At 32.5% G+C, this 113,087-nt stretch carries 108 protein-coding genes, 1 other RNA gene, 2 pseudogenes and 1 riboswitch; of the genes and pseudogenes, 100 read left to right on the forward strand and 11 right to left on the reverse strand.

Annotated features, from left to right (window positions below; genetic code table 11):
* The 32 genes from FYJ33_RS06565 to FYJ33_RS06720 all read left to right on the forward strand — a co-directional run.
* On the forward strand, positions 1 to 293 hold a 293-nt coding region (locus FYJ33_RS06565; protein WP_268891449.1), incomplete at its 5' end, for a flagellin.
* Between the two features lie 222 nt (positions 294 to 515).
* Positions 516 to 1,757, forward strand: coding sequence for a flagellin lysine-N-methylase (fliB, locus tag FYJ33_RS06570; protein WP_154530951.1), 1,242 nt, complete (start codon positions 516 to 518; stop codon positions 1,755 to 1,757).
* 174 nt (positions 1,758 to 1,931) lie between these two features.
* A complete protein-coding gene (locus FYJ33_RS06575) occupies positions 1,932 to 2,795 on the forward strand; it encodes a flagellin (RefSeq protein ID WP_206046631.1) in 864 nt (287 codons plus the stop codon).
* 42 nt (positions 2,796 to 2,837) lie between these two features.
* Positions 2,838 to 2,921: riboswitch (cyclic di-GMP riboswitch) on the forward strand.
* Positions 2,922 to 3,395: 474 nt separating this feature from the next.
* Complete coding sequence (gene flgB / locus FYJ33_RS06580) at positions 3,396 to 3,794, forward strand: flagellar basal body rod protein FlgB (protein WP_154530953.1); 399 nt, start codon at positions 3,396 to 3,398, stop codon at positions 3,792 to 3,794.
* A 23-nt stretch (positions 3,795 to 3,817) separates the two neighbouring features.
* Positions 3,818 to 4,186 carry a flagellar basal body rod protein FlgC gene (gene flgC, locus FYJ33_RS06585; RefSeq protein WP_154531049.1) on the forward strand — a complete coding sequence of 123 codons (369 nt, stop codon included), beginning with the start codon at positions 3,818 to 3,820 and terminating at the stop codon, positions 4,184 to 4,186.
* A gap of 13 nt (positions 4,187 to 4,199) precedes the next feature.
* Complete coding sequence (gene fliE, locus FYJ33_RS06590) at positions 4,200 to 4,505, forward strand: flagellar hook-basal body complex protein FliE (RefSeq protein ID WP_154530954.1); 306 nt, start codon at positions 4,200 to 4,202, stop codon at positions 4,503 to 4,505.
* Between the two features lie 16 nt (positions 4,506 to 4,521).
* Positions 4,522 to 6,117, forward strand: a complete 1,596-nt coding sequence (gene fliF / locus FYJ33_RS06595; RefSeq protein WP_154530955.1) for a flagellar basal-body MS-ring/collar protein FliF — start codon at positions 4,522 to 4,524, stop codon at positions 6,115 to 6,117.
* Positions 6,118 to 6,126: 9 nt separating this feature from the next.
* Entirely contained in the window at positions 6,127 to 7,143 is a 1,017-nt protein-coding gene (gene fliG / locus FYJ33_RS06600) for a flagellar motor switch protein FliG (RefSeq protein WP_154530956.1), read from the forward strand.
* Positions 7,127 to 7,885: a FliH/SctL family protein gene (locus tag FYJ33_RS06605; protein ID WP_154530957.1), complete on the forward strand. Its 759-nt coding sequence runs from the start codon at positions 7,127 to 7,129 to the stop codon at positions 7,883 to 7,885. Before fliG ends, FYJ33_RS06605 begins: the two co-directional genes overlap by 17 nt.
* 10 nt (positions 7,886 to 7,895) lie before the next feature.
* A complete protein-coding gene (gene fliI, locus FYJ33_RS06610; RefSeq protein ID WP_154530958.1) occupies positions 7,896 to 9,203 on the forward strand; it encodes a flagellar protein export ATPase FliI in 1,308 nt (435 codons plus the stop codon).
* Positions 9,204 to 9,209: 6 nt separating this feature from the next.
* Positions 9,210 to 9,641 carry a flagellar export protein FliJ gene (gene fliJ / locus FYJ33_RS06615; protein ID WP_154530959.1) on the forward strand — a complete coding sequence of 144 codons (432 nt, stop codon included), beginning with the start codon at positions 9,210 to 9,212 and terminating at the stop codon, positions 9,639 to 9,641.
* A gap of 28 nt (positions 9,642 to 9,669) precedes the next feature.
* Positions 9,670 to 11,277, forward strand: a complete 1,608-nt coding sequence (locus tag FYJ33_RS06620) for a flagellar hook-length control protein FliK (RefSeq protein ID WP_154530960.1) — start codon at positions 9,670 to 9,672, stop codon at positions 11,275 to 11,277.
* Positions 11,278 to 11,292: 15 nt separating this feature from the next.
* Positions 11,293 to 12,015, forward strand: coding sequence for a flagellar hook assembly protein FlgD (locus FYJ33_RS06625; protein ID WP_154530961.1), 723 nt, complete (start codon positions 11,293 to 11,295; stop codon positions 12,013 to 12,015).
* Between the two features lie 8 nt (positions 12,016 to 12,023).
* Positions 12,024 to 12,413: a TIGR02530 family flagellar biosynthesis protein gene (locus tag FYJ33_RS06630; protein ID WP_154530962.1), complete on the forward strand. Its 390-nt coding sequence runs from the start codon at positions 12,024 to 12,026 to the stop codon at positions 12,411 to 12,413.
* Positions 12,414 to 12,504: 91 nt separating this feature from the next.
* Entirely contained in the window at positions 12,505 to 15,231 is a 2,727-nt protein-coding gene (locus FYJ33_RS06635; protein WP_154530963.1) for a flagellar hook-basal body complex protein, read from the forward strand.
* Positions 15,232 to 15,433: 202 nt separating this feature from the next.
* Positions 15,434 to 15,625: a flagellar FlbD family protein gene (locus tag FYJ33_RS06640; protein ID WP_154530964.1), complete on the forward strand. Its 192-nt coding sequence runs from the start codon at positions 15,434 to 15,436 to the stop codon at positions 15,623 to 15,625.
* A 12-nt stretch (positions 15,626 to 15,637) separates the two neighbouring features.
* Positions 15,638 to 16,450: a motility protein A gene (locus FYJ33_RS06645; RefSeq protein WP_154530965.1), complete on the forward strand. Its 813-nt coding sequence runs from the start codon at positions 15,638 to 15,640 to the stop codon at positions 16,448 to 16,450.
* Entirely contained in the window at positions 16,443 to 17,174 is a 732-nt protein-coding gene (locus FYJ33_RS06650; RefSeq protein ID WP_154530966.1) for an OmpA family protein, read from the forward strand. The genes FYJ33_RS06645 and FYJ33_RS06650 overlap by 8 nt, the downstream gene beginning before the upstream one ends.
* 4 nt (positions 17,175 to 17,178) lie before the next feature.
* Entirely contained in the window at positions 17,179 to 17,673 is a 495-nt protein-coding gene (locus tag FYJ33_RS06655; RefSeq protein ID WP_206046632.1) for a flagellar basal body-associated FliL family protein, read from the forward strand.
* A gap of 10 nt (positions 17,674 to 17,683) precedes the next feature.
* Positions 17,684 to 18,034, forward strand: a complete 351-nt coding sequence (locus tag FYJ33_RS06660; protein ID WP_154530968.1) for a flagellar biosynthetic protein FliO — start codon at positions 17,684 to 17,686, stop codon at positions 18,032 to 18,034.
* 13 nt (positions 18,035 to 18,047) lie between these two features.
* Positions 18,048 to 18,851, forward strand: coding sequence for a flagellar type III secretion system pore protein FliP (fliP, locus tag FYJ33_RS06665; RefSeq protein ID WP_154530969.1), 804 nt, complete (start codon positions 18,048 to 18,050; stop codon positions 18,849 to 18,851).
* A 10-nt stretch (positions 18,852 to 18,861) separates the two neighbouring features.
* On the forward strand, positions 18,862 to 19,131 hold the full coding sequence (gene fliQ / locus FYJ33_RS06670; RefSeq protein ID WP_154530970.1) for a flagellar biosynthesis protein FliQ: 270 nt from the start codon (positions 18,862 to 18,864) through the stop codon (positions 19,129 to 19,131).
* Between the two features lie 11 nt (positions 19,132 to 19,142).
* Positions 19,143 to 20,987, forward strand: a complete 1,845-nt coding sequence (locus FYJ33_RS06675; protein ID WP_154530971.1) for a fused FliR family export protein/FlhB family type III secretion system protein — start codon at positions 19,143 to 19,145, stop codon at positions 20,985 to 20,987.
* 15 nt (positions 20,988 to 21,002) lie between these two features.
* Positions 21,003 to 23,066 carry a flagellar biosynthesis protein FlhA gene (flhA, locus tag FYJ33_RS06680; protein ID WP_328598661.1) on the forward strand — a complete coding sequence of 688 codons (2,064 nt, stop codon included), beginning with the start codon at positions 21,003 to 21,005 and terminating at the stop codon, positions 23,064 to 23,066.
* Positions 23,066 to 24,265: a flagellar biosynthesis protein FlhF gene (gene flhF, locus FYJ33_RS06685; protein WP_154530972.1), complete on the forward strand. Its 1,200-nt coding sequence runs from the start codon at positions 23,066 to 23,068 to the stop codon at positions 24,263 to 24,265. Before flhA ends, flhF begins: the two co-directional genes overlap by 1 nt.
* Complete coding sequence (locus FYJ33_RS06690; protein ID WP_154530973.1) at positions 24,259 to 25,116, forward strand: MinD/ParA family protein; 858 nt, start codon at positions 24,259 to 24,261, stop codon at positions 25,114 to 25,116. The genes flhF and FYJ33_RS06690 overlap by 7 nt, the downstream gene beginning before the upstream one ends.
* Before the next feature lie 14 nt (positions 25,117 to 25,130).
* Entirely contained in the window at positions 25,131 to 25,757 is a 627-nt protein-coding gene (locus FYJ33_RS06695; protein WP_154530974.1) for a flagellar brake protein, read from the forward strand.
* Positions 25,758 to 25,770: 13 nt separating this feature from the next.
* Positions 25,771 to 26,487 (forward strand): FliA/WhiG family RNA polymerase sigma factor, encoded by a 717-nt coding sequence (locus FYJ33_RS06700; protein WP_154530975.1) that lies wholly within the window; start codon positions 25,771 to 25,773, stop codon positions 26,485 to 26,487.
* A gap of 17 nt (positions 26,488 to 26,504) precedes the next feature.
* Positions 26,505 to 26,927, forward strand: coding sequence for a hypothetical protein (locus tag FYJ33_RS06705; protein ID WP_154530976.1), 423 nt, complete (start codon positions 26,505 to 26,507; stop codon positions 26,925 to 26,927).
* Between the two features lie 32 nt (positions 26,928 to 26,959).
* The gene (locus FYJ33_RS06710; RefSeq protein WP_154530977.1) at positions 26,960 to 27,127 is read left to right on the forward strand and encodes a hypothetical protein; all 168 of its coding nucleotides are present in this window, start codon (positions 26,960 to 26,962) and stop codon (positions 27,125 to 27,127) included.
* A complete protein-coding gene (locus tag FYJ33_RS06715) occupies positions 27,128 to 27,898 on the forward strand; it encodes a flagellar hook-basal body complex protein (RefSeq protein WP_154530978.1) in 771 nt (256 codons plus the stop codon).
* A gap of 198 nt (positions 27,899 to 28,096) precedes the next feature.
* A complete protein-coding gene (locus tag FYJ33_RS06720; RefSeq protein WP_154530979.1) occupies positions 28,097 to 28,867 on the forward strand; it encodes a flagellar hook-basal body complex protein in 771 nt (256 codons plus the stop codon).
* A 374-nt stretch (positions 28,868 to 29,241) separates the two neighbouring features.
* Here the strand turns inward: FYJ33_RS06720 and FYJ33_RS06725 are convergent, their stop codons facing one another.
* Positions 29,242 to 30,882, reverse strand: a complete 1,641-nt coding sequence (locus FYJ33_RS06725) for a putative manganese-dependent inorganic diphosphatase (protein ID WP_328598662.1) — start codon at positions 30,880 to 30,882, stop codon at positions 29,242 to 29,244.
* Positions 30,883 to 31,365: 483 nt separating this feature from the next.
* Here FYJ33_RS06725 and FYJ33_RS06730 point away from each other — a divergent pair, with 483 nt between their 5' ends.
* Positions 31,366 to 33,918: a calcium-translocating P-type ATPase, PMCA-type gene (locus FYJ33_RS06730; protein WP_154530981.1), complete on the forward strand. Its 2,553-nt coding sequence runs from the start codon at positions 31,366 to 31,368 to the stop codon at positions 33,916 to 33,918.
* Positions 33,919 to 34,209: 291 nt separating this feature from the next.
* Positions 34,210 to 34,497: a DUF503 domain-containing protein gene (locus FYJ33_RS06735; RefSeq protein WP_154530982.1), complete on the forward strand. Its 288-nt coding sequence runs from the start codon at positions 34,210 to 34,212 to the stop codon at positions 34,495 to 34,497.
* Positions 34,498 to 34,735: 238 nt separating this feature from the next.
* Here FYJ33_RS06735 and FYJ33_RS06740 read toward each other — a convergent pair whose 3' ends face one another.
* Positions 34,736 to 35,146, reverse strand: a complete 411-nt coding sequence (locus FYJ33_RS06740; protein WP_154530983.1) for a hypothetical protein — start codon at positions 35,144 to 35,146, stop codon at positions 34,736 to 34,738.
* Positions 35,147 to 35,471: 325 nt separating this feature from the next.
* Here FYJ33_RS06740 and FYJ33_RS06745 point away from each other — a divergent pair, with 325 nt between their 5' ends.
* The 7 genes from FYJ33_RS06745 (at position 35,472) to sigF (ending at position 42,377) form a co-directional block, all read left to right on the forward strand.
* Entirely contained in the window at positions 35,472 to 36,422 is a 951-nt protein-coding gene (locus FYJ33_RS06745) for a DUF4003 family protein (RefSeq protein ID WP_154530984.1), read from the forward strand.
* Between the two features lie 21 nt (positions 36,423 to 36,443).
* Positions 36,444 to 36,836, forward strand: a complete 393-nt coding sequence (locus FYJ33_RS06750) for a hypothetical protein (protein WP_154530985.1) — start codon at positions 36,444 to 36,446, stop codon at positions 36,834 to 36,836.
* A 20-nt stretch (positions 36,837 to 36,856) separates the two neighbouring features.
* On the forward strand, positions 36,857 to 37,516 hold the full coding sequence (gene deoC, locus FYJ33_RS06755; protein WP_154530986.1) for a deoxyribose-phosphate aldolase: 660 nt from the start codon (positions 36,857 to 36,859) through the stop codon (positions 37,514 to 37,516).
* A 661-nt stretch (positions 37,517 to 38,177) separates the two neighbouring features.
* Entirely contained in the window at positions 38,178 to 40,490 is a 2,313-nt protein-coding gene (locus FYJ33_RS06760; protein ID WP_154530987.1) for an AAA family ATPase, read from the forward strand.
* A gap of 339 nt (positions 40,491 to 40,829) precedes the next feature.
* The gene (gene spoIIAA, locus FYJ33_RS06765) at positions 40,830 to 41,165 is read left to right on the forward strand and encodes an anti-sigma F factor antagonist (RefSeq protein ID WP_154530988.1); all 336 of its coding nucleotides are present in this window, start codon (positions 40,830 to 40,832) and stop codon (positions 41,163 to 41,165) included.
* Positions 41,166 to 41,178: 13 nt separating this feature from the next.
* Positions 41,179 to 41,610, forward strand: a complete 432-nt coding sequence (spoIIAB, locus tag FYJ33_RS06770) for an anti-sigma F factor (protein WP_154530989.1) — start codon at positions 41,179 to 41,181, stop codon at positions 41,608 to 41,610.
* Between the two features lie 8 nt (positions 41,611 to 41,618).
* On the forward strand, positions 41,619 to 42,377 hold the full coding sequence (gene sigF / locus FYJ33_RS06775) for an RNA polymerase sporulation sigma factor SigF (protein ID WP_154530990.1): 759 nt from the start codon (positions 41,619 to 41,621) through the stop codon (positions 42,375 to 42,377).
* Between the two features lie 354 nt (positions 42,378 to 42,731).
* On the opposite strand, the gene FYJ33_RS06780 is transcribed toward sigF, so the two are convergent.
* Together FYJ33_RS06780 and FYJ33_RS06785 are read right to left on the reverse strand one after the other, a co-directional pair.
* On the reverse strand, positions 42,732 to 43,706 hold the full coding sequence (locus tag FYJ33_RS06780; protein WP_154530991.1) for a phage lytic cycle repressor MrpR family protein: 975 nt from the start codon (positions 43,704 to 43,706) through the stop codon (positions 42,732 to 42,734).
* Between the two features lie 79 nt (positions 43,707 to 43,785).
* Positions 43,786 to 44,136: a hypothetical protein gene (locus FYJ33_RS06785; RefSeq protein ID WP_154530992.1), complete on the reverse strand. Its 351-nt coding sequence runs from the start codon at positions 44,134 to 44,136 to the stop codon at positions 43,786 to 43,788.
* A 169-nt stretch (positions 44,137 to 44,305) separates the two neighbouring features.
* Between FYJ33_RS06785 and spoVAC the strand changes: the two genes are divergently transcribed.
* From spoVAC to holA, 6 genes are all read left to right on the forward strand, one after another.
* Positions 44,306 to 44,761 carry a stage V sporulation protein AC gene (spoVAC, locus tag FYJ33_RS06790; RefSeq protein ID WP_154530993.1) on the forward strand — a complete coding sequence of 152 codons (456 nt, stop codon included), beginning with the start codon at positions 44,306 to 44,308 and terminating at the stop codon, positions 44,759 to 44,761.
* Between the two features lie 12 nt (positions 44,762 to 44,773).
* Positions 44,774 to 45,787 carry a stage V sporulation protein AD gene (gene spoVAD, locus FYJ33_RS06795; RefSeq protein WP_154530994.1) on the forward strand — a complete coding sequence of 338 codons (1,014 nt, stop codon included), beginning with the start codon at positions 44,774 to 44,776 and terminating at the stop codon, positions 45,785 to 45,787.
* Between the two features lie 70 nt (positions 45,788 to 45,857).
* Complete coding sequence (gene spoVAE / locus FYJ33_RS06800) at positions 45,858 to 46,217, forward strand: stage V sporulation protein AE (RefSeq protein WP_154530995.1); 360 nt, start codon at positions 45,858 to 45,860, stop codon at positions 46,215 to 46,217.
* Between the two features lie 149 nt (positions 46,218 to 46,366).
* Positions 46,367 to 48,874: a P-type ATPase gene (locus tag FYJ33_RS06805; protein WP_154530996.1), complete on the forward strand. Its 2,508-nt coding sequence runs from the start codon at positions 46,367 to 46,369 to the stop codon at positions 48,872 to 48,874.
* Positions 48,875 to 48,896: 22 nt separating this feature from the next.
* A complete protein-coding gene (locus tag FYJ33_RS06810) occupies positions 48,897 to 50,576 on the forward strand; it encodes a ComEC/Rec2 family competence protein (RefSeq protein ID WP_154530997.1) in 1,680 nt (559 codons plus the stop codon).
* Between the two features lie 260 nt (positions 50,577 to 50,836).
* Complete coding sequence (gene holA, locus FYJ33_RS06815; protein ID WP_154530998.1) at positions 50,837 to 51,865, forward strand: DNA polymerase III subunit delta; 1,029 nt, start codon at positions 50,837 to 50,839, stop codon at positions 51,863 to 51,865.
* 354 nt (positions 51,866 to 52,219) lie between these two features.
* On the opposite strand, the gene rpsT is transcribed toward holA, so the two are convergent.
* A complete protein-coding gene (rpsT, locus tag FYJ33_RS06820; RefSeq protein ID WP_154530999.1) occupies positions 52,220 to 52,483 on the reverse strand; it encodes a 30S ribosomal protein S20 in 264 nt (87 codons plus the stop codon).
* A 209-nt stretch (positions 52,484 to 52,692) separates the two neighbouring features.
* Between rpsT and gpr the strand changes: the two genes are divergently transcribed.
* From gpr to ppdK, 26 genes are all read left to right on the forward strand, one after another.
* Entirely contained in the window at positions 52,693 to 53,667 is a 975-nt protein-coding gene (gene gpr, locus FYJ33_RS06825; RefSeq protein WP_154531000.1) for a GPR endopeptidase, read from the forward strand.
* Between the two features lie 434 nt (positions 53,668 to 54,101).
* Positions 54,102 to 55,166, forward strand: a complete 1,065-nt coding sequence (locus tag FYJ33_RS06830) for a stage II sporulation protein P (RefSeq protein WP_154531001.1) — start codon at positions 54,102 to 54,104, stop codon at positions 55,164 to 55,166.
* A 373-nt stretch (positions 55,167 to 55,539) separates the two neighbouring features.
* Positions 55,540 to 55,833, forward strand: coding sequence for a hypothetical protein (locus FYJ33_RS06835; protein WP_154531002.1), 294 nt, complete (start codon positions 55,540 to 55,542; stop codon positions 55,831 to 55,833).
* A gap of 86 nt (positions 55,834 to 55,919) precedes the next feature.
* Positions 55,920 to 57,728 (forward strand): translation elongation factor 4, encoded by a 1,809-nt coding sequence (lepA, locus tag FYJ33_RS06840; RefSeq protein WP_154531003.1) that lies wholly within the window; start codon positions 55,920 to 55,922, stop codon positions 57,726 to 57,728.
* A 344-nt stretch (positions 57,729 to 58,072) separates the two neighbouring features.
* Positions 58,073 to 59,200, forward strand: coding sequence for a radical SAM family heme chaperone HemW (hemW, locus tag FYJ33_RS06845; protein WP_154531004.1), 1,128 nt, complete (start codon positions 58,073 to 58,075; stop codon positions 59,198 to 59,200).
* Positions 59,201 to 59,709: 509 nt separating this feature from the next.
* Complete coding sequence (gene hrcA / locus FYJ33_RS06850; RefSeq protein WP_407717515.1) at positions 59,710 to 60,735, forward strand: heat-inducible transcriptional repressor HrcA; 1,026 nt, start codon at positions 59,710 to 59,712, stop codon at positions 60,733 to 60,735.
* A 36-nt stretch (positions 60,736 to 60,771) separates the two neighbouring features.
* Entirely contained in the window at positions 60,772 to 61,401 is a 630-nt protein-coding gene (gene grpE / locus FYJ33_RS06855; RefSeq protein WP_154531005.1) for a nucleotide exchange factor GrpE, read from the forward strand.
* A 58-nt stretch (positions 61,402 to 61,459) separates the two neighbouring features.
* The gene (gene dnaK / locus FYJ33_RS06860) at positions 61,460 to 63,310 is read left to right on the forward strand and encodes a molecular chaperone DnaK (RefSeq protein WP_154531006.1); all 1,851 of its coding nucleotides are present in this window, start codon (positions 61,460 to 61,462) and stop codon (positions 63,308 to 63,310) included.
* Positions 63,311 to 63,756: 446 nt separating this feature from the next.
* Complete coding sequence (gene dnaJ / locus FYJ33_RS06865) at positions 63,757 to 64,893, forward strand: molecular chaperone DnaJ (RefSeq protein WP_154531007.1); 1,137 nt, start codon at positions 63,757 to 63,759, stop codon at positions 64,891 to 64,893.
* A gap of 326 nt (positions 64,894 to 65,219) precedes the next feature.
* Positions 65,220 to 66,161, forward strand: a complete 942-nt coding sequence (gene prmA / locus FYJ33_RS06870; protein ID WP_154531008.1) for a 50S ribosomal protein L11 methyltransferase — start codon at positions 65,220 to 65,222, stop codon at positions 66,159 to 66,161.
* A 285-nt stretch (positions 66,162 to 66,446) separates the two neighbouring features.
* The gene (locus tag FYJ33_RS06875) at positions 66,447 to 67,190 is read left to right on the forward strand and encodes a 16S rRNA (uracil(1498)-N(3))-methyltransferase (protein ID WP_154531009.1); all 744 of its coding nucleotides are present in this window, start codon (positions 66,447 to 66,449) and stop codon (positions 67,188 to 67,190) included.
* Positions 67,191 to 68,495, forward strand: a complete 1,305-nt coding sequence (gene mtaB, locus FYJ33_RS06880) for a tRNA (N(6)-L-threonylcarbamoyladenosine(37)-C(2))-methylthiotransferase MtaB (RefSeq protein WP_154531010.1) — start codon at positions 67,191 to 67,193, stop codon at positions 68,493 to 68,495.
* 57 nt (positions 68,496 to 68,552) lie between these two features.
* Entirely contained in the window at positions 68,553 to 68,897 is a 345-nt protein-coding gene (locus FYJ33_RS06885) for a histidine triad nucleotide-binding protein (protein WP_154531011.1), read from the forward strand.
* Between the two features lie 195 nt (positions 68,898 to 69,092).
* Positions 69,093 to 69,269: a 30S ribosomal protein S21 gene (rpsU, locus tag FYJ33_RS06890; RefSeq protein WP_027637964.1), complete on the forward strand. Its 177-nt coding sequence runs from the start codon at positions 69,093 to 69,095 to the stop codon at positions 69,267 to 69,269.
* A gap of 27 nt (positions 69,270 to 69,296) precedes the next feature.
* Positions 69,297 to 69,746, forward strand: a complete 450-nt coding sequence (locus tag FYJ33_RS06895; RefSeq protein ID WP_154531051.1) for a GatB/YqeY domain-containing protein — start codon at positions 69,297 to 69,299, stop codon at positions 69,744 to 69,746.
* Positions 69,747 to 70,041: 295 nt separating this feature from the next.
* A complete protein-coding gene (gene yqfC / locus FYJ33_RS06900) occupies positions 70,042 to 70,341 on the forward strand; it encodes a sporulation protein YqfC (protein WP_154531012.1) in 300 nt (99 codons plus the stop codon).
* A complete protein-coding gene (gene yqfD, locus FYJ33_RS06905) occupies positions 70,331 to 71,473 on the forward strand; it encodes a sporulation protein YqfD (protein ID WP_206046633.1) in 1,143 nt (380 codons plus the stop codon). Before yqfC ends, yqfD begins: the two co-directional genes overlap by 11 nt.
* A gap of 25 nt (positions 71,474 to 71,498) precedes the next feature.
* On the forward strand, positions 71,499 to 73,574 hold the full coding sequence (locus FYJ33_RS06910) for an HD family phosphohydrolase (protein ID WP_154531014.1): 2,076 nt from the start codon (positions 71,499 to 71,501) through the stop codon (positions 73,572 to 73,574).
* Positions 73,555 to 74,061, forward strand: a complete 507-nt coding sequence (gene ybeY, locus FYJ33_RS06915) for an rRNA maturation RNase YbeY (RefSeq protein WP_154531015.1) — start codon at positions 73,555 to 73,557, stop codon at positions 74,059 to 74,061. Before FYJ33_RS06910 ends, ybeY begins: the two co-directional genes overlap by 20 nt.
* Before the next feature lie 179 nt (positions 74,062 to 74,240).
* Positions 74,241 to 74,942, forward strand: coding sequence for a diacylglycerol kinase (locus FYJ33_RS06920; RefSeq protein WP_154531016.1), 702 nt, complete (start codon positions 74,241 to 74,243; stop codon positions 74,940 to 74,942).
* Between the two features lie 69 nt (positions 74,943 to 75,011).
* The gene (locus FYJ33_RS06925) at positions 75,012 to 75,425 is read left to right on the forward strand and encodes a cytidine deaminase (RefSeq protein WP_154531017.1); all 414 of its coding nucleotides are present in this window, start codon (positions 75,012 to 75,014) and stop codon (positions 75,423 to 75,425) included.
* Positions 75,425 to 76,315 carry a GTPase Era gene (gene era / locus FYJ33_RS06930; protein WP_154531018.1) on the forward strand — a complete coding sequence of 297 codons (891 nt, stop codon included), beginning with the start codon at positions 75,425 to 75,427 and terminating at the stop codon, positions 76,313 to 76,315. Before FYJ33_RS06925 ends, era begins: the two co-directional genes overlap by 1 nt.
* A gap of 14 nt (positions 76,316 to 76,329) precedes the next feature.
* Positions 76,330 to 77,070, forward strand: coding sequence for a DNA repair protein RecO (gene recO, locus FYJ33_RS06935; protein ID WP_154531019.1), 741 nt, complete (start codon positions 76,330 to 76,332; stop codon positions 77,068 to 77,070).
* Positions 77,071 to 77,075: 5 nt separating this feature from the next.
* Entirely contained in the window at positions 77,076 to 77,681 is a 606-nt protein-coding gene (locus FYJ33_RS06940; RefSeq protein ID WP_154531020.1) for a DUF4342 domain-containing protein, read from the forward strand.
* Positions 77,682 to 77,860: 179 nt separating this feature from the next.
* The gene (locus FYJ33_RS06945) at positions 77,861 to 78,508 is read left to right on the forward strand and encodes a helix-turn-helix transcriptional regulator (RefSeq protein ID WP_154531021.1); all 648 of its coding nucleotides are present in this window, start codon (positions 77,861 to 77,863) and stop codon (positions 78,506 to 78,508) included.
* 266 nt (positions 78,509 to 78,774) lie between these two features.
* The gene (gene ppdK / locus FYJ33_RS06950) at positions 78,775 to 81,408 is read left to right on the forward strand and encodes a pyruvate, phosphate dikinase (protein WP_154531022.1); all 2,634 of its coding nucleotides are present in this window, start codon (positions 78,775 to 78,777) and stop codon (positions 81,406 to 81,408) included.
* Positions 81,409 to 81,658: 250 nt separating this feature from the next.
* On the opposite strand, the gene FYJ33_RS06955 is transcribed toward ppdK, so the two are convergent.
* A complete protein-coding gene (locus FYJ33_RS06955) occupies positions 81,659 to 82,702 on the reverse strand; it encodes a CotS family spore coat protein (RefSeq protein WP_154531023.1) in 1,044 nt (347 codons plus the stop codon).
* 155 nt (positions 82,703 to 82,857) lie between these two features.
* Between FYJ33_RS06955 and FYJ33_RS06960 the strand changes: the two genes are divergently transcribed.
* The 12 genes from FYJ33_RS06960 to rnpB all read left to right on the forward strand — a co-directional run bounded on the left by FYJ33_RS06960 (position 82,858) and on the right by rnpB (position 94,058).
* A complete protein-coding gene (locus FYJ33_RS06960; RefSeq protein ID WP_154531024.1) occupies positions 82,858 to 83,886 on the forward strand; it encodes a deoxyguanosinetriphosphate triphosphohydrolase in 1,029 nt (342 codons plus the stop codon).
* Between the two features lie 207 nt (positions 83,887 to 84,093).
* Entirely contained in the window at positions 84,094 to 85,875 is a 1,782-nt protein-coding gene (gene dnaG, locus FYJ33_RS06965; protein ID WP_154531025.1) for a DNA primase, read from the forward strand.
* A 26-nt stretch (positions 85,876 to 85,901) separates the two neighbouring features.
* Complete coding sequence (gene rpoD / locus FYJ33_RS06970) at positions 85,902 to 87,017, forward strand: RNA polymerase sigma factor RpoD (RefSeq protein ID WP_154531026.1); 1,116 nt, start codon at positions 85,902 to 85,904, stop codon at positions 87,015 to 87,017.
* 298 nt (positions 87,018 to 87,315) lie between these two features.
* Positions 87,316 to 88,023, forward strand: a complete 708-nt coding sequence (locus FYJ33_RS06975) for a tRNA (adenine(22)-N(1))-methyltransferase (protein ID WP_154531027.1) — start codon at positions 87,316 to 87,318, stop codon at positions 88,021 to 88,023.
* Positions 88,013 to 88,807: a Nif3-like dinuclear metal center hexameric protein gene (locus FYJ33_RS06980; protein ID WP_154531028.1), complete on the forward strand. Its 795-nt coding sequence runs from the start codon at positions 88,013 to 88,015 to the stop codon at positions 88,805 to 88,807. The genes FYJ33_RS06975 and FYJ33_RS06980 overlap by 11 nt, the downstream gene beginning before the upstream one ends.
* Positions 88,808 to 89,166: 359 nt before the next feature.
* Positions 89,167 to 90,144, forward strand: a complete 978-nt coding sequence (locus tag FYJ33_RS06985) for a nucleoside hydrolase (protein WP_277643927.1) — start codon at positions 89,167 to 89,169, stop codon at positions 90,142 to 90,144.
* Between the two features lie 11 nt (positions 90,145 to 90,155).
* Complete coding sequence (locus tag FYJ33_RS06990; RefSeq protein ID WP_154531029.1) at positions 90,156 to 90,731, forward strand: ECF transporter S component; 576 nt, start codon at positions 90,156 to 90,158, stop codon at positions 90,729 to 90,731.
* Positions 90,732 to 90,742: 11 nt separating this feature from the next.
* Complete coding sequence (locus FYJ33_RS06995; RefSeq protein WP_277643926.1) at positions 90,743 to 91,432, forward strand: radical SAM protein; 690 nt, start codon at positions 90,743 to 90,745, stop codon at positions 91,430 to 91,432.
* A gap of 122 nt (positions 91,433 to 91,554) precedes the next feature.
* Positions 91,555 to 91,899, forward strand: coding sequence for a hypothetical protein (locus tag FYJ33_RS07000; RefSeq protein WP_154531030.1), 345 nt, complete (start codon positions 91,555 to 91,557; stop codon positions 91,897 to 91,899).
* Between the two features lie 148 nt (positions 91,900 to 92,047).
* On the forward strand, positions 92,048 to 93,382 hold the full coding sequence (locus tag FYJ33_RS07005; RefSeq protein WP_206046634.1) for an MATE family efflux transporter: 1,335 nt from the start codon (positions 92,048 to 92,050) through the stop codon (positions 93,380 to 93,382).
* Between the two features lie 81 nt (positions 93,383 to 93,463).
* A complete protein-coding gene (locus FYJ33_RS07010; RefSeq protein WP_154531032.1) occupies positions 93,464 to 93,628 on the forward strand; it encodes a hypothetical protein in 165 nt (54 codons plus the stop codon).
* Between the two features lie 75 nt (positions 93,629 to 93,703).
* An RNA gene (gene rnpB, locus FYJ33_RS07015) (RNase P RNA component class A) lies at positions 93,704 to 94,058 on the forward strand.
* 236 nt (positions 94,059 to 94,294) lie between these two features.
* On the opposite strand, the gene FYJ33_RS07020 is transcribed toward rnpB, so the two are convergent.
* A complete protein-coding gene (locus FYJ33_RS07020) occupies positions 94,295 to 95,368 on the reverse strand; it encodes a pyridoxal phosphate-dependent aminotransferase (RefSeq protein ID WP_154531033.1) in 1,074 nt (357 codons plus the stop codon).
* A gap of 187 nt (positions 95,369 to 95,555) precedes the next feature.
* On the opposite strand from FYJ33_RS07020, the gene FYJ33_RS07025 reads away from it, so the two are divergent.
* A complete protein-coding gene (locus tag FYJ33_RS07025; protein WP_154531034.1) occupies positions 95,556 to 95,768 on the forward strand; it encodes a hypothetical protein in 213 nt (70 codons plus the stop codon).
* A 101-nt stretch (positions 95,769 to 95,869) separates the two neighbouring features.
* Here the strand turns inward: FYJ33_RS07025 and FYJ33_RS07030 are convergent, their stop codons facing one another.
* On the reverse strand, positions 95,870 to 96,364 hold the full coding sequence (locus FYJ33_RS07030) for a CarD family transcriptional regulator (protein WP_154531035.1): 495 nt from the start codon (positions 96,362 to 96,364) through the stop codon (positions 95,870 to 95,872).
* A 263-nt stretch (positions 96,365 to 96,627) separates the two neighbouring features.
* Between FYJ33_RS07030 and FYJ33_RS07035 the strand changes: the two genes are divergently transcribed.
* From FYJ33_RS07035 to FYJ33_RS07050, 4 genes are all read left to right on the forward strand, one after another.
* On the forward strand, positions 96,628 to 97,545 hold the full coding sequence (locus FYJ33_RS07035; protein WP_154531036.1) for a M15 family metallopeptidase: 918 nt from the start codon (positions 96,628 to 96,630) through the stop codon (positions 97,543 to 97,545).
* Positions 97,546 to 97,558: 13 nt separating this feature from the next.
* Entirely contained in the window at positions 97,559 to 98,803 is a 1,245-nt protein-coding gene (locus FYJ33_RS07040; RefSeq protein ID WP_235900794.1) for an amidase domain-containing protein, read from the forward strand.
* Positions 98,804 to 98,822: 19 nt separating this feature from the next.
* Positions 98,823 to 99,287, forward strand: a complete 465-nt coding sequence (locus FYJ33_RS07045; protein ID WP_154531037.1) for a hypothetical protein — start codon at positions 98,823 to 98,825, stop codon at positions 99,285 to 99,287.
* A 133-nt stretch (positions 99,288 to 99,420) separates the two neighbouring features.
* Positions 99,421 to 99,858 carry an ACT domain-containing protein gene (locus FYJ33_RS07050; RefSeq protein ID WP_154531038.1) on the forward strand — a complete coding sequence of 146 codons (438 nt, stop codon included), beginning with the start codon at positions 99,421 to 99,423 and terminating at the stop codon, positions 99,856 to 99,858.
* Positions 99,859 to 100,108: 250 nt separating this feature from the next.
* Here the strand turns inward: FYJ33_RS07050 and FYJ33_RS07055 are convergent, their stop codons facing one another.
* The gene (locus tag FYJ33_RS07055) at positions 100,109 to 100,942 is read right to left on the reverse strand and encodes a CvfB family protein (RefSeq protein ID WP_154531039.1); all 834 of its coding nucleotides are present in this window, start codon (positions 100,940 to 100,942) and stop codon (positions 100,109 to 100,111) included.
* A 343-nt stretch (positions 100,943 to 101,285) separates the two neighbouring features.
* Here FYJ33_RS07055 and FYJ33_RS07060 point away from each other — a divergent pair, with 343 nt between their 5' ends.
* The 10 genes from FYJ33_RS07060 to FYJ33_RS07105 all read left to right on the forward strand — a co-directional run bounded on the left by FYJ33_RS07060 (position 101,286) and on the right by FYJ33_RS07105 (position 112,130).
* Positions 101,286 to 102,197, forward strand: a complete 912-nt coding sequence (locus FYJ33_RS07060; RefSeq protein ID WP_154531040.1) for an IS1/IS1595 family N-terminal zinc-binding domain-containing protein — start codon at positions 101,286 to 101,288, stop codon at positions 102,195 to 102,197.
* A 183-nt stretch (positions 102,198 to 102,380) separates the two neighbouring features.
* A complete protein-coding gene (glpK, locus tag FYJ33_RS07065) occupies positions 102,381 to 103,874 on the forward strand; it encodes a glycerol kinase GlpK (RefSeq protein ID WP_154531041.1) in 1,494 nt (497 codons plus the stop codon).
* A gap of 56 nt (positions 103,875 to 103,930) precedes the next feature.
* Complete coding sequence (locus FYJ33_RS07070; RefSeq protein WP_154531042.1) at positions 103,931 to 105,361, forward strand: NAD(P)/FAD-dependent oxidoreductase; 1,431 nt, start codon at positions 103,931 to 103,933, stop codon at positions 105,359 to 105,361.
* 48 nt (positions 105,362 to 105,409) lie between these two features.
* Positions 105,410 to 106,672, forward strand: a complete 1,263-nt coding sequence (locus FYJ33_RS07075; protein ID WP_154531043.1) for an NAD(P)/FAD-dependent oxidoreductase — start codon at positions 105,410 to 105,412, stop codon at positions 106,670 to 106,672.
* A complete protein-coding gene (locus FYJ33_RS07080) occupies positions 106,672 to 107,049 on the forward strand; it encodes a DUF1667 domain-containing protein (protein WP_235900795.1) in 378 nt (125 codons plus the stop codon). The genes FYJ33_RS07075 and FYJ33_RS07080 overlap by 1 nt, the downstream gene beginning before the upstream one ends.
* A 343-nt stretch (positions 107,050 to 107,392) precedes the next feature.
* Complete coding sequence (locus FYJ33_RS07085; protein ID WP_154531044.1) at positions 107,393 to 108,244, forward strand: DegV family protein; 852 nt, start codon at positions 107,393 to 107,395, stop codon at positions 108,242 to 108,244.
* Between the two features lie 28 nt (positions 108,245 to 108,272).
* Positions 108,273 to 109,706, forward strand: a complete 1,434-nt coding sequence (locus FYJ33_RS07090; RefSeq protein WP_154531045.1) for a DEAD/DEAH box helicase — start codon at positions 108,273 to 108,275, stop codon at positions 109,704 to 109,706.
* Between the two features lie 388 nt (positions 109,707 to 110,094).
* Positions 110,095 to 110,340, forward strand: a complete 246-nt coding sequence (locus FYJ33_RS07095) for a hypothetical protein (protein ID WP_154531046.1) — start codon at positions 110,095 to 110,097, stop codon at positions 110,338 to 110,340.
* A 2-nt stretch (positions 110,341 to 110,342) separates the two neighbouring features.
* Positions 110,343 to 110,915 (forward strand): SGNH/GDSL hydrolase family protein, encoded by a 573-nt coding sequence (locus FYJ33_RS07100; RefSeq protein ID WP_328598663.1) that lies wholly within the window; start codon positions 110,343 to 110,345, stop codon positions 110,913 to 110,915.
* Between the two features lie 573 nt (positions 110,916 to 111,488).
* Complete coding sequence (locus FYJ33_RS07105) at positions 111,489 to 112,130, forward strand: sugar transferase (protein WP_154531054.1); 642 nt, start codon at positions 111,489 to 111,491, stop codon at positions 112,128 to 112,130.
* Positions 112,131 to 112,472: 342 nt separating this feature from the next.
* Here the strand turns inward: FYJ33_RS07105 and FYJ33_RS16295 are convergent.
* A pseudogene (locus FYJ33_RS16295) lies at positions 112,473 to 112,841 on the reverse strand (IS30 family transposase); the annotation flags it as partial.
* Positions 112,842 to 112,904: 63 nt separating this feature from the next.
* Positions 112,905 to 113,057, reverse strand: a pseudogene (locus tag FYJ33_RS16830) (helix-turn-helix domain-containing protein); the annotation flags it as partial.
* Positions 113,058 to 113,087 lie beyond the last annotated feature (30 nt).

The raw sequence follows: 113,087 nt of genomic DNA on the forward strand, positions 1-113,087 counted from the left end.
TTTCAACTAGAAAGGCTGCAGAAGGTACAATAACAACTGTTAATAATGCAATTGAAAAAGTATCTACTGAAAGAGCTAAGCTAGGAGCTGTTCAGAACAGATTAGAACATACAATCAACAACTTAAATACTTCATCTGAAAACTTAACTTCAGCTGAATCAAGAGTTAGAGATGTTGATATGGCTAAGGAAATGATGAACTTCTCTAAGAACAACATCCTTAACCAGGCTGCTCAGGCAATGCTTTCTCAAGCTAACCAACAGCCACAAAACGTTCTTCAATTATTAAGATAATTTTAGAATTAAATAAGTTTTTAAAGAACTGCCTGCTTATATGGCAGTTCTTTTTTGTGTGCTGCCAACAAAATTAAATCATATTCAAAAAATACTGGTAAATATAAAGAATGCATAAAAAATATCGAAAAGTATAAAGAATGCATAAAAAATATCGAAAAGTATGTTAGATATAAATGTAATAGATTAATGTATAAATAAAATTAAATGATGTGAGGTTTTATGAGTAATAATAAATTGCAAAAGAAGATTTTGGTTCCTCAATATGTTAGAAAGTTTCAATGTATAGCGGAAAGGTGTGAAGATAGCTGTTGCAAGGGGTGGCGTATTGAGATTGACCGCGCTACATATAAAAAATATAAGAATTTAAAAAGAGGTGAATTGTCTCTAAAAATTGATAAGTATGTTACAAGAAATAGAAATATGCGTACGAGTAACGATAGGTTTGCTAAAATTAAAATGATTAATGGAAAATGCCCTTTTCAAGATGAAAGTAAATTGTGTATGATCCAAAGTGGATTGGGGATAGATGGGTTATCGGTGGTGTGCAAAGTGTACCCAAGAATTATTAATCTGGTTGATGGGTGTTTTGAAAAGTCGTTAACAATGTCTTGCCCTGAAGCTGCTAAATTAGCGCTTCTTAATAAAGAAAAAATGCAATTTGATCAGTATACTGAGGAAATAGATATTGAGTATAATAATAAAAACATAAATACAAGAGAAGTAACTGGGAATGTGCTGGTGAAGTATATGTGGGATTTGAGAATCTTTGCAATATCTGTTTTACAGAATAGAGAATATTCAATTGAGCACAGGCTGATAATTTTGGGGTTATTGTGTGATAAGATTCAGAAAATGACTGATTGCGATAAAAATACGGATGTATTAAAAGTCATTGATCAATATGAAGGATACATAAAAAGTGGTATTTTGGTGGAGCTTATTGATGATATGCCTGTCAATTATACGGTTCAATTTAGATTTCTTAAAGAAATGGTAGATAAAAAACTCCTTATGGGAGTAAGCAGTGAAGAATATATGCAATATTTTGAGGAATTTTTGAGGGGTATTGGCTGCGTAGAAGGAGCAGAAGCTGAACTGGTAATTAATAATTATAAAAAGGCAATTGAAGAACAATATAAACCTTTTATGAAAATGAATTCTCATATATTAGAGAATTATTTGGTGAATTATGTATTTGCAATGGTGTTTCCGTACAGTTCTACTAGAAATCTATTTGATTCATACATGATGATAGTAATAAACTATAGTATGATTAAGATGCTGTTAGCTGGTGTGGCTTTATATAATGATGGTATTACTCCTCAAATAGCTACTGACATTATTCAAAAATTTTCCAAAGTAGTAGAGCATAGTAAAGAGTATCAATATACTATAGAAAGAAATATGTTAGAACATAAATACAATACTATGCCATATATGAGCGTTTTGTTAAAAAATTAAATAGCACAAGTATAAATGATTATTAAATAAATGGATTCGAATTGTTTGAATCCATTTATTTGTGGCAGAAAAATTGAAATTGCATAAATAAATTGATTAAGATATTGTTAAAGTATATAGAATTTATACCGATAAAATATACATGAGCGAATGTTGAATTTTGGGAGTGATAAAATGAGATTAAGTCATAACTTGGCATCTTTAAGTTTATATAGAAAATATAGCAAGGATTTAAAAGATGGATCAGTTGCTTTGGGTAGAATTACTTCGGGACAGAAGATAAATTCTTCAAAGGAAGGTGCTACTAAGATTGGTCAGAGTGAACTTTTAAGAGTTCAGATCAGAGGACTAGAAATGGCAAGAAGAAATACACAGGATGGAGCATCAATGATGCAGACTGTTGATGGGGCAATGGATTCTATTACAACTGCAATAAAGAGAATTAAAGAACTTTCAGTACAGGCGGCTAATGGTACAAATACTGATATAGATAAACAGTCAATACAGGAAGAAATAGATGCTATGAAGGCTCATATTAATACAACTGCCAAGAATACTGAATTTAATGGCGTAAAACTGCTTGATGATAAGTATTGTGATTCTATAGATAATCCATCTTATTATGATATGATGTCTGGAGCAAACGTTGGCGAAAATATCAAGATTCCAATGTATAAAGTTAATACTAGTACATTAACAGGAAAAGATGGCACACCTTTAGATAAAATAGATGTTATGGGGAGTCCTGAACAGTTACAGAAGAATCTAGACATAGCTGATGGAGCTCTCACTAAAGCGTTGCAGATTAGAAGTAAATATGGTGCGCTGCAACAGAGATTTGAAAGTGTTTCTGGGAATAATGAAGAATTTTCGGCAATATTACAAAATGCAGAAAGTTCTATAAGAGATGCTGATCTAGCTGAAGAAATGCTTAATTACTCTAAAAACGATATACTTATAAATGCTTCGATAGCAATGATGACACAGAGCAACAACTTACCGCAAGATGCACTAAAAATTTTAGAGAGAGTTAAATAAATATATACTTAAATTAAAAAACATGATATAATGTATTTATAAAAATCGAATAGGCAAAGTTAGAGAAATCTAATGGCGCAAAGCTATAGGGACTAAAGTGATAAACCATGTCAGCCAGTTACACAAATATGTTTTTTATAATGACATTATTTGATAATGTGGCTGCTCTGTATGAGCAGCTTTTTTACATTTATTTAATAAAACTTTAATAATTGAGAATATTCTAGCAAATTATGTGATAACTGTGGGAAAAACACATAATAATGTACTACTGTCGAAAAATGCGATATATTTAATACAAGAAATATGTTGGACAGTGTCGAAAATGTTTTTGGTTTTACTTTATTAATAAATGCATAATATTGACACATTATGGCATTAAGTGTAATGAGTTATTTTGGTTGTTTACTGTCTCGAAAAGAGGCAGTTTTTTTATTATATTATAGTTTTCGTTGCAGTTTTTGTAAAAACTTGCATGAAAAAAGTTCGAAAATATACAAAAAAGTTCCTAAATGTATTATAATAGAAATATGATTAAAATTTTATAATTATGCCTAAATCATTAAAGATATAGAAATTAAAGCTGTTACGGAGGTATATATGGGTATAGATAGAATCAATTCACAAGATTATACTTACAATTTGATAAAAAAAGGACTTAATGTAGCAAATTTAAGAGGACAAGTTATAGCTCATAACATGGCAAATATAAATACAAAAAACTTTAAAAGATCTAGTGTTTCTTTTGAAGATACATTAAAAGATGTAAGTAGCGAAATTGAGAATAAGGGTTATGTTGATGGTGCATCAAAGCTTGATTATGGACAAACTAAAGTGGTTCAAGATAATTCAACAAGCATGAGATCAGATGGAAACAATGTTGATCTTGAAGTTGAAAAAACAAATCAGGCAGCGAATACATTGATGTATAATGCGCTGATAACACAGGCTAATAATCAAATTAAAATGACACAGATGGTTATTAACGGAGGTAGATAGAAGTGAGTGGTTTATTTAGTGGAATGAGAATAAGTGCAAGTGGTCTTTCTGCTGAAAGACTTAGAATGGATACAATTACTTCAAACATAGCTAATGCAAGTACTAATGGATATGTTAGAAAAGTGGCTTCGTTTCAGCAGAATCTTACTGAGGCAGGAAAACTTAATGGAGTAAAGGCTGTTGCGATTAAAGAGGATAAAACTGATTTGAGAAAGCAATATGACCCTACTAACCCTGATGCAGATGAAGATGGTTATGTTACAGTGTCAAATGTGAATGTCCTTAATGAAATGGCAGATATGATTGCAGCTACAAGGTCATATGAGGCAAATGTAGATACATTAGATGCTCAGAAAAGCATGTTTAGTAAAACTTTAGAATTAGGAAAGTAGGAATGAATAAAAAATGATAGTTAATAGATTTGTACCAAGTTCTGAAATATTTAGTGCAATAAATACAAATAAGAATACAGAGCAAGTTGCTCAAAGCAATAGCTTTGGCCAGACATTAAAATCAAAACTTGATGATGTAAATGACAAAATAATTGATTCCAATACACTTACTAATAAGATGATATCTGGTGATGAAAATGTCAGCATAAATGATGTTATTCTTTCAACAGAAGAAGCTAAGATGTCTTTACAATTAGCTGTTCAGGTTAGAAACAAATTAGTTGAAGCCTACCAGGAAATATCTAAAATTCAGTTATAATTAAGGGGGCTTTTTAATGGACAAGCTTAAGGAAAAGATGAAAGCTATTTGGGATAAAGTAAAAGCGTTAAAAAAACCAGTGAAAATAGTTTTAATAGTAGCTATATCTGCTTTAATAATAGGAATAGTTTCACTTATTATCAGTAGCAGTAAGAATAAGTATAGTGTGTTATTTTCAAATCTTGAAGACAAAGATGCACAGACTGTAGTTTCAAAATTAAAGTCTGACAAGATAGATTATAAAGTTGAAGGAAATAAAATACTTGTTCCGACATCGTCTGTAAGCGAATTGAGACTTCAGTTGGCTCCTGAAATTACAGGTGGAAGCAGTGGATATGAGCTTATGGATTCACAAAGTTCATTTGGTATGACAGATGAAGAATTTAAAATTAAAAAGCAGAGAATGCTTGAAGGTGAACTTGAAAAGTCAATAAAGAGTTTTTCGGAAGTTGAAACAGCAAGAGTACATATTACAGAAGCTAATGATTCTGTCTTTGTTACAGATAAAACTCCTGGTAAAGCAGCAGTAACAATAAAACTTAAGGATGGTAAGGAACTTACTAAAAATCAAGTTAAGTCAATAATGTCTTTAGTGTCAGGGGCAACTAAGAATATTCCAAAATCTAATGTTGAAGTTGTTGATGATAAGATGAAGCTGTTATCACAAGGATTATATACTGAGAATAGCGATGGAACATCAACAGCAGAAGTAGCAGATTCTGAATCGGTTGATAAGCAGAGAGTGCTTGAAACAAACTACGAAAGTAAACTTGAAAAGAGCATTAATGAACTATTAGAACCTGTTTTAGGAAAAGATAAGATAAAAGCAAAAGTGAATGTTGATCTTGATTTCGATTCTACGCAGAAAACTGTAGTGACTCCTGATCCTAATAAAGTAATTAAGAGTCAGAAAACAATAAGAGATAAGAATAATGCTGGAACAACATCTACAACAGAAAGTCCAGTAGACAATAATATGAGCAATACTATTAATGATACGAATGCTAATAATGGAAATTCGCAAAGAGATGAACAGGATACGCAATATGAAGTAGGAAAGACAGAAATTAAGACAATAAGTGCACCAGGTGAAGTCAAGAGAGTGACAGCATCAGTAGTTGTTGATGGAACACTTGATCAGACAACAACACAGGCAATACAGGATTTAGTATCTTCTGCAATTGGATATAAGCAGGAAAGAGGAGATCAGATAAGCGTTGCTGGTATGGCATTTGATCAGTCTGCGAAGGAAGAACTTAAAAAGCAGGTTGAACAGATGAATGCAGACGAAGAGAAGGCTAAGAAGACTAGACTTTACACAATCCTTGGAATAGTAGGAGCGGTTTTATTAATCTTAATTATAGGAACAGTAATATTCCTTGTTAAGAAAAATAAAAACGAAGAAGATGAATACGAAGAGGAAATGGAAAGTACTATAGATACAGTAATAGGTGATGATTTGGAAAAGGAAAAAGCTAAGTTCAAATCAATTGATTTTGATAATGACACAGAAGAAAGTCATGTTGAAGAAGAAATTAAAAAGTATGCCAAAGAGAAACCAGATCAGGTTGTCGATGTAATTAAGTCTTGGTTAAATGAAAGTGAGAGGTGATAAATAACTATGCCTAAGGATAATAAAAAATTAACTGGAGTGCAGAAGGCAGCTTTATTATTTATTACTCTAGGGCCAGAAGCATCTGCTCCTATATTAAAGAAACTTCCTGAAAATGAAATACAGAAGATTACTTATGAAATAGCTAATATTTCATCAGTAAGTTCAGAAGAAAGAAAATCTATTCTTGATGAATTCCTTGTTATAAACCAGGCAAGGGATTACATCAAGGAAGGTGGACTTGATTATGCAAAGGTACTTTTAGGAAAAGCATTAGGCAAGCAGAAGGCTGATGAGATACTTGAAAAAGTAACAGAAGCTACTCAGCAGTATAGACCTTTTTCTATAGCAAGAAAGGCAGATGCGCATCAATTATTAAATGTAATATCTAATGAGCACCCTCAGACTATAGCACTTATATTATGCTATTTACAGCCAGATAAGGCTGCACAGGTAATAGCTGAATTTCCAGAAGACCTGCAAAGTGATGTGGCATATAGACTTGCAACAATGAGCAATACATCACCAATGGTAATTAAGGAAATAGAGAAAGTACTTGAAGAAAAACTTTCAAGCGTTGTCAGAACAGAAACTACTGAAATTGGGGGAGTTGAAACGCTTGTTGGAATACTCAACCAAGTTGATAGAACTACTGAAAAGAACATTACTGAAGGTCTTGAAAGAGAAGATGCTGAACTTGCAGATAAAGTTAAGAGTTCAATGTTCGTATTTGAAGATATCATTCTTCTTGATGATGTATCTATTCAGAGAATTCTTAGAGAAGTGGAAACTAAAGACTTATCACTTGCTCTTAAGGGATGTTCAGAAGAAGTTGCAAATTGCGTATTTAGAAATCAATCTAAGAGAGCTGCAGCTTCATTAAAAGAAGATATGGAATTCCTTGGACCAGTAAGAATGATGGATGTAGAAAAGGCTCAGCAGATGATTGTAGGTATAATCAGAAGATTAGACGATGCTGGTGAAATCATAATTTCAAGAGGTGGAGAAGATGCAATCATCGTATAGTGTTATAAAAAGTAACAGTGTTCTTCAAGGTGAAGAAAAAACCATTATGACACAATATAATAGAAAGATTGACTTTGAAGATGCAGATGAGGTATTACAACAGGATATGGAAAGTACTCCTGAAGTAATAGCTAGATATAGACAGATGGGTGAGGATATAGTCAATGATGCTAAAGTACAAAGAGACAGTATTATAAATGCAGCTAATATAAATGCAGTCCAGATAGAAAAAGATGCTTATGAAAAGGGCTATTCACAAGGTAAACAGAATGGCTATGAAGATGGATATAAAGAAGCATATGATAAGAATATTGAGGCGGCCAAAGCACAGGCAGCTGACATAGTCAGTCAAGCAATGAACATACTTAATAATGCTAATAATGATTATGAGGAATATTTAAAAGAAAAAACACAGGAAATAATTCATTTATCAATAAAAATAGCAGAAGCAGTGCTTAAAACTAAGCTTGAAGTTCCAGATGGAATTAGTGACATGGTAAGGAAGGCTATAGAAGGTGCAGAAAATACTAAAACATTTATTATCAGATGCAATGAAGTTCATGTTGATGAATTAAAAGCTAAAGTTGATAAGTGGAAAGTTATATATGCTATTGAAGGAAATATTTTTGTAATTGGTGATGAAACTATTTCTCCAGGCAATGCTGTAATCGAAAGAGATAACGGCAGAACAGAAGTTGGTATACAGACAGGATTAGACAAGATTAAAGAAGCAATATTGTAGTGGTGGTATTATGATAAATATTGATTATTCAAAATTGGAAAAGAAGATCAGTGAAACTAATACAGTTTTTACTGAAGGAAAAGTTACAAAAGTTATAGGGTTGACAATTGAAGCAGAAGGTATCAAATCTTTTGTAGGTGAATTGTGTACTATATATAATGAAATGAATAATTCAATAAAATGTGAGGTTGTAGGATTTAGAGATAACGCTGTACTTCTTATGCCACTTGGTGAACTTGTAGGTATATCTCCAGGATGCAGAGTTGTTCCTGAAAACAAGCCACTTAGCGTAAGATGCAGCGATGAACTTCTTGGTAAAATCATTGATGGTCTTGGCAATCCTCTAGATGGAAGTAAAATTCAGTTTGGCGAAGATTATAATCTTGACAATGATCCACCTGATCCTATGAAGAGAAAGAGAATTAAGGAAATCATGCCTACAGGCTTAAGAGCAATAGATGCATTCTTAACATGTGGTGAAGGGCAGAGACTTGGTATATTTGCTGGTAGTGGTGTTGGTAAGAGTACAACTTTAGGTATGATTGCCAGAGAAGCAAAAGCTGATGTTAATGTAATTTCGCTGATTGGAGAAAGAGGAAGAGAAGTACTTGACTTCATAGAAAAAGATCTTGGACCTGAAGGGATGAAAAGGTCAGTAGTTGTTTGCGCAACATCTGATAAGCCTGCACTTATTAGGCTCAAGGGAGCACTTACTGCAACTGCTATAGCAGAGTACTTCAGAGACCAGGGCAAGAAAGTAATTCTTATGATGGACTCAGTTACAAGATTTGCAATGGCTCAGAGAGAAATTGGACTTGCAATAGGAGAACCTCCTGCAACAAAGGGATACACTCCTTCAGTTTTTGCAAAGCTACCAAGACTTTTGGAGAGATCAGGAACATCTGAAAAAGGTTCTATAACAGCATTTTATACAGTACTTGTTGATGGTGATGATTTTAATGAACCAATTGCAGATGCGGTAAGAGGTATACTTGATGGACATATAGTCCTTTCAAGAGCGTTGGCTCATAAGAATCACTATCCTGCAATTGATGTTTTAAACTCAGTATCAAGACTTATGCCAAGCATAGCACCAGAGGAACATAAGAATGCAGCATCAGAAGCAAGAGATCTTTTAGCAACATATAAAGAGTCAGAAGATCTTATTAATATCGGTGCTTATGCAAAAGGAAGTAATAAGAAAATAGATAAAGCAATTAACTTCAATGATTCTCTTAATAACTTCTTAAAGCAGAAAATTGACGAAAAGGCACCATACGAAAAGACCATTGAAACTTTGACTAGCATGTTTAGGTGATAAATTATGGCTAATAGATTTAAATTTGATTTGCAGAAAGTCCTTGAAATAAGGGAAGATAAAGAAAAAGAAAGCGTAAGGCTTTTTAAAGACAGTCAGGAGGCTGTCATCAATGCAGAAAGTGAATTGAGAAATCTTAATGAAAAATATGATGAGTACAAGATTATAAGAAAAAATGAAAGTGCTGCTTTTCAGAAGATTAAAAGAAATTATATTAATTCATTAGCAGGAGTCATTAAACAGAAGGAAAAAGAACTTTTAGTTAAAAAAAATGACCTTGAAAGAAGAAGAAGAGATCTTCTTGAAAAACAGAAAGAAAAGAAGACAGTCGAAATTATCAAGAATAAAAGATATGATCAGTTTATTAAGGAAGAAAACAGAAAAGAGCAGGTAGTCCTAGATGAGCTTGCACTTTATTCATACTTTAAGAAAGAATAAAATGGATTATTGAAAGGAGGTGAATAATATGAACATGAACAGTATAAATACTTCAGATGTATCTATAAAAGATTCTTCAGTAAAATCATCTGTAAAGAACGATTCAAAATCAGATTCTTTATCAAAAAGCTTCAGCAACGTTTTACAAAATACTTCTATGCAGAATAACACAAAAGCTGCAAATACTAAAGATCTAAAAAGAGACAGCAAATCATATGTGAAAAATAATACTAAGACTGTTGATAAGGAAAGTACAGATGATGTAAAGAAGATGACTACAGATTCAAAGGGAAGTGTCTCTAAAGAAGATGGTAGTAAAAGCATGAAGATTGACAAAACTGCTGTTAAGAACGAAAAAATGTCTGATAAGGATAAAAAAGTAGTCGATGATGCAGTAAAAGAAATAATATCACTGCTTTCAAGTCTATTAAATACAAGCGATATCAAGCAGACTTTAAATATTGAAACTACTGATTCAGAAACAGATAATAATCAATTATTATGTTTGATTTCAGGAGAGCAGAAAAATTCTTTAAAGAACCTTATAATGAGTCTAATAAAGAATGGTTCTGATAGTAAGGAAAATCATGAATCGTTAAAGCTATTAATGGTAGATAATAAAGATATTGCAAGCCTTATACAGTCAAATGATAAAACTGGTATTATTGATATATTAATTAAGGCAGTATCTGAAAGTCTTAATAATACATTGTCTGATAACAACAGTAAGGCTGTTATAGATGAAAATATCTTAAATGATTTTAAGAATCTACTAAATGAAATTAAAGCTTCTTCACAAGCTGAAACAAAAGAAAAGATTGAACAGATTTTAAGTAGAATTGCAGATAAAGTTGGAATTCTCGAAGCTATTAAAGAAAAGCTATCTCAGAAGGCTGACAATCATTTAGAGATGTCTGCTCATCTTGATAAAGTAAAAGAAGCTGTAGTAGAATCTAGGCAGCTTGATAAAGTAAAAGAAGCTGTAGTAGAATCTAGGCAGCAAATTAGTGCAAAACATGAAGCTGCATCAGATAATAATTCATCAGCTGATTATCAGGATAATAGTAATGACAGCGAGATATTAAACAAGCTTTTAGATAATAAGACAGATGATAAGTTATCAGCAATTGCTAATAGAGTTACTGGAGATTTCAAACAGGTTTCACACTTAGTAAAAGTACAGGAAGCGCCATCAATAAATAGAGCAACAATTAACGAAGATATAATAAAGTCAGTTAAGTTTATGCAGAACAACAGCATCAAAGAATTAACTGTTAAAGTTAATCCAGGAACTTTAGGCGAAATAACAATAAGAATGGTTGCTGAAGGAGATACTCTAAAGGCAAATATTCATACTGCAAATAAAGAAACTTATAATCTGATTAATTCCCAGGAAATAAAAAATGTCTTAAATACTGAAAATATTAAGGTAACTGAAGTTAATATATCATTATATAACGAAGATACTACTTTCTTCAGGGAAAATGGTGATTTCAGTGGAGAGTTGTCAAAACAGAATAATAAGCATGGCAACAGAGAAAATGATAATTATAATAATGGAATGTATGCTTCAGATGATGATGAAACTCAGGAAGATGAAAAGCCAGGAATAGCAAGATTAAATATATTTGTTTAAAAGAAAGGAGATAATATGTCAACATTAGCAGAGATTTATAATAATCAAAAATCTAGCGATGTGTCTCGAACTGATAGAGGTACAAAGATAGTTAAAGCAGGATCAGATATGGATAAGAATGCTTTCTTAAAGATATTATCAGCACAGCTTTGTAATCAGGATCCAACTCAGAATGTAGACTCAACTCAGTATGTTACTCAGCTTGCACAGTTTACTACAATGGAACAACTTCACAATCTTAACTCAACAATGACAGATCAGGCACATTACTCATTAGTTGGTAAGGGATGTACAGTGAGGGCTACAGATTCAAATGGAATACCTTATACTGGAATCATTCAGTCAATAAGCAAATCAGGTACCACTACAAATATTCACATGATAGTAAATGAAAATAATGAAAATATAGAAAAGACATTTGATATCTCAGATATTATTTCTGTAGTAACAGTCCCAGACTACTCATTATCAGGAATAACAAGTATAAATGGAAATACTTCATTCTTACTTGGAACTTCATTTATCGGAAAGAATGTTGAACTTAGCGATAAAGATAGCAGCAATAACTATCTTACTGGAAATGTTTTAGGAGTAATCAAAGAAAATGGAGTAATAAAGGCTAGAGTTAAACTTGATTCAACTAAAGAGATAATATCAGTTACTATGGATAAGATAACTAAAGTTGGAGATTTTGATGGAAAAAATAGCAGTACTTCAGAAAGTAAAGAAGAAAGTTAGTAAGTACTATGAGTTACAGGATAATTAATGGACAAGTTTATGCTGTAAATAACTACGGAGTTACTACTACACAAAAAAAAATTCATCAAAATCAAAATGCAGGAAGTTCTTTCAGTGATGTATTAAACAAGAAAATTGGAAAACAGAATGCAGGTTATACTATATCAAATCATGCTGCACAAAGACTTAACGGAGTAGAGTTTACAAAGGAAGATTTTAATTCTATACAAAGTGGGTTGAATAAAGCAAGAATGAAGGGGTCAAAAAATACATTAATGCTTTATAAAGATATGGCAATTGTAGCCAGTGTAGAAAACAATACGATAATAACAGCTGTGGATAAAGACAGGGCAAAAGAAAATGTATTTACAAACATTGATAGTGTTGTAATACTGTAAAAACTAAAAGAGCCGGACCTAATTTTAGGAAGCTCTAGGTTCTGTGGAATGACAGAAACAGAACAATTTAAAAAATGGAGGTCAATATATTATGTTAAGATCAATGTATTCAGGTATTTCAGGAATGAAAGCCAATCAGACTAAACTAGATGTTATAGGTAATAATATTTCAAATGTTGGAACAACAGCATTTAAGGCTTCAACAGCTAAGTTTAAAGATATGTTATCTCAGAATATAAATGGTGCTACAGCACCAACATCATCACAAGGTGGTAGAAATGCTTCTCAGGTTGGACTTGGTGTTCAGCTTTCAAGTATAGATACTATAATGACACAGGGAAATCTTCAGACAACAAACAGATCACTTGATGTTGCTATTGATGATGGTTGTGGTAATCAGTTTCTTATGGTAAGCAAAGGACCAGAAATACATAAAGATACTACACTAGAAGTAAGTCATAAGGCTGGTTCTCATGGAATATCAGATCAGTCATTATCAAGCTCAGGTTCAGAAATTATGTACACTAGAGACGGTAGTTTTATATTAGATAGAGATGGAAATCTCCTTACATCAGATGGATACAGAGTGCTTGGATACTCATTAACTAATGATGATAATACACAGTTACCAACAGGATCATCTTCAGCAACTGTAAGTGCTGCTGGTATGGACTTCAGATTTGGACCAGGTTCTCAGCTTAATGGATACAAAGTGGTGCTTGGAAATATTGGTAAAGGTACTGCTACTGATGCAACAATAGATAAAGCAGAAAAGAAGATAATAATCCATGGAGATTTTTCTAGTGATTCATCATTAAAGCCTGAACAACTAACAGCTGCAATCAACAAACAACTATCTGCAGCAGGAATTTCTCAGAGAGTTGATGTTTCAGGAGACGTTCCAAGATATGAAGGACTTGCTACTGAAAGTATAAGTGGTGGATCAAATGCAACAGCACCTAATTCAATAAGTATAATGGGTGTACCATTTAAGTTCTCTGAAGGAAGTGAGCTTAATGATTATACAATTCAAATAGGAAAGATTAATGATAGCAGAACTACTGCTAAAGTTGATAAAAACGAAAAAACAATTACTATCAATGGTAACTTTGTTGAAGCAGGGGCTACTACTGCAGATAATTTACAAGATGCAGTAAATGCAGCATTAAGAAGTGAAGGTATAAAGCAGACTGTAAAATGTACTGGGATAGTATCTAAAATTTCTGGTCTATCAGCTACAGCTAATACTTCAGGAACAAATTATGCTGAACCAAAAGAGGCAACTGGAGCTAATGACTTTAAAGTAACATTTAGTAAAGTAGCTGGTGGAGAAAAGGGAGCTGTATTAAATGGATATTCAATATCATTTGCTGTAGATAGTACTGTAACAGATGCCGATAATTTCACAGTTTCTGTAAATAAGCAGTCTAAGACAATTCAGATAAAAGCTAAAGATGCTACTATAGATGAAGGAAAATTAGCTCAGGTAATCAATGATAAATTAGGAGAAGACATCACAAGTCATGTTAAGATAGATACTATTACTATTCCTAAGGATGGTTCTGTTACTCCTCCAAAGCTTACAAACAGTTCTGTGAAGGTAGCAGACGGAGTAAACTTATCAGCTCCTGATACAGTATCAGTTGGTGGAATTGGTTTATCATTCCCTAAGGGTACAATGTATAACGGTGTAGAAGTACAGATAGTAGATATTGACTCAAAGACAATAGACGCAGAAATAGTACCAACAGGTACAAAACCTAATGCAAAGGTAAGCAAGATAATGATCAAAGGAAACTTTAAGGATCAGGATGTTGATATTGATGTTCTTCAACAGAAAATTAATGATAGAATTAAGGAGAAAGCTAATGATTTAGATCTTCATCTTTTAAGCAATGGTGAATTAGCAGATGCTGATAAGATAAATTTATCAGGTTCTGCGAAACCAATATCAGGACTTTCTTCTTCAGCTATAATGGGGGGACAGGATAATGCAACTCCAGTGGCTGCAGGATCAGTTTTGGGTATGAGTTTTAAATTTTCAGAAGGTTCTGCTTTAAATGGCTATACTATTAAAGTAGGTAATATAAGTGCTGGAACTCAGACATCTGCAGATGTTGATACAACAGGTAAGACAATAACAATAAACGGAGATTTTGTTACAGCAGGAAGAGTTACACTTAATGGTGTTAAGAGTGCAATAAACCTTGCATTACAAAACAAAGGAATAGACCAGACAGTTAAGGAAGTAACAGGTAACATAACTCAGATGAATAACGTTGAAAGTATTTCAACTACTGGCGGTACTCCAATTCAAAGTATTAACGAAAATGGAACTATATCATTTGTTAATGGGGCACTTGATGTAAGAGCTTATGATGGAAACCTTAAGACATTAAAGATTCCAGATTCAGTAGTAGATCCTGCAACTGGTGAAACATTAAAAGTTCAGTCTTTTACAATAGAAAAATCAGGAGTTATCAAGTGTAAACTTGAAGGTGGTGCAACTGCAGCAGTTGGACAGATTGCTCTTGCAAGCTTTAAGAATGCAGAAGGTCTTACTAAAAATGGAAACAACTTATACAGTCAGTCAGCTAACTCAGGTGCAGCTATAATTAAAGCTGGTATAGGAACTGCTGGTGACGATAACTCTGGTGCTTTTGGTAACATTGAACAGAGTATGCTTGAAGTTTCAAATGTTGATCTTGCTGAACAGTTCACTGAAATGATTACGACAACAAGATCATTCCAGGCAAGTAGTAAGATGATTAATACAGGTGATGAAATCCTACAGGATATAATCAACCTTAAGAGATAATTAATTTAATATTAGGACCAATAATTGCAATGATCATTGAAATCTGATCATTGTACATGACGGTCCTATGTTATATAGAGCTATTCAACTCCATTATATGGTTGTGGTTGTATATAACATTAAGATATTAATAATAAATAATAACTGATGTTAGAACAAAAGAATTATGAAGATTTAATTGTACAGATATAGGAGGAGTAATATGATTGAGGTTACAGGGCTTGACAATAAAGAGTTTGTACTAAATGCTGAACATATTGAGAAGATAGAGGAGGTACCAGAAACCGTCATAACTCTGGTAAATAATAAAAAATATTTAGTGCTTGAAACAGCAGATGAAGTAGTTAGAAAAGTAATTCAATATAAAAATAAAATTTATACAATGAAGTTATAGGTGGTGGATACAATGAAAAAAACAGATTCGTTAACTTTTATAGGTATAGTAGTCGGTCTTGGGTTGATGGGGAATGCCATGATGGGAGGACAAGGCCTTAAGATCTTTTTTGATATTCCATCAATCTTTATTACAGTAGGTGGATCTTTTGCTGCTTTACTTATTACATATAGTATTGATGATATTAAAGTAATGGGAAAAGCATTATCAAAATCATTTAATTTATCTGCAGATTCAGGAAAAGATATAGTTTTAAAGTTTGGTGAAATATCTAAAAAAGCAAGAAGAGAGGGACTTTTATCATTGGAAGATGATATAAATCAAATAGATGATGCTTTTTTGAAAAAAGGACTTCAAATGGTTGTTGATGGTATAGAACCTGAAACAATACGAGAAATATTAGAACTTGAAATTGATGAAACTGAAGCACGTCATAGTGCTGCATCTAATATGTTTAAGACATGGGGCGCATATGCGCCTGGTTTTGGTATGATTGGTACACTTATAGGGCTTATACAGATGCTTTCAGCAGATATGTCTGATGCAGCAACAATAGCATCAGGTATGTCAAAAGCACTTATTACTACATTTTATGGATCACTTATGGCGAATTTCATGCTTAATCCTTTTGCACAGAACTTATCAATTAAGAGTGAGAAAGAGTCAAATATAAGACAAATGATGCTGGAAGGTATATTAGCTGTTCAATCAGGTGTAAATCCTAGAATAGTTGAAGAAAAACTTATGACTTATTTATCACCAAAAGAGAGATTAGAAATACAAAGTTCAAATGCTAGTGGTGAAGGAGTGAGTCAGAATGCCTAGGAGAAAGAAAAAAGATAGTGGCGATGAACTTCGTGGAGATGAGTGGCTAGGTACATATTCAGACTGTGTTACTTTATTATTAACATTCTTCATTCTTCTTTATACAACTGCCAGCACTGATACTTCAAAGTTAAAAGCTTTAAGTAGGGCGATGCAGAATGTATTTTCTGGTAATGACGCTAATTCTATATTAGAAGATAATCTTTATAGCGGCAAAGTGCCAATAGTTGGAGAAGATGGGGATTCAACTGAGGCTGAAACAGTAAATGCTAAAGATCAGATGTATGAAAAAGTAACTAAGTTTGTAAAGGAAAATTCATTAGCAAATGATGTTGATGTTAAGAAAGATGCAAGAGGAGTATCACTTCTATTAAAAGATACTATACTATTTGAATCAGGCAAAGCAGACCTTCTGCCAGACTCAATACCTATTTTGAACCAGATATCTTCCTTAATAAGCACTATGCCTAATAAAATCATTATAGAAGGGCATACAGATAATCTTCCAATTAATACTTATAAATTCGAAAATAACTGGTATCTTTCTTCATTTAGAGCGACTAATGTGCTTAGATATTTTGTGGAAACAAAGGGGCTTACTCCTAACAGATTCTCATCTGAGGGATGTGGAGAGTATAGGCCATTAGTACCTAATAATTCACCTGAAAACAGAGCTAAAAATAGAAGAGTAAATATTCTTATACTAACAAGTAATGAGGAGTGATAATATGGCAAAGAAAGAAAACAATGCAGAAAAATCTAGTGGTGGAAATAGTAAAAATCTTATAATTATTATCTTAGTTGTAATAATAGTTGCTTTAGGAGCAGGTGGTGGAGTATATATATTAACTCAGAAAAAGGCTCCAGCTACTGCTGTAGAAAAGGAAGTAAAAAATATTGCATATTTTGATTTAGGAGAATATTTATTAAATCTTAAAGGAGATACTAAAGTAAACAAGTATTTAAAGACTACAGTTAACATCAGTTATGATGGAGATAATAAAGATCTTGTAACAGAATTAGAAAGCCAGAAACCAGCAATAAGAGGGGTAGGGCTTGAATTCTTACAATCTAAATCTTCTGAGGATTTCATACCAGCGTCTAAGTCTAGTGGTGAACATAATATTGATGTTACTAAAAAGGCTCTTATAACTGAGTTAAATAAGAAAATAACTAAGGGTAGGATAATTGATGTATATTTCCAAGATTTAATTATTCAATAGAGGAAAGATAATGTTTTACTTAGTATTGAAATTTACGTTTTCGTTAATAGTAATCCTTCTGATGATTTATATTCTTGCTAAGCTTGCAAATAAACAAAAAGGTACTCTTGGAGCTGGTAAGCAGATAAAGGTGCTTGATAGAACTCAGATTTCAAAGGATAGTTATATTGTTATCGTAAAAATTAGAAATAAGGGATATGTGATTTCATATGCTGCTGGAAAGTCAGATATTATTGATGAGCTTTCTGAAGATGATATATGTGCAATAGAGCAGGATATTGAAAATGCAAGACAGGAAATGCTAAATAAATATAATGATGCAGCTAATCTAATAATGAAAAAGCTGCATCTAAAAAAATAAAGGAAAGATATTTATGAAGAAAAAATGGAGAGTGTTGATATTAACACTACTGATTGTTGTTTCGGCAGGAGTAGTTTTTACTGTAATGACCAAGACGGCAAGTGCAGCGCCAACAACAGGTAGCAGCTCAACGTCAGTGCTGCCCAATGTAAATATTTCAGTAGATGGTAAACAGGCCACAGCAAAAGATTATGTTTCAGATATAAAACTACTTATATTGATGACTATTCTTACTTTACTACCATCTTTTCTGATAATGATGACATCATTTACGAGAATAGTAGTAACGTTTTCGTTTTTGAAAAGTGCAATTGGTGCACAACAGGCTATACCAAATCAGATACTTATAGGTTTGGCGTTATTTTTAACAATATTCATAATGAAGCCTGTTTATACTGAAATTAATACTAATGCTTTTCAGCCTTATATGGAAAGCAAGATATCACAAGAAGAAGCTATAGAAAGAGGTAGCAAGCCATTAAGAACCTTTATGCTTAAGCAGACAAGGGAAAAAGATCTTAAGCTATTTCTTGAAGCAGGAAAGTATGACCAGAGCAAGTTAACAAAAGATAATATACCAATGAGTGTTGTTGTACCAGCTTTTGCGATAAGTGAATTGAAAACAGCATTTGAGATAGGTTTTTTGATTTACTTACCATTTCTTGTTATAGATATGGTTGTGGCGAGTGTACTTATGTCAATGGGGATGTTTATGTTACCTCCAGCAATGGTTTCATTACCATTTAAACTATTATTATTTGTAATGGTTGATGGATGGTATTTACTGGTAAAGACACTTGTTGCAAGTTTTATGTGAGGTGATAGTAATGTCAGAAAGTATGATAATAGGAATAATAAAAGATGCTATGATAGTAGCATTAAAGGTATCAGGTCCGTTTTTAATAGTTGGACTTCTTGTTGGACTAATAATAAGTATATTTCAGGCATCTACACAGATACAGGAGCAAACTTTAACATTTGTTCCAAAGCTAGTTGCAATTGCTGCTGTAGGTTTATTTTTAGGAAGTTTTATGCTTCATACTTTAATGGCTTTTACAGAAAGAATTTTCAACATAATAGCTAATCTTACTCATTAGGAGGAAAGAAGTTGGTAAATACATTATATTTCTTAGCAATATTTCTTGTATTTCTAAGGATGTCGACTTTTTTTATGGTAATACCATCATTCTTTGCAAAAGGAATACCTAATACATTTAAAATATTTTTTGTAATGATATTATCGTATATATTAATAAATACTGTAGACTATAATTCAGTAAGTTTAATAAATAATACATATATGCTTGTAATGTATTGCATAAATGAAGTTGTTACAGGACTTACTTTAGGATTTGTTACATCAATAATTTTTTATGTGATGAGTTTAGCAGGATCGTTAATGGATATACATATTGGACTTTCAATGTTGTCAATGTATGATCCGAATACACAAAGTACAAATACCTTGTTTGCAAAACTAATTAACTGGATTGCAATAATAATATTTTTTGTTACTGATGTACATCATGTTGTTATTGGTCAGCTTGTTCAAAGTTATTCTGTCGTAAAGATGGGCAAAAGCATAATTTATCAGGAGACAATAAGCGCAGTATTTAATGATTTTACTCAGTATTTTATTATTGGAATAAAGATAGCACTGCCAATTACTTTTATAATACTGATGACAGATGTGGTACTTGGTCTTATTTCAAGAACTGTTCCTCAGATACAGGTTATGATTTTAGGTATGCCGATAAAAATACTTGTAGGAGTTATAAGTGTAATAGTCGGACTTCCTGTAATAATTAATTTTATAGTTTCAGCATTTAATAATATTCCTGATGCATTTAAAGGAATATATAATGCGATGCCGATGGTTATGCCTCTGTTTTTTATATTTGCATCAGATGATAAGACAGAAGAGGCAACACCTAAAAAATTAAGCGATGCAAGAAAAAAAGGACAAGTAGCCAGAAGTAAAGACTTAGGACTTGCAATTACACTGGCTGCATGTACAGTTGTAATTCTTGTTTTAGGCGGCTCTATTGCAAAGGTATTAAGAGATACTCTTGTATATTATTTATCGAAGAATTTTAAGACAGATTTTAGTGAATTATTTATTTCACATGAAATTATGACTGCAATGCTCCAGATGGCAAAAGCATTTTTACCAATGGCACTGATAATCATGGTTTCAGGAATAATAGCCAGCATAATTCAGACAGGATTCATGTTTACGAAAGAAGGACTTAAACCTTCATTTTCAAAACTGAATCCCATAAACGGCTTAAAGAATATGTTCTCTATGAGAAGTCTAGTAGACCTTATTAAAAACCTTGCCGTAGTAAGTGTAGTCAGCTATGTAGGTTACTTATTCATTAAGGAAAACTATTATACAATTTTGCAGTTCGGTAATGTTTATATGCCTGATATAGGCAAGGAAATGCAGACTCTTGTTGTAGATATCTTCAAGCAGATAACGCTTGTCATAGTAGTAATAGCTATACTTGATTTTGTTTATCAGAAATTTAAGTACAAAAAAGATATGAAGATGACAAAAGAAGAAGTTAAAGAAGAGTACAAACAATCTGAAGGTGATCCTCAGATAAAATCTAAGATAAAGCAGAAGCAGAGGGAAATTGCATCAAGAAGAATGATGCAGGCTGTTCCAGATGCTACAGTAGTAATAACTAACCCAACTCATTACGCAGTAGCTCTTAAATACACTGAAGGACAGATGGAGTCACCAAAGGTTGTTGCCAAAGGTGCAGATTTTGTAGCACTTAAGATAAAGGAGAAAGCACAGGAAAGTGAAGTACCTATTATTGAAAATAAGCCTCTTGCAAGACTTATTTATGATAAGGTCGAAATAGATGAAGAAATTCCACAGGAAATGTATCAGGCAGTAGCAGAAGTGCTTGCTATTGTTTTTAAGATGCAGAATAAACATTAGAGAGGAGAAAAAAGAGTGTTTAATAAGAACAGATTGAATATAAAAGCAAATCAGGACATCATAATAGCAATTGGTATATTATTTATAGTATTAATGATGATTATTCCAATGCCTGCGCTTATGCTTGATATACTATTGGCTTTAAATTTAACTATGGCTGTTGTTATATTCTTGATGACAGTATTCACAACTAATGTATTACAGATGTCAGTATTTCCTACTCTATTGTTGATTACAACTTTATTTAGGCTGGCACTTAACGTATCGTCAACAAGACTGATACTTTTAAACGGAAGCGCTGGTCAGATAATACAGGCATTTGGTGACTTCGTTATTGGTGGTAATTACGTAGTCGGTATAATTATTTTCTTAATTCTTGTAATTGTTCAGCTTATAGTTGTTACAAACGGTTCAGGAAGAGTAGCAGAAGTATCAGCAAGATTTACACTGGATGCAATGCCAGGAAAGCAGATGAGTATAGATGCCGATCTTAACTCAGGACTTATAGATGAACCTACTGCTAAAAGAAAAAGAGCAGACCTTCAGCAGGAAGCAGATTTCTATGGAGCCATGGATGGTGCGTCTAAGTTCGTAAAAGGTGATGCGACAGTTGGTATTCTTATCACATTTGTAAACATAATAGGTGGTCTTATTATTGGAATGACGCAGCTTGGAATGACAGCTTCAGTTGCTGCGGCTACATATACAAAGCTTACAGTCGGTGATGGTCTTATGGGACAGATACCTTCATTATTAATCTCTACAGCATCAGGTATTCTAGTTACAAGAAATGGTGAAGGAGAAAACTTAGGAAGTACTCTTGCAAGACAGCTTACAGGATTCCCTAAGGTTTTAGGAATTGCTTCAGCAGCATTATTTTTCTTAGCAGTTATACCTGGTATGCCGAAGTTCCCATTCATTGCATGTGCTGTGGGGGCTGGCGGATTGTCTTATGTATTATATAAGACTGAACAGGAAAAGATTGAAATGGAACAGGTCCAGCATGAAGAAGCTGTCATTGAAAATGAAAGCAAGGAACCTGAAAATGTACTTAATCTTATATCAGTTGAAGCTATTGAAATCGAGATTGGATACGGTCTGATACCGCTGGCAGATGAATCAGCTGGTGGAGATTTACTGCAGAGAATTTCTTCGGTAAGAAGACAGTGTGCTATTGAAATGGGTATAGTTGTACAGCCTATAAGAATAAGAGATAACCTGCAGCTTAAGAATAATGAGTATGTAGTTAAGATAAGAGGTACTCAGATAGTATCATCTGAACTTATGCCTAATATGCTTTTATGTATGGATCCAAGTGGAGAAAATGCTGAAATATCAGGTATCAAGACAGTTGAACCTACATTTGGTTTAGCAGCAGTATGGATCAATAAGGACCAGAGAGAAGATGCTGAAATTAAGGGATTAACAGTAGTTGACCCAACAACAGTTATGGTAACTCACCTTACTGAAACAATAAAAGCTCATTCATATGAATTACTTGGCAGACAGGAAGTTAAGGATATTGTTGATAATACAAAGCAAAAATACAGTGCTGTTGTTGAAGAACTTATTCCTGATTTAATGTCTATAGGTGAAATACAAAAGGTATTACAGAATCTTTTAAGAGAAAAGGTTCCAATAAAAGATATCGTAACAATATTTGAATCATTAGCTGATAATTCAAGAAATACTAAGGATATTGAAGTGTTGACTGAATATGTAAGATATGCGCTTGCAAGAACGATATGCAATCAAATTATAAATGAAGATAGGGCAGTTACTGTAGTAACCCTTACAACAGACCTAGAAGAATTAATAGCTTCAAATCTTCAGAAGTCAGTACATGGATCATTCCCAGCAATAGATCCTGAAACTACAAGCAGGATATTTGAAAGTATTAAAGGTGTTACAGAGTCAGTTTTCTTCTATAATAATCAGCCAGTTATATTAGTATCACCAAATATAAGACCGGCATTTAGAAAATTGATAGAGATGGCATTCCCACATATTATGGTTGTTTCATTGAATGAAATACCTAATGATGTAGAAATTAGAAATGAGGGAGTTGTAGGTATATAATGTTGATCAAAAGGTATATTGTTAATAATATGAATGAAGCCATGGTAAGAATAAGATATGAGCTTGGCAGTAATGCTATAATAATCAGTCAGAGAAAAGTAAGAAAGCCTGGAATCAAGGGATTATTTGCTTCAAAGATGATTGAAGTAACAGCTGCAGTTGAAAATTCAGAAAAACCACAAAGCCTCAATGTTAATAAGAATAATGCACTTCAAAATAAAGTTCAGGAAATACTTAAGAATAAGCCTGTTCAGAGAAAGTCTGAAGTAAGCAATATTGAAGTGCCTAAACAGAGAACTGTAATTGAAGAAAAGAAAGAAGCTTCAGCATTTAAAAAAGACAATATAGAAACATCTGAACTTATAAAAGAAATGAAAGATATGAAAAACATTATCGAAAAGATGGCTCATAAAGAAGACATTATTGAAATATCAGAATCAGAAAAACAGATAACTAAAATTCTTGAAGACAATGATTATGATAATGATGTTATTCAGTGGATGGTAGCAGAATACAAGAATAAGTTTGATGATAATGATGAGAATTATATAGATAACTTAAAAAGTATAATTCGTGACAAGATAGATATAGAAAATGTTGAAATCAACGGCAAGATGATACTTGTTGGACCTACAGGTGTAGGAAAGACTACAACAATAGCCAAGCTTGCTGGAAAACTTGCACTTATTGATAAGAAGAAGGTAGGATTAATTACTATTGATACATATAGAATAGGTGCAGTTGAACAGTTGAAGACATATGCAGAGATAATGAATATTCCTTTTAAAGTAGTAATAACATTAAAAGATATGGATGAAGCTATGGAAGAGTTTAAAGACTGCGATGTTATTCTTATTGATACAACAGGGAGAAGCAGTAAGAATACAATGCAGATTTCTGAATTAAGAGCATTTGTTGATAAGGTGAAAACAGACAATATAAGTCTTGTAATAAGTTCTACAACAAAAAACAGAGATATAGAACCAATAATAAATGGTTTTAAATCTTTAAACTACAGAAATGTAATAATAACTAAGCTAGATGAAACTACAGTTTATGGTTCAATCATAAATATATTATTTAAATGCAATAAGCCAGTTAAATTCTTTACTATAGGACAGAATGTACCAGATGATATAAAATTACTTTCAAAAGAAAAGATTATAGATTTATCATTGGGAGAGGATAACATATGTTAGATCAAGCACAGAAATTAAGACAGTTAGCTGAAAATCAAGGAGAGTATAAAAAGAAGGCTAAGATAATAACAATAACGTCAGGCAAAGGCGGTGTGGGCAAGAGTAACATTGTTGTCAATATTGCCATACAGCTTAGAAAGATGGGTAAAAGTGTACTTGTCTTTGATGCAGATATCGGTATGGGCAATGATGATGTACTTATGGGTATATACCCTAAGTACAACATGTTCAGCGTAATTTCCAATGATATGGACATAATGGATGTTATCTGTGATGGACCTGAAGGAATAAAACTTCTTTCAGGAGGATCAGGACTTAATAAAATTGAAGACTTAAAAGAAGAAGAGCGAAAAGTATTTCTTGATAAACTTGAAAGCCTAGATGAATTTGATTATATCCTGATGGATACAGGAGCAGGGATTAATAGAAGTGTATTAGCATTTATTGCATGCTGTGATGAACTTATTTTAGTCACAACTCCAGAGCCTACTTCCCTTACAGATGGATACAGTCTACTAAAGGCTGTGGATCATTTTAATATTAAGAAAAATGCTAGTATTATTATTAACAAGACTTTAGAAAATGATGAAGGTATTGAGACGTTTTCAAAATTTAAGGGTGTGGTACAAAGATTCTTAAATTTAGAGATAAATTATTTAGGTCAGATTTTTGAGGATAAAAAACTTGTGCAGGCAGTAAGAAGCCAGGTCCCTTTCTCAATTAAGTATCCAAACTGCAGTGCGAGCAAGTGTATTATAGATATAGCCGATAATTTGGTAGGAATAAAAGGTGAAAATAATCACAGTGGAGCTACTGGTTTATTCAAAAAGATATTTAACATTTTTTCTTAAGGAGGAAAGTTAATATGGCTAATTTTGAAATAAAAATTAATGATAATATTGAAGTTCTCTATAATAAAGAAATTTATAAAAGTAAGATACAAGATGTCGAAGATGATAGTATATCAATATATCTTCCAGGTTCAGAGGGCAAATATCTTCCTTTAGAAATAGGTGAAGAAACTCATATAGTGTATTATGGAGAACGAGATAGAGTATATTCTTTTAAGTGCAAGGTCATAAAAAGAAGTGCAGATGGTGCAGTAAGACTACTTACTTTAGGAAAACCATATGATATAGAAAGAATACAAAGAAGAAATTTTGTCAGAGTAAGTTACTTGGAATCTGTACAGTATCGAATTAACGAAGATAGCAGTAGTATTACATTTAAAAATGCCACAATGATTGATTTAAGTGGTGGCGGATTAAAATTTAGAACAGCAGATAAAATAGAAAAAGAAGAACTTATAACATTAAGACTTAAATATCATGATAATGAAATATTCATAAAAAGCAAAGTTGTCAGAAGAAACACAAATGATAACGGAGATTATACTTATGGGGTAGAATTCATAGATATTAGTGAAATGGATAGAGAAAAGATAATTCAATTAGTTTTTCAGATAATGAGAAAACATAATGAGGTAATTTAAGGAGGAAAAGCTTATGTCTACTAAGTCATTACCTAAGGGAGAAGTAATAGAAAAATACATTCCATTAGTTAAATACATAGCATCACGTGTTATACTTGGTAAAAGTAAACATCTTGATTTTGAAGAACTTGTGTCATGTGGAATGGTTGGGTTAATGGATGCATTCAATAAATTTGATGAAGAAAAAGGAATGAAGTTTTCAACATATGCATCTATTCGTATAAGAGGTTCAATGATAGATGAAATAAGAAAAAATAGTCCTATTTCTAAAGGTGCAATGGATAAGTTAAATAAATATAATGCAGTAGTAGATGAACTTAAAAATACCTTGATGAGAGAACCAACTAAGGAAGAAATAGCTAAAGCTATGAACATGACATATAGTGAAATTGGAGAAATTGAGAATTACATAAATTACATATCAATAATGTCTCTAGAAAATACAATCTTTTCAGAAGATGAGGAAATTTCTTTTAAAGGAATGATTGAAGATAAGTTCAGTCCAAGCCCTGAAAAACTTCTTGAAGAAAAAGAAGAACTAACGCTACTTCAGAAAGCAGTATCAACGCTGAGTGAAAGAGATCAAACAGTACTTAGTCTTTACTATTATGAAGAATTCACACTAAAAGAAATAGGTAAAGTTCTTAATGTATCAGAATCAAGAGTATGTCAGCTTCATAGCAGAGCAATAGTAAATTTAAGAAATACTCTTAAAAAGATGCATTTCTAGATAAAGAGGTAAAAGAAATGGTTACATTTATTTTATTTTTAATAGCAATAATTCTTATTGTCTTTAATGTTAATGCAGTTAAAAAAGAAAATAGCGGCAGTTTTACAGCAGTTCTTAAGGAACGCCAGGATAATATTAATGAATATGATATAAAGCTTGGTGAGATTAGAAAAGAGTACGCTGAAAATATAACAGAAGTTCAAAAAGAAATTGAAGAATTAAAAAAACAAATATCAGAAATAACTAAAAAAAGTGAAGTAATGTACGATAAAATAGATAATGGGGTTGATGAACAAAAAAGTCCCCCAAAAACCGATGATAAAAAATCAGAAGAGATAAAAAAACTTCTTAAAGAAGGAAAATCTGATGATGAAATATGTGCTCTTACAGGACTAGGAAAGGGGGAAGTATTATTAATAAAAGGTATATTAAAATATTAAAGGATATTTTTAATTTTTTAAGCGATAGAAAAGTGCTTATAGGAATAGGTATTGGCATTATTATAGGTACTTCCGTAATGTTTATGTCTGATAGGCAGCATGCTTTATCTAAGGCTAAAGTAGAAGAAAAAGCAAGAGAATATGGAATGATATATCGTGATGAAGTTAAAGTTATTTTTGATAAGGATGTGAAAAAATAGATGATAAGAAGTCTTTATACAGCAGTTTCAGGAATGATAGCGCTTGAAGCAAAGCAGGATGTTATCACAAATAATATGGCAAATGCTAATACTACTGCATACAAAGCAGATGATTTAAAGACTAAGACTTTTAAGGAAGTCATGGTGCAGAATAGAGATAAAGTTGTTGGAGGAAAGAATGTTACAAATAAACTTGGAGAAATTACTTTAGGTACAAGAATTGACGAAACTTATACTAAGTTTACCCAGGGAATAACATCAAGTACCGACAGAGATACTGATTTTGCGATTGAAGGAAGAGGTTTCTTTACAGTACAGAGAGGTAATAACACATACTATACTAGAGATGGACACTTCAATATTAATAATGAAGGATATCTTGTTACAGACAATGGTGACTATGTAATGGGAAGGGATATTAATACTGGAGCTATTACTAGAATGAATTTTGGAAGTTCTAAAATTACTTTTGATACAAACAATAATATTGTATTAAATGGTATACCAAGATATCAGCTTGCAATTTCAGATTTTAATGATTATAATGCTAATCTTACAAAGATGGGCGATAATCTTTATAGAGGAAATAATGCGTTGGCAGTAAACAATGCTAATATCAAACATAAGTATCTTGAAAGATCTAATGTAAATCTAACTAATACAATGGTAGATTTAATGTCAACAATGAGAGCATTTGAAACTAATCAGAAAATGGTGCAGATGGTTGATGATACTTTAGGTAAGGCTGCAACACAAATCGGTAAGGTATAAGAATAATGTATAATTAAGGACTAAATCAGCAGGCTGATTTACAAAATCTAATGAAGTCTCTGTATTCAAACCTTTGAAATATATGATTAAAAGTGTTTTAAAGAGAGATTTTCTCTCTTTTTAGGACTCCCTCAGGGAAGTCCATCTATAATTATACATTCTACATTATTAACTATAAATTAAAATAGGAGAGTAAATATGTTTAGAGTATTATGGAATGGTAAGTCAGCAATGAATGCCAATCAGGAAAAATTAGATGCAATTTCAAATAACTTAGCGAACTCTGGAACTTCAGGATATAAGAAGGTAGATGTTCAGTTTAAGGATCTGCTTAGTGAAACACTTGAAAGACAGGGATACCCAACTAGTGATAAGAATGCTTATACTGGAACTGGTGTAAGGACTACTGGATGGGTACGTGATTATAAGCAGGGAACTCTTACTCAAACAGGAATAAGTACTGACTTTGCTATTGATGGGGAAGGATTCTTCAGAGTGAAAACAAGTGATGGACAAGATGCATATGTGAGAGCAGGAAATTTTGAGGTAGATGTGGATGGCAAACTTGTTGATTCATCAGGAAACAAGATACAGCTTAATTTTATGGAGGGATATAACGAAAATAATACAAAGTTTTATAAGAATACATTCACAGTAAATACAGATGGTGAAATATTTTTAAGCGAAAATGGAGGTATCAAAAAAGTAGCTGAACTTCCAGTATATAATGCAGTAGGAAGTACTGGCTTTATAGCAAAAGGAGACAATCTTTATGTACCTTCAGAAGGTGCTCAAGTTTACAGACAGACAGATGTTTCTGTAAGACAAGGATTTCTTGAAAATGCAAATATAGATATAGCACAGGAGTTTACAGATATGATAACTGCTCAGAGAGCATTTCAGTTAGGCAGCAAAGCAATAACAACTGCTGATGAAATGTGGGGCATGGTAAACCAGCTTAGAAGATAATAGAATTTTAAGATCTATTTCGAGCCCTCCGTCGGCACGCTCCAAGTTGGCTCTGCATAGATCTTAAAATTCTTGGAGTTGAAAGATGAAGATATTATTTAAATATACTTTTATACAAAAAACACGTTCTTTTATGGACGTTTTTTTTATATGCAATAAATAAAGAATTTTATATAACTTTAATTGAATTAATTATTTAGGAGGTTTGGAGGATTTGCCTCCATATAAGCTCAAATTAGCAAGCAATGCGAGCTAATTTATCCTAAACTATGCATTATGCGTTATGAATTATGAACTCTTTTCTAGAATTAAATTGATATGTATAAGTATGTTAAAGTTCAAAAAAAGAAGCCCATATGGGCTTCTTCTAAATATTACATATTTAATATAGCAGCAGTCATTGGTGGTACTACCTGTTTCTTTCTTGATAGAACACCTGGAAGGTAAGCTGTACTGTCTTCTAGAGTTACATTGAAAGTAAGTTCAGCTATTTCTGGTTTAGTACCAGCTACAAGTACCTGTGATCCTTCTTTGATTATATCTGTAAGAAGAAGCATGCATGCATCATATCCTTCAGAAGAACATTTGCTGTTCATATAGTTAAGCATTTCTTCTTTTAATGGCATGAAGCCTTCTATATCCATAGTATTAACCTGAGCAACTCCTACTTTTACATCACCGATGTTGAATGGCTTGAAGTCTGAGTTGAAGATTTCATCAACAGATTTTCCTTGTAAAGAAGTACCTGCTTTAAACATTTCCTGTGCAAATTTTTCTGCATCTATACCAGCTATTTCAGCCATCTTTAAGCATATAGCTTCATCAATTGGAGTACAAGTTGGTGACTTGAATAGTAATGTATCTGAAATTATAGCTCCACATAATAATCCAGCGATTTCTTTAGATGGAGTTATTCCATATTCGTTGTACATTTTTGCAACGATTGTTGATGTACTTCCGATTGGTTCACATCTGTAGAATATAGGGTTTGCTGTCTGAATATCAGCTACTCTATGGTGATCTACTATTTCAAGTATTTCTGCATCTTCAAGTCCGTTTACAGACTGAGATCTTTCGTTATGGTCCATCTGGATAACTTTTTTCTTCTTGTTAGAGATTAAGTGATATCTAGATATAGAACCTACAACTTTGCCTTCATTATCAAGTACAGCGTAGCTTCTGAATCTGCTTTCACTCATTGTTGCCTTAACATCTTCTACAAGATCATCAAGATTAAATGATACTAAGTTTTCAGTCTGCATAACATATTCAACTGGTACACTTTGTACAATTAATCTTGAAGTTGTAAAGCTGTCATGAGGAGTTGATATAACAGTTACGTTGTTCTTCTTAGCAAGTTCCATAAGGTTATCTGGAAGATAATGAGATCCTGTTAATATCATTAAAGAAACTTTTAAGTTTAAAAGTTTTTCCTGAGCATCAAGTCTATCACCAATTATAGCGATATCACCTTCAGCAATTCTGTTGTCCATACTTTCAGGAGTCATAGCTCCAACAACAATCTTTCCAGGGAATACAGTAACGTCTTTATTTTCATAAACTACTGTAGCAGAAAGTGCTGAAAGAATATTATCTAAAGAAGTATTGCTCTTTGCTAATATGCAGTTATCCCAGTTATCCATGTAGCTTGAAGTAAGGTTTGCACTTGATAGCATTCCAATAAGCTGTTGTTTTTTATCAGTAACAGGAATTGACTTTATCTGGTTTTTCTTTAAGATTTCCCAAGCTTGTCTTAATGACATATCTTTTGTAACCTGTTCGAAAGTATCTATTTCAAGGTCACTTACCTTAAGCTTTAAAGTTTCTAAAAATTCTGGTGCCTTTACTTTGAAATAATCTAGTATAAACTGAGTTTCACGGTTTACATTTCCAAGTCTTACTGGCATTGCAGGAATATTGCTAGTTTTATTTTTTAATTCTGCATATGCAATAGCAGAACATATTGAGTCTGAATCAGGATTCTTGTGTCCAGTAACATAAACTACATTTTTCACTATGTATTTCCTCCTTGTTATTACCTTTGTTATAGATCTTCGCATGAATATGTACTTTATAAACTATAATATAAACTTCTAAACAAATGAAGATATTAAGATGGCTTTGAGATAAGAGAGTAGAGATATGAGAACAGGATGGAATCAGTATAGCTACGCAACTGATTTCTAAATTTTAATGGAGGTTTCACCTCCAAGCCTCTTATTAAAAGAGATTTTAAGAGAAATTTGTCCTCTTATTTTGAAACTCCGTACGGAGTTTCATCCGATTCTCTTCTCTCTTAGTTCTTATCTCTAATCTAGTCTATAAATCCAATAGTATTAAAATAATTATATGTTTATAAAATATTAAACTCTGCGCTAGTTCCAACTTATATTTTATAAATTTAATGAAAAAAAGTAAAGCAAATTATAAAATTGTTCTAATCAATGTAAGCATCTCATATATTACAATAGCGATTAAGATGTGGGAGGGAACAAATTTTGATTCAGGAAGATGACACAATATATGGACTTACAGAAAAAGAAGCAAAAAGAAGAAACGATACTTTCGGTTATAATGAATTAGAGGAAAAGAAAAAAATATCAGCAATAGGATTGTTTTTTAGTCAATTTAACGATTTTATTACCTGGGTTCTTATTGCAGCAACAATAATTTCAGGTATTATGGGACAGAAAGCAGATGCAATAACAATACTTATTATAGTAATATTAAATGCAATCCTTGGATTTTTACAGGAATACAAAACAGAGAAATCACTGGAAGCATTAAAGAGTCTTTCAGCACCTACATGTAAGGTGATAAGGGAGGCGCGTGTAAAAGTAATTAATACTGTTTATGCTACTGTTGGTGATATTGTAATTCTTGAAGCAGGAGATAAAGTCCCTGCAGATGGTACTTTAATTAAGGGTAATGACATCATGGTAGATGAATCAATATTAACAGGAGAATCAGTAGGAGTTAATAAGGGTGTAAATCAAAAAGATAAAAAGATATTTATGGGTACAACTGTCTTAAAAGGTAAGGGGCTTATTAAAGTAGAGGAAATAGGTATGGATACCGAGATGGGCAAGATAGCAAATATGCTTCAGGAAATAGAGACTGAGAAGTCTCCATTAAAGCAGAAGCTTGAATCACTTGGAGAAATTCTTGTAATAATATGTTTGATAATATGTGCAGCTGTAACAATTCTAGGTATAATAAGAGGAAATAACATAGCTGAAATGTTTCTTTTAGGTGTTTCTCTGGCAGTTGCTGCTATACCAGAGGGACTTGCTGCAATTGTTACTGTAGCATTAGCTCTTGGTGTAAACAGAATGCTTAAAGAAAATGCACTAGTAAGAAAGCTACCTGCTGTGGAGACACTTGGATGTACTTCTGTAATATGCAGTGATAAAACTGGAACACTGACACAAAACAAGATGACAGTAAAAGAGATATATGTAAGAGGAAAAAATATTCGATTAAACAAAGGCGATCTATGCAATGATGAATTACTTAAAAAAATATTTATCTTATGCAATGATACAAATTATGATTTTAAGAGCGCTGATTTTACAAGGACATTAAATGGTGATCCTACAGAAACAGCTTTGATTGCTGCATTTTTTAATAGTACTCCAAAGCTTGAGGAATATGTGAAAAAGTATAAGAGGGTATATGAGATACCTTTTGATTCTACAAGAAAAATGATGAGTGTTATCGTCAAGGATGGCACTAAGGAAATATGTCTTGTAAAAGGTGCACCTGAGAGGCTTATTGATAAGTGCAGCTATATACTTGAAGGTAATGAAGTAAAGACATTTGAGCCATCTAAAAAGAAAAAGGTAATGAATAAGATAAATGAAATGTCTAATAAAGCATTAAGATGCATAGGTGCAGCGTATAAAGATACAAATTTAAATAAGAACAGTATGTTGGAGAGCAATTTGATTTTTGTTGGAGTAGCTGGAAGTATTGATCCTCCTAGACTTGAAGCAAAAGATTCTGTATTAAAGTGCAAGATGGCAGGTATTACACCAGTAATGATTACAGGAGATCATCAAAATACAGCATTTGCTATAGCAGAGGAGTTGTCAATATGTAATAACATAGGGCAGGTAATGACAGGATCTCAGATAGAAGCTATTTCAGATGACCAACTTGAAGAAAAAGTTAAAAATATCAGGGTATTTGCGAGGGTTAGTCCTAACCATAAACTAAGAATAGTAAGGGCATTTAAGAAGAACGGCAATATAGTTGCGATGACAGGAGACGGTGTAAATGATGCACCGGCAATTAAGGAAGCTGATATAGGAGTATCCATGGGTATATCAGGTACAGATGTTACAAAGGAAGCTTCTTCAATGATATTAATGGATGATAATTTTAAGACTATAGTTTCAGCTGTTGAGCAGGGAAGAGTAATTTATGATAATATAAGGAAGTTTATAAGATATCTTCTTTCATGTAATTTAGGAGAGGTTCTTACAATGTTCCTAGCATCTTTATTTTATCTGCCTAATCCACTTTTACCAATTCAGATTCTGCTTGTAAATTTGGCAACAGATGGACTTCCAGCCATAGCACTTGGTGTTGATCCGCCTGATCCAGATATAATGGATTTAAAGCCTAGGGACAAGAATGAGGGCATTTTTTCAAGAGGACTTGCTGAAAAGATATTGGTAAGAGGAGTTCTTATAGGTGTATGTACTTTATTTGCGTTTATTGCTGGTATTTATTTTGACTATGGTATGACAGTAGCAAGAACAATGACACTTGCAACATTAGTTTTATCACAGTTAATCCATGTTTTTGAATGCAGATCAGAGAGACATTCAATCTTTGAAATAAAGCTGTTTACAAATCCATATTTAGTTGGTGCAGTAACTATTTCTATAATAATGTTGATATCAGTAATATATATTCCATTCTTTGCAGGTGTTTTTCACACAGCAATGCTTAACCTTAACCAGTGGATTATAGTAATAATACTTTCAGGATTTATTGCATTAGTTAATAGCACTTATCTATATATAAAGACAAAAGTAAAATAATATAGACTAATATAATTTAGAATTTAGAATTCAGAATGTAGAATTGAGGATTGAACTCCCTTAATGGGAGTTCGTAAAAGGAGAACATTGATATCTTTAAATCTTCTGAATAAGTAATTCAGAGGTTTGAAGGTGAAACCTCCATTATAATATAAAAGTCAGGTTACTGATTTAATCCTTTAATTTTAAAATTTAAAATCTAAATTCTAAATTTTTGTATGTGTTTTTTCTTTCATATTTACTGGGTATACTATTACATAAGACAAATAAGTCAAGATGAAAGGTGATTTTATGGATATTTTAGTAATGAAGATAAGGTTGCGTGCAGTATGGGTTCATTCTTTAAAAGAGAAGAGGATGGTAGTAAAAAGCATTGTACATAAATTGCAGAACAAGTTTAATATTTCAGTAGCAGAAGTAGAAGATCAGGATATACATCAGAGTATAGTCATAGGAATATCAGCAGTATGTGGAAGTGCAGCACAGTGTGATTCAACAATGGAAAACATACTGTCTTTTGTTGAAGAGAATACCGATGCAGAAATGGTACATATTGAACATGAGATAATTAATATTTAATGCCAAATGCCAGATGCCAAGTGCCAAATGAAGGTTGGAACTCCTTAAGGGAGTTTCGAGCCAAGGCATAAGCAAACATATCAAATCAAAGATTTGGTATGTTTGCTTAAAAAAGAGGAGGTTCCTCCATTAAAAATAAAAAAGCCAGCTCCATAGGAGCATGGTTTTTTTTTACCTTCATTTGGCATTCTACACTTGGCATTATAATTGCAAATTGTAAAATGATAATTGTCAATTACTATCTCATTACCTGTTTCTGACGAACTTTTTTAAGTTGTGAATGGTCTACTGGTACAAGGTCTTTCTTAGTTGTCATATTTAATATGTTCATAACATCGATTATTTCAGCAGGATCTTTTTTACTTACCTGAGATTTTAAACCTTGAACTATTACAGTATGCCCTTGAGAAATTTTCATAAATTCTGGCTTCTTGAACCATTTGTTTTTTCTGTATCTGCATTTTATTATGCTTCTACTTCTTTCAGGCTTTATAATTAAAAAGGCTTGTATTTTATGGAATATCCATAGGATACATTTTTCCTCTACTTTAACTGAGATAACATTTCCTTGAAATTGAGTCATTCTGTCCCCATATTTTTGCATATATGAATCAGTATAGTACTTTGTTAATTTGTCTTTAAATCCCATTTTGTAAACTCCTTTATATTAAATATAATTTAGAAATATCTTAAATAATTATTATTAGCTTTTTAACTTATTTATTTTTATTTTATCATAAAAATAAATAAGTTAAAAGGTTAACATTAAGTAGATACCTTAAAAATATTATAACTTTATGTAAAATTTGTCGCAAATATTAATATATAATTAAATCTATATTAATAAAGTATAAAATAATAGTATGGCAGTTGCAATTAGTTAAAACATTTATTAAAATCATATTATAGAGTATAAAAAAACTTATACTCTAATCTAGTATCTCTAAGCTCTACAAGGGAGATGGCATTATAAAATGATAGAAAAGATTAAAAATAATTTAAATAAACTAGATAGATATTATAGAGAAGCTGAAGAAAAATTAAGATATGACGGAAATAAAATAAACAATTTTGCTTCAATAGTATACTGTAATGAAGATAGAGAATTGAATTATGATCTTATTAAAAGAATTAGGAAATATATTATCAAAGTTACGCCATGGTTTTCAAGCTTTCGAGGAGATTCTTTAAATATGCTTTCAATACTGCTTTCTACAGAAGATGAGTGGCAGCAGACTTTTGAAAAGATAAACGAATGGGAAGAAAGCTTAAGAAATGAAGGCCTTAAGGAGTCAGCATATCTTGCAATATCATCATGGGTGTTAGCAAAGTGCGCAGGAAACAGAAATAAAGATATAGTAATTAAAAGAATAGTAATGTTTTATTCGTTCATGCATAAAAATTATACCAATATTACATCAAGTGATGATTATCTTGTATGTATACTGCTTGCATTAACAGATATAAGTACAGAGGATTACAGGGTTATTCTTGACAGTGCGCTTAAGGATGTAAAAGAGAAAGAATATACAACTAATAATGGTGCACAGAGCCTTGTGAACGTACTAGCATTAGATGTGGACAGTTATGATGAAAACATGAATAAGACAGAACAAATACTTGTAAAATCAAAAGAAATTGGCTATGCATTACCTACGCACTATGTATCAATTGCTGCAGCAGCATCTATGTTTATAGAAGATGCAGATAAATTTGTTGAAGAGTCAAGAAAATCATCAGAATATCTAGAGCAGTTTGAAGAGTATACATTCTATATGGATAAGTCATTCAGATATGTTCTTTCCATGATCGTAGTTTTGGGAGAGTATAATGTAAATAAAATTATATTAAACGCAGTAATAGCTATGTGTATTTCATATGAATTAGACGGACAAGCCAAGTCTCTTTTAAGTTCAACAATTTAAAAATAATGAAGGTGTTATTTTATGACAAAATCAAAGAAAAAGAAGAGAAAATTAAAAAAGACAAGTAAACTAAAAATATGGAGTTTAATCTTTATGTATTTATTATCTCTTATGCTGGTTGTAGCATCTATATTAGATATTGCAGAAATTAATGTGCCATATTATAGTGATGCAACAGAAACGCAGAATATGATGGTATTGATTTTATCAGTAATACATTTGATTTTTATCATAATATCTAATGTTGGCGTAAAAACAGTAAATATCATAATGTTTATAAATTCAGTGTTTTTGGCTATTATAATAATAATATCGTTTAAATTTTTGCTGATAGGTTGTATAATTAGTGTTGTACTTGTAGTGCTAGATTTATTTTATTTATGCACTATTTATGAAAATAGTAAAAAATCATAATAGTTTATGGAGGAAGTCACATGAATAAACAACAATTAGCTGGAATGATTGATCATACTATATTAAAGGCGAATGCTTCAGAAGCAGAAGTTAGAAAGGTTTGTGAAGAAGCTTTAGAATATGGATTTGCATCTGTATGTATAAATCCTGCAAATATCTCATTAGCAAGTGAACTGCTTAAAGGAAGTAAAGTAAAAGTTTGTACAGTAATAGGTTTTCCTTTAGGTGCAAATACTTCTGCAGTCAAAGCATTTGAAACAGATGATGCTATTAAAAATGGTGCACAGGAAGTTGATATGGTAATAAATATTGGAAAACTAAAAGACAAGGATTATGAATATGTTAAAAATGATATTAAAGCTGTTGTTGATGCTGCAAAAGGCAGAGCGTTAAGCAAAGTAATTATAGAAACTTGTCTTCTTACTGATGAAGAAAAAGTAAAGGCATGTGAGCTTGCAAAAGAAGCTGGTGCAGATTATGTTAAGACATCAACAGGTTTTTCAACTGGAGGAGCGACTCCAGAAGATATTAAGCTTATGAGAGAAACAGTGGGACCAGAAATGGGAGTTAAAGCTTCAGGCGGAGTAAGAACTTACGAAGATGCAATGGCTGTTTTAGAAAACGGGGCAACAAGAATAGGAGCTTCAGCTTCAATAGCAATCGTAGAAAAAGCAGAATAATAAAAAGGCACCGAAAGGTGCTTTTTTAATTCATAATTCATAGTTAATAGTTCATCATTAAGGATTGAACTGCCAAGAGGCAGTTCTAAAAAGAGGATTGTCCTCTTTGAAACTCTGCTTAATGGTTTATTGTAAGAGGTTTGGAGGATTTGTCTCCATTTATTAAAATTCATAAACAGAGGGCATGAATTTTGTCCTTCATTATGCATTATGACTTATGAATTTATTATTAGATGGTCATGATTTTATATAAATTGAAATTAAAATTCTGCTTTTAGAATTAAATTTTTATACTTATCTATGTAAGGAAAACCTTGTGTTTTTGCACACTCAATAGCTTCCGCAGTATTGTATTCAAGTCTTTTATTAATAAATTTTACCTTTTCATTAGAAAATTAGCAGGCAAAGCAAAGCTAATTTTATCCGCAATTATACATTATACATTTTTAGATGCTTGTACTGAACTATATGAGATGCTCATTAGTGTACAACCATGTATTTATTATACATGATATCGTTGGGATTTCAAAAAAAACATTTATTTTGTAAAAATGATTATCTAAATATGGTATAGAAGAATATTAATATAATAAGATTATATAAAAAAGGGAGGGAGACTCTTAAGAAGAAAAGAAAACTTTTCTTGCTTGTGGGTGCAATTATGGTAAAAGAGTTAACTCCAGCTCAGGTTGTATTTAACTTTGAAAAGATAGATATAGCTAAAGGGCTTAAAGGAAATTCACAGGATTACATTCCCAACATGGACTCAATTTATGACAGTATAGATCAATCTCTCAGCATAAGACGTGAAGGATACAATCTATATATAATAGATAATTTCTCCAAAGAAAAACTGAATGAAATTATTAAGTGTGTGAGCAGAAAATTAACAGAAAAGAATAAACCGAAAGATATTTTATATGTAACTTATGAAGAGAAAAGAGAACCAAAAGCTATGTTCCTTTCTAATGGTATGGGGCAGAGGTTTAAGGAGTGCATTGATAAGCTCAAAAAAGAATATCAGGAAAAAATATTTGATTTTTATAATTCATCATTAAGCAGTGAGAAGGATAACATCATCGATGGATTAGCTCAAAAGAGAAATCAGTATATGGATGAACTAACAGAAATGGCAGAAAAGGCTGGTTTTAACTTGAAAACAACTATGAGTGGTTTTGCATTTATACCACTAAAGGAAAATGAAACAGCCATGACAGAAAAGGAATACGATGAACTGAAGAGTGAGAAGAAAGTGGATATTGCAGATAAAGCTGCAGAACTTAAGGCAGAGGCACAAAAAGTACTTGAAAAACTTAAGGAACTAGAGCTTGCTGCAAAATGCAAATTAAAAGAAATATTGAAGAAAACTCTTAGCGATGAGATGAAGGATATTAAAAACAGCATTAAAAATAAATTGGAAAATGAACAGCAGGCTGTTTTTTATATAGATAAATTGTGTGATTTCACAGAGAAGAGTTTAGTTGATAATTATTCCATAAGTTATGAATCAGATGTTGAAGAAATAGAGTATATATTATCTAAATATAATGTTAATCTTCTTGTTGATAATAGTAGTAATAAAAGTCCACTTGTAATATATGAGGAAAATCCCACAGTTCAGAATTTGATTGGAGATATAGAATATGAAACTGATAAGGGAGCATATATTACAGATATCAGCCTTATAAAAGCAGGAGATATTTTAAGGGCAAATGAAGGATGCCTTATATTAAATGCAAATTCTGTTGCTAATACAGCAGGTAGTTATCAGCAGCTTAGAAAGTTCCTGTTCAGTGGCAAAGTTAATTTTGATTATAATAAAAGCAATCTAGAACTTCTCACACTTAATACTATAAAACCTGAACCTATAAAAGCTGATGTTAAGGTTATATTGATTGGTGATTTTACTTTATACAATTTGTTTTATTCTTATGATGATGAATTTAAAAAAATATTTAAACTGACATCTGAGTACAATCCTATAGTATCTTTGAATTCAAGAGGAAATGATAATTCAGCATTGGTATCATATATTATGAAATTGATAACAGATAATAATCTACTACCTATTGAAGAAGAGGCACTTGTAGAGGTTGCAAGAATTCTTTCCAGAAAGGCAGAATGTAGGAATAAAATTATTCTTGATGAAATGGAAATAGATAAGATGTTATTTATTTCAAATGATAAGGCAGTAAAAGAGGGGCGTAAGTCTATATGCAGGAAAAATATTGTGGATATCTATAATAAAAAGAGCCTTCTTCAGCAGGAGATGCTTGACTATTATCTTGATAGAAAAATAAATATTGATGTAACTTCTAAGATTTCAGGTAGCATTAATGGTTTGTCAGTAATTGATACAGGCAGAGAAAGCTTTGGGAAGCCTATAAGGATAACATGTTTATGCAGCAAAGGTTCAGGTAAATTGCTAGATTTTCAGAAGGAAAATAATCTAAGCGGGCCAATTCATGAGAAATCAATTAGCATATTAAGTTCTTTATTTAATTCATTTATAGATCCTTATTCTAAATTACCAGTGGATTTTAATCTTAGTTTTGAACAGATTTATGGAAAACTGGAAGGCGATAGCGCATCAGTAGCGGAGATAGTATGTATGATATCTGCTTTAAGCAGAATAGGAGTAAGGCAGAACATTGCAGTTACTGGCTCTGTTAATCAGTTTGGAGATGTACAGCCTATAGGGGGCGTAAATGAGAAAATAGAGGGATTTTTTAATATATGCAATACTTTGGATACTATAGAAAATAAAGGAGTGCTTATTCCATCAGCCAATGTAGATGATGTGGTTCTTAATGAAGAGGTTGAAAATGCTATTAAACAGGGAAAATTTAAACTTTATTCAATGGATACAATTTATGATGCGATAGAAGTTTTAATGTGTGACAAGAAGACAAAAGTAGGCGATGTGTTAAAGAAAATCAAAATTGAATTAAAGCTCTACGAAAATAATAAATAGATAAGAAAGTAGAGAGATGAGAAGAGGAAGAAACTCCCCATTAAAGGGGAGTTTCAATATAACAGGACAAATTCAATTGAAAAACTATTTGAATTGAGAAGTTTGCAGGTGAAACCTCCATTATAATTTAGAAATCAGTTATGATGATTGCAACCTTTGATCTAATCTCTTATCCCATATCTCGAATTTTTAATGAAACTTAAAAATAAAACCTGCTTGAATAAATTGGATATATATGGTAAAATATTGAAAAAGAAGTTAGGCGGGAGGTGGACAGGAATATTTTAAATTGAGACTGTATTAATTGACTTTTAAATAATTTAAAAAAATTCCGGGCTTATGTATTTAAAATTTGATATGAAAAATGGAATCCTTATAGTGACACTTATAGGTGAGCTTGATCATCATAGTGCAGAAGAAGCAAGAATTAAGATAGATGACATGATAGATAGGGAGAAGATAAACAAAGTTATTTTAGATTTTTCTTCAGTAGGATTTATGGATAGTTCAGGTATAGGCATGGTACTGGGAAGATATAAAAAGCTTCTTGTAAAAAAAGGTGAACTTGCTGCTGTTAATTTAAACAGCAGTGTTAAGAGAGTATTTGAATTATCTGGAATGTTTAAAGTAATAAAAAATTATAAAGACTTGCAAGAAGCAGTTAGTTGCATGTAGCGGAGGGGTTTTGATGATAGATAATAAGATGAAAATAGAATTTATGAGCAGGTCAGAAAATGAATCATTTGCAAGAGTTGCAGTAGCTTCATTTGTTTTGCAGCTTGATCCAACAATGGATGAGATTTCCGATATAAAGACTGCAGTATCAGAAGCTGTGACTAATGCCATAATACATGGTTATGAAGGAGATACAAGTAAAACTGTAAAAATGGAATGCAGCATAGAAGGAAGAAACGTAACTGTCACAGTAGTTGATGAAGGAGTTGGAATAGAAAACATTGAAAGGGCACGCGAACCTCTTTATACATCAAGGCCAGATCTTGAAAGATCAGGAATGGGATTTACAATGATGGAAACTTTCATGGATAGTGTGGAGGTGTACAGCGAGAAAGGGCATGGTACTAAAATTGTAATGAAAAAAGCATTTAAGGCTATCAGTTAGGTGATGTTATGGGTGCAGAAAATTATAATAATAAAGAAGAACTGACCTATAAGGATAATGACAGGCTGTTATTAGATGCGAAAAATGGTGATAAAGATGCCATGGATAAACTTATAAAATTAAATCTGCCGCTTGTTTCATCAATAAGCAAGAAATTTATTAACAGGGGCTATGAATACGAAGATATTTATCAGATTGGATCTATAGGTCTTGTAAAAGCAATACAAAATTTTGATTCATCATTTAATGTTAAGTTTTCAACTTATGCTGTTCCAATGATTATGGGTGAAATTAAGAGATTTTTAAGGGATGATGGCATGATAAAAGTAAGCCGTGGTACTAAAAGTCTTGCAAAACAACTTCATTTTGAAAAAGAGGAACTGGCTAAAAAGTTAGATAGGGAGCCTACTATTGATGAACTAGCTGAGTACTCAGGGTATAATAAAGAAGAGATTTTATTTGCCTTAGAATCTACAGCAGGAATACAATATCTATATGATACAGTTCATCAGGATGATGGTGCACCCGTATTGCTTATAGACAAGATAAAGCAGAATGATGATGATAATACGGATCTTATAAACAGAATAGCGCTGAAAGAAGCACTAGCTAATCTTGAAGCAAAATCAAGACAGATAATTATGCTTAGATATTTTAAAGATAAGACACAGGTACAAGTGGCAAAGATGCTTGGCATAAGTCAGGTGCAGGTCTCTAGAATTGAAAAGAAGGTACTATTGGAGATTAGGAATAGCCTTAAGGAATAATATTGACCATTGATCAATGTTAGATTAAGGATGAAACTCCAAGGGAGTTTTAGAAAAGTGAATAGTGAACAGAGAATAACGAATAGTTAAGGAAAGAACTTCGCTAAAGCGCAGTTCAAAAATACAGGCGAAATTACGTTCTGTAATTTCGCAGGAGGTTTGGAGGGCCTGCCCTCCATTCTATTAAATTCATAAGCATGGCGCAATGAATTTTATCCATAACTATTCACTATTCACTGTTCGTTATTAGTTGTTCACTAAATAGTGCTGGTTGAAGTAATTATATAACAAAAATAAGGGCGCATCTGCTTTTGCAGATACGCCTTTGTTTCTCTGTAGGAGAAACATCCTTAACTATACATTATTATTGTCTTTGTTTTCTCTTTCAATTTTAGTTTTCAGCAGATTCATTATGCCTTTTATATCTGACGGGTTACTCCTGTAATCATTGAGATATAAATATTCCATAATGTTATTTAGAGTCATGTCTTTATGTGTTTTATTTTCAATATCTATTAAGCGCCATGCTATACCTGAAAGCCAGATTGATTTGTTTGATACATACTGTACACCTAATATTTTTTTAAACATCATCATCCTTCGCTTGATTGCATTTTCCTTTAATGGTGGATTGATTTCACCTGTATAATTATCATATTTTCTGCCTTTAATTATATATGGGCTGTCTTCATTTAATGTTTTGAAATCTTTACCATCCTTATAAGTAAGATACTTACATTCATTTATTGCATTAAATATTATTGTGCAAGACTTATCGTCAAGTCTTATACGCTGACCATTTTTTAACTTAATGCATCTGTTCTTATAATTAAACTGATTAATCTTAAGAGAAAGCATATCTTTATAACCTTCACCCATGATTCCGTTCCAGGCAAGAACAAGAATAACTTTATCTTGATAATTTTTAAGCTTATCTACGATTTTGAATAACTCGTTACAAGTTACGAATTTACCTTCGTATTTGGCTTTAAACAAGATTTCATCGAAATCACTGTTTTTAATTAGCTGTATGCCTGGAGAAGGAACTGTAATAAGGTTATTTTCTTTTGCGAAGTCTGTATAAGCACGAATTCTGCTTACGTTGCTTGAAATTACTGTTTTCTTGCTGCTTCTAAGGCTTGCAAGAAAAGTTTTTAGTTCAATTAGATTAAAATCATACAAGTCTTTGCAAAAAAGTTCTTCAAAGGGCCTTACTTTATGAAAAAGAGTCTGGATAGTTTTTAAACTGCCTTCTGAATAATTATTCTTAGCAGACTCTAAAAAATTATTTTTATTAGAAATTAAAGTTTCAGAATTAAAATTTTTCATAGTCCCCCCTAAAAAAGTGCTAAAACATATTTAAGAAAGTACATTAAGAGAATGACTTTCAACTTTTTTTATTATTGTATTAGTTATACGATATGAATAAATTTTTACTAGCTGCTATTTCTTTATCATCAAACCAAAGTTTTGGTTCACTAATCTTTACAAACTCTAAGAGAGATTTCTTATCTATACGATAATTTAAATCTGATAGAGAAAGGATATTTTTCCTTACTTCATTAGTTAAAAGACATAGTTCTGCATCTGATATATTAAAGCAATCTACAGTAGAAATATTAAAGATCGAATTAATCTTAGTAAATTCAATTCTGTTTAATAAATTGTTTATTACATGTGATGAGAACTCCTTATTATCATTTAACTTTTGAATAACAGCAGATAATTTTATTTCCAAATCTCTTCTGTTTTTGCGCATCAGTAAGCCTCCAAGATTTCTTCTTACAATATATTTATTAAATTCTATACGAAATAATTACTGTCATAGAGAAAATATGTGAGTGAATTTTTATAAAAAGTAATATTTAAGTGCTTTGTAGTAAAGAATAAAATACATAATACTAATATTTATAGGAAGGTGAATCTTTATGTCTGATAAAGAGAAAATTGTACAAAGAAAATTTCATGCACTTTCTGTTTCAGATACTCCAAAGCCAAATCTTTTGAAACACTGCATATATGCATTTATAGTAGGTGGGCTTATCTGCGATGTGGGGCAGTTTTTCACAAACCTTTTTACGAACTTTGGATATACAAAGGAAGAAGTATCTAATATCGTGCCTGTAATTATGGTGTTCTTAGGCGCACTTCTTACAGGTCTTGATATTTATGACAAAATTGCTGAATATGGAGGGGCTGGTACAGTTGTTCCAATTACAGGATTTGCGAATGCTGTTGTATCACCAGCAATTGAATTTAAGAAAGAAGGATTCGTTTTTGGTGTTGCAGCAAAGATGTTCGTAATAGCAGGACCTGTGCTTGTATATGGAATAGGAAGCTCTGTAATTGCAGGGCTAATATATTGGATAATAACTTTATTTTAAGGAGATGATATTATGGCACTCAAAAGGGTTGGAAAACACACAGTTAAGTTTGAAAATCCCCCCAAGATAATTGGAACAGCAAGTATTGTAGGACCTAAGGAAGGCAAGGGACCTTTAAAAGATTATTTCGATATAATACTTGATGATGATACGCTTGGCAAAGACAGTTATGAAAAAGCTGAATGTACTATGATGTACACTGTGGTCAATGAGGTGATAAAAAAATCAGGACTTAAAAGTGACGATATAGATTACTTTTTAGCTGGAGATCTTCTTAATCAGACAATATCAGCAAATTATGCAGCGCGGGACCTTGAAATACCCTTCTTTGGGTTGTATGGAGCCTGTTCTACAATGACAGAATCATTGAGTCTTGGAGCTATGCTTATGGATGGAGGTTTCGCAGATCATGTAATAGCATCAACATCATCACATTTCAGTACAGCTGAAAGACAGTACAGATATCCGCTTGAATATGGATCACAGAGAGCAGAAAGTGCCCAGTGGACTGTAACTGGTTCAGGAGCAATGCTTCTTGGAAATGAAGGAGATTACCCTGAGGTAACTTATGTAACTACTGGTGTAGTTAAAGATTATGGAATACTTGATAGTGCAAATATGGGAGCAGCCATGGCACCAGCTGCAATTGATACTTTAAACACACATTTTAAAGATACAGGAAGAACACCCGACTATTATGATATTATATTGACTGGAGATCTTGGTAATGTAGGAAGAAAGTTAACTATAAACCTACTTAAAGAATATAATTATGATATATCAAAAGTCTACAATGATTGTGGAAGCCTTATTTTCTTTGATGATGAACAAAATACACAAAGTGGAGGAAGTGGATGTGGCTGTTCGGCAGTAGTTTATTGTGGGTATCTGTATAAAAAAATGATGATGAAGGAAATAAAGAGGGCTCTTATTATATCTACAGGAGCACTAATGAGTACAACATCTTCATTTCAGGGTGAATCAATACCAGGAATTGCACATGCTGTAGCTATCGAATTCGATTAGATGCAGGAAGAGTATTTATTTTGACAGTGTACTTAAATATACATATAATTAATGAAAGAGAGGAATACGGATGAAATCATATTTAATGGCTTTCGTTGTAGGAGGGATTATCTGTGTTATTGCACAGATTTTAATGGATAAAACAAAACTTACTCCTGCAAGAATTCTTGTTATGTTTGTAACTTTGGGAGTAATACTAGGGTCTTTTAATATATATGATAAAATCGTTGAGATAGGAGGGGCTGGAGCAACAGTTCCTCTTCCGAGTTTTGGCAATGGACTCGCTAAGGCTGTAAAAAAAGAGGTGGATTCAAATGGATTAATCGGAGCATTTACTGGAGGAATTAAAGGAGCAGCAGGAGGTATCACTGCTTCAATATTCTTTGGTTATTTAGCTGCACTGATTTTTAATCCTAAAACTAAAAATTAATCTTTATATAGTTTATAATGTATAATTTAATGTGAAGTTTAGCTGCATATATACGATAAGAAATATTGTGTTTATAATTGGTGAAAATTTCGGATTTGATTATACATTATAATTAATTAGCAAATTAAGAATAAGGAGCGGAAAATATTTTGAATTGGTATAGTCTTTCATGGAACAAGGTGGTAGAAATGCTGCTGAGTGATGTATATAAAGGAATAAAACCTGATGAAGTTGAGGAAAGAAGACAGCATTTCGGTAATAATAAATTAAATATTAATATAGAGCAGAAAATAAAAAGTGCCGTTAAATCAACAATGCAGCCATACTTATTTATATATCTTGCAGTAGTAATTGCACTGTATGTTAATAAAAATTATCTAATAGCTTCTATATCAGTAATTACTTTTATTGCAATGTTTTCAATGAAAGTGTATTTAGAAGTAAAGGATATTAAACAGTACAAGCCTTTTTTGAATCTTAATGATGATATTGTAACTGTTATAAGAGGACATAATACACTGAAAATAAAGGCTGAGGAACTTGTTGTCGGAGATATAGTTGAAATTAAGGCTAATACAGTTGTGCCAGCAGACATAAGAATAACTGAATGTGAAAATCTTAAAACATTTGAAAAGAATTTAACTGGTGAGAAATTTATAATTGAGAAATATGCTACTAAGGTAGAGGATAAAGTTACTTCTTTTACTGAAATGAGAAATATACTTTTTAAAGGTACTACTGTTGTAAGTGGGACAGGCTATGGAATAGTTGTTGGCACTGGTATAAACACAGAAATCGGCAAGATTATTAATTCCATGACAACAATGAAAGAAAAGAATAATGGATTTATGAATGGCTTATATCTTAAGCTAAATAAGTGTATAACTATAGGAACTGTAATTGTTATAGCAGCAGCTGTTATACAGAAGGTTGTATTTGATAATTTGAGTAGTGAAATGATTGGGTATTTTCTTACTGTACTGGCAACTATGTTTCCAATTATAAGTGTGTTTGTTAATGGAATAATGATTAAAAGAGTTCTTCTATCACATGGAATTGAGATTATAAGAATGGGTGCTATTGATAAGATATCTGAAACAAACATGATTTTTATACCAAAAGAAGGCGGAATATGTGAAAAAAGCCTTAAGGTCAAGCAAATATATGTAAACAATAAGCTTGAATATATACATAATATAAAGGATATTAATTCTACTTTTAAGAGACTTATCGAAATTTCAGTATTATGTAATAATGCTGTATATGATCCTGATACTGACAAGGGAAAAGGAGAATATCAGGATATGGCTCTTTTAAAAATGGCTTATAAGAGAGACATATTTCGTGGAAATCTCTTAAAAACACAAGATAGGATATTTGAAATACCATTTGATTCAGACAGAAGAATGATGACAACTGTAAACAGGTTTAAGAAGAAATATAGAGTGAATCTTAAGGGCGCAGTTGATGAGGTTATCGTAAAGTGTACTCATATTATGAAAGATGGAGTGGAAGTTGAGATAACAAGCGAAGATATAGATAATATAAAAGCTGCTGATTTTAAGATGTCAGACGAAGGATATACAACTATTGCAATAGCTTATAGAAACTTTGGCTATCAGCCTTCTGAAGATGAAAATATAGAGAGTAATCTTGTATTTGTTGGAATGGTTGGTTTTGAGTCAAAGATGATTGAAGATATAAAAGATAAGGTGACTGAACTTAGAGGATTAGGGGTAACGCCAATAGTGTTTACTGATGATAATAAGATTACATCTGCAAGCATGGGTAAATCAATCGGTATGGCTAGAAACGTCTTTAACATAATGTCGGGCGTAGAACTTGAAAATATGAAAAAGGATGAATTCGATAAAACGGTTTTAAGAACGAAAATATTTTCAAGGGTAAACAATAATCTTAAGAGCAGAATCCTTGATGTATTTATTAAAGATGAGAAAAAAGTTGCTATGCTTGGTGAGAACATAAATGATATAGTTATGCTTAAAGCATCACATCTTTCAGTTTCTAATGGAGCTAAGTGTCCATCTACAGTAAAAAAGTTATCAGACATTTATATGAAAAAAGATTATATAAGTGGATTTATAAGGCTTTTCAGATATGAAAAACTGTTTACTAGAAATCTAAACTTATTTATTCAGTTTATAATGTTTGTGCTTATAGCAGAGCTTGCTATGATTTTTACGCTTCATAATTTAGGATTCCTTGATTCAATAAATCTTTATGTTCTAGCAGTATTTAATATTATAGGCATGCCTCTTATCTTACAACCGGTTATAACTAATTCCGCTGACAAGGTAAATAGCATAAGGTTTTACAATTATTTGCCGGGAGCTTTGATAGAAGCTGTAGCAGTGATTATATGTCTTGATTTAAGAACTGACTTGAATTCTGGATTTATAATATTTATGAGCTTTATATCAGCTACTGTTATTACAACTGTTATTCAGAATAAAATCAATATATTTAAAGATAAACTAAACGTTATAATTTATTCAGTTATTGCAGCTGTTGTTTTAGGAATAATAGTATTTACATGGGTAAACTTCAGCTTAACTAAAAATGATTTATATACTATGGGTGGTTTGTGGATATTATTTATAGTAATTGAATTTTTATTGGAAAAGTGGCGACAATAAATTAATATTGAGGTGATTAGTAATGAGTGTTAAAAGACCTCTTGTTAATTTATGTGTAGCTGCATTTGCCGGTATATTATTTTATGATATATATGAATATTCTTCTTTGTGTGCAGTATTATTTGCTGCACTATTTTTTTTACTTGTTTTTATAATTAGCGGAAAGAAAATGATGTTTGTTTGCATGATAATGATGTCTGTAGCATTAGCTGATACGTATGTTTATTATAATTTTTATGAAGAAGGCAGAATGCTGAAAGTTTCAGTAACGGATGTTAGTAAAGATGATATCTATGGAGATCTGCAGGGTAGAAGGGTTCAAATTATTGGTGAAAAGCATAATCTCTATAAAGGAGATGATTATGTAGTAACAGGATTTTATAAGAACTCAAATAATATTGAAAAAGGGATATGCGGCATAGTCAATGTTGAAAAAGTAATAAGCAGAAAGCAGACTTTAAAGGGATGCATGGCGAGATTCAATGACAAAATCTATGAAAGATTAAAGGAAAGCATAGGCAAAAGAGATACATCTATAGTTATGAGCGCTGCTTTTGGTAATAAGGATTATATATCAGAAGATGATAAGGATACGCTTAATGAGTTTGGTGTATCACATATTATAAGTGTATCTGGATTTCATATTTCTCTTATTTATATGATATTGTTGAAGATTTCTGGATTTTATGTATCCACTATAGCTACATTCTTGTATGTCATTTTTACAGGTTCACCGCCATCTGCATTGAGGGCTTTTTTTATGATGAGTGTACTTATGCTGTCCAAAAAAGCCATGAAGAATTATGATGCAGTATCTTCATTATGTCTCTCAGCTCTTATACTTGTGCTTTATAAACCTTATAATTTATTTAGTATTGGATTTCTGCTTAGTTATGCAGCAGCACTTGGCATAATATTATTTCATAGGAAGATACGATATGCAATGTATAAGCTTCCTGAAAGGATTGGTGAGGCGGTAAGTATTTCATTAGCTGCTCAAGTGTTTGCTTTTCCGATTATAGCTTTATGCTTTAAAGATGTATCACTTAATTTTATATGGGGCAACCTTTTTCTTGTACCTTTTTTCAGTATAATGATAATACTAGGTGATTTCTCTATTGCTGCCTATTTTATAGAACCGGTTTTTAAGATATTATGCATTTTTATAAAAGTAAATATCACCGCCATTAGAGGATGTATTTTTCTGTTAGATAAGATTTCGCTGCCGATGCTCAGAGTAAATGTTAGTATAGTTTGTGTTTACTGTATCCTGCTTATCTGTGCCTATTTTTATCTTAATGGATTCAAAAAACTTAAATATGCACCAATTCCGCTATTGTTTTATATGCTCTTTTCAATGTATAATTTTAATCCTAAGATTACTTTTGTCAGACAAAAATATGATAAAGGTGTATATATAGAGAGTGGATTTTCCAAGATGATTATATTAAAGAAGTCACAGTACAATAATTTTAATTATCTTGATTATAATGAAAAGATTTATCTAGATAACGGAGGCTATATTAAAATAGGAAATAGCGTATTTTGTTATGATAAAACTCTTTCCAATATGTATATAAGGAACAAATCAGGGAAAGTGAATATAAAGTGGCTTGATAAAGATAAGAAGAGAAGCAGTGACTATGATATAATAGACATAGATGAAAATGGTGGAACAATTTATTTAAATAAAATTAACTAACTTAACACTATAATAAATTTATGCTTATAGATATTTATAATAAATGTAAAATTTAGAATGTAAAATGTATAATTTCGGATTGAACTCCCTTTTTGGAGTTCTAAAAAGAGGACGAATTCCTCTTTAAAACTCTTTGGAAAATACATATTTTAGAGGTTTGGAGGCTTGCCTCCATTTTAATAAAGAAATCAGTTCGCTGATTTCATGCTGAATTATGCATTATAAAGTATACATTTTAAATTATATGAAAGGTAGAACGTATGATTGATTTAGAAATTTTAGAGAACAATGTTAAGAAGAATGATATTAAAAATAAATATATATTTGTAGGGCTTGATGAACTGCTTATTAAAGAAGGGATAGATTCTATAATTAACAGTACTCTTGATGAAAACTTTAGGGAACTTAACCTTATTCGTATAGATGGTATGAATACAACATTCAAGTCAATTATGGATAACTGTGAAACACTTCCTTTTATGAGTAGTAAGAAAGTTGTTGTTGTATACAGAGCAGAATTTTTAAAGGATAAGACTGACAGTGCTTCTAAATCACTTTACACTGAGATGAGGGAGTATCTTAAGAATACTCCAGACCATTGCGTACTTATTATGTATTATCTTCTTAATGACAAAAGAGATAGGGCTGAGAAGAATCTTAAGTTTAAGACATTAGGAAAAACTTGCGAAATAGTTAAGGCCGATAAACTTAGAGGTGAGAAACTCCTTAAAAAGGTAAAGTCTATTTTTGATGAGAAGGGTAAAGACATAGGAAGAATTGAACTTAAGTATTTCTGTGATACAGTAGAAAACAATTTTAACGTAATTGAAAGAGAAGCTGAAAAACTTGTATGCTATGTCGGTGATAATAACATAACAAGAGATGATATAATTGCACTTACACCTAAGAAGGAAGACGAAGACGTTTTTGACCTTGTAGAGTTTTTAAGCATCAAAAGACCTGAAAAGGCTATTGATCTTATGAATGAACTTATAGCAAAAGGTGAGTCAGTTACTAAGATTCTTGCACTTGTTGAAAATCAGATGAATATGCTGTTTAAGATAAAATCAAAACTAGATGAGAAAAAGAGCAAGGATTTAATTGCAAGAGAAATAGGCAGACCTTTATTTGTTGCGGAAAAGCTTATAGGACAGAGTAGAAAATTTTCATATAAGTCACTTGAATTTGCCATGAAGGAATGTGTAAAAACAGACAGACTTTTAAAAAGCACAGGCGGAGATAAGAAGATGGAGATGGAACTACTATTTTTGAACATTTGCATAAAATAATTAAAAGTGAAGAGTAAAAATGAAACTAAGATAAACATGCTATATGAGAGAAAGCAATGTAATGCCAAATGCCAAGTGCCAAACGCCAAATGAAGGTTATAATTCATGGAGCTGCACCCATGAATTTAATATAATGGAGAGACACCCCTCCAAGCCACCTGCCGGATTACTGAACGTAATACGGCTTGTTTTTTACTCAGCGTGTAGTTATTAAATTAAGTAACTTCACCAATTTAGTTGATACTAGCTCTAATTTTTAATAAAAAGAGCTTTTAGATAGATTTGTCCTCTTAATTAAAAAGTGTTTTTGCGCAAAAAATAACCGGTCTATACTGACCGGTTTATTTATTACAATTAAGCCATTGCGTTTAACTTTGCAGCTAGTCTAGATTTCTTTCTAGCAGCCATGTTCTTGTGAACAACACCTTTAGTGCAAGCCATATCTAAAGCTTTAGCAGTTTTAGAGAAAGCAGCTGTAGCTTCTTCCTTATTTCCAGCAACTATTGATGCTTCAAAGTTCTTTATCTCTGTCTTAAGAGCTGACTTTATCATCTTATTTCTTAAAGTTTTGTTTGCAGTAACTTTAATTCTTTTTTTAGCTGATTTAATATTTGCCATTGGTATTCACCCCCTTCGTTATTTTAGGGTTCTCTGCAGTTTTTGGGGAAATCTGCGTCCGAGTTAATATTCAACAAGGGTTATTATAGCATTGATAAGGTGTTTGTTCAAGTTTTTTATTAAAATAAATAAAAATAAAGTGTGAGGAAATACTAAATTATAAGTTGAAAAACGTACTAAAAAGTATTTTAAGAAGGTGACATAAATAAATGATTAATGTAAGAACAGATTTAGCCGTAGAAGCAAGAGAAATTTATAAAAACATACATAAAAGAGAAGCAGATGGCGTTATATTTAAAGAAGATGAAAAAGATGATATAAAGATTACAACAGTTGAGGTAACTACACCCGAAGGTGCTGAGAAAATTGGTAAATCTATAGGGAAGTATATAACAGTTGATATACCAGAATATACACATTATGATGGCGAGCTTATGGACGATGTATCAAAGGTAGTTGCGGATTATCTTGCAGATCTTATTGAGGTAAAAGAGGATAAGACTGCGCTTGTAATCGGGCTTGGCAACAGGAATATTACGCCTGATGCACTTGGACCTAAGGTTGTGGAACAGATGATGATAACAAGACATCTTAAAAAGGTAATGCCTGATACTATTGATGATTCAGTAAGATCAGTATGTGCATTATCACCTGGTGTTTTGGGTATAACTGGTATAGAAACTGTTGAAATTGTTAAAGCAGTTGTTGATAAAATTAAGCCCTCACTTGTAATATGCATTGATGCTCTGGCTGCAAGAAATTTAGAAAGAATAAATAAAACAATTCAGATAGGAAGTACTGGAATATCACCTGGAGCAGGGGTTGGAAACAACAGGGAAGGAATAAACGAACAATCTCTGGGAGTGCCCGTAATAGCAATTGGAGTTCCTACAGTTGTTTATGCTTCAACTATAGTAAATGATTCTATAGATAATATAATTGATGGTCTTATGGAGCAGACAAAAAATAATAAGGCTTTTTTCTCAATGCTTAAGGATATAGATAAGAATGAAAAGAGTGCACTTATAAAATCAATGATCAGTGAAAAGGGCAAGGATATGATAGTAACGCCTAAAGAGATAGATGTAATAATAGAATCAGTATCAAAAATTATTTCAATGTCAATAAATAAAGCTCTTCAGCCAAATCTTGAAATGGAAGACATCAATAAATTTATGAATTAGATTAGAGAGCAGAACGAAGAGAGAAGAGAAAAGGAGGAAACTCATTTGGGGAATGCCAAATACCAAATGTCAAATGAAGGATGCCCCCCCCCAGCAGGATTTTCAAAATAAGAGGACTTGTTCCTCTTATAACTCTTTAAATTGGAAATTTGGAAAGTGTAAAAATTATGTTTTTTAAAAAGAGTATAGATTACCACTATCATAAAAGTAAACTACAGGTGAAATTGCGTTCAGCAACTTCATAGGAGGTTTGGAGGTGGAAAACTCTATTATTATTTAGAAATTTGTGAGTATAGCGAATAAGTTTCTACCTGTTCTCTCTCTGCTCTCATAGCTCTAATCTTTTCAGATAATTTAAAAATCATATTTGTAATGTTGATCTCATATATCTTAAATATAGGTTAAAGAATTTGTTTTGGTTTGTGAGGTGCATTATGAATAATCAAAAAAGTGGTGTTTTTCATTATATAACAGTTGTACTGCTCTACGCAGTGGTTATAATATTTGGGATTTTTATTTTTAAGGGATATGAAAGTATTGTTAGTAAGAATAATGATTCAGATAAAATAATAGTAAGAAGTGTAATTCCATATTTAAATAGCAGTAGTTTTGATAATGAGAATTCTAACAATATATATAGTAATGGAATTTTATCCTATCTAAATGATATGTTTTTTAATCCAGTTAATATTGTAAAGAATCAGATTCCGTTATTTAAGGAATACAATAATGTTAAGTATAATAATCATATTAATTTTGATGAAAATGGCAGAGAAATAACGAAGATTAATTCATACAATGTAGATTCAAATAGTATTATAAAATTGAATCCAGAAGAGAAAAAAGGAACTGAGGGGTTATCTGTTTCAAAGGCTTTTAATAAAGACCTTGTAAAACAGCTTAATGAAGGAAAGCCAGAAGTGCTTATTTATCACAGTCATACTATGGAAGCTTATGGCGCTGCCAGTGACAGCGCTGATACATCCCAAAGTGTTATAGGCGTAGGGGGGGTGCTTCAAGATGAGCTTAAGAAATATGGTATTGCTTCAATACATGATACTACAATAAGCAGGTCATATGATGAAAGTTACAATCGTTCAAGAAATACAGTAAGTGAGTATTTGAAAAAGTATGGTGACTTTAAGATTATTATTGATCTGCATAGAGATTCTGTTCCTAATAAGAGTGCTATAACAGCTACACTTAATGGAGAATCAATGGCTAAAATCATGTTTGTTACAGCTAATAATAATCCTCATGCCAAAGATAATCATGCTCTTATTGATGAAATGAATAATATGGCCAGAAAGCTGTTTCCAGGTCTTTCAAGAGGAATAACATGCTATAGAAATGGAAAGAACAAATCATTTAATCAAGATTTAAGTAAAAACGCTTTCCTTATAGAAGTGGGATCTCATGTAAATACTCCTAAAGAGGCGCAGACAACGGCTAAGTATATTGCAAGACTTATTGCTGAAAAGATAAATGGGAAAAAATAGTGCATAAAAAAACAAGAAATGAACATCCTTATATAATATGATAGTGAAATTTTATCTTGAATTTATAGAGAATATTTTTCCTTTATAGATTCTTAGATTTAGTGAATAGATAACAACGAATAGTGAATAGAAAAGGTTGAAATTCATATAGCTACGCTTAAGCAGGCATTCCAAATCTCTGATTTGGTATGTTCACTTAGGTCTTGACAATGAATTTATCATAATGGAGGATTCTTCTCCAAGCCTCCTATGCAATTACTGACGTAATTGCATCTGTTGTTCTTTTGTAATTAGAACTGAGCTTCAGCGAAGTTCTTACATCAACTGTTCGTTGTTCACTATTCGTTATTCACTGTATAAAGGAGGTCGTTTTTTGAAAAAGAAAATCTTAGCCATACCGATTATAATGATTCTTATAATGGTATTGTGTAGTTTTATAGTTATTAATATAAGTTTCAACAGAGATATGACCACATTTACAAATAGTTATAGAAAAAATACAGAACTTATAAATTCAAAGTTTGGAAATTCTGCACAAAAATTTTATAGTGATAAAAGTATAATTAAACTGTATAATAGACAGGGAGTAATTTTTATTGACTTAAATAATAATTTATATAAAATAGACTTAACAGATATAAAGAATAAAATTAAAAATATGTTTTGAGTTAAATTATTTTACAGCGAAAGAAAAAAGAAATGGGGGTGGAATGAAGCTGATGCACATTATGATAAGCGCAGCTTCGTACTAGTATGACAGAGAATAGACAAAAGTATATTAGAAATTTTTCTATTGTAGCACATATTGACCATGGAAAGTCTACATTAGCGGACAGACTTATTGAAAAGACAGGAACTCTTACTAAAAGAGAAATGGAAGATCAGGTACTTGACAACATGGAGATAGAAAGAGAAAGAGGTATAACTATAAAGTCACAGGCAGCAAGACTTGTATATAAGAGACCTAGTGATAATCAGGAATATATCTTTAATCTTATAGATACTCCAGGACATGTCGATTTCAACTATGAGGTTTCAAGAAGTCTTGCAGCATGTGAAGGTGCACTTCTTGTAGTTGATGCAACTCAGGGAATACAGGCACAGACACTTGCAAACTGTTATCTTGCATTAGATAATGATCTTGAAATTGTACCAGTTATCAATAAAATAGATCTTCCAAGTGCAAGACCAGATGAAATAAAGGAAGAAATTGAAGATGTTATAGGTATAGAAGCATCAGAGGCGCCGCTTATATCAGCTAAGACAGGACTAAATGTTGAAGATGTTCTTGAAGCTGTTGTTGAGCAAATACCTGCTCCAAATGGAGATAGTGAGGCTCCGCTTAAGGCGTTGATTTTTGACTCATACTATGATAGTTACAAAGGTGTTGTAAATCACGTTAGAATATTAGACGGTAAAGTAAAAGCAGGAACAAAGATTAAGCTTATGGCTACAGGCAAAGTATATGAAGTAGTTGAAGTTGGTATATTTTCACCTAATATGCGTGCAATTAAGGAATTAAGCGCAGGAGATGTTGGATACATAACAGCATCAATTAAGAATGTAAGGGATGCCAGAGTCGGAGATACAATTACATATGCCGACAGACCTACAGACGAAGCACTTCCAGGATACAAACCAGCAGTGCCAATGGTATATTCAGGTATATATCCAGTAGATGGAGCAAAATACGGTGAACTTAAGGATGCACTTGAAAAGCTGCAGATAAATGATGCTGCTCTTAACTTTGAACCAGAAACATCAATAGCTTTAGGATTTGGATTTAGATGTGGATTTTTGGGATTACTTCATATGGAAATAATCCAAGAAAGAATTGAAAGAGAATTCAATCTTGATATTATTACAACAGCACCTTCAGTTATTTACAAAGTAACTAAGACAGATGGAACTTTATTAGAGCTTACTAACCCTACAAATCTTCCACAACCAACTGAAATTGCTTATATGGAAGAGCCTATAGTAAAGGCTTCTATTATATCACCAACAGATTACGTTGGATCGATAATGGAACTTTGCCAGGATAGAAGAGGAAAGTATATAGATATGAATTATTTAGAGGAAACAAGAGTTGTAATTCATTACGAACTTCCTTTAAATGAAATAGTATATGATTTCTTTGATACTTTAAAATCAAGAACTAAGGGATATGCTTCTCTTGATTATGAACTTAAGGGATACGATAAGTCAGAACTTGTTAAGCTTGATATACTTCTAAATGGTGATGTTGTAGATGCACTTTCTATGATAGTTCCAAAGGAAAGAGCTTATCATAAGGGAAGAGGAATCTGTGAAAAGCTTAAGGAGATTATTCCAAGACAGATGTTTGAAATTCCAATACAAGCAACAATAGGTTCAAAGATAATCGCTAGAGAAACAGTTAAGGCTATGAGAAAAGATGTCCTTGCAAAATGTTATGGCGGAGATATCTCAAGAAAGAAAAAACTTCTAGAAAAACAGAAGGAAGGAAAGAAGAGAATGAGACAGGTAGGTTCTGTTGAAGTTCCACAGGAAGCCTTCATGAGCGTTCTAAAGGTAGACTAGTTAATGTAGAATGTATATTTTATAATGTATAATTCAGGATGAAATTCACGAAGCTATGCTCGTGAATTTCAAACTTAATGGAGGGATACCCTCCAAACCTCCTGTAAAATTGCTAGATGCAATTTAATTTGAGAGTTTTTAAAGAGGAATTTGTTTTATTTTAAGCAGGTATTCCAAATCTTCGATTTTGTATATTCGCTTACGTCTTGACCAAGCAGGTATTCCAAATCTTAGATTTGGTATGTTCGCTTATGCTTTGGCTTGTGAACTGCGCTTCAGCTAAGTTCAATCCGAAATTATACATTATACATTTTAAATTATAAATTAATGAGTGGGGTGTAAAGATGAAAGAAATATCTTTATATATACATATACCTTTCTGTAAAAATAAGTGTATGTATTGTGATTTCCCATCATTCGCTGGAAAGGATAATCTTAGAGACAGATATGTTGCTGCTCTCATCAAGGAAATAAAGATGAAAGCAGAACAATATATAATAAAGACAGTCTTTATAGGTGGGGGTACTCCCACCTATTTAACTTTAGAGGAAATGGATATACTTTTATCTGCCATAGATAAGCTGAAGTTTGCAGATGATTATGAATTTACAGTTGAGTGTAATCCGGGAACATTGACATTTGAAAAATTAAAATTAATGAAAGATAGAAAAGTAAACAGGCTAAGTATAGGTCTTCAGTCAACAAACAATTCACTGCTTAAGACACTTGGACGTATTCATGATTATAAGACTTTTGAAGAAAATTATAATCTGGCAAGAAAAGCGGGTTTTGATAATATAAATGTAGACTTAATGTTTGGACTTCCAGATCAGAAAGTCTCAGACTGGATAGAAACATTAGAAGATATAGTGAAACTAAACCCAGAACATATATCTGCATACAGCTTAATAATAGAAGAAGGTACGCCATTTTATAACATGTATAATAATGACAGACTTAACCTGCCGTCTGAAGATGATGAAAGGGAAATGTACCATTCTGCAAAAAGAATCTTAGAGCAGAACGGCTATCATCAGTATGAAATATCTAATTTTGCAAAGCAGGGCAGAGAATGCATACATAATGAAGTTTACTGGATGCTTGATGAATATCTAGGATGCGGCAGTGCTGCATCTTCATATGTTAATGGCAATAGATATAAGAATGAAGAAAACATAGAAAAATATATTAATGATATAGAAAATGATACTACTTCAGTAGAAGAAGAAATACACAACTCCTTAGATGATAATATGGAAGAGTTCATGTTCATGGGGCTTAGAATGATAAGAGGAGTCTGTGAAAAAACTTTTGAGAAAAAATTCGGCGTAAAAATAGATACTATCTATAAAGATGTAATAGATAAGCATATTAATGAAAAGCTACTTGTAAGAGAAAATGGGAGAATCTATCTCACAGCAAAAGGCATTGAACTTTCAAATTACGTCATGAGTGACTTTATACTGACATAAGTACAAAAAAATATAGTTAATAATAGCATTAGTGAACAACGAACAGAGAATAACGAATAGTTGGGGAAATAACTTTGCTATGGCGAAGTTATTATTATAAAAAATACAGGCTGAATTACGTTTAGTAATTCAGCAGGAGGTTTGGAGGATTTTCCTCCATTTTGATAAATTCATAAGCGTAGCAAAATGAATTTTAACCATTTCTATTCACTGCTCGTTATTGTTATTCGTTTTTACAAGATTGTTGTGGGGCTGCAGGTGATTATGCAGTCTTTTTTTATGCTTAATTTTAAATTATGCTCAATTTAGAAAAATAAATTCATATGTATGCGATTTATTGAGGAAATGGAAGAAAAACAGAGCGAATATATAAAAATATTAAAAAAACGGCTGAATTTGCGATAAATATAATTATATTAAAATTGACAAAACTAAATATAAATAATATATTTAAAGCATAGTCATTAGCACTCAATGATAGTGAGTGCTAACAGAAAAAGGTGGTGTTAGTGATAGACGAAAGAAAGATTAAAATTCTACAGGTTATTATTAATGACTATATAACTACTGGAGAGCCGGTAGGATCAAGGACTATCGCTAAAAAGTATGAGCTGGGAGTAAGCCCGGCTACAATAAGAAATGAAATGGCAGACCTTGAGGAACTTGGGTATCTTGAGCAGCCACATACTTCTGCAGGTAGGATTCCTTCTAGCAAAGGTTACAGATTATATGTAGATAAGCTTATGAAACAGCAGCAGTTATCCTTAGAAGAACAGCTTGCCATAAAAAATGAAATAATTGATATGGCGTTGCTTGAAGTTGATAAGATGGTTAAACAGGTAAGTTCTTTATTATCCGATCTTACTAAATTAACTTGTGTTGCAAAGACTCCATCTTTTAATAAAGGCTATATAAAATCACTTCAATTAATGATTATTGATGAAAATAATATTCTTGTAGTAATAATTACTGACCGTGGAGTAAAGAATAGTATTATCAAAGTAAAAAATATTCCAAGCAGTAATGAAATCGAGAATATTAATCATGTTTTAAACATGAGATTGAAGAATCATACAATTGAGCAGATAAATCTGCAGGTGATTAACTCTATAAGAGATGATCTTACTGGATATGATGACATTTTTAATCCACTTATTAAGGTTCTATATGAAACACTTAACAATGGGAATGAAAATGATGATGTTGTTACAGAAGGAACAACAAATATATTTAATTATCCAGAGTACAATGATATAGAAAGTGCCAAAGAAATATTAAGTCTTTTAGAGGACAAAGGTAAAATTAGTGCTCTACTTGATAATAAAGATGGTTTTTCAATAAGGATAGGTGATGAAAATTATCTTCCTGGCGCTAAAAATTGTAGTGTGATTTCAGCAGTATATTTTATGGATGATGTACCGCTAGGTACAATTGGACTTATAGGGCCAAGAAGAATTAATTATTCTAAAGTAGTCTCTATTATGGCTGAAGTTATGAAAGAATTGAATGAAGTTATTAACAAAAAGAAACTATAGATATTTGAGAAATAGAGATGAGGTGTTTGGTAAGTTATGGATAATAAGAAAGATAAAGAAGAAAAGATAGAAGAAACATTAAATGATACTGTAGAAACTGATACTAAAGAAGAAACAGCAGAAAATGAAGTTAATGAAGTAAAAAATGAAGCAGATAATGCTCCGAAGGAAGAAGATAAAGATGATGATAAATTCTCTAAGCTTACTGAGGAGTTATTCAAAGCTAAAGAAGAAAATACAAAGCTAAATAATGAGCTGAATACATTAAAAGATAGGCTTGTAAGAATCAATGCTGAGTATGACAACTTTAGAAAGAGAACTGCTAAAGAAAAGGAAGGCATTTATGCAGATGCATGTAATGATGTATTAAAGGAAATGCTTGGTGTTCTTGATAATCTTGAAAGAGCTGTTGCAGTTGAAAATAGTTCTGTAGAAGACTTGAAGAATGGTGTCGATATGACAATGAGACAGTTCAAGAATGCATTTGATAAATTAGGCGTTGAAGAAATAGATGCAAGTGGAGAATTTGATCCACATCTTCATCAGGCAGTAATGCATGTTGATGATCCAGATTTGGGTAAGAACGTTGTTGCTGATGTCCTTCAAAAAGGATATAAAAAAGGTGACAAAGTCTTAAGATACACAATTGTTAAAGTTGCAAATTAAATATTAATTTAACATAAAAATAAAATTCTAAATAGATAATATTTGAGGAGGAAGAAAAATGGGAAAAGTAATAGGAATAGATTTAGGTACTACAAATTCATGCGTAGCAGTTATGGAAGGTGGAGAACCAGTCGTAATCGCTAACTCAGAAGGAGCAAGAACAACTCCATCAGTTGTTTCATTCCAGGCAGATGGAGAAAGATTAGTAGGACAGGTTGCTAAAAGACAGGCAATAACAAATCCTGATAAAACTATAATGTCAATAAAGAGACATATGGGAACTAACTACAAAGTTAATATAGATGGAAAAGAACACAGCCCACAGGAAATATCAGCTATGATTCTTCAAAAGATAAAGGCTGATGCTGAAAGCTACCTTGGAGAAACTGTTAGTGATGCAGTTATCACAGTTCCAGCATATTTTAACGACAGCCAGAGACAGGCAACTAAGGATGCAGGAAAGATTGCAGGACTTAATGTTTTAAGAATAATCAACGAACCAACAGCTGCATCTCTTGCTTATGGTCTTGATAAGCAGGAAGCTGCTCACAAGATATTAGTATTTGACCTTGGTGGTGGTACATTCGATGTATCTATACTTGAACTTGGAGACGGAGTATTCGAAGTTAAGTCAACAAATGGTGATACTAAACTTGGTGGAGATGACTTTGACCAAAAGATAATGGATTATATAGCTGAAGATTTCAAAGCTAAGAACAACATAGATTTAAGAAATGATAAGATGGCTTTACAGAGATTAAAAGAAGCAGCTGAAAAAGCTAAGATAGAATTATCTTCATCAAATCAGACAATAATCAACTTACCATTCATCACAGCTGATGCAACTGGTCCAAAGCATATTGAAATGACTTTAACTAGAGCAAAATTCAATGAAATTACTCATGATTTAGTTCAGAGAACTCTTGAACCAATGAAGAAGGCATTAAGCGATGCTGGTCTTTCAATCAACGATGTTGATAAAGTAATATTAGTTGGTGGATCTACTAGAATCCCAGCTGTTGTAGAAGCAGTTAAGAACTTTACAGGAAAAGAACCTTCAAAGGGAGTTAACCCAGATGAATGTGTTGCAGTAGGTGCTGCTATTCAAGGTGGAGTTTTAACAGGAGAAGTTAAGGATGTATTATTACTAGATGTTACACCATTAACTTTAGGAATTGAAACTTTAGGTGGAGTTGCTACACCATTAATCGAAAGAAATACAACAATACCAACAAGAAAGAGCCAGGTATTCTCTACTGCTGCTGATGGTCAGACTTCAGTTGAAATTCACGTAGTACAAGGTGAAAGACAGATGGCTGCTGACAATAAGAGCTTAGGAAGATTCACACTTTCAGGAATTGCTCCAGCACCAAGAGGAATTCCTCAGATTGAAGTTACATTTGATATAGATGCTAACGGTATAGTTAAGGTTTCTGCTGTTGATAAGGCTACTAACAAGGAAGCTAACATCACAATTACAGCTTCAACTAACTTAAGCGATGATGAAATAGATAAGGCTGTTAAAGAAGCTGAAAGATTTGCTGAAGAAGATAAGAAGAGAAAAGAATCAATCGAAGTTAAGAACAATGCAGAACAGATAGTTTACCAGACTGAAAAGACTTTAGGAGAACTAGGAGATAAGGTTTCAGCTGAAGATAAAGCTAAGGTTCAGACTAAACTTGATGAATTAAAGAAAGTTAAAGATGGAGAAGATATAGAGGCTATTAAGAAGGCTACTGAAGAATTAACTCAGGAATTCTATGCAATATCTTCAAAGATGTATCAGCAGGCTAACCCACAAGGAGCAGATCCAAACATGGGAGGAAACCCAGGAGCTGATGCAGGACAACAGGCACCACATGATGACAATGTTGTAGATGCTGACTTCAAGGTAGACGACGACAAATAATAGAATATTAAGTTTTGACACTTAATTAACTTGTAGATATAATATCAAAGGGAAGGCACCTAAGTCTTCCCTTTTTCTAAGCAAAATATATATAATAGTTGATTCTGCGCAAACTAGTATAACTGAAGAAAATCTATAATTTGAGTATAGATGCAATTTAGTGAATAGAGAACAACGAATAAGGAATAGTTAAGGAATGAACTTCGTAAAAGCGCAGTTCAAAATAAATCAGGTCAGATTACGTTTAGTAATCTGACAGGTGGTTTGGAGGGCCTGCCCTCCATTCTATTAAATTCTTGAGCAGAGCGAAAAGAATTTTAACCTTCATTCTACATTTTACATTCTAAATTCTACATTGTGTGAGCATACAGAATGTAAATATGTATTGATAGAGAGTAGATTTACTCAAATAGAATATTTACTAAAATAATATAGGTGGTGAACCCATGGCAAATAAAGATTATTATGAAGTACTTGGTCTTCAAAAAGGAGCCAGTGATGACGAAATAAAAAAAGCTTTTAGAAAGCTTGCTATAAAATATCATCCTGATAAAAATAAAGGAAATAAAGAAGCAGAAGAAAAGTTCAAAGAGATAAATGAAGCTTATCAGGTTCTATCAGATCCCAAAAAGAAGGCTAATTATGATCAATTCGGTAGTGCTGATGGTGCCGGTTTTGGCGGCGGCTTTGATGGTGGATTTGATTTCTCAGGTATGGGAGGATTTGGCGATATCTTTGATACAATTTTCGGCGGCGGTGGATTCGGCGGTGGAAGTGCTCAGAGAAAAAATGCACCTCAGAGAGGTGACGATTTAGAGTATCGTTTAAATCTTACATTTGAAGAAGCTGTATTTGGCGTTGAAAAAGAAATATCAATTACAAGAAATGAAAACTGTGAAACTTGTAATGGCTCTGGTGCTAAACCAGGAACAAGTCCAAAGACATGCGATAAGTGTCATGGAACAGGTCAGATAAGAATTCAGAGACAGACTGGTCTTGGAAATTTCGTTTCAACTACAACATGTGATAAATGTGGTGGTAAAGGAAAAATTATAGAAACACCATGTCCAACATGTAAAGGCAGGGGCCATGTAAGAAAAAACAGAAAAATAACTATAAAGGTTCCAGCAGGTGTTGATACTGGCAATATGATGCCTTTAAGAGGACAAGGAGAACACGGTGTTAACGGTGGACCAGCAGGAGATTTATATATAAGAATAAATGTTATGCCTTCTAACATATTCAAGAGAAGAGGCTCAGATTTATATATAGATACACATGTAAGCTTTGGAAAAGCAGCTTTAGGTGCTGAAATAACAGTTCCATCAGTAGATGGTGATGTTAAGATAACAGTTCCTCAAGGTACTCAATCAGGTACAATGCTTAGACTTAAGGGTAAGGGTGTTCCTAAGGTTAACTCTGGACAGAGAGGAAATCAGTATGTCAATGTAATAGTTGATACACCAAAGAACCTTAACGAAAAACAGAAAGAAGCTCTAAGGTTATTCATGGAAGCAAGCGGTGAAAAGGTTGAAGTACAGCCACATAAGAAAGGCTTTAAGGATATATTCGGAAAGAAATAAATTGTAGAATAAAGTGCAGATTAACCTGCACTTTTTTTCTTGGTAAAAGATAAGAGATATGAGAGAAGAGAGCAGAGAAAAGGATGAAGCTCCCCGGCGGGAGTTTCGGAAGGTTAAATTGCGTTAAGCAATTTAACAGGAGGTTTGGAGGGATTCCCTCCATTATGTTAAATTCTTGAGCGAAGCGAAAAGAATTTTAACCAAAACTCTGCTCTCTTAGTTCATAACTATTACGTGAATTGAGAAATGATAATTGAAAATTTATGTGTGTCAGTGTAAAATAGATAAATAGTCGAGAATCGATATTGATTGAAAGGATGATTTAAATGGAAGGAACTTGGATAGAAATCAGAGTTATTACTGAAAGTGAGGCTATAGAACCTGTTTCAGGAATATTTTATGGATTAGGATGTGCAAATGTTGCCATTGAAGATCCTAATGATTTCAAAAACACAGAAAAGGGTCCTCTTACATATGACTTTGCAGATATAAACGTACTTGAATATAAGGGAGAGGCAGCAGTAGTAAAAGCATATTTTTCAGAACAAGATAACATAGAAAAGACTGTTGAATACATAAAAGAAAAGCTTCAGGAAATAAAATCAATGGGCATAAACATTGGTGAAGGAAAAGTTGAAACTAATGAAATGCATGAAGAAGACTGGGCAAATACATGGAAGAAATATTATAAACCTACTAAGATCGGAAATAATATTGTTATAAAGCCTATGTGGGAACAATATGAAGCTAGAGATGGTGAACTTGTAGTTGAACTTGACCCAGGAATGGCTTTCGGTACTGGAACACATGAAACAACAAGTATGTGCATCAAGTCACTTGAAAAATATGTAACAAAGGATACTACTGTATTTGATGTTGGTACTGGTTCTGGAATACTTGCAATAGTTGCATCAAAATTAGGTGCAAAGCATGTTGTAGGTGTTGACCTTGATCCTGTTGCGGTGGAATCTGCAAATGAAAATTTAAGACTTAACAATCTTAATAACATAGAAATACTTCATGGAAATCTTCTTGATGTAGTTGAAGGAAAAGCAGATCTTGTTGTTGCAAATATACTTGCAGAAGTGGTATGTATTCTAGTAGATGATGTAAAGAAAGCACTAGATAAAGGTGGAATCTTCATATCATCAGGAATAATACATGACAGAAGACAGATGGTAATAGATAAACTTGAACAAAGCGGATTTGAAGTTGTTGAAGTAAATAAAGATGGAGAATGGAACTGCATTGTGGCTGTAAATTCTTAGTGAAACTGAGCAGAGCGAAAGTTGAACTTAGAATTTAGGCCCATCTTGAAAGCGGAGTCGAGCAAGATGATTCTTCAGTGAATAACGAATAGAGAATAGTGAATAGAAAAAGTAAAAAAATTAGCTGCGCTTTGCTTGTTGATTTTTAATAGTAAGGAGTTTCATCCTTTTCTATTCGTTGTTCACTATTAACTGTTCGCTGGTTCACAGATTATTTTTATTAGAAGTTTAAACTGAGGTTTAATTGAAATTATTAAATGAAAGATGATAAAGGAGTTGTATTACATGCACAAATTCTTTACTGAAATACAGAATTTTCAGGGAGATCAGGCTTTTATATATGGAGATGATGTAAAGCATCTATATAAAGTTCTTAGACTTACTGAGGGTACAGAAGTTATCCTGAATAATTATCAAGGAGAAGAATTCCTTGCTAAGATTGCTGAGATAACTAAAAAAGATGTAAGGCTTGATATAATTAAGAAATTAGATATAAATAATGAAAGCAATATCAAAATAACTCTTTATCAGGGGATGCCTAAAGCATCAAAGATGGATCTTATTGTGCAAAAAGGAACAGAGCTTGGCGTAAATGAAATAATTCCTACAATTACTGAGAGAGTAGATGTGAAACTTAAAGGCGAATTCAAAAAGCTAGATAGACTTCAGAGAATAGCAAATGAAGCCTGTAAGCAGTGTAAGAGAACAATCGTACCGAGAGTTAAAGAACCAATAGAATTTGCAGTACTGATTAATGATATGTCATTATATGATCTTGTAGTTGTACCATATGAAAATGCAGAAAATAAAGGCGTGAAATATCTTGCAGAAAAGTACAGCAATATAGAAAGTGTTGCAATAGTTATTGGACCTGAAGGCGGATTTGAAGAAAGCGAAATAGAAGAACTTAAAAATAATGGAGCTGAGATAGTGACATTAGGAAACAGAATACTTAGGACTGAAACTGCTGGATTCGTATGCAGCACGCTTTTACAATACGAGTTTGGCGATTTAGGAGGAAATTTATAAATGAAAGTAGCATTTTATACATTAGGATGCAGAGTTAATATGTATGAATCAGAAGCTATGACGGAAAAATTCATAAGAGATGGGTATGAAGTTGTAGATTTCAGTGAAAAGGCTGACGTATATGTAATCAATACATGTACAGTTACTAATATGGGTGACAAGAAATCAAGACAGGTTATTGGAAGAGCAAGAAGACTTAATTCAAAGGCTGTAATAGCTGTTGTTGGATGTTATTCACAAATAGCACCAGATGAAGTTAAGGAAATACCAGGAGTAAATGTTGTTCTTGGCACAAGAAATAAGAGCGAAATAATATACTGGGTAAATAAAGCAAGAGATGAAAAAGTTAAAGTTGTGTCTGTAAATCCAGTACTAAAAGACAAGAAATTTGATGACCTTAAGATAGAAGATTATCAGGATAAGACTAGAGCTTTTCTTAAAATACAAGATGGATGTAATAGATTCTGTGCATATTGTCTGATTCCGTATGCTAGGGGAGCAGTATGTTCAAAAGACCATACAAAGGTTATTGAAGAAGTTAGGGAACTTGCAGCTCATGGATTTAAGGAAGTAATACTTTCAGGAATACACATAGCATCATATGGTGTTGATCTAGATGAGAAAATTACTTTAGTTGACATAATAGAAGAAATTGAAAAGATAGATGGCATAGAGAGAATAAGAATAGGTTCAATAGATCCTACATTCTTTACTGATGAAGTAGTTATGAGAATTAAGAAGCTTAAAAAGCTTTGTCCGCACTTCCATCTTTCAATGCAGAGTGGCTGTGATGAAACTTTAAAGAGAATGAACAGAAGATATGATTCAAAGAAGTATGAGGAAATCGTTGGTGTTTTAAGAGATAATATTAAGGATGTTTCTATAACAACAGATGTAATAGTAGGATTCCCAGGAGAAACTGATGAGGAATTTAATAAGACTTATGAATTCTTAAAGAGAATAAAACTTACTAAGACGCATGTATTTAAGTATTCTCCAAGAGAAGGAACAAAAGCTGCTTCAATGGATAATCAGATAGATGGAAACAAAAAAGAAGAAAGAAGTAAGCTTCTTATAGAATTAAGCAATAAAAATGAACAGGAATTCATGAGAAAGTTCCTAGGACATAATATGAGTGTTCTATTTGAACAGGAATGTAATCATAAGCCTGGATATTTTGAAGGTTATACAAGCAATTATATGAAGGTATTAGTACCATTTGACTGTGATTCAGTAGTAGGAAAGATTCTTGATGTTAAGCTTGATGATGTTGAAGGCGAAAATATAATAGGAAAAATGGAATAAAAATGATATAATTATTATATACATTCTACATTGTTAGTTTGGTGAGGAGGTGAAAAAATGTCAGACTGTATCTTTTGTAAAATAGTAAATAATGAGATTCCGTCTAAAAAAGTTTATGAAGACGATAAGGTACTAGCGTTCTATGACATTAGTCCAGAAGCACCAGTGCATATAGTTGTTATCCCTAAGGAACACATACAAAGTGCAAATGAATTAGATGATAATAATGTTTATATTGTTTCTCATATATTTATGGTTATAAAAAAAATAGCTAAGGAATTAGGAATTGCAGAAAAAGGCTACAGAGTAGTTAATAACTGCGGAGAGGATGGAGGACAATCAGTTCATCATCTTCATTTTCATGTACTTGGAGGAAGAAGTTTTAAGTGGCCTCCAGGCTAAAAAATAATTATAATATAGCAAGAACGAAATTAAATATGCAATTTGATATTCTAACCAAAATTGTAATTAATGAATTTCATCAGGTTCTTGACAGCTTGAAAATTACTAGTGTATAATAATTGATGTGTTATTAAGCCCACAGCTGTGATTTATATCAATCGTGGAATTATCGCTAGCGGAGGGAGGGAAGAGAAGATGTCAGAAATAAAAGTTGGAGAAAACGAATCACTTGATAGTGCATTAAGAAGATTTAAAAGAAAGTGCGCAAGAGCAGGGGTTCTTTCAGAAGTTAGAAAGAGAGAACACTACGAAAAGCCAAGTGTGAAGAAAAAGAAGAAATCAGAAGCAGCTAGAAAAAGAAAATTCAAATAGTCTAAATATTTGAAAGAAGGTAAAGTAATGCCAACAATAAAAGAAAGATTGCAAAAGGATTGGATTGCTGCAATGAAGGCTAAAGACAAAGTCAAAGCCAATTCATTAAGTACATTCAAATCTGCAGTATTATTGGTGGAAAAGACTAATAATGTTAAGCTTGATGATGAGCAAGTAATAGAGATTTTATCAAAGGAAGTTAAACAGAGAAGAGAATCTGTTATTGAATTCCAGAAAGGTAATAGACAAGACTTAGTTGATGCAACAAACGCAGAAATTGAATTATTGTTAGAATACCTTCCTCAACAATTAAGCGAAGAAGAAATCAAAAATATTGTTAAATCAGCAGCCGATTCCATTGGTGCTAATGGCATGAAAGATATGGGAAAAGTTATGGCAGCAGTAAAGCCGCAAATAGTAGGCAGAGCTGATGGCAAACTTGTTAGTCAAATTGTTAAAGAATATTTAAATAAATAGGAGATCCCCTACGGGGCTCCTTTTTTTATTTTTAGGACACTATCTATTGATTTGGATAGTGTCCCTTTTTATTTTGTAGATTCTATTTAATGGAGAATTCCCCTCTAAGCTTCCTATGATGTTATTACAATTAGAACTGCGCTTTAGAGAAGTTCTTTACTCAACTGTTCGTTGTTCTCTGGTCATTTTTCGTTTACACGGCTTCAGCATAAACTTAAAAGATAAATTATATTCTATGATTTAAATTTGTATCATAAATTAAAGTGAAAGCATTTTTGTATTAGGAGTAAGTTTTATGAGTTCACCATTTTTAAAATTGAGAAGCGGCATAGAGGGTAAGCTTGACGTGCCGACAGATCTTGCAAAGGATCTCCCAAGGATACAGATAATGGGCAATGAGGAAATAAGCATAGAGAATCATGAAGGTATAGTTGGTTTTGAAAAGGATAAGGTGGAAGTCAAGATTAAAAAAGGTAAAGTAATAATCAATGGCGTAAATCTTGAGATTTTATTTATGGGAGGCGAAACGCTGACAATTGGAGGAAAGTTTAGATCAGTAGTGTATGAGGAGGGAAATAAGAAAAATGAAGACTGATTTAATGAATTATGGCAGACTTGATGTAAGGGTAATGCTCTTTAATCCTGAACGAATAGTTAATATTCTCTGGAACAAAGGTATAGTAGTAGAAAACGTAAAAAGAAGAGATATAATAACTATTACTATGACGGTAAAATACAACGATTATGATGAGGTATGTAAAGTAGTCAAAGAATTAAAGGGACAGGTAGAAGTGATTAATAGAAGTCCTTTTGTGGTATGGGCTATGAAAATTAAAAATAGGTTTTCATATGTTATTGGAGCAGTTGTGTTTATATGCATAATATATTTTTTGTCAGGGTTCGTATGGGGGGTGAAGGTTGAAGATAATAAATTTCTTTCTCCTTACGAGATAAGAAAATGTATTTATAGTTTAGGAATTAAGCCTGGGATAAGGAAAAACAAAGTTAATGTTACAACACTTGAAAAAGATATAGAAAGAGCCAATGATAATGTAATGTGGGTAAAAGCGAGAATTGAGGGATCCGTACTTAAAGTCACAGTTAAAGAAAAGGTTAATCCCCCTAAGCTTACTGGTAATGAAAATACTGACGGTACTATACATCCTATTGTGGCAAAAATGGACGGTGAGATTGTTAAGATATACTGCAGTGCAGGTAGTGCCGCAGTACAGAGGGGAGATTTTGTTAAAAAAGGTGATGTGCTTATAGAAGGTGTACAGGGTAAGGATGAATATCAGGTGGAGGTACAGCCAGAAGGTACAGCAATAGCAAAAACATTTGAAGAGAAGAGTGCTGAGATCCAGGTAAGCGGAAATGAACTTAAAAGAACAGGTGAAGTTTATAAAGATATTTATGTAGAAATCATGGGCAGAAAAATTTATATTAAAAAATGTGATAAAACATTTAAAGATTATGATAAAATAGAAAATAAAAGAAAACTTATCACAGAAGTCGATTATTATCCTAAAAAAGAAGTTGAGATAAGTGAGTCTAAAGATAATTTAATAAATAAAAAAGTAGATGAACTTGAAAAAAGTGTACAGGAAAATATTGAGAGGAGCGATAAAATAGTCGATAAAATAATTAATCAAAAAGATATAGGAAGTGGAAAAATAAGACTAAATGTAGTTTTTGTTATAGAGAGGAATATTGCTGTTAAAGAATAGACAATTTAACAAAGAAGGTGAAATAATGAACAAAAGGATTAGTGTACTAAAAGAAAAATCGAAGATAATAATTTTGTTTCTTCTTACTTTTGTTACTACTTACGTTATATTGATGACATGTGTTGTAACTAAAAAATATGATCTTAAGGTAGGAGATATAGCAAAATCAGATATAAAGGCATCAAGGGAAATTGTTGATGAAAAGGCTACCCAGGCAGCTAAAAAAGATGCTGAAAATAAAGTTGATAAACAGTATACATTAAAATCTGATATGCAGAAAACAGCAGAAGATAATATAAAATCATTTTTTAATAAAGTTATCAGTATAAAGGAGTCAAGTCTTTTAGATGATCAGAAAATGACTGAGATAGCTAAGATTGATATCATAAAACTAGATAAGGAAGGCTATGCATCTCTTCTTGCAAGTGATAAATCATCTCTCTTATCAATGCAGTCTGTACTTATTGAGGCTATGGGGAAGGCATATGCAACTCCTATAGAAGAAAATAAACAGAGCGATATAGAATCGGCTAAGCTTATAGTTGATGGTAAAATATCATCGCTTGATTATAGCAGGGCACTTAAGGAAACGTTAAAGAGCATAGCGTATTCACAGATTAAGCCTAATTTCTTTTATGATAAAGAAAAGACAGAAGAAAAGGCAAAGGAAGCATCTAAGAATACAGCAACAGTACTTATAAAGAAGAACCAGACTATTGTTAAAGATGGTGAACCTATAACTCAAGAACAAATCGAACTATTAAAATCAATGGGACTTCTTAATGATTCAAAATTTGATTTCCTTATGTATATAGCACTTGCAGCATTTGTGCTTATTATACTTGGGCTTCAGTATATGTATATATATAGGAATGATAAGAAGACATATGAAGATGTAAAAATGTTGATGCTTATAAGTGTTATCAATATTTTATCGCTTGTTCTTGCCAGAGTAATGGCAATAATATCGCCATTTTTAATACCATTTGCATTTGCGCCTATGCTTATGAAAATGCTTGTAAATCATAAAGCATCAATGATTATTGGAATTTATAATCTAATGTTTATAGCTATAGCAGTAAACTTTGATTCTGAAGTAATAGTTATTGGAATGCTAAGCATTATTTTGGGTTCTACACTTTTAAATAAGATTCAGCAGAGAAATGACATACTTTATGCAAGTGTATATATGGCATTTATTAACGCAGCAGTAAGTCTTTCATATGGAATAATAATATCTAATAATAATATGGAAACTCTTATTAAATGTGGAACTGCAGCGACAGGATGTATAATAGCAGGAGTACTTGCCATAGGACTGCTTCCATTCTTTGAAAATACATTTGATATAGTTACTAATGTAAAGCTCTTAGAACTATCAAATCCCAATAATCCTCTGCTTAAGAAAATTCTTATGGAGGCACCTGGCACATATCATCACAGTGTACTTGTGGCAAACCTTGCAGAAATGGCAGCCGAAGAAGTTGGAGCTAATGCCACACTTGCTAGAATAGGAGCCTACTATCATGATGTAGGAAAAACGGTAAGACCTGTATTCTTCAAGGAGAATCAGGTAGGGCATGAAAATCCTCATGATAATATAGCACCTAGTTTATCAGCGCTTATAATCACATCACATGTAAAAGATGGTGTTGAGCTTGCTGAAAAGAATAAAATGCCTCAGAGCATTGTGGATATAATTGCACAGCATCATGGAACAACGCTTGTAAAATACTTTTATGTGACTGCAAAAAATAGTGCAGAAGATCCAGACAGCATAAAGGAAGAGGATTATAGATATATGGGGCCTATTCCTTCAAGCAAAGAAGCAGGAATAATCATGATGGCTGATTCAGTTGAAGCAGCAGTAAGGTCTATACAGGAGCCTACTGAAGAAAAAATCAAGAATATGGTAGAAAATATTGTAAAGGATAAGCTTCAGAGCGGTCAGCTTGATAATTGCGATCTTACTATTAGAGATATTTCAAGGATTAAGAAATGCTTCTTAAAAGCTTTGAATGGTATATACCATCAAAGAATAGAGTACCCTAAAGAAAAGATACACAAGGAGACAATAGAAAATGATTTATGCAGACAATAGACAAGATAAAATAGAAGTAACAGATGAATTAAAAGACATATTGTTCAGAACAATAGAATTTGCACTAAAAGAAGAAGAAGTACATGAAAATTGTGAAATAAGCTTATTATTTGTTGATAATGAAGAAATACGAGAAATTAATAAAGAAAACAGAGGAATAGATAGAGCGACTGATGTGCTTTCATTTCCTATGCTAGATTATGAAGATAAAAAGGTATACAAGGAAATGTATAAGGACTTTAAGTTTGATGCAACATATCTAGATGGAGAAAATCTTGTACTTGGTGATATAGTACTTTCGCTTGAAAAAGCAATGGAACAGAGCAAAGAATTTAACCATTCATTCTTTAGAGAAGCAGCATACCTTGTTGTTCACTCAGTACTTCACCTTCTAGGATATGACCACATAGAAGAGGAAGACAAGAAAAGAATGAGACCAAGAGAAGAAGAAATCCTAAAAGCAATGGAACTCACTAGAGAAGACTAATATCTGACCTGAAGTTACAATACACGTAAATATGTTTTTCGGAAGGTTAATGTAGATTGTATATTGTATAATGCATAATGAAGGACAAAACTCATCTCTTATTTTGAAACTCCTATAGGAGTTTCATCCTAAATTATAAATTATACAATATAAACTATACATTATTAAGGGGTGATTTTATGAAGGTAAGAAAACTAGTAGACAGCTTTAATTATGCTATAAATGGAATACTTGATACATTGAGGACACAGAGGAATATGAAGATTCATTTTGCCGCCACAGTTTTTGTGCTTATTGCCTGTCTGTTCTTTGATATATCAAAGATTGAATTCCTTGTATTGGCAATTACTATTTCTATGGTTATTGCGGCAGAAATAATAAATACTGCTATAGAAAGTGTTGTTGACTTGACAGCAAACTATTATCATCCGCTTGCAAAAACAGCAAAGAATGCAGCAGCTGGTGCTGTACTTGTAACAGCAGTTAATGCCATAGTTGTTGGATACATAATATTCTGGGATAAATTTACTAGCGCTACATTTATAGTGCTCGGAAAAATAAGAAGATCGGAACCTTACACAATATTTATAGCTATAGTTCTTGTAATAATTATCACTATTATAGTAAAAGCCTATTTTGGAGAAGGTACTCCGCTGAAGGGTGGAATGCCTTCAGGACATAGTGCATTGTCTTTTTCACTTGCTACAGCCATAGCACTTATTACTGAAGAACCTATATGTATAATCCTTAGTTACCTGATGGCAATAATAACGGCCCAGAGTAGAGTTGATTCTGAAGTCCATTCTATATGGGAAGTAATTATAGGAGCTATTTTTGGCACACTTCTTACCCTGCTTATATTCAAATTGTTCGAGCCATAATTAAAAATAGTTGTAATTATAAATTTTAATGTTATAATTTATTTACGTTTATAATGGAGGTATGGTAACATGAAAGAAGAACTTATAAAAGCAGCTATAGAGGCAAGAGAAAGTGCATACGCACCATATTCTAATTTTAAAGTTGGTGCAGCAATTCTTATGGAAGATGGGTCTATATATACTGGATGTAATATAGAAAATGCTTCATTTGGTGCTACAAACTGTGCTGAAAGAACAGCTATATTTAAGGCAGTTTCAGAAGGAAAACATGTAATTAAAGAATTGGCGGTAATCGGAGATACTAATAGCTATACTTATCCATGTGGAATATGTAGGCAGGTAATTACTGAGTTTGCTGATAGTGCAGACATGAAAATATATATAATAAAAAATGAAAATGATTATCTTGAAAAGACACTTGGAGAAATAATGCCTGGATTCTTTACCAAGAAGGATTTAGATGAAAATAAGGAGAATAAATAATGTTTAAGTCAGGGTTTGTATCAATTGTAGGAAGACCTAATGTAGGAAAATCCACTTTATTGAACTTAATGATGGGACAGAAACTTGCAATAGTTTCAAGTAAACCTCAGACAACAAGAAAGAATATGCAGACAATACTTACAACAAATGATTACCAGATGATATTTGTTGATACACCAGGTATACATAAACCAAAGCATAAGCTTGGAGAATATATGGTTTCATCAGCTAAAGATAGCTTTAAGGATGTTGATCTTATACTATTTTTAACTACCACAGAAGATGGCCTTGAAAGAGGAGATGCTCAGATAATTGAATCATTAAAGAGCGCAAAGGCACCAGTATTTTTAGTGCTTAACAAGACGGACGAAAGCACTCCTGAAAAGGTGGCAGAAACTCTTCAGAAATATGCTGAGGAAATGGATTTTACGGAGATTATACCTATTTCAGCTCTAAAATCAAGAAATACAGATACATTGATAGATTTAATGGTTAAGTATATGCCTGAAGGTCCAAAGTATTATCCAGAAGAGATGATAACAGATGTTCAAGAAAGATTTATAGTTTCTGAAATAGTAAGAGAAAAAGCATTAAGAAATCTTAATCAGGAAGTTCCACATGGAATAGCAGTTGAAGTTATTCAGATGAAACAAAATGATAAAGGAATGTATAATATAGAAGTAGATTTAATATGTGAAAAATCTTCACATAAAGGAATCATTATCGGAAAAAATGGTCAGACATTAAAGAGAATTGGTGAAAGAGCAAGAATTGATATAGAAAAGATGCTTGATGCCAAGGTGAACCTTAAAATATGGGTCAAGGTTAGAAAGGAATGGAGAGACAACACTCTATTCCTTAATGAACTTGGATATAAGAAGCAGAAGTAACAGGGGGTGATACTCTGGCACTGTTAAAGACAAACGGAGTTATAATTAAAACGAGGGATTATAAAGAAAATGATAAGCTCGTCTGGATTTTCAGTGAGTCTCAGGGTAAGATAACAGCAATAGCTAAAGGTGCTAAAAAGAGCAGGAGTAAGCTATTCACATGTACTCTTGCTTTATCATATGGGGAGTATGTCCTTTTTCAGGGAAAAAACCTCTATACGCTTCAGGAAGGCAAAATCAATAATTCCTTCCAGGGACTTATGGGTAACTTGGAGAAGCTTACATATTCATCTTATATATGTGAGCTTATTGATATATGTCTTGAAGAAGGTGAAAAAAATGAACAACTGTATAAAGACTTTATAACATGTTTATACTTATTAAATACAGATGCGTTGGATTACGAGATATTGATAAGATCCTTTGAATTAAGAGTTATGAAAGCTACAGGTTATGGACTAAATTTCGATAATTGTGTTATGTGTAAGCAAAAGATTAGTACTTCTAATTATATGAATCTGACATATTATGGCGGAGTGTGTGACAAGTGTGAAAAAGTTCATGGCATAAATATTTCAAGAGCAGCTTATAGTGCATTGAAATTTCTCAATCATACATCCATGGATAAAGTATACAGATTGACACTTACTAAAGAGATAAAAAAAGAAGTTGAGAAAATTAATACAATGATAATATCTTCAAATTATTCTAAAAAGCCTAAAAGCTTAGAAATGTTAAAATATATTAAGGAGTGAGTTTAATGAGCGAAATAACACTAGAAAAAGTTGATATGGTAAAGGACAGAATGTATGTTACTTATGCTGAAGCTAAGGAAGCCCTTGAAAAGAATGATGGTGATGTTCTTGACGCTATAGTATATTTAGAGCAGAAAATTAAGGCTGAAAGCGTAGATAACAATGAAAGCGCTGAAGAGGTAAGAGAAACATGCGAAACTGTTGATGATTTCAAGGTTTGGATTAAAGATTTAATCAATAAGGGTAACGTCAACAGAATAAAGATAAAGAAAGATGACAAGGTTCTTATAGATATTCCTGTTAATGCTGGAATTGCAGCTGGTGTTATAGCAGCAGTTATTCCACAGCTTCTTGTTATAGGAGTAATTACAGCAGTAGCAACTAAGCTTACAATAGAAATCACAAAAGATGATGGAACAGTTGAAGTTGTCAACAAGGTTGTTAAAGATGTAGCCGAAGATGTTTCCAAGAAAACAAAGGATATCGTAAATAGTGTAAAGAAAAAAGCTGGAATAGTAAAATCTACAATGGAAAATGGAAAGAGTGCTCATAGAGAAGAAAACTCTGATCATATTTATTCATATACAGTTAAGTTTGATGAAGAAAAGTAGTATTCTATAGATATTGGAATATATTTCTGGAAAAACTAGCTGGACACAAAAAAATTAATGGATTTGTTTGATTTTTCAGAAAATTCAGCATAGTAAAACTATAAGTGGTGATATATAATTAACTCATAGATTATATATCATCATTTATACTCTATATTCAGTGAAAAGAGGAGATAAATTTGAAGTTAACACCTAGGCAGGAAGAAATAATAAAACTAGTTAAGGAAAAGCAACCAATAACTAGTGAGGAATTGGCATCTAAGGTAGGCGTTACAAGGGCCGCATTAAGACCAGATCTCGCAATACTTACTATGATAGGAGTATTGGATGCTAGACCTAAAGTGGGATATATTTATGTTGATAAACCTTCTCAAGGTATAGTAAATGATTATATATCTGGAATTAAGGTGCATGATATAATGTCAAAGCCATCTTTTGTAAAAGAAGATGTAACTGTATATGATGCAATAGTTTTATTATTCTTGAACGATGTTGGAACTTTATTTGTTGTAGATGATGAACAGCATTTGATTGGAGCAGTTTCCAGAAAAGATTTTTTAAAAATAGCTATGGGTGGTACAGACATTCATAGAGTGCCTGTTGGCATAATAATGACAAGAATGCCTAATATAGTAACAGTAAATGAAAATGACAGCGCAGTAGATGTAGCTAAAAAAATAATGACTCATGAAATTGATTCAATTCCTGTAGTTGAAAGGGTATCAAGTACAGATGATAAAGAACAATTAAAAATAATAGGAAAAGTTTCAAAAACTAATATAACTAGGTTATTTTTGAAGCTTAGCAATAATAAGAATAATATATAATTTAATATTGGTTTGAATTTGGTAAAAAGGTTTTAAAAAATTATGGTTTTTCATATTTCGTTATTTATTATTTATAAATAACACTTTACTTGAATAAAATACTAATAACTTAAAAGCTATTTGAAGTTTCTTCAGATAACTATGGTCAACTGGGTAATAACAAAGCTTGCTTTGTTTTTATAAAATCTATCAAAGTATAGGAATTAAGATTCCTTTACTTTATGATGGGTATATTTCAATCTAGTTTTGAACGGAGGAGTATTGAGATGGAAAGTAAAAAATATGTATACCTTTTCAAAGAGGGTAATGCATCTATGAGAAATCTGCTTGGAGGAAAGGGTGCCAACTTAGCAGAAATGACTAACTTGGGTATTCCAGTTCCACAAGGATTTACAGTTACAACTGAAGCTTGTAATAGGTATCATGATGATGGCGGTAAAATAGCCCCTGAAATTATGGAAGAAATTTTAGAAAAACTTAGCCAATTAGAAGAGATTACAGGAAAGAAATTTGGAAATAACGAAGATCCACTTCTTGTATCAGTAAGATCTGGAGCAAGAGTTTCAATGCCAGGTATGATGGATACAATATTAAATCTAGGTATGAATGATGTATCAGTTCAGGCAGTTGCTAAGCTTACAAACAATCCAAGATTTGCATATGATTCATATCGTAGATTTATTCAAATGTTCTCTGATGTTGTTATGGGTATTGATAAGAGATTATTTGAAGATAAAATAGATGATATAAAACAGGAAAAGGGCATTAAATATGATAACGAACTTACTACTGAAGATTTACAGAGGTTAGTTAGCGAATTTAAGGAAGTATATAAGAAAGAGCAAGGTGTTGATTTTCCACAAGACCCAAAGGATCAGCTTGTTGAAGCAATAGAAGCAGTATTTAAGTCATGGGATAATCCTAGAGCGATAGTATATAGAAGACTTAATGATATACCTGGAACTTGGGGAACTGCTGTAAACGTTCAACAAATGGTGTTTGGTAATAAGGGTGATACATCTGGTACAGGAGTTGCATTCTCAAGAAACCCAGCTACAGGCGAAAAGAAGATTTATGGTGAATACTTAATGAATGCACAAGGTGAAGATGTTGTTGCAGGAATAAGAACACCACAGCCAATAGCAAAGCTAGCTGGACAGAATCCAACTTTATATAAACAATTTGAAGGAATAGTAAATACTCTTGAAAAACATTACAAAGATATGCAGGATATGGAGTTTACTATAGAAGAAGGAAAACTTTATTTCTTACAGACTAGAAATGGTAAGAGAACAGCTCAGGCTGCATTAAAAGTTGCTACAGATTTAGTTGATGAAGGAATGTTAACTAAGGAAGAAGCAATATTAAAGGTTGAGCCAAAGCAGCTTGATTCTTTACTACACCCTACATTCTCTGCAGAGGATTTAAAGAAAGCAGAGTTAATTGCAAAAGGACTTCCAGCATCTCCAGGAGCTGCTTGTGGTAAGATTGCTTTCACTGCTGATGAAGCTAAGGAAAGAGCAAACAATGGCGAGAAGGTTGTTCTTGTAAGACTTGAAACATCACCAGAAGATATTGAAGGTATGATTGCGGCACAAGGTATACTTACTGTAAGAGGTGGTATGACTTCTCATGCAGCAGTTGTTGCCAGAGGAATGGGAACTTGCTGTGTAGCAGGATGTGGAGAACTTAGAGTCAGTGATGAGAAGAGAACAGTAGAAGTAAATGGGAAGGTTTACGGAGCGGAAGACTGGATCTCAATTGATGGTTCAACTGGAAATGTTTATGCAGGGGCTGTAAAGACTGTTCTTCCAGAAATATCAGGACATTTTGCAACATTCATGTCTTGGGCTGATAAGATTAGAAAACTTCAAGTAAGAACAAATGCAGATACACCAAGAGATGCTAAACAGGCAGTTACTTTTGGTGCAGAAGGTGTAGGACTTTGCAGAACTGAGCACATGTTTTTTGCCGAAGATAGAATTAAAGCAGTAAGAGAAATGATAGTTTCTAAGACTGTAGAACAGAGAGAAAAAGCATTAGCTAAGATATTACCAATGCAGAAACAGGATTTTATAGGTATATATGAGGCACTTGAAGGAAGACCAGTTACTATAAGATTCCTTGATCCACCACTACATGAATTCTTACCAACTGCTGAAGAAGATATCAGGAATTTAGCAGCTGAGATGAATTTAACTTTCGATGAATTAAAAGCAACTATAGATGAACTTCATGAGTTTAACCCTATGATGGGTCACAGAGGATGCCGTCTTGCAGTGTCTTATCCAGAAATTGCAAAAATGCAGACTAGAGCAGTAATTGAAGCTGCTATAGATGTTAGAAATAATAAGGGATATAATATAATTCCTGAAATTATGATTCCACTTGTTGGAGAAATAAAGGAATTACAATATGTAAAGAAAAAAGTAGTTGATACTGTTAACGAAGTTATGAAAGAGAACAATGTTAAGTTTGATTATCATATAGGTACAATGATAGAAATACCAAGAGCAGCAATAACTGCAGATGAAATTGCTAAGGAAGCTGAATTCTTCTCATTTGGTACTAATGATTTAACTCAGATGACATTCGGATTCTCTAGAGATGATGCAGCTAAGTTCTTAAAGGATTACTATGAGAAGAAGATTTACGAACAGGATCCATTTGCTAAACTTGATCAGAAAGGTGTTGGCCAGTTAATCAAGATAGCAGCTGAAAAAGGAAGAACAACAAGACCAGATATTCATCTTGGGATATGTGGAGAACATGGTGGAGATCCATCATCAATTGAGTTCTGTCATAGAATAGGACTTAATTATGTATCTTGTTCACCATTCAGAGTACCAGCAGCAAGACTTGCAGCTGCTCAGGCTCAGGTAAACTTCCCAAGAGAATAAAATAAAAAAGCTTCCAGGCGTTAGAACCTGGGAGCTTTTTTAGATTAGAGATAAGAAATAAGAGAGAAGAGAAAAGAATGAAACTACTCTGCGGGAGTTTCAAGATAAACCCTTTGAAATGCTAAATTACCGCGTAATAAAAAATGTGGAATTGTGTACAGCAATCCCACAGGAGGTTTGGAGGATGTGCCTCCATTATTTAAAATTCATAAACGAAGTGCATGAATTTTATCCTTTTCTCATATCTCTGCTAAAGATTGAACTCTGATGTTAGTGAAGTCATGAATTGCAGCTGGTATTTGCATTGCAGATTGGCTTTTGTCAGCAGGTTGCAGAAAGCATATTTGTTGGCTTTATTTATATTGTTATAATAGTCTCTTGATAGTCGCCAGTATTTTTGTGGGAAGATTATATATGCAAAAATGTACGCAATATCATCAGCACTAAGATGATTAATAAGGTTATATTCATAAAGGCATCTTTTTGTTATATCCAGATTCCATTTAGTATTCTCACGTTTTAACAGTCTTCTTAAGAAATAGCTTATATCAGTAGCTGAAAAGTTCATACTACATTTATCAAAGTCAATAAGGCATATTTCATTGTCGTTATTTATAAGGATATTTTTATTTACATAATCACCGTGGCAGATTGAACGGCTAAGATTATCAAGGTTAATGTTGTGGCTTAAGTTTAAGCATTTATTAACAAGAGACATGTTGTCTTTAAATGTTGACATGAAAATTTTTGAAAAATCATCATTAATAGTAGATGCCTTGTTATAGCACTCAGTAAGCTGTTTGCCATGCTTATTTAAGGATATGTATAGATTGTCATATCCTGTTTTCATCAGGCTACCATCTATAGGAAAGAAGTCTTTCGTTACACTGTGAAGTTTTGCAAGATTTTTGGAGGCTTTTATGACATCATCAAAATTATCGTAGCTGAATTTTGTCCCTTCAAGCCATGGAGTAAAAATAAAAAGCATATTTTTGTATTCTATAAATCTTTTATTATCTTTTGAAGGAAGAAATCTTGCAACTTTAATTTCATTTCTGTAAAGCCATTCTACTACAGAATATATAAAAAGCAGTGTGTTTTCGTTATAATATACTTTTTTCAAACAATAAACTGAATTATCAAGTGCTGTAACTTTATATACTGCACGCTGTTTATCTGTGTTTTTGATTTTTATTTGTTCAATGGAGGCATTTTTGCAGTTAAATTGTGGAAGAATGTTATTGATGATTTCATCTTCTGATAAGTTAAACTTTTGTATGTTTGATGTGGACATAGATCTAACTCCCTTCATAAGTAACTTATTAATATAACATATTAAATTAAAAAGATTAATATACTTAAAATTATAAATAAGTATTTATTTTATGAATTTTAAATTTAAAGGATTTTTGTGCTAAACATAGAATAATATATATAGGAGGTGTATATATGAATATAAGGGAAAGAAATCAAAGTTATGAAGATTTGACATTGATTAATCAGGCTAAATTCTCAAAAGACACCTTGGGCAGGAAGTGCCACGAATTAGAAGATGATATACGTACAGTATTCATGGTTGATAGAGATAGAATCATTCATAGCAAGTCATTTAGAAGATTGAAACATAAAACCCAGGTCTTTATTCAAACATCCAGTGATCACTATAGGACACGATTAACACATACTATTGAAGTATCCCAGATAGCAAGAACCATAGCAGTAGGAATAGGATTAAATGAATATTTATGTGAGGCAATTGCTATGGGACATGATCTTGGACATGCAGCCTTTGCACATGTTGGAGAAGCAGTTATTAACGATTTTCTTCCCGGAGGATTTAAACATAGCGAGCAGAGTGTAAGAGTAGTCTCAAAACTTGAAAAGGGTGGAAAAGGGCTGAATCTGACTGCAGAAGTTATTGATGGTATCTTAAAACATAGTGGACTTAACGACACCAATAATATCCCTATAACTTTGGAAGGACAGGTTGTCAGATATAGTGACAAGATAGCCTATGTAAATCATGATATTGATGATTCAATTAGGGCAGGTTTGCTAACAGAAGAACAAATTCCTAAGCATTTAATTGATGAGCTTGGAAACAGTAATAGTGAAAGAATAAATACATTAGTACATGACATAGTAAATAATACAGTTAAAAATATAGAGAGAGGAAATAATAAAGTGTCTTTAAGTGATAAAAAAACTCAAGCATTACTAGAATTACGATCTTTTATGTTTAAAAATATTTATTTGGGAAATGTTTTAAAAGATGAAAGGAAAAAAGCTGGATTTATTGTAGAAAATATGTTACAGTATTATTTCGGCAATCCTGAGAAGATGCCGGTTATGTACAGAAACATAGCAGATGAAGAAGGCAAAGAAAGAGCTGTAGCTGATTACATAGCAGGTATGAGTGATGATTACTGTTTAAGTACGTTTAACAGGATATATATTCCTAAAACCATTGTGTATTGACATTTGTAATAAATAGATTAATTACTAAAATTATGAATAAATATTATTATAATAGTAAAAACTACTTACGAAAATTAACAAACAAATAATATGATAATATTTACTTGTATAAAATGTACGAATTTTAATTTTTTTAAAGGAATTTATCATTTAGTGTCGAATATATAATGAATTGTGAAAAAAAATAGATAAGGTGGGGATTTCTTATTGCAAATTCCAGAAGAAGTCATTGAAAGAATTAAACAAGAAAATGATATTGTAGATGTAGTTTCTGAAAGTGTAAAACTTAAAAAAGCAGGCCGTAATTATTCAGGACTATGTCCATTTCATCATGAGAAAACACCTTCGTTCAGTGTTTCTCCGGATAAGCAGATATATAAATGCTTTGGCTGCGGGGAAGCTGGAAATGTAATATCCTTTGTGATGAAAGTAAGGAATCTTGGATTTATTGATGCAGTAAAGTATTTAGCAGACAGGGTTAACATAGAACTTGATTTCAATAATGGAAAAAATAACAAGTATCATGAAAGAAAAGATGCTATGTACAAGATAAATACTGATGCTGCGAGATTTTTCTTTGCAAACCTTAGAAATAATACAGAAGCTAAGGAATATTTCATGAGAAGGGGAATAAACCAGAGCACTATAAATAGGTTTGGTTTAGGATTTTCTAAGAATGATTGGAAAACCTTGCTTATACATTTAAGAAAAAAAGGGTATAATGATAAGGCAATAATTGATGCAGGACTCGCTATTAAAAGTGAAAAAGGGACTGTTTACGACAGATTCAGAAACAGAGTGATGTTCCCTGTATTTGATTATAAAGGCAAGGTAATTGGTTTTGGCGGCAGAGTCCTTGATGACTCAAAGCCTAAGTATCTAAATTCTCCAGAAACTCTTGTTTTTAATAAGGGTACCAATCTTTATGGCCTTAATTTTGCAGTAAAGAATGGTATGGCGGAAAGATATTTTATCATGGTAGAAGGATATATGGATTGTATTTCGCTTCATCAGTATGGAATTACTAACGCAGTTGCATCTCTTGGTACAGCACTTACTGAAAATCAGGCAAAACTTATGAAGAGGTATGCCGATAAAGTTATAATTTCATACGATGCAGATTTAGCTGGACAGAAAGCGACATTAAGAGGACTTGATATTCTTAGAAAATCAGGTTTCGATGTCAGGGTACTTACTGTTCCACAGGGTAAAGATCCAGATGAATTCATTAGAAGTAATGGCAGGGAGGCATTCTTAAAGCTTATTGATAATGCGGTAAGCCTTATTGATTACAAGCTTGGGAAAGCTAAAAAAGGTATTGATTTTCATAATAATGAAATGATAATACGCTATGGTGAGAGAGTTACAGAAATATTAGCAGACCTTAATCCTGTTGAGAAGGATGTTTATATCAAAAAGATATCTGAAGAGACGGGTTTAAGAGAGCAATCAATATATGATATGATCTCAGATAAAATTACTAGAAATACAGAAAGCATCGAAGATGTTAATTATGAACAGAAAGAAAGTCAGAAATCGTATATTGAACCTGCTTATATTAAGGCAGAGAGAAGTATATTGAAGATTATGATGGATGATTCATATTTCAAGATGATTTCAGAAAATATAAGTGCAGAAGATTTCGCTATGGAATCTCATAAAGAATTGTATGAACTTATAAGGACACTTAAGGAAAAGAATGATGAAAATCTACAGAGTAAAATAGAGTTGAAGTGCCAGAATCCTGAAATTCTGAAAGAATGGATTTCTATTAAGGAACTTGTACTTGTTGTCAATGAACGTGAAGTAGCTTCAGAGATTAATGATTATATCTATCAAATTAAGAAATTCAAGCTTGAGGAGCAGCGAAAGAATATTATGAATGATATTAAAAACTGTGAGCGAAGAAATTTATTTGAAGAATCATTAAAGCTTATTAAGACTAAGAAGGAAATTGACAAGAAGCTTAAAGAACTTGAAAGAGACTAAGGATATGGCGGAAGGAGGCAGTTAATATGAAAGAAAAGAAAACTGTAAAAGAAAGCAAGGATTCTAAAGCAGCTATTAAGGACAAAAATGCAAGAATGGCCATAGTAAAGAAGCTGATGGACAGAGGGAAGAAAAATGGTTCAATAACATATAAAGAAATAATGGATGAACTTGAAGAAATAGATATAACTCCAGAACAGATTGAGAAGATATATGAAGTTCTTGAGTCAATGGGTGTTGAAGTTATCTCTGAAGATGAGCCACATATAGATGAGGAAGAAGAGGAAATAGATATATCAATACCAGAAGGTATAGCTATTGATGACCCTGTTCGTATGTATTTAAAGGAAATAGGTAAAGTTCCTCTATTATCTTCAGAAGAAGAAATAGATCTTGCTCAGAGAATTGAAGCTGGAGAACAGAGAGCCAAAAAGAAACTTGCCGAAGCAAACCTTAGGCTTGTTGTAAGTATAGCAAAAAGATATGTAGGAAGAGGTATGATGTTCCTTGACCTTATTCAGGAAGGAAACCTTGGACTTATAAAAGCTGTTGAAAAGTTTGATTATAGAAAAGGATATAAGTTCAGTACTTATGCTACATGGTGGATAAGACAGGCAATAACTAGAGCTATAGCTGACCAGGCTAGAACTATAAGAATTCCTGTTCACATGGTTGAAACTATTAACAAACTTATTAGAGTTCAAAGACAGCTTATACAGGAACTTGGAAGAGATCCGCTTCCAGAAGAACTTTCAAAACAGCTTGATATGCCTGTAGAAAAGGTTAGAGAAATACTTAAGATCGCACAGGAACCAGTGTCTCTTGAAACTCCAATAGGTGAAGAAGAAGATAGCCACTTAGGTGACTTTATTCCAGATGATGATGCACCAGCACCAGCTGAAGCAGCTGCATTTACTATGCTTAAGGAACAACTTATCAATGTGCTTGATACTTTAACTCCAAGAGAAGAAAAAGTATTAAGATTAAGATTTGGACTTGATGACGGAAGAGCAAGAACACTTGAAGAAGTAGGTAAAGAGTTCAACGTTACAAGAGAAAGAATAAGACAGATTGAAGCAAAAGCTTTAAGAAAATTAAGACATCCAAGTAGAAGTAAAAAATTAAAGGATTATTTAGATTAGCACTTCACAGTGCTAATTTTTTTGCCCAATTTTAGAAATAATACACGAAGTACATAAAATTATTTATGCTTTTAAGGAAATACTGTATAATGTAAAATGTATATTTTATAATGTATAATTCAGGATGAAATTTATGAGCGTTGCTCATGAATTTCTGAAATAAATAATACATGAATTATAAATTTCAAAGTGTTTTAAAGAGAGATGTGCTTTCTTCTTAGAACTCACCATGGGGGAGTTCTATCCAAAATTATACATTATACATTTTAAATTATACATTATAAAAAGGAGATATGAAATGGATTTAAGTAGAAGATTAAATATGATTATGAGCAATATAGATAAGTGTACCTGCCTTGCGGATATTGGTACAGATCATGGATATGTTGTTGTTGAGGCTCTTCACAATAATCTTTGCAGAATGGCAATTGCCACAGACATAAATAAAGGACCTTTAGAAAAGGCGAGAAAAAATCTGATGTTCGAAGGGCTTGCGGAAAGAAGTTCATGCAGACTTGGAGGCGGATTTGAACCTCTTAAAATAGGTGAAGCAAATGCTGCTGTTATAGCTGGTATGGGCGGAAATCTTACAAGAGATATAATTAAACATGATTTTGCGAAGGTAAAGAAGATGGATTATCTTGTTCTTCAACCTGCACAGAATCCAGAAGTCTTAAGAGAATATCTTTATAGCCATTCTTTTGAAATACTTGATGAAAATGTGTGCTTAGATGACGGGAAGTATTATGAATGTTTCAAGGTAAAGTATAACAAAGAGCATAACAATAAGGACAAGAAATTTGAGGAAATCGATTATGAAGTAAGTCCTGTTCTTTTAAACAAAAAAGACAGTACATTTAAAGATTACCTGCTTGATAAAATTGAAAGATATAAGAGTATAATGACATACATAAAAGATGATACTGATGCTGCTAATGCTAGAAAAGAGCAGCTTCAAGAAAAGATTAGAATGATAGAAGAAAAGGTGAATAGTTATGAAGGTTAAAGATTTTGCGAAAATTATGCAGAAGATAGCTCCTGAAAATCTTAAGGAAAGCTACGATAATGTAGGTCTTATAGTTGGCGATGAAGAAAAGGAAGTACATACTGTGCTTCTTGCTCTTGACTGTACACTTGATGTTATCGAAGAAGCAGCTAAAGAAAATGCAGAACTTATTTTTTCTCATCATCCACTTATTTTTAGAAAGCCAAGCAGCGTTACAACAGGAACTCTTCAGGGAAGAAAGATTATGGAGCTTATAAAGAAGGACATAAGTTTGTATAGTGCTCATACTAACTTTGATTCGGTTTGTGGAGGATTAAACGATTCTCTTATGGAGCTGCTTGAACTTAAAGGAAGTGCTATTATGGAAAAATCTAAAGCTGATGACAAGTCAGGCATAGGAAGGATTGTAGATGTAGAGGAGACTACTCTTGAAGAACTTATTGAGAAAGTAAAGAAGTCACTTAAGATAAATTGCTTAAGGTTTACTGGTGAGATTGATAAAAAGGTAAAAAGAATTGCTGTTATTAATGGAAGCGGACAGGATTATTTTGATTATGCATTGAAGATGGGGGCGGATGTAGTTATAACTGGTGATACTACATATCACTTTGCATCAGATTATACTGAAATGAATTTGAGCATTATCGACGCTGGTCATTTTGATACAGAGTGGATGGCATTCTTAAAGGCAGCAAAGCGAGTTGAAGAAGAAGTGAAAAAGATAGATAACAATGTATCTTTTAAAGTAGCATCTCCAACAAGAAGCCCTTATAAATATATATAATGAATATTTTTGGTTTACAACTTGTAGTATAAGTGGTAAAATTAACGGGTAAAAATTATATAAGAGGTTCGCATTGTACCATCCCTCTATAAAAAACTAGGACTATATTAGAGCAATTTACTGCTGTACTATATTCTTTAGTGCAGCAGTTTTTTTCTGGGTTAAAGCTTATATATCTGTGTCTTGTGTTGATAAAATATGGTTTCAACACTGTGGGCTAACAGGTATATAAGCTTTTTTTATCAAGATATGAGATAAGAGAGTAGAGATAAGAGAACGAGATGAAATTTGTTCGCTATCCTTTTCTCTTATCCGTTAGCTCTACTCTCTTATCTTAAATATAAAAGTGAGGTGATAAAGTGAATAAAAAGAAGGTTATTATAGACTGTGATCCTGGCATTGATGATTCTCTTGCTATAATGTTGGCGTTAAGCAGCAAAGAAATTGAGGTTGTTGGTATTACAATTGTTTCGGGAAATGTCATTAATGAAAAAGGATATAAGAATGCACTGAAAGTATTGAAACTTATGGACAGGCTTGATGTGCCAGTATATATGGGAGAAGCATATCCAAGGAAAAGAGAACTCATAACTGCTGAGGATACACATGGTGAAGATGGACTTGGTGAGACAAACATTCCGGAAATAGATTTGGAAGTTAAAAGAGGAGCTGTAGACTTTATATTAAAGGTGGCTAGTCAGGAAGAATTAAGTATTATTGCTCTAGGACCATTTATGAATCTTGCAAAAGCTCTTGAAAAGGATAAAGATACATTCCATAAAATTAAGGAAATAGTCTCAATGGGTGGAGCGTTTAAAAGTTTTGGAAACTGCTCACAGGTAGCTGAGTTTAATTACTGGGTAGATCCTGATTCTGTGGAGTATGTGCTTCATAATTCAAAAGTTCCGCTTACTATGGTTACACTTGATGTTACAAGGGAAATTGTTCTTACTCCAAATTTAAGAGAAATGATCAAGCAGTTTCATGATGAAAAGGGTGATTTTATTCATGATATTACAAGGTTCTATGTTGATTTTCACTGGAAACAGGAAAGAACACTTGGCTGCGTAATAAATGATCCGTTAGCTGTGGCATATTTTATTGACAGGACTTTATGCAGCGGCAGTGAATATTATGTTGATATAGTTACAGAGGGAAAAGCTATTGGCGGACTGCTAGTTGATGAGGGTGATTTTTACAGAAAGAATAGTAATTGTTTAGTGCTGACAAAGGTGGACAGTAAAAGATTTATGCAGATGTTCTTAAAGAGAATATTTAAGAATAATGAGAAAGATATTGATATAGTGCTTAACAATGAAAAATATGGATTATTTTAAGGAGAAAAAATATGAAAGATAATAAAATAAAATTAATTACTTACCTGCCAGTATGCATTGTCATAAATATTGTAGGAGCATTTTTAGCTTTGCAGTTTAAACTACCTATATATCTTGATACAATAGGAACATTTATGGCTTCATTCCTTTTTGGACCTTTATATGGAGCTATAGCAGGAGGACTTACATCATTGGTCAATGGTATAAGTTTTGATCCGCCATCATTATACTTTATGCCTGTACAGATTATAGTGGGCTTCTCAGCGGGAATGTTATACAAGCATGGAATGTTTAAAGGTGTTAAGATAGTTCCAGCTACTATTATTGTAACAGTGCTTGGTTCAATATTTTCATCAGCGATAGCAGCATTTGTTTTTAATGGTGTAACATCATCAGGTTCTGCATATATAGTTGCAGTACTTAAGAATATGGGTGTAGATGTATTTAAGGCAGTATTTTCAACTCAGATCTTTACAGATATTATCGATAAGGCTGTGGCAGTTTTTGTAGTTACAGTTGTGCTTAAGGCGCTGCCTGAATCTTTAAAGCCACAGAAACGTATAAAGATAAGTGCTGTTCAGGAATAGGTGGTTAAGAAGTGGACAGATATAATGTTATAGAAAACAAGAACAAAAGAGAAATAGTGCTTCTCAAAGCTCATCCATGTGTATGGGGAAAATGCAGTTTTTGCGATTATATAGATGATAACTCAACTGATGAAGAGGAAATGACAAAAGTAAACAAGGAACAGCTTGATAAAGTCACTGGTAAATATGGCGTGCTTGAAGTAATTAATTCAGGAAGCTGCTTTGAAATACCACAAGATACTCTTCAGTATATAAAGAAAGTTGTAGTAGAAAAGAAGATAAAGAAACTGTTTTTTGAAAGCCACTGGTGTTATAGAAACAGACTTCAAGAAATGAAGGATTTCTTTGGTATTCCCATAGTATTTAAAATTGGTGTTGAAAGTTTTGACAATGATTTTAGAAACGGATTTTTAAATAAAAATGCCAGATTTGCGACATATGAAGAGGTAAAACAGTACTTTCAATCAGTATGTCTTATGGTTGGAATCAAAGGTCAGACTAAAGAAATGATTAAGAAAGACATTGATATAGTGCTTAAGAACTTTGATTATGCAACTATAAATATATTTACACCAAATACAACGCCTATTGAAAGAGATGAAGAACTTATTGAGTGGTTCTCAAAGGAATACAGATTCCTGGAAAAATATGATCATATAGAAGTACTCTTTGAAAACACAGATTTTGGAGTAGGAGACTAATTCTCTTACCTCCTAGTTCTAATCTCTAATCTTTTAGAAGTATAAACTTAGTTTAATAAATATGTTGTAATGATACCGCTTTTAATCATATATATAAATATGATTATATGGTGGTGTTTTTTATGTCAAGGAAAAAGAGGAAAGACAGCAGATATTATAGAATGTACAGTGAAAGTAATACTGATAAAGGCAGCTCTGAGTCTTCAGGGGACATTTCTGGCGATTTGAAGAATCTTGCTAATGATATAAAGGATGTATTTAGTAACCATAAAAAAGTATCAATTGGAGGTCATGGCAAATCATTTAATTTGAAAAAGTGGAATAAGAAGATTATGAAAAAGGACAAACTTAATTCATTGTTCTGTATAATAGGAATGCTGGGTCTGCTTTTCGTCATAAGCAGAATTGGAATACCAATAGCAGCAATTATACTTATTGGACTTCTTATATATGTGGTCCTTTCGTAATCAATATGTGGAGGTTACTATTGTGCAGGGGTTATTACAATAATATTCTTTAATGAAAGATATCTATAATGTATACTGTAATTAGGCATTTATGAGAATAAATGTTATCAAGTTGAAGACATCGAGAATGATTATAGGGGGTAACTTTATGGACAATAGTACAATAAGAAAGGAATTAATTAGGCTTACATGGCCGTTATTCATTCAGACCATTCTTTTTATGGTTCTTGGTATGGTTGATACATTGATGTTAAGCCGGTATTCAGATAATGCAGTTGCTGCAGTCAGTGTCAGCAATCAGGTATTAAATTTTGTTCAGATTCTATTTGCAGTGATTTCTGTAGGTACTTCTATTTTGTGTGCACAGTACAAAGGAGCTCAGGATGAGAAAAATGTAGGTATTGTAGCTTCTGTATCTCTTCTTTTTAATGCAGTAATGGGAATAATATTCAGTGTTGTTCTTGTTGTCTGCAGTAGAAGTATTTTTAAGCTTATGAATGTGCCTCAGGAAATTATGGAGTATGCCGTGCAGTATCTTGTTATTGTTGGAGCAGGGTCAGTTTTTCAGGCACTGCTGAATACAACAGGAGCTATAGTTACTAGTACGGGACACACTAAAGTTGCTATGAATATATCAGTGACAGTTAATGTGATTAATATAGTGGGAAACTACATACTTATATTTGGTGCTTTTGGATTTCCTGCAATGGGTGTAAGGGGAGCAGCTATTTCTACAACACTAAGTAAGGCTATAATGAGTGTGTTTGCAATTATACTACTTGTAGTTAAAATAAACAAGAATATATCCATTAAAGCACTAGTTCCATTTCCATTTGAAATATTGAAAAAGATATTAAAAATAGGTATTCCCAGTGCAGGTGAAAATCTTGCATACAATATTTCGCAGCTTGTAATAACATCAATTATTTCTACTATGGGAAGTCTTATGCTTACTGCCAGAGCTTATATAGGAAATATAACTATGTTTACAATAGCCTTTTCATCTGCTATAGGACAGGGGACAAGCATTCTTGTAGGAAATAAGATTGGTGCAAAACAAAAAGATGATGCATATAAAGCGTGTATGTATAGTTTAAAGGTAGGGATAGTTACATCGTTAATTGTTTCAAGTATATGTGCAGTATTTAGTGGTTATCTTGTTGGTATATTCACAACTAATAAAGAAATTCTTTCGGTAGCAGCAATTGTTCTTGCTTGTGATATAATTTTGGAAATAGGCAGGGTATTTAATGTAATAATTATTGATTCTCTTAAGGCGGCTGGAGATGTAAAGTTTCCTGTATTTTGGGGAGTAATATCAATGTGGGGAATTTCAGTAGTGCTTTCATATGTGCTTGGGCTAAAGATGAATTTGGCACTGTTAGGTGTATGGATAGCGTGTGCTGCTGATGAATGGTTTAGAGGAATACTTATGCTTGTAAGATGGAAAAAAGGCAAGTGGAGGAAGATGAAGCTTATTTAACACACTGTCTCTATGATATATGAATAAAATTTTTGTACAAGATAAGAATATAATTATCATATAAGATTGGAGACGAGACTTATGGAAAAAGAATACAAAATGATGAAAAATGATTTAAGCATTACAAATAGTGTTGATCCATTAAGTATGGAAGATAAGAAAAAGATATTAAGCTCTAAAGATATAGAATATAAAGGCAACTTTAGTGATGATGAATCTGCACTTGATGATAAGACGAATGTATAGTTTTGCTTAGAGTGGAATAAGATTTATCTTAAAAAAGTTTGCAAAGGCATAATAAATATGATAAGATAAGTCTTGCGAGTAAGCCAGGCAATCGCTGCTAAACTTTGTTTAGGAGAGGAAAGTCCGAGCTCCACAGGGCAGGGTGCTGGTTAACGGCCAGTCGAGGTGACTCGAAGGAAAGTGCAACAGAGATATACCGCCTAAGTTTTTACCAGAGCTTATGGCAAGGGTGGAAAGGTGAGGTAAGAGCTCACCAGCATATAGGTGACTATATGGCTATGTAAACCCCACTTGGAGCAAGACCGAATAGAGAAGCATTATGGGGTAGCCCGTCCCGCTTCCGGGTGCGTCGCTTGAACATGCTGGTAACAGTATGTCTAGATAGATGATTGCTTAATACAGAACTCGGCTTATAGACTTATCTCGTTAACTATGGAAAACATCAGGTTCAAGCCTGATGTTTTTTTATTTTATTATTTTTCATTTTAATTAAGTATTTAAAATGATAGAAGTATAATAAAAAAGAAAATACATAATAAATTTAATGTAATATTTTTATACTTATATAGCTGTTAGCCCACCGTGTTGATTGTTAAAATGTAATCAATCAACACAGTGGGCTAACAGGTTCTTAGGTATTAAAATATATAGTTTAGAAAATTCTTTCTATGATAAAACTTTAGTGAGTTCTGCTATAAGTTTCTCATTTTCATCATGTTTTAACACACATACCCTGAAAAAGTAATCACCAAGACCAAATGAAGAACAATCTCTGATTATAATTCCCTTTTTAGCCATTGAGTCATAAAGGCTGGCTGAAGTAACAGCCTTAGAACATATTTCGCATAAGATAAAGTTTCCAAAACTATCATAAACTTTGATGCCGTTAAGTAATTTAAGTGAATCAGTTAAGTAATTACGTTCTTTTTTGATTTTATCAACTGTTGAAGAAATAAAATCATTATCAACAAACATTATTTCCCCCATCATTGAAGCAAAAATATTGATGTTCCACAAGTCAAGAGTATCCTGAATCTTCTGGTGTACATCTTTATCAGATAAAAGTGCATAGCCAAGTCTTATGCCTGGAGTAGAGAAGAACTTTGAAGTGCCTCTTATTACAAACAGCTTCGAAAAAGAGTCTATAAGCTGGCTACAGGAATACTTAGCCTTGTCAGTAAATTCAACATAAGTTTCATCAACCATAACATAGCATGAAGTGCTGCTTAAAATAAATTTAACTTCTTCATTTGTGAAAGCAAAGCCTGTAGGGTTATTTGGGTTGCACAGTATTAAAAAGTCGCAGTGATTATTGTTAATAGTATCAACAAGATCATGAATATCAATTTTAAAATCTTTTTCTTTTTGAGCAAGGTATTTATAAATGTTACAGTTATGTTTATTTAACTCTCTTTCATATTCAGAGTAAGCAGGGCATATCAAAAGTGCATTTTTAGGATTGATGAATGAAATATACTTTGAAATAAGTTCTGTTGCTCCTGAGCCTAGAATTATGTTTTCAGGGCTGCATGAAGCATATTCTGAAATTGATTTTTTTAAGTTAACGTAATCAGGGTCGGGATAAATTGAAACAGCATCCATATTTTCTGCTACAACCTTTTTTGCTTTTACGGATGAACCAAATGGATTTATATTTGAACTAAAGTCCATTATGCTGGACTTTTCTATATGCAATTCTTTTGCTAAATCAAATAGGTTTGCACCATGTTTAATAGTCATTTTGAACACTCCTTTAATGAATAATTCATATGAATGGTATCCATATAAATAAGATTATATACCTATAAGAAAAAAACACCAATATTAATAGAGGAAAAAGGATATTTAGGTAGAATATTATATATATAGAAAGTGGAAAGATTAATCATTTTACTTGAGATTAATGTGTGAAAATAGGAGGAGTGGAATGAAATTTGAGCTTAAAGAAATGGATGCTCTTAGGATAATTGAAGCTCTGCGTAGTGAATTAATTTTTTCTAAGACATATTATGAAGAAAATCCAAAAGAGGAGGATAGGGCTGGAGTTACTTCGCCTGATGAGTGGAAAGAGCTGTATAATAAGGTTTTGCTTCAGAGTAAGGAACAAGGAAGCCTCACTTTATTAAAACTTGCAGAATAAACATATAGTAATTAAAAAACAATAGGATTCGTATGAAAAGAAGTGATCTTAAGATTAAAAAAGATAATTTCTTCATTTTGAATCCTATAATATTATCTGTACTAATTTAGAGAATTATTTAAAAGATCAGATGCTTCGTGGACACTTATATGTTTAACTAAACTAATTTCATCAACAATTATTTTTTTTGTATTATTTAGAAGTTCTTTTTCACTTGTATTTAATGGATGTGTCTTGTTGGCTTCGGTAAGTTCACATATTACTTCAGCACAATTTTTTAGAGTTCCTTTTTTGATTTTATCGGTATTATTTTGTAATCTTTCTTTTGAAATTGCTCTTGTCCTTGGTGCCTCAATCGGAGCACAGTGATAATTATTGATTTCATAAAGCATATCATCAAGTTCCTTTTCATCGCTGATATGCCTTAAGTGGCAAGTTTCTGCGCTACTTGCTGGCAGCATGAGCTTTAAGCTATTATGTAAAATCTGAATGTTGTAGTATTTCTGTAATTTACCATTGAATTCTTTTTCTTCTATCAGGTTAATTACGCCTACGCCTTGTCTTGGATAAACAATCCTATCACCTATATTAAACAAGAAAATTACCTCCTTATATATGAATTTTTTTGTATATTATTATTATACCACAAAATAGAAAAAATATATAAATTTTTAAGTATATCATCATATTGTATGCTTGTCAACGTACAATGTGTGAATAAATTTTTAACTATACCGGTATATGTAAAAGTAGTGATTTGGTCTTTTGTGAAAATGAAGTGAGATAAATTCAAAATTCAAAAAAACTACATAGAAAATATGTGTATTGGTAACTATATAAGAAGAAAGGAGCACGAAAGATGAAGAAAAAATATAGGATAATTAGCTTGTTTATTTTGCAATTATTATTTTTTAATATAAAAACTTACGATGCATTATCATTTGAAAATAGTGACAATAGTAATTCGTACGAGATAAATATGAAGAGGGACCTGCTTTCAATTGCTGTTTCATATAAAGACTACGTTTCAGATGTAGAAAAGAATGGTGACAAAGTTTATCTTGTTATGAAAAGCGGTAAAAAGATTTTATACGATGATATGAGGTCAAAATCCGAGGATGAAAAGCTTGAAAGAGGTACTCTTAAGGATATGATGGAACAGACATATATTCTTGGCCCAATTAAGAGCGTTCAGCCAAAAAACTTTAATCCTGGAAGGATACGTTCATATCAATTGATGGCGGAGGTTTATGGAAAATCAGAAGGTGAAATACAAAAACAGATAGAATATATAGGTAATAATGGTTTTTCTAAAAATAATGGTGCAGCTTCATCACTTAAAAAAGTATTTAAGGAGATAAATTCATCATCTGTGAGTGATGGTAGAATTTCAGCATATGTATATCCAACAAGTGGTGGCTATAATTATAGATTCGTAAGGGGAACTGGCAGGCTCAGTGCACATGCATATGGGATTGCTATTGATTTAAAGACTAACAAAAATGATTACTGGAAATGGTCAAATCCTAAGGATGCAACTAAAAGGATTGCTTCATATCCTGAAAAGCTTATTGAGATTTTTGAAAGCAATAACTTTATATGGGGTGGAAAGTGGGGATATTTTGACATAATGCATTTTGAATACAGACCGGAAATAATATTTAAAGCTAAGTATTTCGGTGATAAGTGTACAGACGATGTATGGTACAAAGGAGTTAATGAAGAAGACGAAATTGTGAAGAAATACATAAGTATTATAGATGAAAAACTAAAGTAAAAGAGGGGTATTCATGAATAAAAAGCTGAAAATAATATCAATTATGCTGGCTGTTATGACTGTCTTTCCTATGACTGCTTATGGGTATGATGAAAATTCTAATGGTGATGCTAAGTATGCTGATAATAATACAGTTAAAAGTAATGCAGAAAGCAGTAATTTAAATGGCAAAGATAGGAGTAGTAGTGATGCTGGAACTAATGACCATGCCAAAAAGGATGATAAACTTACAGAAGAGGAGAAGAAGGTACGTAAAGCTGAATTAAAGAAGGAAGTTACTGAATTTATCAATACGCTTTTTATTGCAAGGAATAAGGCGATAATAAATCAGGATCTTTCACTTGTTGGACACATATACAATAAAAACACTACATATGGATTATGGGCATATGAGTATGAGGAAAGAAAAATGAAGTATATAAAGAACTGGGGAGAAAAGCAGGGAGCTGTTTTTACTGATATAACTCCTCAGATTCTAATTAGAAAAATCAGTGTAGACGAAAAATCTGCTTCTGTTAATCTTAGCTGTTCAACAGAATATAAGTATCATTACGAGGGTGAGGATGATATAATAAACAAGTGTAGAATTGGGACATATCACATAATTCAGCTTGTGAAGAAGAATGGCAACTGGATAATTATCAAAGAGTGGTATAAGGATCCATTTGGAGATTCTCTTGATTTAAGAAAGTTGAAAACAGAACCTATAAAAAAATATATCTTATCACATGAAGCAAGGGATTTATCCGATATAAATGAGAAAAGAAAAAAGTGTGTCGAATATGGACTTGAGTACTGTGGTGCTGGTAATGATGAAGGCACCGGCTTTAATTATAATAAAAAGTACAAGAATTATAATTCAGAAGGCGGTGACTGTGCAGATTTTGCATCTCAGATGCTTCATGAAGGTGCAGGCTTTAGGATGAATTCTTCATGGAATGTTGATCGTAAGGGAGCATCACGTGCATGGGTAAATGCTGATGGTTTTAAGGATTACATGATTTACAGTGGCAGGGCATCAGTTATAGCTCATGGAAGTTATGATAAAGTTTATAAGGCGTCTTACAAGCTTCTTCCTGGTGATTTTGTGGCTTATGAGAAAAAGGGTGATGTTATCCATATATCAATGGTTACTGGTGCTGACTCTAAGGGTTATACACTTGTAACATGCCATAATACTGATAGAAGGCAGGTTCCATGGGATCTTGGATGGAGTAATGATAATATTAAATTCTGGCTTGTGCGTGTCCACTATTAATAGGAAGGTAGTTGTTTAAATGAGTAAAGTTAAACTTGAATACATAATTGAGCATTTACAAAATTGTATTGCAGGAGTTTATGTATATGTTGATAAAAAGACTGGTGATTTAGAGGCTATAATGAGTGAAGCCATGAAAGCTGCTATGGAAGGAAAGATTCTTGAGGAGGAATGGATTCTTGATCAAGTTGAAATGGCAAAACTTGTTCTTGCAGATAATAACCATGAAAGATTTATCCGTCTTCCAGATGAAACTACAATTAATGAAAATGATGCAATAATTGCTTTTATTGATGGAATAGAAGATGAATCTGTAAGATATAAGTTTTATGATGAATTGAAGGATTCACCTTCACCTGGAAGGTTTAGAAATCTTCTTCAAAGTGAAAATATGTTTGATGAATTCCATGATTTTGAGGATTCATACTATGAAGAGATGGCAAAGTCATGGTGTAATGATAATAATGTAGAGTTCTATATCTAACATGCATCTCTATATAGTTTTGTAAAGCTATGGAAAAATTCTATATTTAAGTGTATACTGATTTTATGATATTATAAAGTTATTGTATAAAATACTTAGTATAGTAAGAAACCAAGAGATTGGCAGGTGCAAGATGAACGGAAATTATTTAATAATTGATAAAAGAGCTTTACCAGAAGTGTATGAGAAAGTAGCCGATGCTAAGGCACTTCTTAGGGATGGCCAGGTTAAAGAAATTACAGAAGCAACACAAAAAGTTGGAATCAGTAGAAGTGCGTTTTATAAATATAAGGATTTTGTATTCGATTTTTCAGAAAGCGATATTGGTAAAAAGTGTACTTTCTCTATGATTCTTGGTCACAAGAAGGGTGCGCTGTCGCAGATATTAAGTCTTGTGGCCGAAAAAGGTGGTAATATAATCACCATAGATCAGAGTATTCCAATAAATGGACGTGCAAATGTTACAATTACAATGGATATTTCAACAATACAGGGTGATGCAATAAGCATGCTTGACTATCTTAAAAACATTGATGCAGTTGAGAGAGTAGATTTGATTGCATTAGAATAAAAAATATAATTTCATATACAAAAAGGGGCTGTCGCACAACTAATTAGAAATTAGTTGTGTAGCGGCTCTTTTTTTATGTAGAATTTAAAAAAATGTATATGAAAGAAGGAGCTTGCCGCCAGCAGTTTTTAACTGCTAATGCGACAGCCCCTTTTTATTGATAATTAAAAGAAGAGTTTTAAAGAGGAGAATTCTCATCTTTTCTCGAAATCTCTCAAAGGGAGTTTCATCACCAATTTTCAATTTTGCATTAAAGTAAGTATGTGTGTTCATTATCCTGTCTGATAAGCTTTTTCTTCATTAATCCGCCCAATGCGTTTTTAAAATAGTTCTTAGAAGTCTGGAATTCGTTTCTTATAGCCTCAGGAGAAGACTTATCACAATATGCCATTACTCCGTCATGGCTCTTTAAGTATTCTAGAATCTTATCTTCAAGAGATACTCTTTCTTCTCTTATAGTGTTAAGTCTCATTGAAAGAGATAAAGTTCCGTCTTCGTAGATTTTCTTTACTTTTGCAATAACAACTTCACCTTTTCTAAGTCTTGTGAAGTATTCGCTTTTAAGGATTAATCCTCTATATGTATTTTCAACTCCTACAAGCGCACTTCCGTTTTCAGAGAAGTCATAAACTGTTGCTGTAACCTTTTCACCAACTTTATATGGAGAGAAGTACTGAAGCTTTTTGTCAATACGAGGTGTTGCAGCTATTCTTCCAGTCTTATCAAGATATACATAGAACATATAAGACTTATTAACGTCTATGGGATAAGTTATTTCTCTGAATGGTACAAGCACATCCTTTTCAAGTCCTATATCAACAAAGAATCCTATCTTCGTTTTTGAAACAACCTTAAGAGATGCAATATCTCCAACCTTTGCTACAGGATTTTTCATTGTCGCTACTGGTCTGTCTTCTGAATCCCTGTAAACAAAGAATTTTTTAATGTCTCCAACTTCTAGTGTATCTATTATGTTCCCTTTTGGTATTAGTATTTCTTCGTTTCCGTCTTTTTCGCCTAGATAGAAACCGAAATTGGTTTCTTTTATAACTTCAAGAGAATTATATTCACCAATTTTTATCAAAAAATTCACCTTCCTAAATTAAAGTCTAATCTTAATTTTATCATAAGTCTGTTAAAAAGGATAGGGGGCAAAGAAATATGCAAAAAGAGGGAACACTTTAGAAGTGTTTTTAACAGCCTATGAGCCTGTTATCCCACAGTATTGAAATATAGTATTGAAGTCCATATTTTAAATGCTATCTCCCTGTTAGCCTACAGTGTTGAAATTAAGATAGTATTAATAGTACTAGCCTGTTATCCAAGAGTGTAGCAAAAAAATTAATAATGAATCTTCTTGATGAATAATGTTTTTATTTGTGGCAATAATCACAATAAGAACATACATTCGCAAAGGAGGAATGTACATGATTTATGATTATCAAGATGATGATTTTATTATTGATTTTGATAAATTTAATATGGAAGTGCACAGTATTATTAAGAAAACAGGTTGTCCTTATTGTAGGAATCAAAATATAAGCAAATATGGCTATACATCTCAAGGGAGAAAAAGATACATATGTAAAAATTGTGGGAGGACATTTAGTGAAACAACTGGTACTCCTATTTATAATAGTAAAAAGGCTATAAACAAGTGGATTGAATACATAGAATGCATGTCCAAAAGTGATACATTAAGGGAAATTTCATCAAAATTAAAGATATCGCTGACAACAGCATTTCAGTGGCGTCATAAGATATTGCACGCTGTAAAAAGCAAAGTATTGAATGTTGAGTTTTGCAATGAAGTAGAAATTGGTGAAACTGTGATGGAAAAGAATTATAAGGGTAATCATCATGGAAAGCTTGATTATAAAGATGATAATAATGAAATTAGGATATTAAGTTGTGTGGACAATAATAGCAGAATGGTTATTGGAATAGACGAGCCTTTTATTAGGAAAACTAATCTCGATCATGTTCTTAAGGGAAAAATAAAAATTAATTCAATTATAACTACTGCCAGAAATATGAGTTATGTTCAATTTGCCCGTGAAAATAGTTTAAAGATGAATATGGCTCAGGGGAGAAGATTTAGTATATACAGTCACCTGGATAATAAAAAGGCTGTTATGCAGGGTCGAAGTTTTATCAATTTTACCAAAAGCTTCTGCGGGGTAGCAACACGGTATATCAACTTTTATTCTATTCTTTATGTTATCAAGCTAATTAATAATGATTGCTGCAAAGGAATATTTGAAAATTTGTATAAAAACTTCTTTATATCTAATGATATGATGAGAGAAAGAGATTTTGATAGTATAAAATTAGTTTAGTATTGTATATATAGAATGACATTTCAACACAATTGGCTAACAGAACAATAGGTTAGTGGGAGAGGCTGAAAAAAATGGACTTATTGTGAGGTGAATATACTTAAAACTGATAGTCAAGATATAAAATATAAGATATAAGATATAAGATATATATATCGTTGGAAGGGGATGTATCATGTTATTATGAAGAAATATGTAATTGCATTAGATCAAGGAACAACAAGTTCAAGAGCTATAATTTTTGATAAAGAACTTAATATTCAGGGGATTGCTCAGAAGGAATTCCAGCAGATTTATCCTAAAGAAGGATGGGTTGAACAGGATGCTATGAGCATTTGGGCAAGTCAGTATAGTGTGCTTCAGGAAGTTATAGCAAAGGCAGCTATAACAGTTGAGGATGTTGCAGCAATCGGTATAACAAACCAAAGGGAGACAACAATTGTCTGGGATAAGAATACTGGTAAACCTGTTTACAATGCGATTGTATGGCAGTGCAGAAGAACTGCAGATATATGCAAAAGGATTGAAGAAGACGGTATAGCAGATTATATAAAGAAGAACACTGGGCTTGTAGTTGATGCGTATTTTTCTGCAACAAAAATAAAATGGATACTCGATAATGTTGAAGGAGCAAGAGAAAAAGCTGAAAAAGGTGAACTACTATTTGGAACAGTAGATTCATGGCTTGTTTGGAAACTTACAGATGGCAGAATACACATAACAGATTATACAAATGCAGCTAGAACAATGCTGTTTAATATAAAAGAATTAAAATGGGACAAAAAGCTGCTTGATTATTTCGATATACCCGTTTCAATGATGCCTGAAGTTAGGAATTCTTCAGAGGTTTATGGTACAGCTAATATTGGAGGAAACTTAGGATGCGAAGTGCTTATCTCAGGAATTGCAGGAGATCAGCAGGCAGCATTGTTTGGACAGGCGTGCTTTGAAAAAGGCAGTGCAAAGAATACTTATGGAACTGGATGTTTTTTGCTTATGAATACTGGTGAGAAGCCTATTGAAAGTAAAAATGGACTTCTTACTACAATAGCTATTGGCATAGATGGCAAAGTACAGTACGCACTTGAAGGATCAGTATTTATAGGAGGAGCTATAATCCAGTGGCTGAGAGATGAAATGAAGCTCATTAATGATGCAGCTGACAGTGAGTATTTTGCTAAAAAAGTTAAAGATAATGGCGGTGTTTATGTTGTCCCTGCATTTGTGGGACTTGGAGCACCATACTGGGATATGTATGCAAGAGGTTCGATACATGGCATAACAAGAGGAACAAATAGGAATCATATAATAAGGGCAGCACTGGAGGCGATAGCATATCAGACTGCTGATGTTATGAACACCATGATAGAAGATTCAGGAATAAAAATTACAAGTTTAAAAGTAGATGGGGGAGCAAGCAGGAACAACTTCCTTCTGCAGTTCCAATCAGATCTTATTAGAAAAGAAGTAATAAGACCAATTATTACAGAAACAACAGCACTTGGTGCAGCATATCTTGCGGGACTGGCAGTTGGTTTCTGGAGCAGCAGGGATGAAATTTCAAAGCTTTGGTATAAAGAAAAGAGCTTTATTCCACAGGAAGATGAAGAAATTATGAAAAAATATTATTCAAAGTGGAAAAAAGCAGTGTCAAGGTCAATGGCATGGGAAGACTAAAATAGATAATCAGAAATTCATTAAAGTACACATGAAATGTATGGAGGAATTGAGAAATGTATGATGTAGCAGTTATAGGAGCCGGCGTGATTGGTGCGTCAATATTCAGAGAACTTACTAGATATAATGTTAAGACAGTTATTATTGAAAAAGAAAATGATGTATCCATGGGAACATCAAAAGCAAATTCAGCAATTGTCCACGCAGGATATGATCCTGAAAATGGAACACAGATGGCTAAGCTTAACGTAGAAGGTAGTAAGATGTTTGAAAAAATCTGCAGTGAACTGAGCGTTCCCTATAAAAAGAATGGGTCACTTATTATAGGGTTTGACGATGATGACATGCAGGAAATAAACAGACTATATGAAAATGGTACTAAAAACAAAGTTGCAGGATTAAAAGTGCTTAATTCTGAAGAAGCTAGAAAACTTGAGCCTAATTTAAGTGAGGATGTTAAAGGAGCACTGCTTGCAGCAAGCGGAGCAATCGTAGGGCCATTTGAATTAACAATAGCACTAGTTGAAAATGGCTTAGACAACGGCGGAGACATAAAGTTATCTGCTGAAGTTTCAAAAATAGAAAAGACAGAAAAGGGATTCAGAATATCATTTAAGAATGGAGAGTCTGTTGAAGCAGAATATGTTATCAATGTAGCAGGATTATTTGCTGACAAGATTCATAACATGATTGCAGAGCCTTCATTTGAGATTCATCCAAGAAGAGGAGAATATTATGTTATGGATAAGAGCCAAGGTAAATTATTCAGCCATACTATTTTCCAGTGTCCATCAAAGAAAGGAAAAGGAGTGCTTGTAACTCCAACTGTACATGGAAATCTTCTTGTAGGACCAAGTTCAGAAGACATTGATGATGTTGAAAACATGAAGACAACATTAAGTGGACTTGATTATGTTAGAAAGATTGCGGAAAGAACAACAAAAGCTATAAATTACAGGGAAGAGATAAGAAATTTCTCAGGACTTAGAGCAATGTCTGACAGAGATGATTTTATCATTGAAGAAGCAAAGGATGTTCCTAACTTCTTCGATGTAGCAGGAATTAAGTCACCAGGATTAAGTTCAGCACCTGCAATTGCAGTACATGTTGTTAAGATGCTGCAGGATAAGGGATTATCTCATGAAGAAAACAAGTCATTTAATCCAGTGAGAAAACAGACACACTTTATGGAGCTTTCTGAGCAGGAAAAAGATGAATTGATTAAGAAGGATTCAAGTTTCGGCAGAATAATCTGCAGATGCGAAAGCATTACAGAAGGTGAAATACTTGAATGCATACACAGAACTTTAGGTGCTACAACTGTAGATGGTGTGAAAAGAAGGTGCAGACCAGGAATGGGTAGATGTCAGGGAGGTTTCTGCGGACCAAGAGTTCAGGAGATTCTATCAAGAGAGCTTAACAGAGATATGACAGAGATTGTACAGGAAAAGTCGGGATCATACATCCTTACAGGAAAAACAAAGTAAGATTTACTAAGTAGCAGGGAAAATATGATTTAAGGAGCTTGATATATTATGAAGTATGATTTAGTTGTAATTGGTGGAGGTCCTGCAGGCCTTGGTGCTGCATATGAAGCATACAATAATGGAGTAAAAAGTATTGTTATCATCGAAAGGGATAAGGAACTAGGCGGTATACTTAACCAGTGTATTCACAATGGCTTTGGACTTCATACATTTAATGAAGAACTTACTGGACCACAATATGCACAGAGATTTATTGATATGGTAGAAAAAACTGATATTGAAGTAAAGCTTGATACCATGGTTTTAAGTATAGAAGACAAGATTATACATGCAATTAACAGTAAAGATGGGTATATGAATATAGAAGCAAAAGCTATCATCCTTGCAATGGGATGCAGGGAAAGAACAAGAGGAGCTATAAATATGCCAGGAGACAGACCATCTGGAATATTTACTGCGGGAGCAGCACAGAGATATATAAACATGGAAGGATACATGGTAGGTAAGGAAGTTGTAATACTTGGTTCTGGTGATATAGGGCTTATCATGGCAAGAAGAATGACTCTTGAAGGGGCTCATGTTAAAGCCGTTGTAGAACTTATGCCTTATTCAAACGGGCTTAACAGAAATATCGTTCAGTGTTTAGATGACTACAATATTCCCCTTTATCTTTCACATACAATTATTGATGTTCAGGGAAAAGATCGACTTGAGAAAGTAACTATTGCCAAGGTAGGTGAAGACAGAAGGCCTATAAAGGGTACAGAAATGGATTTTGAATGTGATACTTTATTGCTTTCAGTTGGACTTATTCCTGAAAATGAGTTGTCTAAAAATGCAGGTATTAATCTTGATAATAGAACAAATGGAATTCTTGTAAATGAAAGCATGGAAACAAGCAAAGATGGAATATTTGCCTGTGGTAATGTTGTTCATGTTCATGACCTAGTTGATTTTGTTACTGAGGAATCAACAAGAGCAGGAAGAAATGCGGCAAGATACCTTAAAGGTGAACTTAATGAAGATAATTTTATTGAAATTAAAAATGGTAATGCGGTAAACTATACAGTACCTCAAAAGGTTAATGTTCAGAATGTAGAGGATAAACTTATCGTATTTTTTAGAGTTAATAACGTATATAAGGATAAGGTGCTTGTAGTAAGAAGCGGCAATAAAGTTATTGCGGAGTTTAAAAAGTCACATATTGTACCATCAGAAATGCAGAAGCTTATCATTACAAAGAAACAGCTTGAAAATATTCATCAGGAAGTAACAATTTCTCTTGAAGATGTGAAGGGGGCTGAAAAATAATGAGTGATACTATGGAAAATGATAAAGAAAAAGAATTAATATGCATATGCTGCCCTAATGGATGTCACCTTTCTATAAATTTAGAAGAAAAAACAGTAAAGGGCAATAAATGTCCTAGAGGAGCTAAGTATGGCATAAGCGAACTAACACATCCAGTAAGGATTATTACAACAACTATCAGGATAGAAGGGGCTAAGCATAATGTGTTGCCAGTAAGAACTGAAAAAGAAATTCCTAAAGAGTTGATGTTTGAAGCTATTAAGGAAATAAATAAAACTACTGTAAAAGCTCCAGTTAAGGAAGGGCAGACAATCATAGAAAATCTGCTTGATACAGGAGTCAATGTAATTTCATCAAGAAGTATGGATGTTTTGTGACAAAACATGGAATTTGGGCCTTGTGAAATAATATTTTGAGAGACTCTATAGCTGTTAGCCCACCGTGTTGAAAGCTAATAAGAAATAATAAATAAAATATCAACACTGTAGGCTAACAGACGTCTAGCTGAGAAAAATAGAAATAAATACTATGAGCATCAACACTGTAGGCTAACAGGGGTATAGGTACAAGAAAGAAGATTAATTCAACAGAGTGGAGGGCTTGTCCTTCCACTTTGTTTTACATTCTTAAAATAGATGTGTATAATGCTTAGTATATAAAAGAAGAAAAATAGCAAAAATAATAGTATATATGGAAAAATTAATCATGGAGGATGAAGTTATGGCAGTAAAAATAGTTGTAGACAGCACAAGTTATATTCCAGAGGATATTAAGAAACAATATGATATATCAACTATATCGCTTAATTTTATTTTTGGAGATGAAAGTGTAAGAGAAATTGACATTGATAACAGTACATTTTATAAGGAGATGGACGAAAAAGGTGAAATACCAACTTCATCACAGCCAAGTATAGATGAAATGTATACTGCATTTGAAAATATAGTTAAAGAAGGAAATGATGTTGTTGCAGTAGTGATATCATCAGACATGAGTGGTACATATTCAAGTGCACATCTTGTGAAAAATATGATTCTTGAAAAATATGAAAATGCAAAGATTGAAATAATTGATTCAAGAACAAACTGCATGCAGATGGGCTTTGTTGCAATAGAAGCAGCAAAGAAAGCCGAAGAAGGAGCAGCAATTGAAGAGGTTGTTGAAAGAGCAGAATTTGTAAAGAATCATAGTGAATTCTTGTTCCTTCCTGATACTCTTACATATCTTAAGAAAGGTGGAAGAATTGGAGGAGCAGCAGCTTTATTTGGTTCAATTCTTCAGATAAAACCTATACTTACAGTTGTTGATGGAAAGACTACAGTTTTTGATAAGGTAAGAACTAAGAAAAAAGCAGTAGACAGACTTTTGAATCATATTATGGAAGTGTCAAAAACTAAGAAGATTAAAGAAGTTGTTGTACATCATATTAATATAGAGGAAGAAGGACAGCATCTGGCAGATAGAATTGAAGAAGCTTTAGGCATAAAGGCAAGAGTATGTTCAATAGGACCAGTTATCGGACTACATGTTGGACCAGGAAGTATTGGAATAGCATACTACACTGAAAATTAACAATTTATATAAACGAGGTAATGAATAGATGAACTTTAAAGATTACGGTCTTTGTGATGAAATACTTAAATCAATAGAACTTCTTGGATACAAGAAGCCTTCTGAAGTACAGGAGAAGGTGCTGCCACTTGCACTTAAGGATAACGACCTTTTAGTTAAGTCTCAAACTGGAAGCGGTAAGACTGCATCTTTTGCCATACCTGTCTGTGAGAAAATAGTATGGGAGGAGAATGCACCACAGGCACTTATTCTTTCACCAACAAGAGAGTTATGCGTACAGATAAAAGAGGATGTTTCAAATATCGGTAAGTTTAAGAGAATAAAAGCTGTACCGGTATATGGCAAGCAGCCTTTCTCAATGCAGGAAAGAGCACTTAAGCAGAGAACTCATGTAGTTGTTGGTACTCCAGGAAGAACTATGGATCATATTGAAAGAGGAACTTTAAAGCTTGAAAAGATTAAATATCTTATTATAGATGAAGCTGATGAGATGCTTAACATGGGATTTATTGACCAGGTGGAAAGTATCATAAAATCATTGCCAAAAGATAGAGTTACAATGCTTTTCTCAGCAACTATTCCCGAGGAAATAGAAGTATTATGTAAAAAGTATATGAAGAATGTAAAAAAAGTTGAGATAGAAGCGCAGAATATGATTTCTGACAGGATAACTCATAAGTATTATGAAGTTAAGGAAAATGATAAGCTTGATCTCCTTGAAAAAGTACTTATCACAACTAATCCGGAAACATGCATAATGTTCTGTAGAACTAAGGATAATGTTGATAAGGTTTATAACTTTATGAAGAAGAAAAACTATCCATGTGAAAAGATTCATGGTGGCATGATGCAGAATGAAAGACTTGAAGCTATGGATAATTTCAAGAAAGGAAAGTTCCCATTTCTTGTAGCGACAGATGTTGCTGCGAGAGGAATTGATGTTGAGGACATAACAGAAGTAATCAACATTGATGTTCCGATGGAAAAAGAAAGCTATGTGCACAGAATAGGAAGAACAGGACGTGCTGGTAAGAAAGGTACAGCAATAACTTTCGTTACACCTTTTGAAGACAGATTCTTTGATGAAATACAGCAGTATATTGGATTTGAAATTGAAGAAGCACAGCCAATCGATAATGAAGAAGCTGCAGCTTCACTAGATGAATTTAAGAAGAGAATTGCACAGAAGCCGAAAGCAAAAAATACTAAGCAGAATGCTCTTAATAAGGGTATAATGAAAATTTATATGAACGGCGGCAAGAAGAAAAAGATCAGAGCCGGAGATATTGTTGGTGCTGTATGCAGCATTGAAGGGCTTACTGGTGATGACATAGGAATTATCGATATACAGGACAATGTTTCTTATGTAGAGATACTTAATGGAAAAGGTAATAAAGTACTTAGTGGGCTTAGTAAAAGTACTATAAAAGGCAAGAAACTTAAGGTACAGATAGCGAAGTAGCCTAGTAAAAAATTTATAATGCTGTTAGCCCATTGTGTTGATAAAAATTCATCAACACGGTTGGCTAACAGGCGTATATGTAGGGAAAAGTAAATAATTAATGTTTAAATAAAGAAAGGGGACAGAGACATGTTACAAGAAAAAAATCAGAAAAATAGCATCATTTTATGATTATATGCATGACAGCATCAATAGCAGGATGTGCAGGAAAGGAATAACCTAAGGAAGAACAGGAAAAAATAAAAGATTGAGAAATTTAATTCCGTCTATAAAGGCGGAATTTTTTTATACGAAAAACAAAGCATAGATTAAATTGCAGATAATTGACATGTTTTGCCTTAAGATGATATATTATAGGTGAAAAAATACAATTAGGGAGAAAAGAAAAGTGAGTAAAGGTTTTAAATCAAATGTAATAATAATGGTATTGCTTATTTTGACTATAGGTGTTATTACACTTGGAATTAAAAATGATAAAAAGGCAAGAGCTAAGGATATTGAGGATGTTAAAATATACGAAGCTAAGAATACAGCTTCAGCTAAGAAGCCTGGTGAAAGTACTAACAAGAAAGCTGATAAGGAAAAAGAAGACACTCTTGATGTATATGTAAGTTACAGTCAGGAAAAGATATAAAAATCCTTGTTGTAGGAGACAGTATTGGAAAGAGCTTAGGAAAGACTAAAGACGATGCTGCATGGGATGTAAAAGTTAAGAAACTTATAGAAGATAAATATAAAAACAAATGTACAATAGATAATATTTCTGAAGATTCAGCTATTGCATATAAAGGCTACAGTGATATCATGAAGAATGACATAAAAGATTTTGATCTTGCAATTGTCTGCTTCGGAGGAAGTGATCAGTATGTTACAACAAAGGATCAGTTCAGTGGCACATATGAAGAAGTTATCAGAGAGCTGAAAAAGAAAAATGCTAAAGGCGAAATAATTACTGTTCTTGAAAATACAATGGAAAATAAGAATTTCGTAGATATCATTAAAGATGTAAGCAAGAATTATAATCTTGATATGATGGATGGTATAGCAGCGTATAATGATTCACCGCTAAGCAAGAAAGACATGTTGGCAGACAAGCTTCATCCAAACGATAAAGGATATGAAGTGTATGCAAATGCTATATATAAGATAATTGAAAAAAATGTAGATGCCAAGAAGACAGTAAAAGTGTTTGGAATAATGACAAACTAAATGTTTTTATAATATTGTAATATAGGGATTAAAATGAAGGGCCATCGCACTGAAAATAGTACGATGGCTTTTTCTTTGCAAAAAGATACATTAAACATGCTTATATTTTACTAATGAAATTTTGTTTTAAAACAATATAAATTTATTGTGAATTGGAAAAAAGTTTATAAAAATAATGTCAAAAAAAGACAAAAAAAGATTTTCATAATTCGAAAAGAAAACGTTAATCACAAATATATGGAAATTAAGAGGTGTAAACTATAAATTTATAAAAAATATATAAATCTATTGTAAAAAATTAGTAAAATAGAGAAAAATATGAGTTTGACAATAAAAATATGTTGTTATAGTATATTTTATGTGTAATTCATTTAAATGTTTTAAAAATATATAAATTATATTTATACACAAAATATTTATTTTATACATAATAATAATAATAATAATAATAAAATTAAAGAAATATTTTACATGTAGAGTGTGAGAATATATAATTATCCTGGAAATTTGTTGAAATATAAGTGTTTAGAGGTGAAAGCTAAGGGGGAATGTTTGTTGTATGATGGTGTCACAATGGATTATGAACAGAATGATTTAAGTGATGATAAAGGTACAATTTACAAGGTGGTAAAAAGATTTGCAGATATTGTACTATCTCTTTTTGGACTAATTTTTTTATCACCGCTTTTATTAATAACTGCTATTGTGATAAGAATTGATTCACCTGGCAGAGCTGTTTATAGTCAGTATCGTGTGGGGAAACATGGGAAAAAATTTAAAATCTACAAGCTTAGGTCTATGGTTAATGGAGCTGAAAAGATGAAAGATAAGTTACTTAAAGAAAATGAAATGTCAGGACCGATGTTCAAGATGAAAGATGATCCTAGAGTTACCAGGGTTGGAAAATTTATAAGAAAGACTTCTATAGATGAATTGCCTCAATTAATAAATGTACTAAAAGGTGAAATGAGTCTTGTGGGACCAAGACCAAGTCTTCCACATGAAGTAGAAAAGTTTGAACCGTGGATGAAAGAAAGACTTAATGTTAAGCCAGGATTAACTTGCTATTGGCAGGTAAGTGGACGAAATGATATAGATTTCGAAGATTGGATGAAGCTTGATATCAAATATGTAAGAGAAAGAAGTGTTTTAGTAGATATAAAACTTATCTTTAAAACATTTTTTGTACTGTTTGGTGATAAGCATGCATACTAGAAATTAATAAGAGTAATGCATAATATAGTTAAGATTTATATTTCAAAATATATAGAATTTAGGGTTAGTATATATGCTCTACAGATTCTGTATATTTATGTGATGGTTTTGAGTGTATTGAGGCGATATAGAGTATATTGTTAATAAACACAATTACTAAGGAATAATAAAAAAGTAAATGGAGAAAAATCTATGAATAAGTTGGATTTAAGTATTTCAATTGTTTCCTACAATAATTATAATGATGTTGAAAAATTAATTAAGAATATAGATGAGTATACGTCGATAAATTGCAATAACAAATTGAACTAATTTTATTTTTCCATTTGAACCCTTGAATTTTTAAGCTGAATAGATCTCATCGAGGTACTTTTCAAAAAGCTCCTCTGGAGTTCGGTAGTCTAAGATTTTACGTGGAAGAGTGTTCATCCATTCTTCAATAAACCCTATGTTATCAACACTATAATCAGATATACGCTTTCCCTTGGGGATAAATCGACGTATTAGCCCATTATGACGCTCATTTGTGCCTTTTTCAAATGATGAATAAGGATGTGTGTAATAGACCTTAGTTTCAGTGTGATTTTCAAGTGTGGATAAGTCTGCAAATTCAGAACCATTATCCCCAGTAATGCTTTTAAAAACCTTGCTAAACTGAGTTCCATAGACATCTTTAAGATAGTTAAAGGCTTCGGTAACTGATTCACCAGTATCTGCAAGGTACATTTCAACATGTTTTCCTTGCTTGATTTGAGTAGTAGTTCCACGACGGATTTCATTGATAATAGTATTGATTGGTCTTTGCAATTCTTTGGCAATTTTATATGCAGAGCAACCGTCTGCAAGGCGTATTTCTATAGTCATGCGCTCTTTGAAATTCAAGTGTTTATTTTTACGTGATTCTGTGTTATGATTTGGGTAATTCATAGTGATTATCCTCCTTGTTATTTTGGTTTC

The organism is Inconstantimicrobium porci (assembly GCF_009696465.1).
Classification (GTDB): domain Bacteria; phylum Bacillota; class Clostridia; order Clostridiales; family Clostridiaceae; genus Inconstantimicrobium; species Inconstantimicrobium porci.

What these genes read in the sequence shown, in the direction of transcription:
- spoVAE (WP_154530995.1), top strand. Translation starts at nt 45,858, where the DNA reads ATGAAATCATATTTAATGGCTTTCGTTGTAGGAGGGATTATCTGTGTT.
- FYJ33_RS06695 (WP_154530974.1), top strand. Translation starts at nt 25,131, where the DNA reads ATGGCTAATTTTGAAATAAAAATTAATGATAATATTGAAGTTCTCTAT.
- era (WP_154531018.1), top strand. Translation starts at nt 75,425, where the DNA reads ATGTTTAAGTCAGGGTTTGTATCAATTGTAGGAAGACCTAATGTAGGA.
- ppdK (WP_154531022.1), top strand. Translation starts at nt 78,775, where the DNA reads ATGGAAAGTAAAAAATATGTATACCTTTTCAAAGAGGGTAATGCATCT.
- FYJ33_RS06760 (WP_154530987.1), top strand. Translation starts at nt 38,178, where the DNA reads ATGGTAAAAGAGTTAACTCCAGCTCAGGTTGTATTTAACTTTGAAAAG.
- FYJ33_RS07060 (WP_154531040.1), top strand. Translation starts at nt 101,286, where the DNA reads ATGATTTATGATTATCAAGATGATGATTTTATTATTGATTTTGATAAA.
- flgC (WP_154531049.1), top strand. Translation starts at nt 3,818, where the DNA reads ATGAGAATAAGTGCAAGTGGTCTTTCTGCTGAAAGACTTAGAATGGAT.
- FYJ33_RS06645 (WP_154530965.1), top strand. Translation starts at nt 15,638, where the DNA reads ATGAAAAAAACAGATTCGTTAACTTTTATAGGTATAGTAGTCGGTCTT.
- fliF (WP_154530955.1), top strand. Translation starts at nt 4,522, where the DNA reads ATGGACAAGCTTAAGGAAAAGATGAAAGCTATTTGGGATAAAGTAAAA.
- FYJ33_RS06640 (WP_154530964.1), top strand. Translation starts at nt 15,434, where the DNA reads ATGATTGAGGTTACAGGGCTTGACAATAAAGAGTTTGTACTAAATGCT.
- dnaJ (WP_154531007.1), top strand. Translation starts at nt 63,757, where the DNA reads ATGGCAAATAAAGATTATTATGAAGTACTTGGTCTTCAAAAAGGAGCC.
- holA (WP_154530998.1), top strand. Translation starts at nt 50,837, where the DNA reads ATGATTGATTTAGAAATTTTAGAGAACAATGTTAAGAAGAATGATATT.
- FYJ33_RS07105 (WP_154531054.1), top strand. Translation starts at nt 111,489, where the DNA reads ATGGATTATGAACAGAATGATTTAAGTGATGATAAAGGTACAATTTAC.
- FYJ33_RS06830 (WP_154531001.1), top strand. Translation starts at nt 54,102, where the DNA reads ATGAATAATCAAAAAAGTGGTGTTTTTCATTATATAACAGTTGTACTG.
- ybeY (WP_154531015.1), top strand. Translation starts at nt 73,555, where the DNA reads ATGATTTATGCAGACAATAGACAAGATAAAATAGAAGTAACAGATGAA.
- rpsT (WP_154530999.1), bottom strand. Translation starts at nt 52,483, where the DNA reads ATGGCAAATATTAAATCAGCTAAAAAAAGAATTAAAGTTACTGCAAAC.
- gpr (WP_154531000.1), top strand. Translation starts at nt 52,693, where the DNA reads ATGATTAATGTAAGAACAGATTTAGCCGTAGAAGCAAGAGAAATTTAT.
- FYJ33_RS06740 (WP_154530983.1), bottom strand. Translation starts at nt 35,146, where the DNA reads ATGGGATTTAAAGACAAATTAACAAAGTACTATACTGATTCATATATG.
- lepA (WP_154531003.1), top strand. Translation starts at nt 55,920, where the DNA reads ATGACAGAGAATAGACAAAAGTATATTAGAAATTTTTCTATTGTAGCA.
- FYJ33_RS06925 (WP_154531017.1), top strand. Translation starts at nt 75,012, where the DNA reads ATGAAAGAAGAACTTATAAAAGCAGCTATAGAGGCAAGAGAAAGTGCA.
- FYJ33_RS06605 (WP_154530957.1), top strand. Translation starts at nt 7,127, where the DNA reads ATGCAATCATCGTATAGTGTTATAAAAAGTAACAGTGTTCTTCAAGGT.
- spoIIAA (WP_154530988.1), top strand. Translation starts at nt 40,830, where the DNA reads ATGTATTTAAAATTTGATATGAAAAATGGAATCCTTATAGTGACACTT.
- FYJ33_RS07010 (WP_154531032.1), top strand. Translation starts at nt 93,464, where the DNA reads ATGGAAAAAGAATACAAAATGATGAAAAATGATTTAAGCATTACAAAT.
- FYJ33_RS06955 (WP_154531023.1), bottom strand. Translation starts at nt 82,702, where the DNA reads ATGTCCACATCAAACATACAAAAGTTTAACTTATCAGAAGATGAAATC.
- FYJ33_RS07035 (WP_154531036.1), top strand. Translation starts at nt 96,628, where the DNA reads ATGAAGAAAAAATATAGGATAATTAGCTTGTTTATTTTGCAATTATTA.
- FYJ33_RS06620 (WP_154530960.1), top strand. Translation starts at nt 9,670, where the DNA reads ATGAACATGAACAGTATAAATACTTCAGATGTATCTATAAAAGATTCT.
- fliP (WP_154530969.1), top strand. Translation starts at nt 18,048, where the DNA reads ATGAAGAAAAAATGGAGAGTGTTGATATTAACACTACTGATTGTTGTT.
- FYJ33_RS06650 (WP_154530966.1), top strand. Translation starts at nt 16,443, where the DNA reads ATGCCTAGGAGAAAGAAAAAAGATAGTGGCGATGAACTTCGTGGAGAT.
- FYJ33_RS06780 (WP_154530991.1), bottom strand. Translation starts at nt 43,706, where the DNA reads ATGAAAAATTTTAATTCTGAAACTTTAATTTCTAATAAAAATAATTTT.
- fliG (WP_154530956.1), top strand. Translation starts at nt 6,127, where the DNA reads ATGCCTAAGGATAATAAAAAATTAACTGGAGTGCAGAAGGCAGCTTTA.
- fliQ (WP_154530970.1), top strand. Translation starts at nt 18,862, where the DNA reads ATGTCAGAAAGTATGATAATAGGAATAATAAAAGATGCTATGATAGTA.
- FYJ33_RS07070 (WP_154531042.1), top strand. Translation starts at nt 103,931, where the DNA reads ATGTATGATGTAGCAGTTATAGGAGCCGGCGTGATTGGTGCGTCAATA.
- FYJ33_RS06715 (WP_154530978.1), top strand. Translation starts at nt 27,128, where the DNA reads ATGATAAGAAGTCTTTATACAGCAGTTTCAGGAATGATAGCGCTTGAA.
- spoVAD (WP_154530994.1), top strand. Translation starts at nt 44,774, where the DNA reads ATGGCACTCAAAAGGGTTGGAAAACACACAGTTAAGTTTGAAAATCCC.
- flhF (WP_154530972.1), top strand. Translation starts at nt 23,066, where the DNA reads ATGTTGATCAAAAGGTATATTGTTAATAATATGAATGAAGCCATGGTA.
- FYJ33_RS06975 (WP_154531027.1), top strand. Translation starts at nt 87,316, where the DNA reads ATGGATTTAAGTAGAAGATTAAATATGATTATGAGCAATATAGATAAG.
- FYJ33_RS06990 (WP_154531029.1), top strand. Translation starts at nt 90,156, where the DNA reads ATGAAAGATAATAAAATAAAATTAATTACTTACCTGCCAGTATGCATT.
- rpsU (WP_027637964.1), top strand. Translation starts at nt 69,093, where the DNA reads ATGTCAGAAATAAAAGTTGGAGAAAACGAATCACTTGATAGTGCATTA.
- FYJ33_RS06745 (WP_154530984.1), top strand. Translation starts at nt 35,472, where the DNA reads ATGATAGAAAAGATTAAAAATAATTTAAATAAACTAGATAGATATTAT.
- FYJ33_RS06960 (WP_154531024.1), top strand. Translation starts at nt 82,858, where the DNA reads ATGAATATAAGGGAAAGAAATCAAAGTTATGAAGATTTGACATTGATT.
- dnaK (WP_154531006.1), top strand. Translation starts at nt 61,460, where the DNA reads ATGGGAAAAGTAATAGGAATAGATTTAGGTACTACAAATTCATGCGTA.
- deoC (WP_154530986.1), top strand. Translation starts at nt 36,857, where the DNA reads ATGAATAAACAACAATTAGCTGGAATGATTGATCATACTATATTAAAG.
- FYJ33_RS06940 (WP_154531020.1), top strand. Translation starts at nt 77,076, where the DNA reads ATGAGCGAAATAACACTAGAAAAAGTTGATATGGTAAAGGACAGAATG.
- FYJ33_RS06875 (WP_154531009.1), top strand. Translation starts at nt 66,447, where the DNA reads ATGCACAAATTCTTTACTGAAATACAGAATTTTCAGGGAGATCAGGCT.
- FYJ33_RS06575 (WP_206046631.1), top strand. Translation starts at nt 1,932, where the DNA reads ATGAGATTAAGTCATAACTTGGCATCTTTAAGTTTATATAGAAAATAT.
- prmA (WP_154531008.1), top strand. Translation starts at nt 65,220, where the DNA reads ATGGAAGGAACTTGGATAGAAATCAGAGTTATTACTGAAAGTGAGGCT.
- FYJ33_RS06810 (WP_154530997.1), top strand. Translation starts at nt 48,897, where the DNA reads ATGAGTGTTAAAAGACCTCTTGTTAATTTATGTGTAGCTGCATTTGCC.
- FYJ33_RS06635 (WP_154530963.1), top strand. Translation starts at nt 12,505, where the DNA reads ATGTTAAGATCAATGTATTCAGGTATTTCAGGAATGAAAGCCAATCAG.
- FYJ33_RS07075 (WP_154531043.1), top strand. Translation starts at nt 105,410, where the DNA reads ATGAAGTATGATTTAGTTGTAATTGGTGGAGGTCCTGCAGGCCTTGGT.
- FYJ33_RS06690 (WP_154530973.1), top strand. Translation starts at nt 24,259, where the DNA reads ATGTTAGATCAAGCACAGAAATTAAGACAGTTAGCTGAAAATCAAGGA.
- FYJ33_RS06885 (WP_154531011.1), top strand. Translation starts at nt 68,553, where the DNA reads ATGTCAGACTGTATCTTTTGTAAAATAGTAAATAATGAGATTCCGTCT.
- FYJ33_RS07050 (WP_154531038.1), top strand. Translation starts at nt 99,421, where the DNA reads ATGAACGGAAATTATTTAATAATTGATAAAAGAGCTTTACCAGAAGTG.
- glpK (WP_154531041.1), top strand. Translation starts at nt 102,381, where the DNA reads ATGAAGAAATATGTAATTGCATTAGATCAAGGAACAACAAGTTCAAGA.
- FYJ33_RS06910 (WP_154531014.1), top strand. Translation starts at nt 71,499, where the DNA reads ATGAACAAAAGGATTAGTGTACTAAAAGAAAAATCGAAGATAATAATT.
- FYJ33_RS06750 (WP_154530985.1), top strand. Translation starts at nt 36,444, where the DNA reads ATGACAAAATCAAAGAAAAAGAAGAGAAAATTAAAAAAGACAAGTAAA.
- FYJ33_RS06920 (WP_154531016.1), top strand. Translation starts at nt 74,241, where the DNA reads ATGAAGGTAAGAAAACTAGTAGACAGCTTTAATTATGCTATAAATGGA.
- FYJ33_RS06660 (WP_154530968.1), top strand. Translation starts at nt 17,684, where the DNA reads ATGTTTTACTTAGTATTGAAATTTACGTTTTCGTTAATAGTAATCCTT.
- FYJ33_RS07040 (WP_235900794.1), top strand. Translation starts at nt 97,559, where the DNA reads ATGAATAAAAAGCTGAAAATAATATCAATTATGCTGGCTGTTATGACT.
- fliJ (WP_154530959.1), top strand. Translation starts at nt 9,210, where the DNA reads ATGGCTAATAGATTTAAATTTGATTTGCAGAAAGTCCTTGAAATAAGG.
- spoIIAB (WP_154530989.1), top strand. Translation starts at nt 41,179, where the DNA reads ATGATAGATAATAAGATGAAAATAGAATTTATGAGCAGGTCAGAAAAT.
- fliE (WP_154530954.1), top strand. Translation starts at nt 4,200, where the DNA reads ATGATAGTTAATAGATTTGTACCAAGTTCTGAAATATTTAGTGCAATA.
- FYJ33_RS07020 (WP_154531033.1), bottom strand. Translation starts at nt 95,368, where the DNA reads ATGACTATTAAACATGGTGCAAACCTATTTGATTTAGCAAAAGAATTG.
- flgB (WP_154530953.1), top strand. Translation starts at nt 3,396, where the DNA reads ATGGGTATAGATAGAATCAATTCACAAGATTATACTTACAATTTGATA.
- FYJ33_RS06895 (WP_154531051.1), top strand. Translation starts at nt 69,297, where the DNA reads ATGCCAACAATAAAAGAAAGATTGCAAAAGGATTGGATTGCTGCAATG.
- FYJ33_RS06785 (WP_154530992.1), bottom strand. Translation starts at nt 44,136, where the DNA reads ATGCGCAAAAACAGAAGAGATTTGGAAATAAAATTATCTGCTGTTATT.
- grpE (WP_154531005.1), top strand. Translation starts at nt 60,772, where the DNA reads ATGGATAATAAGAAAGATAAAGAAGAAAAGATAGAAGAAACATTAAAT.
- yqfD (WP_206046633.1), top strand. Translation starts at nt 70,331, where the DNA reads ATGAAGACTGATTTAATGAATTATGGCAGACTTGATGTAAGGGTAATG.
- fliI (WP_154530958.1), top strand. Translation starts at nt 7,896, where the DNA reads ATGATAAATATTGATTATTCAAAATTGGAAAAGAAGATCAGTGAAACT.
- FYJ33_RS07000 (WP_154531030.1), top strand. Translation starts at nt 91,555, where the DNA reads ATGTCAAGGAAAAAGAGGAAAGACAGCAGATATTATAGAATGTACAGT.
- FYJ33_RS07045 (WP_154531037.1), top strand. Translation starts at nt 98,823, where the DNA reads ATGAGTAAAGTTAAACTTGAATACATAATTGAGCATTTACAAAATTGT.
- fliB (WP_154530951.1), top strand. Translation starts at nt 516, where the DNA reads ATGAGTAATAATAAATTGCAAAAGAAGATTTTGGTTCCTCAATATGTT.
- FYJ33_RS06630 (WP_154530962.1), top strand. Translation starts at nt 12,024, where the DNA reads ATGAGTTACAGGATAATTAATGGACAAGTTTATGCTGTAAATAACTAC.
- FYJ33_RS07085 (WP_154531044.1), top strand. Translation starts at nt 107,393, where the DNA reads ATGGCAGTAAAAATAGTTGTAGACAGCACAAGTTATATTCCAGAGGAT.
- FYJ33_RS06980 (WP_154531028.1), top strand. Translation starts at nt 88,013, where the DNA reads ATGAAGGTTAAAGATTTTGCGAAAATTATGCAGAAGATAGCTCCTGAA.
- FYJ33_RS07080 (WP_235900795.1), top strand. Translation starts at nt 106,672, where the DNA reads ATGAGTGATACTATGGAAAATGATAAAGAAAAAGAATTAATATGCATA.
- yqfC (WP_154531012.1), top strand. Translation starts at nt 70,042, where the DNA reads ATGAGTTCACCATTTTTAAAATTGAGAAGCGGCATAGAGGGTAAGCTT.
- FYJ33_RS06625 (WP_154530961.1), top strand. Translation starts at nt 11,293, where the DNA reads ATGTCAACATTAGCAGAGATTTATAATAATCAAAAATCTAGCGATGTG.
- FYJ33_RS06735 (WP_154530982.1), top strand. Translation starts at nt 34,210, where the DNA reads ATGGATATTTTAGTAATGAAGATAAGGTTGCGTGCAGTATGGGTTCAT.
- FYJ33_RS06705 (WP_154530976.1), top strand. Translation starts at nt 26,505, where the DNA reads ATGGTTACATTTATTTTATTTTTAATAGCAATAATTCTTATTGTCTTT.
- FYJ33_RS06655 (WP_206046632.1), top strand. Translation starts at nt 17,179, where the DNA reads ATGGCAAAGAAAGAAAACAATGCAGAAAAATCTAGTGGTGGAAATAGT.
- rpoD (WP_154531026.1), top strand. Translation starts at nt 85,902, where the DNA reads ATGAAAGAAAAGAAAACTGTAAAAGAAAGCAAGGATTCTAAAGCAGCT.
- FYJ33_RS06700 (WP_154530975.1), top strand. Translation starts at nt 25,771, where the DNA reads ATGTCTACTAAGTCATTACCTAAGGGAGAAGTAATAGAAAAATACATT.
- spoVAC (WP_154530993.1), top strand. Translation starts at nt 44,306, where the DNA reads ATGTCTGATAAAGAGAAAATTGTACAAAGAAAATTTCATGCACTTTCT.
- FYJ33_RS07025 (WP_154531034.1), top strand. Translation starts at nt 95,556, where the DNA reads ATGAAATTTGAGCTTAAAGAAATGGATGCTCTTAGGATAATTGAAGCT.
- FYJ33_RS07005 (WP_206046634.1), top strand. Translation starts at nt 92,048, where the DNA reads ATGGACAATAGTACAATAAGAAAGGAATTAATTAGGCTTACATGGCCG.
- mtaB (WP_154531010.1), top strand. Translation starts at nt 67,191, where the DNA reads ATGAAAGTAGCATTTTATACATTAGGATGCAGAGTTAATATGTATGAA.
- hemW (WP_154531004.1), top strand. Translation starts at nt 58,073, where the DNA reads ATGAAAGAAATATCTTTATATATACATATACCTTTCTGTAAAAATAAG.
- sigF (WP_154530990.1), top strand. Translation starts at nt 41,619, where the DNA reads ATGGGTGCAGAAAATTATAATAATAAAGAAGAACTGACCTATAAGGAT.
- FYJ33_RS06720 (WP_154530979.1), top strand. Translation starts at nt 28,097, where the DNA reads ATGTTTAGAGTATTATGGAATGGTAAGTCAGCAATGAATGCCAATCAG.
- FYJ33_RS07090 (WP_154531045.1), top strand. Translation starts at nt 108,273, where the DNA reads ATGAACTTTAAAGATTACGGTCTTTGTGATGAAATACTTAAATCAATA.